Below are 114,696 nucleotides of genomic sequence, written 5' to 3' on the forward strand. Positions count from 1 at the left end.
GGCCTCATGGCTGAGCACGGCTGCGTATCCGGCAGCATCGCGAAACGCCTCAAAGGGCGGCATCTGGATATAGTCCATGACCGGCGAGTAGTAGGCCTGGTTGCCGCCGTGTCGGATCACCGCGCCGGTATTGCGGAAGAAGCGATCGGCGCTCTCGATGCGCTCGACGGGATCCCGCACCTTTGCCGACGGTGCAGAGCAAGTGTCGGGTAGCCCGTCTATCTGCTCGATATTGAACACCGAATAGGCCTTCAGGAACGGGATTTCCCGATCGACATCATTACCGTTTCCGTCGGCCACCGACTTGGTGAAGCGGCTGGCGAAGACGACCGTCGAGCCCGTTTCGCCCTTCCTCACAGCCCCACCCAGTTCGAGGGCCTGCTTGAAGGTCATCCACATCGAGGAGGAAAAGCCCCGTGACATCTGCTCCGACCAAAGGAGCAGCACATTCATGCCCGAATAAGGGAGGCCGTTGTGTCTCATCGGCCGGGTGATCCGCCCATCGGTATTGACGACGCTCCATGGTTTCATCCAGGTACGCACGCCCTGTTCGAGATCCTCGACGATCCGATCTGTGATCCGCGTGTAGATGTCGACACGCTCAGATTCCGCTTTTTTTGTCACGACTTCTTCTCCTTTTCTCAGGACCGCACCTATCGCGGCCCGTCACGGAGGTCCGAAGTCAGGGGCCGATGGTGCGCCGATGCACCGGAACGGCCGCAACAGCGTGGAGGACGGCGAAGCCGTTGCATGGGCGCCCGGCTCCTGCAGGAACGTCGAGCGGGACGGGCCGCGACAGGCGCGTCTTCAGCCTTCATTTTCGACTTGGAAAAGGCCGGCGCCTACCGGCGCCAGCTAGAGAGAGAGAGAGAGAGAGAGAGAGAGCGGGGCGTTGCCCCGCCGACGGCGTCAACCGAAAGCTGCCATTTGCGTTTCTGCCGCCTTGCGGTCGAGGGTGCTACCCAGGTTCTCGACCGGGCGGTCGAACGGCTTCCAGGTTTCGCCGATGACCTGTTCATAGGCGGCTACCGCGCCCTCTGCTGCCATGCGCAATGCGTGGGACTGCACCCCCATGTCGGCCGCGAATTCCCGTTTGCGCTGCGCGGCGCTGTCATAGCCGACGGGACCATCGAGATCCTCATCGCGGCTGTCATTTGCCGCCTTGGCCGTCGCGTCACGCGCCTCCGTGACGGCGCGGGAGTAAAACTGCCCGGCGCCATGCGCGGATCCGACGAAGGCTCCGACGATGCGCTGGAGATGGATCTGCATCGCTTTTTCGCCAAGGCCTTCGGAAAGGCTTTCGGCGGTTTCGACGATCAGCCGCTCATGCAGGTTGCGGATGCCATCGCCATCGACGAGCGCCGTGCCGAAGCTTTCGGCGATCTTGAATGCCTGGGTGGCATCGGGGCAGGAGAGGCGGACCATTTCGAGGGTGGTCCCGCGGCGGGATTGCGACGACCGGGGATTGGAGCGGTTAGGGGTAGAGGGCTTGGCCATGTCTGTTCCTTCCTTGGCTGCCGAAGCGGTCCCGGCCCGTGCCGGTCTGCCCTTCGATGCGGACGAACAGGAACCGGCAAGGGACGGGTGGCTTCACAGGTCCGATCTGGCTGAACCAGCGGGACAGGTTTGCGGACAAGCAGGTTTTGACCTGAGCAGACCGCGAGCCTGCCCTCGCGCAGAGAGGCTAAGTCGGCCGCCCCGCGGCGCGCAAGCGGCCTTGAAACGACCGGCCGCCGGTTCAGACCGCAGCGAAACAGAAGGGCAGTCCGGCACGGGTCCGATGTCAGGAACAAGCCGTAAAGGGACGACATCGCCAAGTTCGCCACACTGGCACACATCATTTTGCACGGTGGCGAGACGCCCGCCAACCTCATACTGTTTCCCAGCCGACTGTCTTCGTAGCTATCGCGCGCGAGGATGATCGCGATGCTCGAGTTCGTCGATGACTTGCTCTTGTGCCGCCAGCCTGCGGTCAAGTCCGTCGAGTTCGCCCCACCTTTCGAAGACAAGCCGCTCGACAAGCTCCCGATGGTAGTGCCGTGGACCGCTTCGGTGACGCGCCCGGCTCCGCACCTTCACTGTTGTCGCCTGCCGTCCGGCGCGCGCCGCAATCTGCCGGCTAAGACAATTGAGATGCCGCTGGGTCTCGCGCCGTGCACTGACTGCCTTCGCCAGAGGTTTTGAAGCGAGGACGTCGATCATGATCCATCCCCTCCGCTTCGCCAGTCAATGAAGGAGGATGGCCCGTGATACTCAACATGACGGGACGGATCGATCACGAAGCCAAACCGGCCTCGCCCAGCATACTCTTCGCTCGGCACCAGGAAACGACGCTCATCGTTGTCTGCTCGCAGGTTACCGCCGACGACCGCCACGACCTCGGTCATGCCAGGATGCTGATCTGACAGAATTGCCGATATGACGACATGGTCTGCCGCATGGCGCTTATCGAAGGCGTGGCGATCCTTGACCCAGCTTTCGCCCTCGGCCAGCTTGCAGCGATGGATCACCTCCCACGCATCCGGCCAGGTATTGCGGACGGTCTTTTCGGCCAAGGAGTGCTCGTGCCCTGTGAACAGCTCCGGAAAGCTGATCGCCACGATCGCCCATTCACAATCTTCCTCATACCAGGGCGTCTCCTTCCGCAGCAAGAGATGAACCTTGGCATTGCGATCCGCCGAAAGATGAAAACCGCCATGCCCGGCCGTCATGTGCGCAATAACGCCCTCGGCATAGATGACCGCCATCTGCGATCCACCCCAGGGGGTGCTTGCCGACATCCGGGTCTGCACGCGGTTCAACTCGGCCAGATCGCGTTTATGTGCTGCGGTCTCGGCAACACGCGTCCGGAATTCGGCTTCGTCAGCCACCCGGCCGTCATGCCCGATGAAGTCGGCGCGCGTCAGATCTGCCAGCGGCCGACGAACGGCGACGGCGCTCGCAAGGAATGCGAAGCCGCTGGGCGATGTGACCAAGGCAAGGACCAGGTCATCTATGCGGGCGACGGGCAAGCCGTCCGCACTGGTGGCAAACTCCACCCCCGAAACATCGGGGGTGGGTGCGGTCACATTCGAGTGGAGGATGGAGGTCATGCGGCTGCCCTTTGATCGAAATCCTCGTTCTGCTCATTGTGGACGGGCAGCTCCGCATCCTGCGGCTCGCCGTCCACCACATCGACGGTTTCTTGTTCTGGCTGATCGCCCGACGGATCATCGAGATCGCTGTCTCCGTGATCCTGGGATCCGGCGCCGATGACATCTGTGGCAGCGCCTGCCCGGATCCATTCGAGCAGTTCGTCGGTCGGCGGCGCGAAGCGGCCCGACGGATGGACGAAGTGCTCGGTTGAGAAATGTTCGACGAGCGCTGCCCGAGTTTCGCGCACCTTCTGCCGCAGCTGGATCGACGCCTCAGCGCAAGACGCCTCCAGCGCCTGGCGCGACAGGCACAAGAGGAAGTCCTCCGAGCCCATGTTCGGCAGGAATTCGTCGGCGCCGATCGCATCGCCGGCGATGCGCGCAATCATACCGCTGTTCGACATGCCGCGGCGGCACGAAAGTACGTCGACCAACACGGAGCGGACGGCAACCCGAAGCGTATCCTGATCGAAGGCGAGCTTGCCATGCTCGTCAAACAAGCCCACGACATGACGCGAGAAACGTTTCCCGCCGTAGAAGGTCCCGTCCGCGCCGGAGTCGACGCGCACGTTCTTGCCGGCGAATGCCAGCACCATCAACGCCATCAGCATGTCGTCCTCGATGGGCGCGCGGCCCAACGCGTCATGCAGGGCATCGGTGCGGAAGTCACCGATCATGTCATGACCCTTCTGGGTGACGTCGGGCCGAACCTTCGGAAGGGCAATCGCATCGCCATCTTCAGCGCCACCCGTAGAGCCATAGTCGCCGGGCCCCTTCGGCTTCGCGGCCTCCGGCATGCGGTAGTGTACCGTCTGCACCTTGCCGTCGCGATCGAGATAGAGCGCCGCGTGGTCGGATTTGGACGGCTTGCCGTATACCTGGCTCGCCTTCTTTGGTAGTTCCGGCTGGCCCCAGCTGTTGACCTCGACGATCCCGCCACGCTTCGGCAGATTGCTGGTCATCCATTCATGCTGGGCGCCGAGGAAGCCCTCGACATTCGTGGTGTAGCGGCCATCCTGATCGGCTGGTGCGAAGAGATCCTCCACCCACTCGATACCGTAGGCCTGAGCCAGATCGTCACCGAAGCTCGCGTCCCTGGCATACATGCGCCTCTTGGTCAGTGCGTTTGCGATCTGCCACCACGATGCCGTGTCACCCTTCTTTGGCTTGTGCGCCTTCCAGACCTCCTTCTGGTCAACCTGACCGGCGGCGGCGATCACGCGCAACTGCTGTTCGGATGGCATATCGCCCAGAGCCATCTGTTCAAGCATGGCCGGCAGAACATTGGCGAGCAGACGCAGCTTGCGGATCTGTCGGACGGAAAGGGCGAGAGCGACAGCAATCGCTTCTTCAGTCCACCCGAGAGCAACGAGCCTTTCGATGCCGCGCCACTGATCGACAGGATTGAGCGGTTCGCGGACGCTGTTTTCGACCATCGAGCGCATCGCGCCGTTGTCGTTCGCGGCGTCGGCCACGAGAATTTCGATTTCTTCCAGGCCGGCGGCAATCGCGAGGCGCACCCTACGGTGCCCGGCGTCGATGATGTAGCCGTTACCGCCATCCGCTTCAGGCGCGACCACCGGTGGCTGCACGATGCCGACGGCCTTGATCGTCGCCAGCATCAGCGCATCGGCCTGCGGCGAAGACTTCGACTGGCGCATCCGGTCTGGATTTTCTTTCAGGGCGCGTGGGTCAACCTTGATGATTTGCATGATGTTATCCTTCCGGGGAGTTCCGGACCGGCGCCTTGCCAGCCCTTCCTGTCTTCATATTTCTCGAAGACATCTCCCGGACCGCCGATCGGCCGGACTGACGCAACTGCAACCGAGCATCCCTGCTGCGAGGAACAAGCGGGGTGACAGCCCTGCGAAGGGCGAGTGGCCGGGATGGCGGAGGTGGCGGTTGAGCAACCGCGTCGGCAGGAGGACCGATCAGCGATCGGTTCATTTCCTCCTTCTTCTCCTTCGTTCCTCTATGGAAAGACCTGTCCCCGCAGGCTGCGGCGCGAATGGCGCCCGGGACCTTTTCAGGAAGCGAAAACGCAAAAAGGGCGCTCGACCCGCGAGGGGAGCGCCCTTTGTCTAACCCGGACGACGCCGAAAGCCATGGCCAAGCGCCATGTGCAGGACATCATCTGAACGGGAAGTAATTGTCAGATATGGATGAGGTCGAGAAATTACAAGTCTCGACCTCATCATTGCAGCGACGGGACTGGAGCCCGGCCGCTGGGCCAGGCTGGGCTTGCCTTCTTATGCAGCAATCGTTTCTGCATCAGCGATAGCGGAGGCCGCCAGTTGCTCCTCGACGTCGCGAAGTTGCTTCTTTTTAGTGTCGAGCTCATCGCCAAACTGGAATGCACCGCCGATGCGCGACTGATAAGAACGCAGACGGCGCTCGGCCTCTTCGAGACGCCGACGATACTGGTGCAGTTCCTCTTCGAAACCGTCGAGGCCATGCTCAAGTCGGGATATGGCACCGAGCGGCGTGACCGTGATCGCCAAATCGATCTCGTACTCCGCGCCGGTCCGCTGAAGCAGCGTCTCGTAGCGATAACCATCGCTTTTGCCAAAGCGCTCACCCTCGTAGACGAGATCGAAGCCACCCATCGTCGCCAGATGCACCTCGCCCTCCTGCTGCAGCTGGAGAAGCGTGAGGATCTCTTTCATCAGCGCGCGGCCGGCCTCCTTGCGTTCTGTATGGTCTTGGCCGAGCACCGTCATGGTGAAGGCGTCGCCACCGGTTGGAAGGAGGCGTACAATGTCCTGGCCTATCTCCTCGATGCGCCGGGTCGAGACCTCGATCTCGCGCTCGGCTTCGCGCATCTGTCGGCGCACGGCATATTGGTCATCCTCGTGGGCTGCGCGCAGTCGTTCGAGCCGGGCGATATCGGCCTCCAGTCCGGCCTTTTGCATCAAACGTTCGTCGCCTGAGGCGATGGCCTTGGCCATGGCAAACTGGTTGGCGGCCCCTTCTCCGACGTCTTCCAGGCGCCGGATCGACGTATCGCCGGAAAGCGCAGCTGAAATGAACCGGGCTTTCCGCTCGTTGTTCTGCCACATGCTGGCATCGAGTGAACCCTCCGTGGCATAGGCGAAGATATCGACCTCGTCGTGCTGATTGCCCTGCCTAACGATCCGGCCCTCCCGCTGTTCGATCTGCGATGGCAGCCACGGGACATCGAGATGGTGGAGCGCCTTCAGCCGAAGCTGGGCGTTGACGCCAGTACCCATCGTCTCCGAGGAGCCAATCAGGAAGCGGACTTTTCCAGCTCGTACATCGCCGAACAACCTCTGCTTGGCCTCGGTCTTCTTGAAGTCCTGCATGAAGGCAATCTGCGATGCCGGCACGCCGAGCCGGATCAGTTCGTCGCGGATGAACCGATAGGCCGAGAAGCCGCGGGTCTTTTCGACATTGATCGTACCAAGATCGGAGAAGATCATCTGGGCGGCGCCGGGGAGGTCAAAGTCCTTGCCGTCGGGGCGGCGATAGATTGCCTCGCCGGTCTCCTTCCATATCCGGTGGGCATTGCGCACGAGCAAATTGAGCTTGTTGTCCTCCTCGTTGTCGGTCGCCGGCATGACGAAGCGCAGATCAATCGCGGCGTGGCGACCATCGGTGATGACGGAGAGCAGGATATCGTCGCCGGGTTTGGCAGGCCCCTCGCGCTTCTCGATCGCCTTGATCCGGCCATCGAGCATCTGCTGATAGGTTTTGAAGAGCGCCGTCGGCTTGGCAGTCAGGATCTGTCGTCGGCCGGTGGAGAGGTTCGGGACCTTTACGTACTGCCGGAGATCGTCCGGCATGACGACGTCGGCAAAGGACCGGAACAGGGCGATCAGCTCGGGCACGTTGACGAAGGAGGCGAAACGACTGACCGGCTTGTACTTGCCGGATGGCTGGATCTCCAGTTCGGTCGTTGTATCCCCGAAGCAGGAAGCCCAGGCATCGAACTCATGCAGCCCACGCTCGGCGAGAGCGGCATGGCCGAGTAGGCGCTGGATGGAGAACATTTCGCCAAGCGTATTGGTGATCGGCGTGCCGGAGGCAAGAACCAGTGCGCGGCCAGGGTTCCGCGTCTCGATGTAGCGGGATTTGACATAGAGATCCCAGGCCCGCTGCGAGCCGTTGGGATCGATGCCCTTCAGCGTCGACATATTGGTGGCGAAGGAGAGCTTCCGGAATTCCTGCGCCTCATCGACGACGATCTGGTCGACACCGATCTCGGAGATCGTCAACAAATCGTCCTTGTGGGTTGCAAGGCCTTCGAGCCGCTCCTGCAGACCCTCCTTCAGCCGCTCGAGGCGCTTGCGCGAGACGCGGTCCTCGCTGTCGACCTTGGTCAGAAGTTCCTCGTAGAGCTGCAGCTCATCCTGGATCATCTGCTGCTCGAAGGCGGAGGGGACGGCGATGAAGCGGAAGGCCGAGTGGGTGATGATGATCGCATCCCAGTTTGCGGTCGCCGCCCGCGACAGGAAGCGGGCTCGCTTGTCCTTCGTGAAATTGGTCTCGTCGGCGACGAGAATGCGCGCATTTGGATAAAGCGCCAAAAACTCGCGCGCGGCCTGCGCCAGGCAATGACTGGGAACGACGAGCATGGCTTTGGCGACCAGGCCAAGACGGCGCTGTTCCATGATAGCCGCCGCCATGGTCATCGTCTTGCCGGCGCCGACGGCATGAGCGAGATAGGTCGAGCCATCTGATATGATCCGCCAGATGCCGCGTTTCTGGTGCCCATAAAGAACAAAGGCGCCAGAGGCGCCGGGAAGTTTGAGATGGGAGCCGTCGAATTTACGCGGCGCGATATTGTTGAAACGATCGTTGTAGTCTCGGGCCAGCCGATCGGTGCGATCCGGATCGGTCCAGACCCAGTCCTGAAACGCCTGCTTGATCCTCTGCAGCTTGTCGCGCGCAGCCTCCGTGTCAACGACATTGAGAACCCGCCGCTCGCCATCGACATCTCTGAACACGTCCCATACCTGCGGGACCCGACTGTTGAGAGCGTCGGCCAGCAGGTCGCCAGCATGGCGGCGGCTGGTGCCCCATTCGGACGTGCCGGCGGCGCTATAGCCGAGCTGTCGAGCCTCCACCGTCCAGGAACCGAGTTCAGGCATATGGTGAATGCGGATGTCGGCTTCCATCTTCTCCTTCACGAAGGCGACTACATCGGCGGCCGGAATCCATGGCGCACCGAGACGAGCCGTGATGTCGGAGGGGCGAAGATCGGCCGGTTGCACATCTTGGAGAGACCTAACGTTCCGCTCATAGGCCGGATCAAGCTCAGCCGCGGCCTGCGCGGCGACAAGCTTGGTGCGAACGGCCCCGGAAAGATACCCATCGGCCGTCTGCCAGGATCCGTCGGCAGGGTCGCGGAACACTGCATCACCCAGCTCGTGGACGACGACTGCGGGATCGCTGTGCAGGAGCTCAGCGATATGGTCGAGATCGACTTGCCCGCGTTCGTTCAGCACGACGGCGAGCGCATCGGCCGGAGACGTGATGGTCGGCGCAGCTGGCGGCGCGATCACGCGTTCGGAAAAGATCGGACCGGGCTTCGCCGTATCGGTCTCCAGATCGTAATCCTCGATCGACGCAACCAGCCAGCAATCCGGATCGTCGCGGAACGGTGCAAGGTTTGGCTGGCGATGGGTCTCCTTGACCTCGCCAGTCTCGACATCTTGCTGGATGGAGACGGTCGTGTGGTTGATCGGCCCGAAATCGCGCACAAAACTTGACCAAGCGATGCGCAGCCGGACCTGGAGATCGCGCCAAGGCCGATCAGTCTCCTGTGCTTTCAGGACCTCGCGCACCGCATCGCGGATGGGGATCAGCTTCGCGATGATGCGGACGTGCTTTTCCGGGGTGCCATCACAGGTTCGGCCCTTGCGGACCGTGATCGGCACGGCGGCGCCGTCGAGCATCTGCATCAGACCCTTTGCCCGGTCCATGAAGAAGCTGCCCTCGCGAACAGAACGATCTTTCGGCTGCAGATCAACGATCTCGGCCAGTTCGTCCTCCAGATCGATATCGATCGGCGTGGGCTCGCCGTCATAGTGATCGGCCGGCAAGAGATCGATAACACCGGCGAGGGCGGTTTCGAGATCCTGATCAGCACGCGGTTGGCAGGTATATGTCTCGCCAAACGGCCCGGACTTCATCGCGTGGGTACCGAGCACGAAATCGGGGTGCCGGGCAAACCACCTGTTCACGCGGATGGCTCCTTCGTCATCGGTAGCGGGCCGGACCTCATCAACATCGAGCCACAGCTGATCACCTTCCGGCTCGCCAGGTTTGCGCTTGCGGAAGAAGAGGATGTCGACGACGACGTCGGTCCCTGCATCGCGGCGAAAGCTGCCCTCGGGCAGGCGGATCGCCGCGATCAGGTCAGCGGACTTTGCGATATGCTCTCGCGCCGTCGTATCGGCCTTGTCCATCGTACCGTGCGATGTGACGAAAGCGGCGAGCCCGCCTGGCTTCAGGAGATCGATCGACCGGGCAATGAAGTAGTCGTGCAAGCGAAGGCCGAGCGCCCGGTAGGCCCGGTCCGATCGTACGGTGCGGTCGGAGAAAGGCGGATTGCCGATGGCGAGGTCGTAAATCGGGGCCAGATCGGTGCGTGCGAAGTCGCCGTTGATGATGCGAGCCTTCGGCTGCAGCAGGCCCGCGATGCGAGCGGTGACAGGATCGAGCTCGATCCCCGTGACATAGGCAGCGGCGCGGTAGGGCTCCGGCATGAGGGCGGGGAACAGGCCCGTGCCAATCCCCGGCTCGAGAACGCGGCCGCCCCGCCAGCCGAGCTTTTGGATCCCTGTCCAGATTGCCCGGATGATGAACTCGGGTGTGAAATGGGCGTATTGTGTGCAGCGAGCCAGCGACGCATAGTCAGCTCCAGAAACGGCGATTTCGAGTGAGGAACCGAGATCGTCCCAACCCCGCCGGAAATCGACCTCACCCGGACGGCGGAACATGCCGTTCGCCAGCTCGCCAGCGCCGAAACCGGTGAAGCGGATAAGCTGTGTCTGCTCCTTGGGGGTTGCCGGTCGGGCCTGTTTGGCAATGCCGTCGGCGACGAGGATCGCCGCGACGTTGGTGCGGGCGCGATCCTTCCAGGAGGTGCCCAGATCGCGGTCGCCGTCGAGATAAAAATTTCCCCGAAGTCCTGCCCGCCGGGCAGGTATGAAAGAGGCTGGCAGGGCGGGTGCTGGCGCCGGAGGCATGGGATCCGGGTCGTCGTCATTTGCAGCATCAGGCGAGAAACCGCCAAACGCGGTGACGCCGAACCCGATGCCGGAGGACAGGGCCGAGTTGCCGAACATGTCGAAGGTAAAAGGGTCATTACTCATGGGAAGCTCCTTTGAAATGATGGCGCGCGCCATCGCCCGGTCGAAAACTCGACCGGCTAAGGCGTCGGAGTTGTGAAGGCTGGTACTGGCTCAGGCAGCCAGGGGTGAGGGGAGGTGACGCAGATGCACCGGCAGCTTTGCCGCGATCTCGTCATCGCTGAGCATTTCAAGCAGCTTCAGGAAGGAGCCTTCTTTGCCGCCATACAGCATGACCGTGCGATGGCCCTGCATTGGCTTCGGCCAGCGGATGCCGGAATAATCCCGATAATCGTCTGCGGTGGTGCTCCAGATGTGCTCGAGACGCTCTTCGCGGCTCATCGCCCGAACGGGTCGGGTCTCGCGGTCGAGGATCGCGGACCGCATTGTCTCAACCGAGTTCGGATCGGAGAGGTCGCAATATGTGTGAAAGTATCGGACGGCATCATCGATGCGCATCGCGTAGAAGACCGAGGTTACGGAACCAGTCATAAACTCACGCATCGCGAAAATTGGGCCACGCATCCATAGGGGCGGCAGGATGTCGAGCATGTAGGCGTAGGAGGTCTCGTCGATCTCGAACCATTCGCCGGCGTAGACGCCAGACTGATCACCATGGAAACGGTCTGGACGTTTGGCGTGTCTGTCGAACATGCGGAACATGTCGCTGCGCCTGGCCACGCCCTGAAACACTTTGCGGGGGAGGGATATCGAAGTCATCAGCTTGATCCTTTCGGGGTTGAGACCGAAGCTGGTGCTGTCGTTTCGACCTCACTGTCCTCTTCAGTCCTTCATCACCCCTCCCGCGTTGCTGCGTTCGTGTCCGGACGGGTCAAGGGCGGGCGCATGCCGGGCGAAGCTTCCCTTGATGCGGCCGGCGCGCATGCGGCAGGCCTCTGCTTTCTCTCACCGTTTCTTTCCCGTTTTTCCCTTTCCTTGTTCTGGAGGACCTGATTCCAATCCTCTGTCGGTGGCCGGAGACGCTGCCAGTCGCAGCCCACGCTCTCCGCGATGATACGAAGTCGTTCCGCATAGGCATCGCCTTGTGAGTTGGCATCGGTTGCCGCGACAAGATTGCTGCCCGGTCGGGCTGCAAGATCTGCAAGAGCGGCATCTGTCGCGGGAGACCAGCCGCCGCCCGTGCTGAGATAGAGTGTTCCCGCGCGGAGCCCCTCGAGCGCTGCAAGGCTCATCGCGTCTATTGCTGCCTCGGTGACGCAAAGGCGGGAAGCATCGCTTGGACCGAAGCGGAAAAGAACCTTCGAGCCTCCAGTAGAAAATCCCCGCCAGTCGGAGCCGCGCTCCTCCCAACCGACCACCCGACTATTGTTGTCGAAATGAGCCGCCCACATGCTGCCGAAAGGTCCTTCTCGAAGGACCTCCTCCCGGATCGCCTGCCGCACAATAGCGGTTGGGACACAGCGCGCCCCGGACAGGTAGCACCAGGCGCCGGAACCGGACGACGGCGCGCGCCGGTTTCGCCAGCGCTCGCCAATGTCTTGCACCGGCCCTGACCTCTGTTGAGATTTCCATTCCGGCCGGGAAAGCTGAAATCCGATCAGTGATGCGACGACGTGAGCTGCGGGCGGGAATGGTATCCTTTCGACAAACATGGCCAGAGCGAAGACATCACCTTTTTCGTCGCTGAGGGGATCGAACCACCCACGCCCGCCGTGTGTCACTATAATTATCCTGCTGCCAAGCCGATATTTCACGGCACGGCGCGTGCTTTCTTTCAGGTCGATCTCAAAGCCGGCCTTCTCGAGCACAGCTTCGCAGCTGACTTTGGCGCGCAGCGCCTCCAATTCTTCTCGTTTCATTTTTTCTTCGGCCGCAGCGCGGCCGTCCCTCTTGCTTCCCGAAAATTGCGGGGCATCTTCAACCCGCCGCGAAGAGCGGAAGGGGCAAGGGCGCGGCAATCAAGGTGCAAATTTGCACCTGCCGCGGCGCAGCTTCCCTTGCGGCTGACAGGTCGCCAGCGGCAGGGCCTAGCAGGCCTCAATGAGACCCGCGCGGGAAGTACTCATGCACGATCTCCAGATCGTCTTCGTCATCGAGTTCGTCGGACGGAAGGACGCCGAACTCATCACCTGACTTGAAGAGTGTGATTGGGACCATCAGGTCATTGCAAAGGTGGAAGGCGTGGGACTGAGCAAGGGAAAGATCATGTGCCATGTTGGGATGCTCCATCGGAAGCGGGCCAATTCCCGCTGATGGCTCCTCAAAGGAACAGGTACGGTCGCGATCACCGCGAAGGCGAAGACGAAGCGGCGGCAGCTTGCTAGCCGACCCCTTGCGGGTTGATCGACGGAGATCCGGACCTGCTCCAGGACGCCATCAAATCAAAGCGGGTTTGGTCCACGTCCGAGGTGATTTCCCAATTCACATGTTCTGTCACCAGCAGCAGTAACTGGGCTCAAACGCACATGCTTTCCAGCCGCGTTTCGCGCGCGTTTTGGTGTCTGTTGTAAAGTTCTTGGGAGACATCGAGCTTCCGTCGCATGTTGGCCAGGATTTGCGCTGATACTTCGAAAGCGCCACAGCAAACAGGGAAACGACCGAAGCCCACAGCTCTGCCCAGTTCGTCTGGCTTCGCGCCAGCCCGTTCATAAACCCTCTTCATATGCGGTTCGTAGTTCGAGATCAGCGTATCTATGCCGTTGTCGAGCGCAACTTCACAAAGCGCCAATAGTAGAAGGCCAAACGCTCTCTCTGGACGCAAATCAGGCATCTTTTTCATCAAGGCTTCATCGTCGATGCACATCCGGGTCCCTTCCCAGATCGATGGCGCAACCAGGTCGCACGAGCTCGGAAATGTCTCCCGAAAGACATCAAAGAGAAGGGTAGGGCCTGTGGTTGGCATCAAGCGAACGGACCCGTACAGCTGAGACGCGGTTTCGTCGCACCAAATGAGGTAGGCCGGGTTCAGATCGTCGTAAACGTCCCTTTCGTAAGCGCCCGATATACTCACTTTCCAGCCAAGCTGGTCTGCAAAGACGCGCTTTCTCAAGCGGAAACTCTGATCGAGAAGGGCTCCATATCGCGGGTACTGGTGAGCTTGAATAAGAAGATACATGTCGGTCTCCAACGTCTAATGCGTTGCAACATGCAGATGTCACCGGTGAGCTGATATTCCCTCAGATCGGTACCCTCATTTCGGGGTATTGGAATAGGGATTAATAAGGCGAAGTTGGATTGCACGGGCCGTGGCGGCAGCCTTCGTCAGACAACCCAGTTTGAAACGGGCTGATTTCAAGTAGGAGGCGATGGTGTGTTCGGATAATCCCAAAATCACAGAAATGCCTTTCGCATCGTTGCCCAGCGCAGTCCAGTGAAGGCATTCCAGCTCACGCGGACTCAGTTCTGGCATCGGCTCTGCGTCACCGAAAACTTCAAAAACTGCCCGCTGGTGAATAAGATGGGCCAACTCGATCCATTCGGCACGATCTTCGTGTACGATATTCGACCATTCGTTCGCAAGCGCGAATGAATTCAGGGATAGAAGCGCGCGACGAGACTTATCGAAAATCGGAATGGAGAAACCGCTGGGGCCTACTCCATGTCGCATGGCATCTGCGAGGAACTCAGACGCCTCTGGCGAGGCTTCGATCTCTTGCCAGTCGAATGGCAACAACCGCGAGAACCCATGTTGGACAATTGGATCGACGAGCACGTATCCCCGCAGCAGATACCGCGAGACCCAGGCATCGTTATAGGTGGTTCGGACGAATGGAGCATCGACAAGATGCGAGGTTGTTTGGGATAGGTGATACGTCACGAAGTCGATCTTATAGGCAGATTGAAATGCTCGGATTGCTGCCGCGGTATCGGATGCAGCGCGTATATCCTCAAAGGTCTGCAACAAGCGACGTGACTTTATTTCCAATCTATTTGGGCTCCGTTGGTGGAACAGTCAATTAGGTGTGGCAACCTGCAGAAAGCAGCACCCAGTCATGCTTACCGTGTAACGTTATAACATATCGCATAATCAGCATTATGGAACAATCCTTCAAACTGCTGGTTCGTTGATGATTGTCCGCGCGGGAAGAAAAAAAGTTGCCACGGAGTGACCCGGCACACATCAACCAAAGCAACATTTGAGTCCGCTCGTGTCCGGTTTCGGACATCAGAGAAACAAAATCGAAAATACGCTTGCAAAGGCATCTGTAGATTGAGCGGTCGTCAAATCGCCTTAGCCATATTCAGACTAGGGTTATGAGCCGAGCCGCTCGTGATACTCGCTATATTTCATCCCGTTCATTTCAAACGACCTTCTTCGCGCGACCCCTTCGGGTGGAGCAGCGATCACTCCACCCAATCAGGTTGTCCTTACCATCTAGGCTCACAGCTTCCTCGAAGAGCCAACCTCGAAGATCTAGATCAACCAAGCGTGACAATTGCCTCCCGTCTCTGGATGAGATGATATATCCGGCCCTTGAACGCCTTGAATACATCGTCACTCACTGTACGGGCTTCGACGCGGTTCTGTGAATTTACAGCTTCTTCGATAGCAGCCAAAGACGGATAATCGATCTCGACCATGAGGGCTATCGACGGTGCACCGGGATCACAATCCGCACTCCGCATAACACGCACTTCCATAGCATGTGGCATCTTCTGCCACAAAGGCACAAGACGTTCCTGGACTTGACGGAACACCTCCTCTTCCTGGCCCGCTTCGAACTCCCCTTCCAGTATGCCATAGCGGGTATAAATTTGCTGTGTGGTCTGCATGATGAAACCTTTCATTGTCGCGTAAGAGTATAAAGCGCGCTCGTTTTCAGAGAGATAGCTAGAGTCACATCTGGCGAAGACGTTCCATTTCGCCTTCGAATTCAGATTCCACGTAGATACCGCCTTGAGTGAATTCGGCCACGGAGATTGTGGCGCCCGCCTGGGGATAGGGATCCCGGGCGAGAATATCGGCGGCGTAGTCCTCCGCCCGATCCACGGGACGGTATCCCAGCTTTTCAGCAGTGCCATTATCGTAGAAGCAACGGGCGTTGTCGGAGACGCCGTAAACCACAGCAAATGTCAGTAACGGATGGCTCGCACCGATGGCAACCAGTTGCGCGAGATCCCTCGGGCTGATCCAGTTCGACAACCTTCGCCTGTCCAGAGGCTGGGTCTCGCAGGAGCCGATGCGTACGCACAAGACTTGCATGCCATACTTGTCGGCGAAATAGGACGCGGCGAGTTCGCCAAACGCCTTGGTCACGCCATACCGGCTGTCGGGCCTAAGATTGATCCGGTCGTCCAGCTTTCGCGAACGGGGATACATGCCGACTGCATGGTTGCTACTGGCATAAATCACACGATGGACACCTGCTGCGCGGGCAGCCTCGAAGACGGCCAGGCAATTGGTGACATTGCCCGTCACCTGATCTTCCCATGGGCCATCGACCGTACAGCCAGCGAGATGCAGGACCGCCTGGCAACCGCGCATGGCTTCGCCTAGACCGGCGACGTCGGACAGATCGCCCAGGACGACCTCGTCACCGGCCGTGTCAGCCGGAGAGGCCCGATCGAGCAGGCGTAGCGAAAAGCCGTTTTCACGCAGATGGGGGCGGATCTTAGACGCAACGCTTCCAGCGCCGCCGGTGATGAGAATGGTTCCTCTGTGGCTCATTTTGGATATGTTTCCTGTTGGTACAAAAGACGGGAACGGAGCATGGTAGCCATTAGGCCTGTCGCCTGATCAAGCGTTCGATGGCGGTATCGTCGAAGGACACGCCCCAGCCTGGCGTGATCGGAACCGCCGCACAGCCATCGGCATCCAATGCAAGCGCCTCTCCATAGACGGGTTCAAACCATGGCATGTGTTCGAGATAAGTGGCATTGCGCATCGTTGCGAGCAGCGGCAGGCTCATTTCGGTAAATAGGTGAGACGAAACCGGTATGTCGAATGCCTCGCACAGGTGCCCTGCCTTCAGGAACTCGCTCGGCCCGCCCATTCGCTGCAAATCCGGCATCAGCACATCGGCAGCGCCGGCCTGCAACATTCTGAGAATGCCGCGATGGGTGTGAACATTTTCGCCGCTCGCGAGGGGGGTTTCCAGCGACATGCGGATCTCTGCCTCGCCTTCGTGATCGTGGCAGGCAATCGGTTCCTCGAACCATTCGAGATCGAACTCCTCCAGCATCCGGCCAAGCCTGATCGCCTGTTTGCGGGTCAACTGCTGGGCGAGATCGACCATAAGCCCGATATTCGGGCCGATAGCCTCACGGACAGCGCGGACGCGCGCAACGCTGTCGTGGGAATCACCAGGCGCAAGCCGCAGCTTTATCGCGGCAAACCCCTGGGCAACGAGAGCGCCCGCCTCGCGCTGCAAAGAATCGAGCGTCCCTCCGAACCAAAGGCCACCACTGGCGTAGACCGGCAGCCGGCTGCGACAAGCACCGATCATGTGCGCGACGTTCAGACCGCACGCTTTGGCACGGACGTCCCACAATGCGCTTTCCACGGCGGAAAGCCCATGGACCGTGATGCCGTCATTTCCCAAAAAATTCAACGCATGCCAGGAATCTGCGTTGAGCTTGCCGCCTTGCGCCAGGTCCAAGCCAACGACAAGCGGCTCAAGGCTTCGAACCATTTCGTCGAGGACCGCAATGCGACGGCCGCTTACGGCGTGAATGAGGCCTTCCCCCACGAGGCCTGCCTGGTCAGTTTCCAGATAGCACAGGACGCAGGTGGTGAAATCGATCTGACCCACTTGGGTCAGAATCGGACGGAACGGCACGTTCACAACCTTGGTACGCAAACGGGTAATTTTCATGCGTTTGAACTCCTTGCCGGACGGCGGACCGCGAAGGCCCCGCCCAGCTAGTTATGAAGGATTTGGCCAAGGAACGATTTCAGCCGTTCGTTGTCCGAGTTTTGGAAAAAGGCTGCGGGACCGCCTTCCACGACGATCTCTCCGCGCTCCATAAAGATCACGCGATCCGCCACGCTGCGGGCAAAGCCCATTTCATGCGTGACGCAAATCATCGTCATGCCGTCCTCGGCGAGGCTCACCATAGTGTCGAGTACTTCACGGACCATTTCTGGGTCCAGTGCCGAGGTCGGCTCGTCGAACAGCATCACTTTCGGCGTCATGCACAGGGCACGGGCAATGGCGACGCGCTGCTGCTGACCGCCCGATAGTTCTGCCGGGTATTTACCGGCCTGCTCCGGAATACGGACGCGCTCCAGATACTGCATGGCCGTCGCAGCCGCATCGACCCTGGACTTCTTTCTCACCCGCATCTGCGCCAGCATGCAGTTTTCGAGGACGGTCAGGTGGGGAAACAGATTGAACTGTTGAAACACCATGCCGACTTCGGCGCGCACTGCATCAACATTGCTGCCTCCGGCATCAAGATCGTTGCCGTCGACGACGATGCGACCCTTTTGGAATTTTTCTAGCCGATTGATGCAACGAATGAGCGTGGATTTGCCAGAGCCGGATGGACCGCACACCACCACCCGTTCCCGCTTGGCGATTTGAAGGTTGATATCCTTCAGCGCATGAAAGGCGCCGAACCATTTCTGCAGATTTTCTATGCTTATGATATTGTCCAGTAGCGCGTGGTGGACGACTGGGGGAATGGCTTGGGGCGCCGAACCGGATTGAAGCATCGTGGATGGTCTCCGCTTTGGGATCGAAAACGACCGGCGGCGCGTGCTGCCGGTCGTCTCATTGAGGACAGGTGTTACTTCAACTGAATTGGAAGGGCCGCTTCGTTCTCACCATTGTCGGGCAGCTTGGCGATCTCGCCGCCCACCCATTTCTTGTAGAGAACGGCCAGTTCGCCACTTTCGACCTTCTTGGCTACGAAACCATTCAGATAATCCACCCACTCGCGGGAACCGGGGCGAACGGCAAAGGCATTGAAGGCCCGCCCGAGCAGGATTTTCGGAACGAACTTGCCTTCACCTGCGACCTTGGCGATATTGGCCACCTGCGTCGTGGCACTGCCGGTCAGATCAACCTGACCCGAGATCAGCGCCTGGATCGTGTTGGAATCGTCATCGAAGCGTTGCAGGATGGCACCCTGCGGCGCAGCCTTGGTGATGGCGATATCCTGCGGCGACCCGCGCACCAGACCGACCCTCAAACCCTTGAGGTCTTCAAAGCTCTTCACTTCGAGATCGGCCCGGCCAATGAAGACATTGTCATTGTTGACGTAAGGACGCGAGAACAAAACGACTTTCTGCCGCTCTGGAAAAATACCCATGACGGCGGCCAGTAGGTCGACCTGACCGGTCAGCAGAGCCGCCGTGCGGTTGGCGGGCGTCACAGGCGTGAACTCCGCCTTGACGCCAAGGTCTGCGGCGAGCATTTCGACGAGTTCGATATCGAAGCCAGTCAGCTTGCCGCTCGCATCGGGAAAGCCCCACGGCACCTGTGCCACCTGTGATCCGACCTTCAGAACACCAGCCGACTTGATCTCGGCAATGCTTTGCGCTTGCCCGTTTACCGGCGATGCCAGTGCGGTAACGGCAACCGTCAGTGCCAGTAAGCCCTTCACCATCCCGGCATGCCAGCCTCTTGTTTTTGCATTTGAAACACTCATCAATTTCTCCTCCTCTTGATGATGATTACGACCGCGCCGTGTAACGCTTCTCCAAACGTGCACTGAGGGTCGATAGCGGAAAGCAAATCGCGAAGTAGAAAGCTCCCGCGATTCCGTAGACCAGCAGCGGCTTGTAGGTCGTACTGGATACGATCTGCGCCGAGCGTGACAGCTCGACGAAACCGATGATGGCGGCAAGTGAAGTGCCCTTGATCAACTGCACCAGAAAACCGGTGGTCGCTGCCAGCGAATAGCGGAAGGCCTGTGGCAGAACCACGTACCGCATGCGGTCGATATAACCGAGCCCGAGCGCTAGTGCGGCTTCGGTCTGCCCCCTGGGCACCGCCTGGATGCCGCCGCGCCAGATTTCTCCGAGGAATGCGCTGGCATGAAGCGTTAGACCGACGCTCGCTGCCGTCCAGACGCTGACCTTAAAGCCAAGAATGGGCAATCCGTAAAACACCAGGAAAAGCTGCATCAGCATCGGCGTTCCCTGGAAAAAATCGATGAAGATACCGACGGCAAATCTCAGCCCTTTCCAGGTAGACGTTCGTGCAAGAGCAACGAAAAGTCCGCCGATTCCTCCGCCAAGGAAGGCGATAAAGGAAAGGATAACCGTCCATTTTGCGCCCTCGACAAGAAGAAAGATCGCATTCAGATCAACGTCTCGTACCATGATCCATCCCCTCACTTGACCGGATAAGAAAGAAACAAATGATTGATGGATTTAAATATGGTCGCGAAAATATACGACATAACGAAGTATAGAATGGTTGCGACGATATAAATCTCGAAGCTTCTGAAGGTTATAGTGTCGATGGACTGGGCCGTGGAGGTCAGTTCTTCCGCGGAGATGGAGGACACGATGCTCGTCGTCAGCAGCACGAGGACGAACTGACCGGACAAGGCGGGAAAAATCACACGCAATGCAGGTTTGAGAACGATGTAATAGAAAACCTGAATGGGTTTCAGACCGAGAGCTGCACCAGCTTCAAACTGCCCGCGCGGCACCGCTTCAATACCGGATCGCACGATCTCCGCCGAGAAGGCGCCGCAGTTCAGCGACAGCGCGATCACCGATGCCGTCCACGGCGTCAGGCTGACACCGAGCGACGGGAGACCGAAGAAGATGAAAAGGACCTGCAGCAGAAAGGGCGTGTTGCGGATAATCTCCACGTAACATGCCCCGGCGATTCGAAAGGCCGCAAATCTGCTGCGACGAGCCATCGCCGTCACAATTGCCAGAACGAAAGCAATCATGACGGAAGTGGCAGTCAGGCCCAACGTCAGCAAGCTGCCGTTGAGCAACTGGTTCCAATAGGGAACCAGACTAGAAAAATCGAAACTATAGGTCATGGTCGAGCGGCTCCTCCTCCGCGCGGATCATCCTGCGTCTGAAGTGTTGTTACCCTTTTTGCCAAGACGACAATGTCCCGCCCGCCTGGGATTGATTTTCCGGAATCACTGCGGGCATGGGATAGTCGGCCTCGTTCAACACGAAGCCCGGACGCAGGGAAAAATCGAACCGCGGCGGCGAAAACACGTCGATCAGCCTGGCTTCGTTTGCATCTACGTTGCGGGTCGTATGGACCAACGGCGGCGGAATGATCGTCACCGACGGGCTGCCAATTTCCGTGTGTTCGTCCGGATGCCAATCGCTCAGATTGCCACCCCACGGATATCGAATGTGGTGCACGAACGTGCCCTGAAGCCCGAGCGAAGCCTGTTCGAAATCGTCATGCCAATGCGGGCTCATTGCCGTCGTATCGCGCACCGCATGCCAAGGAACGAAGACGTTGATCATGAGGTTTGTGGAACGGAAGATGCGCGGCTGGATCATGGGACCGTCCGGTTTCGCGAAACGGCCGAGATCGTAGGAACGGATTTTGAAGCCGTCGACCGGGTCCGGCCAAGCAACCAGCGGGGCAATGTTGGCGATGGGCAGTGCGTAAATGTCGGCATTTGCGGCCTGGTCTGCGAGATCTTCGGCGCGATTGGAAAAAATACGCACAACCGTCCCTGCGGATTGCAGACGGATGGTGGTTTTGCCGGGCGGCAGAATGCTCAAGGTGTCGCCAGCCACCGTATGTTCTTCGGTTGCGGATGTCAGCGTGGCACCCTCGCCCTCGGGCAGAAGCAGCATGTATTCGTCGGAATTGTCCTCGCGCGCCAACAGAGTGCCAGCACGCGCTTCGGTGATGACAACTACCATGTTCGCGCCGCGCGTAATCCACGTGCTAACGCCGTCCGGCTCTTGGATCTGCGGCGGATTTTCATAGTGCCGAGCATAGGTCGGCCGGATGTAAGAAGATGCAGTCATTGACGTTTCCTGTTTCGCAAACGATGTTCGGGGTCAGGCCAGCGTGTAGGATGTTTTCACGACGGTGAAGAACTCGGCGGCATACGTGCCTTGTTCGCGCGAACCGAAGGAGGAGGCCTTGCGTCCGCCGAAGGGGACGTGGAAATCGACGCCGGCGGTCGGCAGGTTGACCATCACCATGCCGGCTTCCGAGTTGCGCTTGAAGTGCGTGGCATGCTTCAGGCTCGTCGTGGCAATGCCCGCCGACAGGCCAAAGGGCGTATCGTTGGCCATCGCAAGCGCCTCCTCGTAGTCCTTCACCCGAATAACCGCAGCCACCGGTCCGAATATCTCTTCCCGGCTGATCCGCATCTGGTTGGTTGCTTCGGTGAACAATGTCGGCTGCAGGAAGAATCCGGGCGTTTCGCGCTCGACCAAGCCGCCACCAAAGGCGATCCTGGCACCTTCCTGCTGCCCGATTGCGATATAATCGGTGTCCTGTTTGAGCTGAGTTTGGTCCACGACCGGGCCGATATTGGTGCCGGCCTTCAATGCATCGTCGACCACCAGTGTCTTCAGCTTGTCGGTCAGGGCGGTCACGAATTTATCGTGGATCCCCTGCGTTACGATCAGTCGCGACGACGCAGTGCAGCGCTGGCCGGTGGAAAAGAAGCCCGAATTGGCTGCCGCATCGACGGCGACCGTCAAATCGGCATCGTCCAGCACGACCATGGGGTTCTTACCGCCCATTTCCAGCTGGAACTTGCGGTTATGCGCTATGGAGGCCGCAGCGACGCGCTTTCCTGTGCCAGTCGAGCCGGTGAAGGTGATGCCGGCGAGGTCAGGGCTGTCGAGCATAACCTGGCCCACGACGGCCCCCTTTCCCATCACGAGATTGAGCACGCCCTTGGGCAAGCCCGCGCGGTGCAGAATATCGACGATTGCCCAAGCACAGCCCGGCACCAGTTCGGCCGGCTTGAAAACGACGGTATTGCCATAGCAGAGAGCTGGCGCGATCTTCCATGCCGGAATGGCGATCGGGAAATTCCAAGGTGTGATGATGCCGATGACACCGATCGGTTCGCGGGTGATTTCCACACCGATATTCGGACGAACCGACGGTAGCGTTTCCCCGTTCAGGCGCAGGGTTTCACCGGCAAAGAAATCGAAAATCTGCGCGGCGCGGATCGTTTCGCCGATGGCTTCGGGCAAGGTCTTGCCCTCTTCCCGAGCAAGAAGCCTGCCCAGTTCGTCCTTCCGGGCGAGAATCTCGTCGGCCGTCTTTTTCAGGATCGCGTGACGCTCCAAAATTCCGGAGCGGGACCATCCGGGAAACGCAGCCTTGGCCGCAGCGATGGCGGCATGGGCATCATCGACACTTGCACGCGCATAGACACCGACGACGTCGCGTGTGTCGGAAGGGTTGACGTTCTCGACGCCATCGGACCCGACCCATTCGCCGGCCACTAAGTTTTGATGAAGTGTCATCTCTCGTGTCCTTCCTATCGCCATTGAACGCGGCGGAACGGAAGGACTTCGATGTCCTTCCAGACGTTCCCGCGGTAGTAGATTTCGCTTTCGATGTACGCATCGAGCGCGGCGCGGTCGGGAAACTCACAAAGAACGATGGAGCCAATCATCTTCCCGTCCGGATCGATCAGCGCACCGCCGTCGATAATGCTTCCATCCGCCTTCATTTCGTGGATGCGCTCCATGTGTTCCAGGCGCGCTGCCATACGTTTCTCGAGCGTGCCTTCTGCCGTGTCGTCGCGGGCAATGATCGTAAACTGCATGATATCCTCCCCTACTCGATAACCGGCGCCGGCGACGGCGGCTGCAGGGCAAAACCCCTTGCCGCATAGTCGAATTCATGAAGCTGGTTGACCGTCTCCGCTTTGTTGACGGGCGAGGCGTAATAGGCGCGGATCTCGCGTATTTTGGTGATGTCTTCGTTGAAGACATACCATTCGTCCCCGCGCAACACTTCGCCCAGCGCCGTCTTCCAGTGCGTCCATTCGATGACAGCTTCGATGCCGTCCTCGCGTGCCAGTACCTTTTCGATCGTCCAGCGCGAACCCAGTGTTTTGACGCACCACACCCAGCCATCGGCAATGGCTGTCGCGCCACGCCACGGCGCGCCCGGAAGCCCGGGGGGGAAATAATGGATGCCGTCTTCAGTAAAGCAATCGAGGAGACCCTGATGGTCCGCCTCGTTGCAGGCTTGGAAATAGCGCCTGATCAGCGCCTCGGCCTTTTCGGCTGGTTTCGGATAAAACGACATGTTGCGTTACTCCGCCGCCTGCCTGGAACGCCACTCATCATATTCCTTCAGCGTTTCTTCGTTCGGCGGATAGGTACCCCAGAGCGATGCGCCAGCGTCTATCTTGGTGTAGAGGAATTTCTCGCGCTGCTCCTGCTCATATGAATCCGCAGCCACTTCCGCCGCATATTTGCGCGGGATCACGACGACGCCATCACTGTCACCGACGACGATGTCGCCCGGATAGACCGCGACACCCGCACATCCGATTGGCTGCTGCATGTCGATGGCGCGGTGGTAGGCCGGACGCGTCGAGGCAGTATTGCCAAGGCAGTAAGCCGGGAACTGCATTTTGGAGATTTCCGTGCCGTCACGAAATGCGCCGTCGGTGATGGCTGCGGCAACACCTTTGCGCTTCATCCGAAGCACTAGCATGTTACCTGCCGAAGCCGCTCGGGGATCATTGCGGCTATCGATGACGAGCACCTGGCCGGCTTCGATCGCCTCTACGGCTTCCCACTGGATATTGTCTTCACCGCGCTTCTTGAGATCACTCAGATCCCAATCCTTGTCCTCGCGCGACGGAATAAAGCGCAGCGTGAAGGCTTCGCCGGCAAACGACTGCGCATCATCACTGAGCGGCTTCAGACCCACCAGAAACTGCTGGCGGAAGTTTCGCTTGAAAAGCTGCGTGGTCAGCGTGGCCGTGCTGCAAGCCTTCAATTTGTCGAGGGTATCTTGGGTTACTTCGATCTTGTCAGTCATGGTCATTCCTTTCGGTCTACGCGCAGGCGGTTAAGCCGCTGGTTTCTTAAGTTTCAGGATTCCGCCGGAGAGCGGCGCGAGTTCGAGAACGTTCGGTGACAAGGCGATACGATCGGAACCGATGAGGATCGTGTCGGAGGTCCCCTTGACGGCCATCGCGGAAGGGGCGGGAACGGGAAGTGGGGCGGAGAAGCGCAATGTGCCGTCGGCCGCGTGGCAACTCACGAGCCAACGGTTTGTATGGCTAAGCCAGACGTCGCCATCGCTATCGATGGCGAGGCCTCCGATTTCCGTCGGCCGCTCACTGAGCGGTAGCTCGCTGTAAGCAGGCGGCGAACGCGGGTCTGTACAATCGATGGACAACAATCTTCCGCTTTGTGCGCAAAGGGCATGAAGCACATGGCCGCCGTTGCCGGTCGCAATTCCTGCCCGGACGGCGATGTCGGACGCCAGCAATTGGCTGTTGCCCTCCGCATCGAGAGAAAACAGGGAACCGTTTCCCTCCTGACCTTTAACGGCGAGGATCAGCATGCCCGACGGCGTCTGATGGAGATGCCGCGCATTTTCGAGAACATCTGCTTCCATGAGCTTGGAGGCAGGCGTGTCATCGCCACTCGGCACCACGCGCCACAGCGCACCACCGGAAACGGTCAGAAGTGCATCCCGCGCCGCATTAAAGCACAGCCCGTAGACCGGCCCCTCAAACCAGCTGACAACTTCGCTGTCGCTGCCCGTAAGACGACGAACGCAGGCCCCGGCGGGATCAACCCAAAAAAGCCTGCCTTCGTCATCATCGAACAACATGGAGCGGACTTCAAAGGACTGCACATCGTAAACGGTAATTGGCCGTCCTGCAAAATTGCCGACATTCCTTGTCAATCTCGACGCCGCACTGGCGCGCAGCTGTTCCGAAATGGTTCTGGAGGCCGACTGCAGGACCGAAGCTAGTTCGTATAACCTTTCGTCGATCATTCGGTAGGCCGGACCCGTTATGCTGATCGAAGCGATCGCGTCGCCGCCGGCATCGTAGATCGGAACCGAAACGCAGCGGACTCCCTCGATGATCTCGTTGTCGTCGATGGCAAATCCACGGGCTTGAATCGTCCGCATCTCCGCGCGCAGATCCGCTGCGTTCATGATCGTGTTGGGCGTATAACGGCTGAATTCGATCTGCGCGATCAATCGGTCCTGTTCCAATTCGGGCTGGAACGCGAGCAGTGCCTTGCCGAGACCTGTGCAATAGAGCTGCTTCTTCTCACCGAGCGCCGAGGCAAATTCGCGTGCGCCTCGTCCTTCCCACCGCGCTGTTGCCTGCTGGAAATCGCCGTTCATGACGCCGAGATTGACGTTCTCGCCATAGGTGTCAGCGATGCTTTTGAGAATGGCGGAACTGACGGCGATTAATTCAGAGCTTCGGCTAATGCTGCCGGCCAACGCGGTGAACTTGGGACCCAGAATGTAGGACTGATCGCGCCGGTCGGTGGCAATGAAACCGCGCGAACTGAGCGCCGACAAAATCCGGTAAAGCGTGCTCTTAGAGAAGCCAGTACGGGCGGAAAGATCCTTGAACTTAAGCCGCCGCTCGGTTTCACCAACATATTGCAGGATGTCGAGAGATTTATTCAGAAGGCCGGTACCGGGCACATTTCCGGAGTTATCAACAGGGTTTTCGTCCTGTTCCAGCTTTGTCGGATCGCTCATAGGATATCCTTACCCAAAACAAGGTCATATTTTTCTGAAAGGAGAATTTTCTTCAAGAAGGCGATACCTCGGGCGGCGCCGTCGGCGGAAACGCGATGAGTGCCGAGCGGATCGCAGACAAATTCGAGATTGCCCGCAAGGTCCCGGTCCAGAAGATCGGCCTGCAACCGGACGCTCTCGCTGTAAGGCACGATTTCGTCACGGCCGCCATGCCAGAGGAAGAGCGGTACATTCGCAAGACGCTCAAGTCTGTCGCCTTCGATCTGATATGGCCGCAGGCCCGAAAGCCGCCGGTCGTGCTCCTGACGGGTCTGGCTATCGTAACGGCCAAGCGGCGGAAAAATCGTTCGGGCGGCGTCGAGGTAATATCCCGATCCCATATAGCTTGCCGCAGCCGTTACCCAGTCATAGCGCGCCGCACATCCGAGCGTGACAAAACCACCCATGGATGTTCCTGCAACCCCGATGCGACCCTCCGCGATCAGTCCGCGCGTCTGGTAGAAATCCCGGTAAAGCTCGAGTTCGTCTATGTTCTGCTTCAGCAGATCCCAGAACAGACCCAGCCGTTCCTGATCGTTGCCGTTGAACCGCGCCCCGTGTAGATTGGCCTCCGGCAAGATGGCCCTCATCCCGTTCATCGCCAGGAGATAGGCGAAGAATGCACTGGTTTCCTTGGAATTGCGGTAACCGTGATAGAAGAAGACCACCGGCAACGGTGTGTCCATGCGGCCTTGCGGAGCGGCATGAATGGCAGGAATGTTACCGATCTTGTCTTCGAACATCGTGATCACAGCGAGATCCAGTACTTTTCGAGCACGTCCAGATCTGGTTCGAATCCGATACCGTGCGTCTCTTCGACTGGGATGATGCCCTTGACCGGTTGGGGCGTGCGCTTGGCGACCCAGGCTTCGGGATCGACGTAGAGATATTCAAACAGGCCGGCATTTTCCGTGGCGGCGGCCAGCTGCAGGGTCGCGTGGTATCCCGGCCCGAAATAGGGAGAATGCGGCATGATGGTCAGTCCCCGTTGCTTTGCAGCTTGGGCGATCGCGACAAATTCGGACACACCGCCGACCTTAGTCACACTGGGTTGTGGATAATCGACGGCTGACATCAGCCGCTCGAATTCGAATGCGGTACATGCATTCTCTCCAGCCGAAAGGCCGACGCCGTGGCTGCGCAGCTGCGCCATCGAAGCGAAGTCCTCCGGAGGGAAGACAGGCTCCTCTAGCCACAGCGTGTCGAGCGCGGCAAGCTCCGGCAGATAGGCATTGGCTCGCTCGACCGTCCAGCTGCAATTGACATCGACGGTAAACCGCATCGACGGATCGATGGCTGCCCGAGCGGCACGGATTTCCGGCATGGTGATTTCATGCAGCTTCAGCGTCCCATAACCTTCCGAGCAGGCTTTCTCGGCAAACCGCGCGACCGTATCGCTGTCGCCGTAACGCACCAGGCTGGCATAAGCCGGAACGCTGTCGCGCGGGGTTGTCGAAAGCAATCTGGCCAGCGACATTTCCGCAGCTTTCGCCTTCAGGTCCCAAAGGGCGATATCCACGCCCGACAAGGCAAAAATGGTGATACCATAACGGCCGAAGAGTGCCAGCTTGCGTTGCACTTCTAGATTAAGCGCGGCGGGATCGTCTATGTCCCGCCCGATCAGGATTGGCGCGATCATGTCTTTCACCGCATGGGCAACGGCGCGATAGCAAAAATAGCTGAACGCCTCGCCCCAGCCGACCAACCCCGTGTCAGTTGTGATTTTTACCAGCACCAGATCGAGCGTGTTCCAGGACTGAGGCGTGATGCCTGTACCCTTGCCGCCATCCCGGAACGGGATGCGCGCGACAATCGGCTCTACGGATATGATCTCCATGTTATAAATTCTCCTTTACCACTCGAAGATCCGGCTGATCGGACTTTTGAATTCGTTGTTGGAGAAATGGCCACCGATGGCATGCGTGCCGACGAGGTTTGGGTCCTCTGGCGGTCCCGCCATAACCTCGCCGGCGTACTGCTCCGAATTGTCCTGCGGCTTGTAGCCCAAGGAAAAAGCTGAGGAGTTATCAAAGAACGTACGATCATTGCCAGAAACGCCATATCCGACCGCATATCGCAGGTCCGGATGCTCAAGGCCTATGGTCACCAGCTGGGCGAGGTCGCGCCAGCTCGTCCAGATCGACATTCGACGCCGATCTTCGGGCCTAGTGAACGCGCGGCCAATCCGAATGCACAGCACACGCAAGCCGTACTTATCCGCATAAAGGGCCCCGGCCTGTTCTCCGAAAGCCTTGGTAAGCCCGTAACGGCTGTCGGGGCGCGGCAGAACGTTGACTCCTATGCGGCGCTGCCTTGGATAATAGCCGACCACGTGATGCGAGCTTGCATAAACCACGCGCTCGACGCCGCATTCGCGCGCGGCCTCGAAAACGTTAAAGGCGCCGCGAATATTGCCGTCGATCTGGTCGTCGATCCCAGCATCGGTCGTGCAGCCGGCAAGATGGATGACCCCGTCTACACCGGTCATCGCCGCCTTCAGCGCCGGATAGTCGACGATACTGCCTTCAACGACGTCATCTTCGCCCATGAGGGTCTCGGTCCTGAGATCCATGAGGCGAAAGTCGAACCGGCTGCCGAGTTCGCGTCGCAGCCCCGTTCCCACTTCGCCGGCAGCGCCGGTGATCAAGATTTTCATTGCGTTATCCAACCTGTAGACTTAGCCCGATGTGGGTGCCGGTCCGGAAACCGGCACCGCCTTCGTCTTTCACTTCGCTGCGGCTTCCTTTACGCCCTCAGGCAGGTCGATGCCCTGATAATCCTTGTAGAGCTTGGGCAAAGTGCCGTTCTGCATATTGGTCTTTACCCAGGCGTCGACCCACGCGCGAAGCCCGTCCTCGCCCTTTTTCATGCCTATCCCGTGCAGATTGGTGCGCAGGACAATCTTGGCTTCGAGAACCTTGGAGGGATCCCGCTTCTGGATGGTCTGGTTGAGGCTGAGCGACTGGGCCGCGATATCCATCTGACCGCTAAGGATCGAGGTCACCGTAGTCGCCTCGTCGTCAAAGCGGACGATCTCGACGCCAGCGGGAACCATCTTGGTGACGTCGCTGTCCATGATTGTCCCGCGCGCTACGGCGATCCGCCTGCCTACCAGATCGTTGAGATCAGTAATCTTCATCCCCACGGGCGCGGAGATCGCGGTCGACGTTCCCGAATAGGGCAGCGAAAAATCGACGACCTTCTTGCGCTCGTCGGTGATGGTCATGGCTGCGACCACCAGATCGGCCTTGCCGGTCAAAAGAAGCGGGATGCGATTCGCGCCGTTGGTTTCGACGACGACCATCTCGACACCTAGATCCTTGGCCAGAAGCTTAGCAGTCTCGTATTCGGAACCGGTCAGTTGGAGCTTGTCGTCTTTGAACGACCATGGCGGCAATCCAGGATCAATCGCGATCCGAATCTTTCCAGCCGCTTTGATATCCGCAAGGGTATCTGCATGCGCCAGGCCGGCGCTTCCCATAAACGGAAGAGCCATCAAGAGCGCTGTCATCATTCTTCTGGTGGTTTTCATTGCTTCCTCCTCCAAGCCGCGATGCGGCTATTCCTCAAAACTCAGTGGTCGGCCGCGATGAAATCCGCGAGTTCCGGCGTCGCCGGCGTCGTCAGGATTTCCGGGCCGCCTATCTCGTGCACACGGCCGCCATGCATGTAGATTACCTTGTCGGCGACGTTGCGCGCGAACTGCATCTCGTGGGTGACCAGAACCATCGTCATGCCCTCCTTGGCGAGCGCCTCCATGACCCGCAGCACCTCGCCCGTCAGCTTGGGATCGAGTGCCGACGTGACTTCATCGAACAGCATCAACTTGGGCTGCATCGCCAGGGCGCGGGCAATCGCGACGCGCTGCTGCTGTCCACCCGATAGCTGCTCCGGATAGGCGCCGAGTTTTTCCGAGAGCCCGACTTTACCAATAACTGAGGCTGCGATTTCGCGGGCCGCCGTCTTTGAAATCCCTTTGACAAGGCGCGGACCCAGCGTGACGTTTTCCTCAACAGTCAGATGCGGAAAGAGGTTGTAGCTCTGGAAAACGATCCCGACATCCTTGCGCAGATCGCCCAAGTCGATCTGCGCGTCGTGCAAGGCATGCCCGCAAACGTTCAGCTCACCGCTATTAATCTTCTCCAGCCTGTTCATACAGCGCAGCGCCGTGCTCTTACCGGATCCGCTCTGACCAATAATGGCCACGACCTCTCCGCGATTGACATCGAATGTCACCCCTTTCAGAACCTTGACTGCTCCGAAGGATTTTTCGACGTTCTTGAGTTCAACGATTGGCGACATTTAGTTTTTTCTCCAGAGCGCGGGATTTCAGCGACAGCGGATAGCAGATCAGGAAGTAGAGAAGACCCGCAAGACCGAAGTACAGAAATGGCTCAAACGCAGAGTTGTTGATAACTTTCGCATTGTAGGAAAGCTCGGTGTAGCCGACGACCAGCGAGGACACCGAGGTGTTCTTTACGATGATCACCATGAATCCGACGGTTGGCGGTGTTGCGATCCGCATCGCCTGCGGAAGAATGATCCGCGTCATCCGCTGCCACCGCGTGAAGCCGATGCACTCGGCAGCTTCCCACTGCGCCTTGGGCACGGATTGAAGGCAGCCATACCAGATTTCACCGAGATAGGAGCTTGCGAATATGGCCATCGCCAGGGTCGCAGCAACCAGCGCCGGCATGGATTCGAAGCCCAAAAGGCTCGGCCCGAAATAGCAGATCCCCATTAACACGAGCAGCGGTACGCCCTGTATTCCGCGCGTATAGAGGCCGGCGACGAAGGACACGGTCGGCGACGGCGAGATTCGAGCAAGGCTGACGACAAAGCCGACGATGCCTCCGAAGATGAATGTCAACGCACTTAGGATTACCGTCCCGAGCAGTCCCTCGAGCAGGAAAACGAGAAATTGGGTATTCATGACGATCCGGCTCCTTACAGCGGCGTGCGCAGCTTGCGGCGGCGGGTGAAAAGGATCATTCCAAGCGCGCCGAAAGCCAGCCGCATGAGGACGGTCAAGGCTAGGTACATTACCCCAAGCGCTACGAAGACCTCGAAATTGCGGTAGGTTTCGCTTTGAACCCTGTTGGCGATGCCGAACAGCTCTTCCACACCCACGGCCGACAACACGCTCGACCCCAACATCAACAGGACGTACAGGCTCGTCAGGCTCGGATAGACCCGCTCCATGGCCGGACGCAGGATGACGTGCAGGAAGATCTGATAGCGCGAAAGACCGATGCATTCCGCCGCCTCGATCTGACCGGGCTTGATGGACTGGATGCCGGCACGCATTACCTCCGTGGTATAGGCACCGACATTAACCACCAGCGCGAAGACCGCACCGACCATGATGGGCAACCGCAGGCCGGCACTCGCCAATCCAAAAATTAGGAAATAGCTTTGGATCAGGAGCGGTGTATTGCGGATGACCTCCACATAACCGCCGACAACCGCCTGAAGCCACCCTGGCCCGCTTGTGCGGGCAACGGCGCAGAGTGTTCCGAAAAGAAAGCCGGCGATGGTGGCCCAGAATGCCAAGATGAGCGTGATCCAGGCACCGTGCAGCAGGATCGGCCAATACGCTAGGACGGCCCAAAAATCGAAACTATAGCTCATTTGGACATGCCACCCACATAAGTGAGGCCGCAGATTGCCGCACCGGCACCGGCCGCCGTGCGCCCGGATTTCAATGTATCGCTTACCAAACCGTCCCCTCCCGAAGTGATGCACCTAATTCCCACAATATGGCACATACGTCAACTGAAAATATTGAATGCGTGCGATCTTGTGCCATTATTCCCGATATATGCGATTTATCGAAGCATTTTCTTGACTCTCTTTCGTATTTTGGGAATTAATCGCCAACCCTTGGAGGGGTTGATTTGTCATTTAGGAATGACAAATCACATTGTGGGACATTGGAGGAAACATGAAAATTCGTTTTATGATAACTGCCGCCGCTGTGGCCTTCGCATCGGTTGCGCATGCGGCGTCTGTGGAGAGCATCAAAACTGCGGGCGTGATCCGTGTTGCGATGGATGAAACAGCCAAGCCTTTTGCTTATCGTGATAGCGCCTTGAAACTGGTAGGTTCGGATGTCGATGTCGCTGAAGGGATCGCCAAGTCGCTGGGAGTCAAGCTCGAGGTCATCGCGGTCAGCAGTCCGAACCGCATTCCCCAGTTGCTTACGCGCAAAGTCGACATCACGATCTCCACCCTGACAAAAACACCAGATCGCGCAAAGGTTGTCGACTTCACCAAGTTCTATTCAGCATCGTCCGTTGTCGTTAGCGCGGCGAAGGGCATCGACATCAAAAGCCTAGCCGATCTGGCCGGAAAGCGGATCGCGGTCACGCGCGGCACAACCTTCGACCAGAAGTTGACTAGTGTTGCACCTGCGAACACAGAGATTGTTCGCTTTGACGGCGAAGACACTACGACCACCGCTGTTGCATCAGGCCAGTTCGATATCATAGCGCAATCAATCGCCCTCTTGCCGAACCTTCAGGCCAAGAATCCGTCCAAGAACTTCGAGGTCAAGTTCGTTATCGAGGACGTGCTCTTCGGCATCGGCGTCAACAAGGGTGATGACGAACTTCGTTCATGGCTGGACACGTGGATCACGCACGGTCTGGCCGATGGAACGCTCAATGCGATTTACAAGGCCCATCTGGGCCGTGACCTGCCAGACGGCGTCATCAAACAGCCCAACTAGCTTTTGCGAGCTAACGCAAACACTGCCCACGATCGACCTGACGGCACCAAGGAAACCTCAGGACGGTCGTGCGGATGCGAAATGCAAATTGAAGCCGCCGACGATGGCCACACACCGCGTGGCGCAACATCGCACTGGCATGAGAATGTACGATCGAGCCCCTTGTCGGACTCCACCAACTTGGCAGCGGAGGATAGCGGGAAACTGCGCACTCCTCATAGCTCAGGAAAAACGGGCCACACTGTAAGGGTCTGTGAAAAGTCTAACGCCGCACTGTATAATCGTCCGCCGTCACAGAAAATATGAGGATGCGATTGCACATCACGACGGTTGATGCTGCGACGCCAATTCTCCGGTCAGGAACTGGGCGCGTCCCCATCCGAACGACCAGTCATCATCTGTATTCTGGACGATTGAGACCATGACATCCGAGGAAGCGATCCCACAGGCTTCGGCAAGGGCGGCGCACAGGATTTCGTAAAAATCCGTTTTTTCCTGCTGAGTGCGAGGCCGGGTGACTACCTCAAGCAAAACGAAGCTCGTAGTTCGCGGAATATCGAGGCCCGTGTCGAGCGCCCGGAAATGCGACGGCTCGTGTTCATTCAGTATCTGATACAAATCCCGATCCGGAACGTTGAAGGCCCGAACCATCGCTTGATGAACCGCGTCGAGCAGTGTTTTTACTTCAGCGGACGAACGTCCCTTGAGGACATGGATTTTCATCAGCGGCATGTTTTCTCTCCGGAATTTCGCTCAGGCATCACGTTCCATGATCCACTTCACCGCCGGATCGGCGACAAAGCGCCATTTGCGCAGCGGGCCCGCCATGACGTTGAGATAATACATCTCGAAGCCGTGAGGTGCGCCACAGGGATGGTGGCCACGCGGCACAAGGACCACATCACCATCCTTGACCGCCATGGTTTCATCGAGAACACCGTCATCGGTGTAGACGCGCTGGATGCCGAAACCGTCAGCTGGGTTCAGACGATGGTAATAGGTCTCTTCGAGATAGGTGATATTGGGAAAGTCATCCTCGTCATGCCGGTGCGATGGATAGCTCGACCAGTGCCCGGCCGGCGTGAATACTTCTGTCACCAGAAGACTGTCGCAATAATCCTCGTTTTCCATGGCAATGTTGTTGATATGGCGGGTGTTGGTGCCCTTGCCGCGTGTGGTCAAAGTAATACCATCAGGCCCGATCCGGCGCGCCTTGTGACCGCTTTTGCCGGGCGCAGAACATACTGCGATGATGCAATCCGTTGTCGCCGTTGCCGTCCAGTTTTCGCCATCGGGCAGATAAAGGCAATGCGGCGGTGTTTTCTCAAACACATTCATCCGTTCGCCAAGTACGCCCCAGTCGGTGCCTGCTGCGTTGAAGGACGCCTTGCCTTCCACCATCACCAGAATGACCTCATTGCTGCCGGTTTCTTCACCCACCTGTTCTCCCGCCCGCAGCCTGTAAAGCGAGAAACCGACGTAACGCCAGCCAGCCGATTGGGCGGTGATTTCGTGCACCTTTCCGTGGGTGCCAAAGGGTTTGCGAAGCAGATCGGCCATCATGATATCTCCTGTTATCGGGCCACCGCAGCTGCTGCTGCGGTGGAGTTTTTCGCTGCTCAGTTGATGCGCTGGCGTGCGGTATTGGCGTCGTATTTGGCGCGCGCCGCCTTGAGCTTGTCGGTATCACCGACTTCAGGCACGGCGACATCCCACCATCCGCCACCAATGCCAGCGCCGGTTTCAGCCTCTGTGTCGATGACGATAACTGTCGGGATATTCCGATCTCTCGCCGCCACGAGTTCGGCTTCCAGTCCGGCAATATCGGCCACCTTGAGAGCATGCGCGCCCATCGAAGCGGCATGCGCGACAAAATCGATTTGCGGCTGCACTTCGATATTGCTGTCCTTGTACATGTTGTTGAACTCTGCCCCACCGCACTCCTGCTGCAAGCGGTTGATGCAGCCGTAACCGCGGTTATCGGTCAACACGATGGTGAACGGCACCTGCATCATCACGGCCGTCGCAAGTTCGGAATTGGCCATCATGTAGGAACCGTCGCCAACAAAGCAGACGACATCCTTGCCCCTGTCGGCAAGTTTGATACCGAAGGCGCCGGCCACTTCGTAACCCATGCAGGAATAGCCATATTCCATGTGGTAACCATTGCTGGCCGCGCGCCACAAAACCTGCAGCGCACCCGGCATGGTGCCAGCAGCACACATGGCAACGGTGTTGTCCTCGGCCTGACGCAACACGGCACCAATCACATGCGCGTCCGATGGCAGGAAATTGGCACCCTCATCCTCAGGCGCTGCAAGCACGCTATCCGACAGTTTGAACCAGGCATTCCGGGCAGCATAATCCGGATCGGCAAAACGATGATTGCCCAGACCTGATGACAGGCGTTTCAGTGCTACCTTGGCATCTGACACCAGCGGAATGGCACCATGTTTTGCGGCATCATATCCGGTCAGATTGATGGAGACGAGTTTTCGGTCCGGATTGGCAAATGCCGTCCAGCTGCCGGTGGTAAAATCCTGAAAGCGCGTACCAACACCCAGGATTAGGTCGGCATCGGCGGCGATAATGTTACCGCAATCCGTGCCGGTCACACCGGGTGAACCGAAATTCAAAGGTTCTTGCCAGTCAATTGCGCCCTTGCCAGCCTGTGTCTCGACCACGGCGATATTGTGCTGCCTGGCAAAGTCCAGAAGATCACCTTCGGCACCAGAATATAGAACGCCACCACCGGCGACGATGACCGGATTGCGCGCCGCCTTCAACGCGGCCACCACATCGTCCACTTCGCGGGGGTCAGGCTCTGGCCGACGAATACGCCAGACCTTCGCGTCAAAGAAACTTTCCGGCCAGTCATAGGCCTCGGCCTGCACGTCCTGGCAAAAGGCCAGTGTGACCGGGCCACAATTGGCAGGATCAGTCAGCACCTGCATGGCGCGTGGCAGTGCCGACAGCAGATGTTCAGGCCGGGTTATCCGGTCGAAGTAGCGGCTAACGGGACGGAAGCAGTCGGTCACGCTCATCGTGCCGTCTTCAAAGTCTTCGATTTGCTGCAAAACCGGATCAGGACGACGGTTGGCGAAGACATCACCGGGAATAAACAGCACCGGCAAACGATTGACATGGGCGAGTGCCGCCGCCGTCACCATGTTGGTTGCACCCGGGCCGATCGACGAGGTAATCGCCATGGCCCGGCGGCGACGTTTGGTCTTGGCATAAGCAATCGCCGCATGCGCCATGGTCTGTTCGTTCTGACCACGCCATGTCGGAAGCCTGTCCTGAATACCGTGCAATGCCTCACCAATGCCTGCCACATTGCCGTGGCCGAAGATAGCCCAGACACCATCGATGAAGCGCTCACCGTCTTCATTCATCTGAACAGACAGCCAGCGGAACATCGCCTGTGCTGCGGTCAAACGGATCGTCGTCATATCAATTCCCCTTCGCGGCTAAACGTGCCGCATCCCAAATCTCGCAAAGTCTGGTGTAACGCCGCGCCATTTCAGCGATGGCTGCCGCATCCTCCATCTCACCGTTCAACCAATCGCGTGCGACCTCGGCAAAGATGGTCCGTCCAACGGCAAAACCCTTGACCAGCGGATAGCTGGCAGCAACCTTGAAGCTGGCGGCAAGCTCCTCTTCCGGCGCCTCAAGGCCCAGCACCACGATGCCGCGTGTATTGGGGTCATTGTCGGTAATGGCCGCACACGCTTTTTCCCAGGCAGCAGCGCTCTTCATCGGCTCCAGTTTCCACCAGTCCGGATAGATGCCGATCTCGTAGAAGCGCCGAATCAGGGTTGCGGTTGTCTCGTCATCCACCGGCCCGACCTTGGAGGGAATGATCTCCAGCAGGAACTCCAGCCGGTTGCGACGCGCCGACGAGAACAGTCGGCTAATTGTCGCCTCCTGTTCAGCCCGCATCTCCGGTGTGTCATCGGGGTGGCAGAAGCACAGCACCTTGACGACGTTTTCCAGCGCCCATTCATTCAGGCCGCCATAGTCGGGACCAAGTTCCGGCTCCAGCGCAAGCGGGCGAGACCCCGGCCATTCAACCGGCCTGCCGATCCACAGTCCCGTGCCGGACGCAGTATGAAGTGCGTCACGGCCAAGGCGATTATCGCAAAGAATGCCGTAACCTGATCGTCCCTTTTGCACCTCAAGGGCTGCCTCAAGGCAAAGTTGCTTGAAGTGACCGATTTTTTTGGCTGTAGCGCCCTTCATTGCCTCAAGTTGCATCCGGTGATCAAAGGCAAAGACCCGCATGGTCGACCAGTCATTATGACGGTTGGTCGCCCAGTGTATTTGCTCGAGTTGCACGTCCTTGCGAAGCGCCTTTTCTCTGACCCCGCGCTGTAAAAAGAACTGCAGTTCCTCAAGGGATGGATAGGCAGGCGTGCAACCATGGCGGCTTACGGCAAAGGCGCCGCAGGCATTTGCGTATTCAAGCGCCTTCGGCCAGGTCGCATCTTCAAGCCAGCCCTTGATCAGGCCCGACATGAAGCCATCACCCGCCCCCAGTACATTGAACACTTCAATGGGAAAACCAGGGCCGCTTTCACCCTCATCAAGACTATCAGGCACAGCACCCGTAAAGGCGACGGCGCCGGCCGCACCACGTTTGCACACCAGAACGGCGTTCGAGACGGCACGCACGGCACGCAATGCGGCGATCGTATCGGTCGAACCACCGGCAATATGGAATTCTTCCTCCGTGCCGACGATGAGATCGAACAGATGTAGATGGCTCTGCAATTTTGCCGTCACGAGGCTGCTCTCGATGAAGCGGCTTTCGCCGTCACCATGACCAGCCAGCCCCCAGAGATTGGGGCGGTAATCAATGTCGAGGCCCACACGACCGCCATGTTTGCGGGCAAGAGTAATCGCCTTGAGAACAGCACTTTCGGTTCGGGGGTGACTGAGATGAGTACCGGTGACCACCAGTGCACGGCTTTCGGCGACAAAAGCCTCATCAATATCGTCTTCGCACAGCGCCATGTCGGCGCAGTTCTCGCGGTAGAAGATCAGCGGGAAACGTTCCTCATCGCGAATGCCGAGCAGAACTAGCGCCGTCAACCGTTCGGGATCGGTTTTGACGCCACGCACGTCAACGCCTTCCTTTTGCAATTCTTCGCGAATGAAACGGCCCATATGTTCGTTACCCACACGGGTAATCAACGCCGATTTCAGGCCAAGGCGCGCCGTTCCTGCCGCCATATTGGTGGGCGAACCGCCAATATATTTCTGGAACGAGCCCATGTCTTCCAGACGGCCACCAATCTGTGAACCGTAAAGGTCAACCGATGAGCGGCCAACAGTGATGACGTCCAAGGTTTTGTTCATACTGTGCTTCCCTATGGCCGTCTTTCAGATGTGACGGACCGTCTTGCAGTCCCGCTCTCAAAGCAGGACGGACATCAATTCAAAAAGCGATATCTGCCGGTGATCAGATCAGGACCGTACGTCCTTCCTGTGCCGAGACCCGCGCCGCATCCATAACGGCCAGCGCTGCCGCAGCCTCACCTGCGGTGACGGGTGGTGGTTGCTCACCTCTCACGGCAGCGGCAAACCCTTCGTAGTAGTGATGATAACAACCCTGCTGCGACGGTATTTGCCGCTCGGCATTGCGGGTACGCAGTGTTCCCCAACGGTCCGGCTGTTCAAATCCCCATGAGGCACGATCATCGATAGGGCGCTGTCCGGCAAAAATTGCCTGCGTCTGAACATCCGTCCCCATGGCGACATAACTGCCATTCTCGCCATAGGCCCTGAACTCGCGTGTGGTCAGGCGGTTCAGCTTGCTGGCGGAAAGATGGGAGTGTACACCGCTTGCGTGAAGCAGGTTTAGTACAAAACTGGCATCGGTCTGTCCCTGCGATGTCTCGACCTCATCAAGATAGGCGGACACGCTGACAACGGGTCCCAGGAGCCACAACATCTGATCAACGAGATGGCTGCCGAGATCACGAAGCAGACCGCCGGTCGGCCCACCCTCCAGCGTCGACGGATCATCAAACTCCATGCGTGAGTGGATACGCCAGAGTTTGCCCAGTTCACCGGAGCGGATGACCTCCCGCAACGTCAGGACATCTGCGTCGAAACGGCGGTTATGGTACACGGCCAGCACCACACCTGCCTTTTTTGCAGCCTCGTCCAACTCCCGAGCCACCGCCGCACTGGGAGCGAAAGGTTTGTCGGCAACAACATGCAATCCGGCTGCGATCGCTTCGAGAACCAGATCACGGCGGGTTTGCGGCGGCGTGGTTATGGTCACCGCTTCGACACCTCCAGCGGCAATCATCTCCGCAAGACTGCCATATACAGGAACGCCGGGAAGATCGAATGTGACGCGCGCGACGGTTTCTGGAGCCCGTGCGACGACACCGGCCAGTTCAATGCCATTTGCCGCGGCAATGTAAGGCGCATGAAAATGCCGCCCGCCCGTGCCATATCCGACCAATCCGATCCGCATGTCGGTATCCTTCCCTGAACCTTACTTCTTCCAGTATTTGTCGACGTATCTCTGCGTCTCGGTCCGCATGAACCGAGCGCTCTCTTCGGCACGGTCCTCCCAGGCAAAAACGCAATTGGAGAGAACGCCGTCAAATTTCATGTCTGCCAAGGTCGAGAAGAAGACGTCCCAATCAATCTCGCCCTGACCGAAGTCAGTGTGCTGGTGCACGCGCACCTTGGAACCGGGTGGGTTGACGATGTAACGCAGTTGCGAAGACTTGTTGTGATCATAGGTGTCGGCAAGCCGTACATGCACCAGATGACCCTGCGTTGCCCGCAAATTGGCCTCCATGTCAGGACCATAAAAGAACGTATGCGGCGCAATGAACGATGCTTTCACGGCCTTGGAATTGATGGTCTTGATGATGTCGATTGCAGGTGCAATCTCCTCGATCCAGTCCTCGGGGTGCGCTTCAAGTGACAGCGTCAGCCCTTCCCTTTCGAGAATAGGCACCAGCACATCCATGGCGCGGAAGAACCAACCCTCGCAGGTCTCCGGACGATGCATACCGGAACGATCATTGAGGCTGCGGTCTGGCGACCCGCCGCGCCCGAACTCGGAAACGAACATCGGGCATTCCATCTCGACGGCAATCTCGATGGCGCGTTTCCAGTTGTCGATCGCCACCTCCCACTCGTCAGGATAGGGGCTGGACCAGCGATACATCGGCTGCAGCGTCGCCAGTCCAACGCCATGATCCTTCAACGCCTTTTTGAAGGTTTTTACACGCTCGGGGTACACTTTCGGGCGCGTCCACCAGGACAGGAAATCAGGACGGGGCGACAGTTCCACAAAGTCGTAGCCCAGTTCCGCAGTTTTCCGGCAGGTTTCTTCAAGAGAAAGGTGACGGATCATATGGGGGTCAAGCGTGTGTTTCATCAACGTTTCCTCGCCTCAAAGAGTGTTGTGATCAGGCCGCCGAGCGTGTTGGCTGCAGATCGTAAAAGGCCGGACGATTGTCAATCTTGATCGGAACGATCTGGCCGGAATGTTTCGCTTCCACGCACGCATCCGCGGTGACGGAGGCAAAATAACCGTCCCAGGCGGTTGGCCCGCGCACGACGCCAGCCTTGACGGACTCGATCCATTCCTGAAGTTCAACATCGTAACTGTCGATGAATCGCAGCTTCCAGTCCTGCAGGATTTCGTGGCTGAGCCTGGCGTCCTTGCGGGTCAGCACGCTCATCGGCTCCGGCAGATAACCGATGCCATCTTCACCAACGACCTGGCACTGGATGTCATAGCCATAGGGGCAATTGACGAAGACCTCGACATCGATGCGGATGCCCTTTTTCGTCTCGAGCAGCAGCATGTGTGGATCATCAAGATCCTTGCGTGCATGTTTTGTCTTGCGCGGCATGATGACCTGCGCGGAAACGTAGTCATCATCCAGCAACCAGCGCAGCACGTCGATTTCATGCGGGAAGGAATCGGTAATGGCCATGTCGCCGGCATAAACATCCGGAACGCTTGGATTGCGGTGCGCGCAATGAACCATCAGCGGTTCACCAAGATTGCCGTTGGTGATCTGCTCCTTCAACAGGCGGTAGCTCTTGTCGTAGCGGCGCATGAAACCGACCTGAACCAGGTGCCGACCGCTGGCGACTTCGGCGTTGACGATGTTGAGGCATGCCTCTGCAGTGGTTGCCAGAGGCTTTTCACAAAACACAGGCTTGCCAGCGGCAATGGATGCAAGCACAAACTCTTCATGGGTCGGGCCCCAGGAGGTGACGACAATTGCATCGACGTTCGGATCATTGATCAGCGACTGACCGCTGTCATGAACGCGGGCAGCGGGCGTCAACCGCTGGGCAATTGTCGTGGCCTGAGCCTTGTTGATGTCGTTGACTGCAACGACAGTCGATCCGACAAGTTTATTGTGAAGGCGCTCAATATGCTCCTGGCCAATAGCGCCGGTTCCGATAACACCGATCTTGAGGGTCATGTAACGTGTTCCTGATGGGAGATGTCAGTCAAAGTCGCGGGGGAGAGCGAGCTTCAGGGTTGTGAGGGATTTTTTGACGCCGAGCAGCGGATCCATGCCGGCATCTTCCATTTCCAGACTGACGGGACCGTCATATCCGGCCATTCTGGCGACAGCGAAAAACTCCTTCCACCACTGCACATCATGGCCATGACCAAGTGCGACGTAGTTCCAGGACCGCTTGACGATATCGTTGATCCAGTAGGTATCGATCAGGCCGTTGGCTTCAGCCAATGTCCGCTCCAGCCTGACATCCTTCGCATGCATGTAATGAATGGCATCACCAAGCAGTCGCACAGCCGCGATCGGATCTCCGCCCATCCACATGTGATGGCTTGGATCAAAATTCATGCCGATGACCGGATCGACATGCTCACGCAGCCGCAACATGTTGGCTGGATTATGGATCATCGTGGCGCCAAGATTTTCGATGGCAACACGAATGCCGCAGTCCTTCGCCAGCACAGCCGCCTGCTGGAAGTAAGGGATCAGCACATCGTTCCACTGGTAATCAAGCGCGGCGACCTGCTCTGGCAGAATGACATGGGTGATCCAGTTTGGCAGTTCGTCCTTCGGTGTGCCACCGGGGCAACCGGACATCATCACGACGGTTTTGACACCGAGTTTTTCGGCAAGACGGAAGGTCTTTTCAACGACAGCGCGATGTTCTGCTCCGCTTGGGCCGGGATGCAGCTGGTTGCCGGAGCAATTCAGGGCAGAGATCGTCAACTGACGCCGCTCGAGTGCGGCGAGGAAATCTTTGCGTGCCTGTTCACTGTCCAGGAGGTCATCGAGGCGCAAGTGCGGTGCTTTCGACCAGTTTCCGCAGCCCAACTCCACGGACTCGAAGCCCAGTTTTGACACCGTGTCGAGCATATCTTCGAAGGGAAGGTATCCGAGAATGTCGGTTACCAGACTTAAGCGCATCATTTTATGGGCTCCGAATAAGTGACTGAAGAGGTATGTGCGTGCCGAAGCGTCCGCCCCGACACGCATCTCGGGAGGAATTATTTCGTCATGTACTGGTCGACATTGTCCTTGGTGATGGACTCGAACGGCACGAGCTTTTCGTCAGGAGGGGTCTCACCCTTCTTGATCGACTCGACCACCTCGAAAGCCGCCTTCGCCTGGCCGCCAGCATTCTGGAAGATGGTCTGGGACATTTCGCCAGCCTTGATGGCGTGCAGTGCATCCGGCACACCGTCGACACCGGAAATCATCACACCTTTCAGACGATCGGCACTCTGCAGGGCTTCACGCGCGCCAAGTGCCATCTGGTCATTGGCCGCAATGATCGCGTCGAACTTCGGGAAGCTCTGGATCCAGTCTTCCGTGACCTTCATGCCTTCTGCACGGTCGTAATTGCCTGAGAGGTTCGCGAGGATTTTGACGTCAGGACGGCCGAGGTTTTCTTCAAAACCCTTGAGACGTTCCTGGGAGTGGTAAAGGCCAGGTGTGCCCTGAAGGTAAAGGATCTGGGCGTCCTTCGGGAGGTTGGCTTTCATGTACTCGGCCTGCATCTTGCCGGCATCGATGTTCTTCGAGCCAACGAAGGTGAACTTGCCACCGGCCGACTGAATACCGAGAGCAACGACGGGAATGCCCGCTTCGTTTGCCTTTTCAACGCCGGGGACAATGCCTTCGTAATCTACGGGCACAACCACGATCACATTGACTTTCTGGGCGATCAGGTTGTCGATCTGGTCAAGCTGCTTGCTGGCGTCATTGTTGGCGTCGGTGAACTTGATCTCGACATCAGGATCCGAATTGGCAGCCTCGATGAAGGCATTCTTGCGGGCCATGACGAACACGTCGGTGTCAGCCATGTTGGCATAACCAACGACAAATTTGTCGGCTGCAAAGGCGCTTGAGGTGGAAAGTGCCGCTGCGGATACAGCGCAGGCGAATGCAAGCTTGGCAATAAATTTCATCTGGGTCTCCTCCCGTTGATGGTTTGGTATTTCATGGCGCACGAGCGCCGACACATAAGTCTGTCGTCCGCGAGGATGTATTTGTCCTCGCGAAACACTGCGGATCAGGCCTTCTTTTTGCGTGGGGCTGATTTCGTCCAGACATCAAGGATAACCGCGATTGCGATGATCAGACCCTTGATGACCTGCTGCCAGTACGAGCTGACATTCATGAGGTTGAGGATGTTGTTGATGACACCGATGATCATCGCGCCAATGACGGTTCCGGTGATCGTGCCTGTGCCGCCCATCAGGCTGGTGCCGCCAACGACCACTGCCGTGATGGCATCGAATTCATAGCCGACCCCACCCGCTGGCTGGCCGGAATTGATACGAGACATCAGAACGATACCGGCGATACCGCACAGAATGCCGTTGAAGATGAATGCCTTCACGACAATGCTATCTGGATTGATGCCAGAGGCACGAGCTGCCCGTTCATTGCCACCGACGGCATAGACGTAGCGGCCGAACTTGGTCTTGTTGAGCAGCACCCAGGAGACAATGATAAAGGCAATGAGGATGAGAACGGAGATCGGCACCGGTCCAATCGAGCCCTGCCCGATGATCTTGAAATCGCCAAGACCGGTGACTGGCGAGCCGCCTGTGTACAGCAGCACGGCTCCGCGTGCGACCGTGGTCATCGCCAGCGTCATGATGAATGACGGAATGCGAAAGAAGGTGATGACGAAACCGTTTATCAGGCCGGTAAACATGCCCACCACCACACCGGCGGCAACCGCCAGCGTAATACTTCCGGTCATTGCCATGACGCTTGCCGAGATAACGCCACACAGCGCCAGCACCGACCCAAGCGACACGTCAATATGCCCGAGAATGATGATGAAGGTCACACCGCAGGCCAGAAGGCTGACCACAACGACCTGACGCAACACGTTGGTCAGATTGGCTTCCGTCAGGAAGGTCGGGCTAAGCAGCGACGCCAGAATACAGATACCGACAAAGATCAGTATCGTTCCGTATTTGCGATAGATCGCGGCAAAATCGACCCCGCCCGATTTGGGCGTTGTTTTGGCAGGCGCGGTCGTCGCCATTGGTTCGATACTCATTGATGTCCTCCCGTTGCAAGGCGCATGATGCTTTCCTGATTGGCCTCGCTTCTTGTTAGTTCGCCAGCGACCCTGCCCTCTGCCATCACCACCACGCGGTCGCTCATGCCGAGAATTTCCGGCAGCTCGGACGAGATCATGATGATGGCGAGGCCTTGACGCGCGAACTCGCACATCAGGCGATGGATTTCGGATTTGGATCCGACGTCGATACCGCGCGTCGGCTCATCAAGGATGAGAAGTTTCAGGTCGCCCAGCAGCCATTTCGCCAGAACGATTTTCTGCTGGTTTCCACCACTCAGGTTCTCGACGATCATGGCCGTGTCTGGCGTCTTGATCTGCAGCATCTTGATCATGCGCTGCGCAGCGGTTTCTTCCTGCCGTTCGCTCACAAACAGGCCACCGGCAAATTTTTTGAGGTTGGCGAGCGAGATGTTCTCACCAACAGAGCGGCAAAGGACCAGCCCTTCCGCCTTGCGGTCTTCAGAGACCATCGCGATACCGTTCTTGATCGCATCTGCCGGAGATTTCAGCTGAAGGCGGCTGCCATTCAGGGTCAAAGACCCGCTGGTCGCGGCATCGAGGCCAAAAATCACCCGAGCCACTTCAGTGCGGCCGGCGCCGATCAGACCGGACAATCCGACGATCTCTCCGGCGCGCACATTAAACGTCACATCGTCAAAAACACCGTCGCGACCCAGCCCATCAACGGACAGAACGACATCACCAATCGGAACCTCTTCTTTGGGGAAGATATTCGAGATGGTTCGCCCGACCATTTGGGAGATCAGTTTGCTCTCGTCATAGTCACTTGCAGGTGCCGTCGCGATGAACTGGCCATCGCGCATGACGGTAATGTCATCGGCAATTTGAAAGATTTCATCCATTTTATGGGTGATGTAGATGATCGCGACGCCAGCTGCCTTGAGATCGGCAATCTGCCGGAACAGCAACGCCACTTCCGTGTCGCTGATGGCCGATGTCGGTTCATCCATGATGACCAGTGATGCCTGGCGCGAGATGGCCTTGACGATCTCGATCAATTGCATTGCAGCAATCGAGAGATCACGCATCTTGGTCTCAGGGGAGTATTTCAGCCCGATCCGCTCCAGCAGGGCTTTGGTGTCAGCATTCATTTTCGCAAAGTCGACAAACCCGGACAGAAAGCCCTTCTCCGCCACAGCCGGTTCGCGCCCCAGGAAGATGTTTTCAGCAATCGTCATTTCCAGAACCGGGCTAAGTTCCTGATGGATCATCGAAATGCCGCGCTCCAGCGCGCTCGACGTATTCTGGCTGTCGAGTGTCTCGCCCTTGAAAAGGATCTCTCCGGCATCAATCGTGTAAGCACCGCTGATAATTTTCATCAGCGTGGATTTGCCGGCACCATTCTCACCTACCAGCACATGAACCGTACCGGCTCGCACCTTCAGGTTCATGCCATCCAGTGCAAGTACACCAGGGAATGCTTTGGTGATGTCGCGCATTTCAAGAACGGCGATCTCGTTCCGCGCATCGCTGCCCGCAACAGGACGCAGCAATTCGTTGGCCGCAGGCATACGCCTCTCCTCCCACAATCCGTCTTTTTCGACAGAATTTTTTGACTAGCTGTCTCCTCCAGCCCACATGGAAAGCACCACATTTCATCTGTCATTGTCAATTTGGCTCTGGATTTTTCTCCCAAAATCTCCCATAATTACTTTCATTTCGTGGGAGACATAGATGAGCAGACCAACGATCGCCGATCTGGCAAAAGCCGCAAATGTAGGGGTTTCAACGGTCGATCGTGTCTTGAATGGTCGTGACCCGGTCAAACCTCAAACAGCAGAACGTGTGCTTCGGGCGGCGGAAGAAATCGGCTTTCATGGTGTCACCGCCATCAAACGAAGGCTTGAAGTTGAGAAGCCTGTGATCAAGTTTGGCTTTCTGCTGAAGCAGTCACACCGCAAACTTTACCAGATGTGGGCTGAGGTGCTGTCACAGGCGGTTGAGAGTTATCCTCTGGCGCACGGGCGGGCCATCATTCGTTTCGTTGATGAACTGGCACCGGAAAATACCGCCAATGCATTGCTGTCAATGAGCCGGGACGTTGACGCGATCGGCATCATTACGTCGGATCATCCGCAAATTAATCATGCCGTCGATGGCCTTGAAGCAGAAGGCATCCCGGTGTTCACAATGATCTCTGACCTGACGGCGCGCGGGCGCGCGGGATATGTCGGCAATGACTGTGTCAAGAAGGGCAGAACTGCAGCTTGGTTCATCGACAATGTAAACCCAACGCCCGGCAAGGTCGCGGTTTTTGTGGGCAGCCACCGTTACCTGTCGCAGGAACTGTGCGAGATGGGGTTCCGCTCGTACTTCCGTGAAAGTGAACGGGAGTTTCAAATGATGGAGACGTTGGGCACTGCGGAAGAACCCGATATCGCCTATGAGTTAACGCGCAACTTGCTGCAGGAACACGACAACTGGGTCGGCCTCTATGTGGCAGGCGGCGGCGTGACAGGCGTGATGAGAGCAATGCGGGATACCGATACTCCGGCAGCGCGACGCCTTGTTGTCATCGCACATGAGTTGACGAATGAAACGAGAGCCGGCTTGGCCGAGGGTTTGATCAAGGTGGTGTTATCGCACCCCGCACGACTGCTTGCGGATACGCTTGTCCGGGCGATGGCCGAAGCACTGGATACGCACCGCTCGCCGACTGTCTCGCAGCATATGCTGCCGTTTGAAATATACACAGCAGCGAACATCTAATAGTTGAAACGCATCATCCTGAAAGGAGCCTCGCTCAAGGGCAGCTACAAATGATGAAAAGATCGCTCCCGAAACCATGGCACTCGGATCTGTGAACGACGTCGGTCATCATGCGTCTTTGCCTACGGTCAAAGCGATTTCGGCCAACCTGCGGGACGCCAACGAGAACCACGTCGATTTTGGGAATGCGCTGCTATGTTGGTTGATCGCCGACCACGAAATGCTGAATTGCCAACGCACCAAGGTTGAGAAGTGAAAAGTATTTTGTAGCCACATCGCCCACCTAGCGTGCCAGCGCTCAGTGCCAACACCGCTCCGGCTTCACAGGTCGACCGGCGTCGGGAGTGGTCTGTTGCCGTAAAATGCTGCAAGATTGTCCATGACGCACGCGAACATCGCCTGCCGCGTCTCAAAAGTTGCGCTAGCGACATGCGGCGTGAGAACCGCGTTGTCGAGCCTGAAGAAACGCGGGTCGATCGCGGGTTCGTTATCGAACACGTCGAGACCTGCGCCGGCGATGGACTTGTGTTCCAACGCGTGCAGCAGGTGATTCTGATTCACCAGCGACCCACGTCCGACATTGATTAGGTACCCCGAAGGGCCGAGAGCGTTCAGGATGCGTGCATCGACGATCCTCGATGTTGCAGGTGTCGCCGGGGCGCAAAGGATGAGAAACTGCGACTGCGTTGCCAGCGCCTCCAAATCATCGACGCGCTGCCAATGCGCAGCGCCGGTTGCCGAGCGACTGGTATAGACGACCTCCATCGAAAATGCCTCTGCCCTGCGCGCCACCGCCTGCCCGATCAAGCCCATGCCGAAGATGCCGACCATCTTTCCCGAAACCTTGTGAGAGAGCGCAAAGCGCTCGCTTGTCCAGCGCCCGGCGCGCACGAAACGATCTGCCAGGACGACGTTTCTAGCGACGGAGAGGACTAGCCCCATCGCCAAGTCCGCAACGTCGTCAACCAGCACGCCCGGGGTATTGGTCACGCAGACATTATGCCGTCGGCAATAGTCCAGATCGATTGCATCGGTACCAACGCCGTTGACCACGACGAGTTTCAAGTTGGGAAGCGTCGAAAGCAGGTCCCGCCGCGCACCGGTACCGCCATTGGTGACGAGGCACGATATGGCGGCGCGTTCTGTTGGGCTTGCCTGGAAGGCGCTGTCCGGTGCCGGTGTACACGCGAAGGAATATGCCTGCCCCAGCTGTGCGATTCCGTCCGGCGTCAGCGGGTCGACGATAAGGATTGAGGGCAGTGACATGTCGGCTCCATTCCTGTTTCCCATGCGCTGGCCGCCTTGCTGTTTCTTTGACGCATGGCTGCGGACAGGTTCCTTCACTGTGTTTCTTGCAGACTGGCGGAGAAACGGAAATAGACTTGTGAAGACGGCGAGCCATGCCGTTCATATTGTGGTCAAAGCGGCGCATGCGCGAGGAGAGCGGCGTTGTCGCTCTCCTCGCCGAAGCCCAAGATTCAGCGCTTGCCGACTACGTAACTGTCCTGCGTCCAGGCAATCGCCTGTTCGCTCAGGCTGAAACCGAGGCCGGGACGATTGGGAACGATCATACGCCCATCCTTGATCTGCAGGCGCTCGTTGAACATGGGCTCAAGCCACTCGAAATGCTCGACCCATGGCTCGCGCGGATAGGCGGCTGCTAGATGCAGATGGATCTCCATCGCGAAATGCGGCGCGAGCTTCATTCCAGCATGGTCCGCGTGCGCCATGATCTTCAAAAAAGGCGTGATGCCGCCGACCCGGGGTGCGTCGGGCTGGATGAAGTCGCAGGCGCGCTTTTCGATGAAGTCAAGGTGCTCGAATGGGCTGGTGAGCATCTCTCCCGTCGCCACCGGCGTGTCGAGGATCGCGGCAAGCTGGGCGTGCCCCTCGGAATCGTAGCAGTCCAGCGGCTCCTCGATCCAGGTGAGGCTGTACTGTTCGAGCGCGCGGCCGACGCGTGCCGCCGTCGTGCGATCCCATTGTTGGTTGGCATCGACCATCATCGATGCCCGGCCGGCGATGCGGTCGTGTACGGCCTCGACACGGGCGAGATCGATCATCGGATCGGGCTGGCCAACCTTGATCTTGATGCCGCCGATGCCGGTCGCAAGAGACTGGTCGACACGGTCGAGCACTTCCTCGATCGGGCTCGACAGATAGCCGCCCGACGTATTGTAGCACCTGACGCTGTCGCGGTGTGCACCGAGCAGCTTGGAAAGCGGCAGGCCGGCGCGTTTTGCCTTCAGGTCCCAAAGGGCAATGTCGAAGGCGGCGATCGTCTGCGTGGTCAGCCCCGTCCGCCCCATCGAAGCCCCCGCCCAGACAAGCTTTTCCCAGATGCGGGCAATGTCGTTCGGGTCCTCGCCGATGAGTTCGCCGGCAATTTCCTTGGCATGGGCATACATGCCCGGCCCGCCAGCGCGCTTGGAATAGCCGAAGCCGATGCCGCTATGGCCTTCACGGGTGGCAATCTCGACGAAAACGAAGGCAATCTCGGTGAGCGGCTTCTGGCGGCCGGCGAGCACCTTCGCATCGCTGATCGGCGCATGCAACGGCAGGACAACATAGGACGGCTTGACCCAGACGATCGAGTCCGTCGAGGCCTCGCCGCGCGGCAGCCCGGCGTTCAGCGGGTTGGCGGCGATGAAAGGCTTGCGCGGTGTTGCGATATTCATTGAATGTTCCTCCTTGATAACTCATGGAGAATTCTAGACTTCAAATCCATACCGGTCCAAGACTATATTGGAATGAATTCGATACCAAATCAGGAATGATAATGATGGAGCTGAACCAGGTAAGAGCCTTTCTTGTACTGGCTGAGGAGCTGCATTTCGGCCGCGCGGCCCAGCGTCTGAATGTCTCCCAGCCGCCGCTCAGCCGGCAGATCCGACAGTTGGAGGAGGAGATCGGAACGCAGCTTTTCGAGCGCACGAGCCGATCCGTGAAGATTACTCCGGCAGGCGAAGCGTTCCGCCGCGAGGCAAGGGAAATGATGGCGCGTAAGGATGCTGCCGTTGCTGCCGCCCTCAGCGCCGCCACACAACGGTCGGGCTCGGTGCGTCTCGGCTTTGTCGGCGCCTCGACCTACACCTTCCTCCCAAGGCTCGCCGAAGCGCTGGCCCGCCGCGCACCGTGGCTGCGGGTCGATTTTCAGGAGGCGACGTCTGTGGATCAGCTGGAGGCGCTGGCAGTAGAGCGGATCGATGTCGGGTTGATGAGGCCGGTGGAAGGGGTTGAAGCCTTTGAAAGCATGATCGCGCTCCGGGAACCGCTTGCCATCGCCATACCGGCCAGCCATCCGCTCGCCCAGCGCCGGGAGTTTCACGTCCGGTTGCTTGACGACCAGCCGCTTATCGGCTTCTCCACCGGCTCGCCCTATCTGAGGCACCGGATGACCGACGTCTTCAGGCAGGCCGGCGTGCGGCCGCGGATCATCCAGGAGTTTGCTCAATCCCAAGCGATCCTGTCGCTCGTATCGGCCGGCCTCGGACTGGCCGTGGTTCCCGCGGGAACGGCCAGCGCCAGTTTCGACAATATCGTCTTCCGGCAGCCGCGATGGGGCCGCGGTGACGAGGGCCGCTACAGCATTGACCTTGTCGGCGCATGGAAGCCCGGGACACGGAACCCGGCCCGGGCAACGCTGATTGAACTGATGCGTTCGCTTGCCAGCAAACGCTAGGACTCTTCCTGAAAAGCCTCTTCGCGCTTAGCCCTCAGGCTGGGCACCAGAACGAGTACGAGCAGAAGGACCGCACAACCGATCAGCGTAGCGCTGATCGGCCTCTGCAAGAATACCATTGGATCGCCATGCGATATCATTAGGGCGCGCCGCAGATTTTCCTCCAGCATCGGGCCGAGGATGAAGCCCAAGAGCAGCGGCGCGGGCTCACAGTTGAGCTTGCGCATCACGTAGCCGAGGGCGCCGAAGATCGCCAGCAGATAGATGTCGAACGTCGAATTGCTCAGGCTGTAGATGCCGATCGCACAGAAGGCGAGAATGGCCGGATAAAGGTAGTGGTACGGCACTGCGATCATCTTCACCCATAGGCCGATCAGCGGCAGGTTAAGAATGAGCAGCATGACGTTGCCGATCCACATCGACGCGATGATGCCCCAGAACAAGGCCGGCTGTTCCGTCATGACGGAAGGGCCCGGCTGGATACCCTGGATGATCATCGCACCTATCATCAGCGCCATGACTGGGTTGGACGGAATGCCCAGCGTGAGCATGGGGATGAACGAAGTCTGCGCGCCCGCATTGTTGGCCGATTCCGGCCCGGCCACACCCTCGATGGCCCCCTTGCCGAACCGCTCGGGATGCTTCGACAGCTTCTTTTCGACGGCATAGGAGGCGAACGAGGCGAGCATGGCCCCGCCGCCCGGCAGTATCCCCAAAACCGAGCCGAGGCCGGTGCCGCGCAACACCGGCGCGACCATCGACTTCAGATCCTCCAGGCTCGGCATGAGGCCGGTAACCTTGCCGCTCAGAACGGATCTGCCGTCCTCCTTGTCTCCGAGATTAGAGAGGATTTCACCCAGACCGAAAACGCCCATGGCCACGACGACGAAGTTTATACCCTCGATCAATTCCGGGAAATCGAATGTGTAGCGCATCAGGCCGGTATTGACGTCGGTGCCGACCATGCCGAGCAGCAGGCCGAGGACGATCATCCCGACCGCATGCAGCATGGAGCCGGACGCCAGCACCAGTGAGGCGACGAGCCCCAGCAGCATCAACGCGAAATAATCCGCCGGCCCGAATTGCAGGGCGACCTCCGCGAGCGGCGGTGCAAACAGTGCGATCAAAAAGGTGGCGATAGTCCCGGCTACGAACGAGCCGATGGCGGCTGAGGCCAGCGCCTTTCCGGCAAAGCCCTGACGCGCCATCTGATAACCATCGATCGCGGTCACCACCGAGGCGGATTCGCCGGGAAGGTTGACGAGAATCGCCGTTGTCGAGCCGCCGTACTGGGCGCCATAATAGATTCCGGCGAGCATGATGAGTGAGGACTCTGGCGGCAGGCCGAAAGTGATGGGCAGCAGCATTGCGATCGTCGCCGTTGGACCAAGGCCGGGCAGAACGCCGATCGCCGTTCCCAAAAAGACACCGATGAAACAGTACAGGAGATTGTAAAGCGTGCCAGCGGTCTGGAAACCGAGAAGAAGGTTGGAAAAGATGTCCATGATATCAGCCAAACACTGTGCCGAGGATAGGCATCGGTACGCCGAGTCCCCGGACGAAAAGCGCGACGCAGAGCGCGCAGAAAGCAACGAGCAGCGAAAGCGATTTCACCGAAAGTGAAAACCGCGTGCTGGCCATCGCGCTAAGGAGGATGAGGACGGGCAGTGCTATGGCAAGGCCCAGCAATGGCAAAAGCCAAGCGAAAAGGGCCGTGCCGCCGACGATGAGCGCGAAGCCTTTCCAATATATGGTCCTCAAGGGGCTCTCCTCACCGTCGTTGCCGATCATGAAGGCTCGCACTAGCGTGACCGCGCCGATGAAAAGCAGGATATATCCGAGGATGATCGGGAAGAAGCCGGCACCCATGTCCGTCATGGAGCCGAATCCGTAGTCATTGCCGATGAGCACGGCCGCTGCGCCGAACAGGGCGTAGAGAAGGCCTGTCAGAAACTCTTTCTGACTGAAGGGGCTGCTGTTCATGTGCACTCCGTAAATAAGGGACGCGGAAGGCGATATGCCCTCCGCGACGTTGGCGCGTCAGTTGACGGTTGCGCCGGATGCCTTCGCAGCCGCTTCCCAGTTTTTGATCTCGGAGGTGATGAAATCGGTATATTCTTGGGGGGTATTGCCTCCGACGATGTACCCCTTGCTTTCCAGCGACTGTCGCAGGGTCGGGTCGGCAAGAACGGCGACCATTTCCTTGTGCAGGCGATCAACGATCTCCTGCGGCAGGCCGGCCGGCGCGGATAAGCCTGTCCACGATACGGCGGAAAAGCCGGGATATCCGGATTCGGCAATGGTCGGCGCATTCGGATAAAGCGAATTGCGCTCGGGGCTTGCCACGGCCAGTACGTGCAGCCTTCCAGCCTGAATATGGGATAGCACCGCATCCTGGTTGATGAACATCATTGGAACCTGTCCGCCGAGCACGTCGGTGATGGCCGGTCCGCCGCCCTTGTAGGGAATGTGCTTGATATCGAGGCCGGCCCTCACCTTGAGCATTTCCATGGCCAGATGGCCTGACGCGCCATTGCCGGAACTGGCGAAATTGTACTTGCCCGGATTGGCTTTGATGAGTTCGATGAATTCCTTGAACGTTTTGGCAGGGAACTGCGGATTGACGACGAGGATATTAGGGCCGGCCGCAAACAGCGTGATATGGGTAAAATCCTTGACGCTGTCGAACGGCATCTTGGCATAAAGGCTTGGATTGATCGCGTTGGAGCCGACGCCGGTCAGCCCGATTGTGTAACCGTCCGGCTTGGCCCGCGACAGCAGCGACAAGCCAATATTGCCGTTTGCACCGGGACGGTTTTCCACGACCACGGTCTGCCCAAGCCGCTTGGACAGGGCCTCCGCCATGATGCGCGAATTGGCATCGCTGGTGCCGCCGGGCGGGAACGGTGCGATGAAAGTTATGGTGTTCGACGGCCATTCCTGCGCCATTGCATGCGATGGCGAAAACGCAGCGCCGGTGGCGCCCACAATCAGACAACAGGCTAGACCTGCAAGTGCCGTTCGTCTCGTGATGTTATAGGCCATTGTTCCTCCCATTGGCTTTGTAAGTGCTGCAAGTTGCGGCTCGGCTGCTGCACATCGTGCATAGCCGCCCCACTTCCTCCTCGTACTCATATTGCGGGAAGCATGCTGAAGCGACAAGATGGCGCATCGACCCACGCTGAATCCGTCTCATATTGTGGACGCCGACACTGTCCACGATTGGAAAAGTTCGTGAAAGCGTGCGAAATGAGTTGGTGGATTCGATCTTGCCTCAAATTATGAGAATGCAATCGCAGTGCACCACTTGCGGCGTCGGGCTCGCCATCGCCGCCTTTCGGGATTGAGAAATGGACGGAACGATTATGCCGAAGACAAACGCCAACGCGATGCTTATCGCGGTGGCCCTCAAGATCGGGGCGACATTCTGGATGGCGGCGACCGTTGCGGCAATCAAGCTACTGGGTGATACTGTGCCGCTCGGACAGGTGATATTTGCCCGCTCCGCACTGACCTTGCCTGTTCTTTTCGGCTTCCTGGCGTGGAGAGGAGGATTGCTGCGCGCCCTCAAGACGGCCGATCCGGTCGGCCACGCCTTCCGCGGAATGATTGGCGGGGTCGGCATGCTGTGCTGGTTTTCAGCCGTTCAAAGGCTCCCGCTCTCCGATGCACAGGCCATCGCCTTTGCGAGCCCCTTCTTCGGCGTGGTCCTCGCCGTCGTTATCCTTAAGGAGACGGTCCAGATCTACCGATGGAGCGCCGTAATCGTCGGGTTTCTTGGCGTAGCACTTATCCTGTCGGAACATATATTCGCGGTAAGCCTGACGGAACGAGATCCGATCGGCGGCTTGCTCGCCTTAACCTTTGCCGGGCTCGCCGCGTTGGCATCGATCCAGATCCGACGCATGAGCGGGCGAGAAACGCCGGAGACGATTGTGATCTATTTTTCGGTGGTTACCGCCCTGCTCGGCCTTGCAACCATTCCATGGGGCTGGATCGCCCCGGACGCCTATCAGCTTGCCATGCTGCTGTTCATCGGGTTTGCCGGCGGTGCTTCTCAAATGATGCTCACGCACGCGCTGAAGTATTCCGAGGCGTCGGTGCTTGCGCCTTTCGAATACCTCTCGATGCTGTGGGTCGTCATCTTTGGCGTTGTGCTTTTTGGCGAGATTCCATCTGCAATGGTCCTGCTCGGCTCCGCGGTCATCGTAGCGTCCGGCATCTTTGTAATGATGCGCGAACGCTCGCTGCGCAGGCGCGGAAAGCTATGACCGCCTGCTGTTCAGTCAGGGCCGATAAACGAGCAACTGGCCAGAGAGCGGCGCATTGTCCAGGACCTCGCGGGAGAGGCCGACGCGTGCGGAAGTGATAAACATGCTTTTCATATCCTCCCCCCCGAAGGCGAGCCCTGTTGGGCGCGGCACAGGCAAAGCCAGAACGTGATCGATATCGCCATCCTCCGAAATGCGGGCAACGCCCCAGCCGTCGTAAAGCGCGACCCACAGACGCCCTTTGGGATCGATCGCAATCGCCCTCGGCTCTCCTGATACCCGTGGGATACGGCTGAAGACCCGCGGCGATTTTGCCGGCGCCTGCAGCGAGTAAATTGTACCCTTGTGGGGATCGGCGGCAAACAGCACAGAAGCGTCCGGCGTCCACGCAAGAGCCTCGATCCGGCTGGCGAGCGTCCAGCCCTGTGATTCGTTGCCGCCTATCGGCCCCAGGCGGCTGCCTTCGCCATCCCGGATCGAGCGCCAAACAATGCCCGACGGGTGAGTTGCGGTTGCCAGGACCTCGACCTGTTCTTCTGCGACGACGCTCGGGCCGCCGCCGACCATCCGCGCCCGTTTCTGCTGTTGCCAGATGTCCATCACGCCCGATGAAAAGCTTGCAGCACTGATCGGGCCATCATGGGGCATGGAGTAGGATTTGAAGGATGCCGTTCCAGCCGCAAACACGGCCGGTCCCAGACGATCTGTCCAAAGCACAATCTTGCGATCGGTGTCCCAGGCGGGATCGCCGCCATAGAAGGCGAGCTTGGTCGAACGGGGATGGGCCATTGGATGCCCGGCCGCCACTGCCGCCGCATCGCCTCTTCCGCGCATTTGCGCGCCTATGTTTCTTGCCACCAGCGCGATCTCGGGGCCGAGCTGCTCGACCCTTTCGCTGGTGAGCCGCCAGATGGGACCGGCGACGCTTATTGCCGCGAACGGCTTGCCGCCCTCGTCAAGGATCGCTGCGCCAACGCATCGATTGCCGGCGATGATTTCTTCGTCTTCGATCGCATAACCGCGCTGCCGCGCCACGGCCAGATGCAGCTTGAGATGAGCAGGCTGCGTGATCGTATTAGGCGTAAAGCGTTCCAGCATATCGGAGCCGATTAGCCGCTCCACCTCACTTTCCTGCAGGAAGGACAAAATCGCCTTTCCCTGGCTCGTGCAATGCAGGGGCTTACGGATGCCCAACTGAGCTGCTGACCTCACGGCATGCGTTCCCTCGAATTTGCCGAGCGCCATCATCGCGCCGTCATGGGGCACCGCGAGATACGCGGTCTCGCCGGTCATATCCCGAAGCCGTCGCAGTTCGCCGCTTGCGATCGCGGCGAGATCCGGACCAGACCAGACATTTTGGGCGAGTTCAAGAAAACGATAGCCGAGCGTGTAGCCCTGGGCGACCGGGTCGAAGCGGAGATAGCCGTTGGCGGTGATGGCTGCCAGAATGCGGTAAAGTGTCGGTCGTGCCCAGCCGGTTTCGCGCGTCAGATGCTGGATGCTAACGTGACCGGGTGCCGCCCCGATAAGGTCGATAAGCTGGAATGCCTTGTCGATCAGCGCTGCGCCTTTGACCGTGTCCCTTTCAGGTTTTTCTTGCCATTTGCTGTCCATAGCGTCCTCGTTGTCCATACTGTGATACGGATATCTTGCATAATCCGTCTTCAACTTCAATTTCGTCCGCATGATGAGTATAAAGCTTTATCGACATGAATTTGGGTAGACCACGAGATGGACATGACGAAGGCCAGAAAATATCAGATCAAGCATGACATCGATGTCCCGGCATCTGTCATTGAGCGCTTGAAGCACTGCTCGAGCGGCTCGCTCACGACGGAGCTCTTCAAGAAGGGCTTGCGCCAGTGCTTCCTTGTCGGGCTGAAGCCGATGAACCCGGATGCGGTCAATTTTGCAGGCGAGGCTTTCACGCTGCGCATGATCCCCGCCCGCGAGGATCTGGATACGATCGACACGCTCAAGCCGCATCCGAACCCCGACAACCTGCAATGGGAAGCGGTCGAGAATATCGGCGCAGGCGAGGTTCTGGTCATCGACAGCCGCTTTGACCCGCGGGCCGCGTCCGCTGGCGCGATGCTGCCTACTCGGATGAAGATGCGTGGTGCGGCGGCCATCGTTACCGACGGCTCGTTCCGTGACGGGCAGGAACTGTCTAAACTCGATTTCCCGGCTTACGGTCAGATGGTCGTGGCGTCGACACGCCTCTCCTATCACCGCGTTGCCGACCTGCAAACACCGATCGCCTGCGCCGGCGTTGCCGTTTATCCTGGCGACATTATCGTCGGCGACGGCGATGGGATCACCGTCGTGCCGCGTTACCTAGCGGCGGAAATGGCCGACCTGTGCGAGCGCCGCGACGAACTAGAGAAGTACCTGTCGTATCGGGTGGGGTCCGGCGAACCACTCTATGGCGTCTACCCGCCCACTGAGCAGATCCGCGCCGATTTCCAGGCCTGGAAAGCGGCTGGCGCGAAACCTGAAGATGCGCCGACCCTGCGCGCGGAGACGTTATCATGAGCAAGCTAACGCCGGCACAGATGGAAAAGACGATCCGCGACTATTTTGCCGCCTGCAATGCCGCGGATTATCAGGGGCTGGTCGACAGCTTCACACCTGACGGAATCCACTACTTTCCGCCCGGACTGCCGGACATCCCGTGGCGGGGCGCAGACACCATTGCGCGAAAGTGGATCTGGTGCGTCGAGACGCTCGGCTCGCAGTGGACAATCGAGAAAGTCCTGTGCTCGTCGACTGAGCCAGAAGCCGTTATCGAGTGGACACATTGGAAGAACAAGGCCGGCACCGCGCTACGCGGAGACGAGTGGTACATCTTCGACGAGGACAGCGGGCGCATCAAGGAAATCCGCGCCTACTACGCCTCTCCTGCAGATTCGTCGGTGGCAATCGCGCAGCTTTACGATTTCGACTATGCGGCCAGAGGTTATCACCTGAAATCACCGTAATGCCTCCCAAGGCATTTTGTGCCCCTGCGCCACCGTAAGGTTGATCGGCGCGGGGGCAGCCTCGACACAGTCGGACACTTTTTTGCAATATTTAGGAGGAAGCGCCATGGGAGAGGCGACAGCCCCGCGTGCGGGGTTTTACAGATACATCACGCTCGCGCTCATCACGATCGTCCTGGCCTTCAGCACCGGCGACAGGGCAACTCTGTCTGTCGCCGGTCCAGGCATCACCAGTGAGCTCGGTATCAGCAAGATCGAACTCGGCTGGATATTTTCCGCCTTCGCATGGGCCTATGTCCTAGGCCATCTCCCGGCCGGCTGGCTGGTCGATAAACTAGGCGCCAAACGCACCGTGCTCTACGGCCTGATTTTGTGGTCACTTGCCACTTTCATGGCCGGCTTCGTAACGCATGTTGCCTTTCCTTTCATTGCGCTGCTTTGTCTGCGGGTGCTCCTAGGTATTTTTGAATCACCTGTAGGTCCGGCCTCGGCCCGCATTATCGCCGCATGGTTTCCGTCGAACGAACGCGGCATCGCGGGTGCGGTATTCAACAGCGCGCAATATCTTTCGCTGGCGATCTTCACGCCACTCATGGGCTGGCTGAATCACGTCTTCGGCTGGGAGCATGTCTTCACGGTGATGGGCTGCCTTGGGCTCGTCCTGGCGATCGTTTGGTGGGCCAAATATTTCGTCCCGACCAAGCATCCGAAGGTCACGAAAGCAGAGATCGCATACATTAAACAGGGTGGCGCACTCGTCGAACTCGGCGAGGAGGTTTCCGCCTCCTCCGGTTCGAAAGGTCCAACCGCCGGGCAGATCTTCGGCCTGTTCCGCAGCCGCATGCTCGTCGGCATCTTCATCGCACAATACTGCATCACCGCGATCACCTGGTTCTTCGTGTCCTGGTTTCCGACCTATCTCGTCGAAAGCGTCGGGCTGGATATTTTGAGCGCTGGTTTCGTTGCGTCAATCCCCGCCATCGCCGGCTGTATCGGCGGTGTCTCGACCGGCTTCTTTTCAGATTGGCTTCTGAAGCGCACCGGCTCACTCAGCATCGCACGAAAGACGCCGATTACCATCGGCCTGCTGCTGACGGGCGCGATGATCCTTTGCAACTTTGTCACATCCGAATTCGCCATCGTTTTCCTCATGTCGCTTGCCTTCTTCGGCAAGGGGTTCGGCTCTCTTGGCTGGACGGTGATTGCCGATACCGCTCCACGCGAGATCATCGGCGTCACGGGCGGCGTGTTCAACGCGATCGGCAACACCGCCGGCATCGTGACACCGCTGGTCATTGGCTATCTCGTCGCCGGTTCAGGGTCGTTTGCCAGCGCACTGCTCTTCGTCGGACTGCACGGCATGGTGGCGATATTCAGCTACTGGGTCATCGTCGGCCCGATCAAGCGCGCGGAGCTGCGCGTGCCACGCCCAGATGGCGTCTCAGGCACTGTTGAGTCAAATGCAAAGCCGGGCAGGATTTGAAGATGGGCCTGAAGATTAAAGCACCGCAAGATCTCAGAAGCGCGCGCTGGTTCGCCCAGGACGATTTCCGAAGCTTCAATCATCGCTCGCGCATGATGCAGCTGGGTCTTGATCTCGACGATCTTTCGGGCAAGCCGATGATCGCGATTATCAACACCTGGTCGGACATCAACCCGTGCCACGCCCATTTCCGCGAACGTGTTGAAGACGTAAAACGCGGCGTGTCGAAGGCGGGCGGCGTACCATTCGAGCTCCCGGCCATATCACTGTTCGAAAATCTTTTGAAACCCTCTGCCCTGCTCTTCCGCAACCTGCTGGCCATGGAAGTCGAGGAGATGGTACGCGCTTATCCCATCGACGGCGTCATCCTGATGGGCGGCTGTGACAAGTCGACACCGGGTCTGCTGCTGGGCGCGACCAGCATAGGCCTGCCGGCGATCTTCATCCCCGCCGGCCCCATGCTACGCGGCCACTGGCGCGGCAAGACGCTCGGCTCCGGTTCGGACGCGTTCAAATACTGGGACGAGAGGCGGCTTGGCACAATCGACGACAGGGACATCGCTGACATCACATCCGGGATCGCCCGTTCCTATGGAACTTGCATGACCATGGGGACGGCGAGCACGATGACGGCAATCGCCGAAGCGATCGGCATGACCATGCCGGGCGCGTCGTCCATACCGGCTGTCGATTCCGGCCATATCCGGATGTGCTATCAAGCAGGGCAGCGCGTGGTCGATATGGTCTGGGAGGATCTGACACCGGCGCGCATCCAGTCCCGCAATGCCTTTTTGAACGGCATTACCGTCGCAATGGCGATGGGCTGTTCCACCAATGCCATCGTCCATGTGCTGGCGCAGGCACGACGCGCCGGGCATGACATCACGCTCGACGATTTCGATCGGCTCAGCCGCGTCATCCCCGTCATCGCAAATGTGCGCCCGAGCGGCGATACCTATCTGATGGAAGACTTCCATTACGCCGGCGGATTGCCGGCCCTGATGAACCGTCTGCGTGATCATCTGCATCTCGACGCCATGACCGTCAGCGGAAAGACGGTCGGCGAGACAATTGCCGGTGCCGAGGTTTACAACGACGATGTGATCAGGCCCATCGACCAACCTATCTATGCCGAAGGCGCGCTTGCCGTACTGCGTGGCAACCTTGCTCCGGATGGCTGCGTCATCAAGCCGAGTTCCTGCGACACGCGGCTGCTGAAGCATACCGGCCCGGCGCTGGTGTTCGATGACTACGCCTCGCTGAAGGCGCAAATCGACAGCGACGACCTCGATGTGACGGCGGAGCACGTCATCGTGCTCCGCAACGCGGGGCCCTTAGGCGGACCCGGCATGCCGGAATGGGGCATGATTCCCATTCCAAAGAAGCTTTTGAAGCAAGGCGTGCGCGACATGGTGCGGATCTCCGATGCGCGCATGTCGGGCACGAGCTATGGTGCCTGCATCCTGCATGTTTCGCCCGAAAGCTTTATCGGCGGCCCGTTGGCCCTTATCCGGACCGGCGACCTGATAACGGTGGACGTTCCGGCAAGGACGCTGGAAGCCCTCGTTTCAGAAGAGGAGATGGCGGCAAGGCGCGAGCAATGGAATCCGCCAGCGCCGCGCTACGAGCGCGGCTACGGCTGGATGTTCTCGCGCCATATCCAACAGGCTGACAAGGGCTGCGATTTCGATTTCCTGCAAACATCCTACGGCCGTCCAAACGACGAGCCGGCTATCTACTGAGGGAGAGAAAGACATGCATTTCGCCGTGATTGCCCGCGATGATAAGGCTTCCGGAACACTCGATAAACGCCTCGCCTCTCGCGCGGAACACATGGACGGGCTGCGCGTGATGAAAGCCGACGGTCGTGTAGTCGATGGGGGTGCAATGTTGGACAAAGACGGCAACATGGTCGGTTCGGTCATGCTGCTGGATTTCGAGAGCCGCGCCGACCTCGATGCCTATGTCGCCACTGAGCCCTACCAGCGCGATGGCGTCTGGGGCGATGTGGAGATCATCGAAATGCGGCGCGTCGACTGGGACAAGCTAATGGGTGGAAACTGACCACCGCGCAACCGACACACGATCAAAATACAACGAACGAATCCGGAGTAGACGCCATGGAACTGGGCGAACAGATCATCAATCCAACGGAAGACCGGCTGCGGCTTTCGACGCAATACGGTGTTAAGCGCCTTGTCATTGACAGCAGGCCGAACGAACAGCTGAAAGACAGCGACGGCGTCTGGGACGCGGCCAAGGTCAAGGCGCAGCGGCAATGGGTCGAGGGCTTCGACATGTCGCTCGACGTGCTCGCACTCGACGTCGATTCCATCCTGTTGGACAGCATCCACAATCCGGAAAAGGCAAAGAAGACAGCAGAACGGCTGCGCAAGGACATTCAGGCGGCGGCCGATGGCGGCATCCCGATCCTGAAATACAATCTTCAGATGGTCGGCATCACCCGCACCGGCTTTGTCGAAGGTCGCGGCGGCGTGCGTGGTAGCGCCTTCAGGGCGGCGCAATATTCGCCTGATTCCGACAGCAAGTTTTCCTACTGGGGCGTCGGCCATCCCGGTGCCGACCAGCACGGGTCCGACATCGCTGCCAACGCGCTCGGCACAAAGGAGGCCGTAGGACAGGTTCTCGGAACAAGCTCCGGTGGCGTCACGCAGCAGCAGGGCTGGGATGCGCTGGAATATTTCGTTGAGCAGGTTATCCCCACGGCCGAGAAGGCCGGGATCCGCCTAGCCGCCCACCCCCATGATCCTGCTTACCCGCTGGGCGGATTGAACGGAGTGGAGCATGTCGTTGGATCTATCGAGGGAATTCGCCGTTTCCTCGACATTGCTCCAGAAAGCAAAGCGCATGGCCTGAACTTCTGCCAAGGCACCGTTGCCGAAATGTCTGAGGACCCGTCGGACTATGTCGTGCGAGCCATCCGGGAATTCGGCGGGCGTGACCGCATCTACATGGTCCACTTCCGCAACATCAAGGGTGGCTACCTGGATTTCTCCGAATGCTTCCCGGATGACGGCAGCGTCGACATGGCTGCATCGATCCGCGCCTATCGCGAAGTCGGCTATGATGGCATCCTTTGCCCCGACCATGTGCCGGTTTCGGATCTCGACCCGGCGCGCGAACGATTCTTCGGATTCGCCCTCGGCTATACTCGCGGCCTTCTGCACGCGATCCCCGCCTGAAAACAAGTGATTGGAAACGAAAATGGATCTCAATGGCGTATTGCTGATCGGTGGCGAGGAGAAGCGCGGTGCCTCTGGCGAAATCTTCGGATATGACGCCGCGACCGGTGCACGATTGCCCGTTGGCTTTGGCGGCGCAACCTTGGAAGACCTAGACCATGCGGCTTCGCTCGCCTGGCAGGCCTTCCCCGTCTACCGGGAGACCGCCCTGGAAGACCGGGCAATGTTTCTGGAATCGATCGGGCAGAATATCCTCGACCTCGGCAACAGTCTCGTCGAACGGGCGATGCAGGAGACCGGCCTGCCGCGTGGCCGCATCGAAGGCGAGCGCATGCGCACCGTCAATCAGTTGCGGATGTTTGCGACCGAGGTCCGCTCTGGCAACTTCCTCGAGCGGCGGTTCGATCCGGCCAATCCGGAACGCGTGCCGCCGAAGCCAGACCTGAAGCTCCGCAATATCGGGGTCGGTCCTGTCGCCGTCTTCGGCGCGTCGAATTTCCCGCTGGCCTTCTCAGTTGCCGGCGGCGATACCGCCTCCGCGCTGGCGGCAGGCTGCCCCGTCATCGTAAAAGCCCATTCCGCCCATCCTGGCACATCCGAACTGGTAGGGCGCGCCGTCGCGAAGGCCGTGAAGGATTGCGCCATGCCGGCCGGAACCTTCGCACTGCTTTTCGATAGCGGCCGTGACGTCGGCCAGGGGCTTGTGGCCGACCATCGTATCCGTGCGGTCGGCTTCACCGGCTCTCGTGGAGGTGGAACGGCACTGATGAAGATTGCAGCCGCCCGCCGTCAGCCGATCCCGGTCTATGCCGAAATGAGCAGCATCAATCCCGTCATTCTCTTTCCGCACGCGCTGAAAAACCGCGGCGCCGAGATCGGCCGCGGCTTCGTCGCCTCGCTCACGTTGGGTGCGGGCCAGTTCTGCACAAACCCCGGTCTGGTGATCGCGATCGATGGCGAAGGCCTCGATGCATTCCTGGCCGCCGCCGCGGAGAGCCTTGCCGGCGCCCCGGCGCAGACGATGCTGACCGCAGGCATCTGCAAGGCCTTCGTCTCGGGCGTCGCCCAGATATCGGCGAACCCGAACGTTGAAAAGGTTGGCGAAGGCAAGGCCGGCGAGACCGGCCAGGCGAGCGCCGCGCTGTTCCAGACCAGCGCCGCAGCGTTTCTCGGCGACGCCTCGCTGCAGGAAGAAATGTTCGGCGCGGCGAGCCTCGTCGTGCGCTGCAAGGACGAGGCCGAGGTCGTTGCGGTCCTCGAAGCGCTCGAAGGGCAGCTGACAGCGGCGTTGCACATCGACGACGGCGACCATGCGGCGGCGCTGCGGATCGTTCCGATGCTGGAGCTTCTGGCCGGGCGCGTTCTTGTCAACGGTTTCGGAACGGGCGTCGAGGTGTCGCCGGCCATGGTCCATGGCGGTCCCTACCCTTCGACATCGGATGGCCGCTCGACATCTGTCGGCACGATGGCGATCTACCGCTTCCTCCGGCCGGTCTGCTATCAGGATTTTCCAGCTGACCTGCAGCCCGCCGTTTTTGCTTGAGTTGACATCGAGACGGTGGATGGGCCCAGGCCCATCCACCGTCTTTTCTACAAATCTTTCAAATGCGCCCTAATGCGTCTGACGCGGCTCAATCGAACTGCAAAACGCTCGATCCTACCCAGCCTGGAAGCTGATCCGGTCTCGCCGGTGCAAACAGTTCGTAATAGACGCATCCCTCGGGACCAACACCGATTGCGGCATGCCTCGACCCTGAAGGGAAAAAGACAAGATCGCCCGGATTGACGTCGAACTCGCGTCCATCGACGACCAAACGGCACGTACCCGAGACCATGACGAGAATCTGCTCGTTGTCGTGCCAATGCGTCTTTCCATCAAATGTCGCATCTGCGGCAGTCGTGACACGCACCGCGGAGATCTTGTCTCCGCATATCCCTTTGCGATCTGACCCCGCGCGCATTCCTGCGACAACAGGTATTTTCGACCAATCAATCAGCACAATCGCCACTCCTTCAGATGCTTGAAATCAAACCGCCATCGATGCGGATGACGGACCCGGTGATGTAGGATGCGCGCGTGCTGGCGATGAACGTCACGACATCGGCATATTCCTGCGGATCGCCGTAGCGCCCGACGGGAATCGATGCGGTGCTCTGCGCGGAGACATCGCTTGCGGTGCGTCCCTCCCGCTTCGCCTTCTGTTCATCAAGAAAGGCAATGCGCTGGGTGTTCACCCGGCCGGGAAGAACGACATTGGCGGTGATCCCGTCGGAGCCGACTTCGCCCGCCAACGTTTTCGACCAGCCGACGAGGGACAGCCGCAGCGCATTCGATATGCCCAGGTTCGGAATGGGTGCCACGACGCCTGACGAGGTCGACGTGATGATGCGGCCCCATTTGCGGGCGCGCATACCGGGAATGACCCCATCGGTGATGGCGATGACGGACAGAACCATCGCCTCGAAATGCTTCAGCCAGAGGGCGGGGTCCTGACCCGTCGCCGCCGTCGGCGGCGGCCCGCCGGTGTTGTTGACCAGAATGTCCACCTCCCCCAGGGACTCGCCAATGGCAACGAGCCTTTCTGGTATGCCTGCAAGGTCGGCCAGATCCCACTGCAGCGCAAGGGATGTCCCGCCAGCCTGCCGGATGGCGTCCGCGGTGGCATCACCGGCCTCCTTGCTGATATCGGCCACGGCGACACGCGCCCCTTCGGCGGCCAACGTCCGCGCGATCGCCCCACCGAGGCCGCCACCCCCGCCGAGCACGAGCGCCGTCTTTCCCTCAAGACCCAGATCCATCGTCCTTCTCCTTTATTATCCGTCAGGCCTTCGCCCTGTATTCCCTGATGAGGCCGTCCTTCGGCTCAAGGCCGAAACCCGGCTGCTGCGAAACCGTCAGGTAACCACCCTCCGGCTGCGGCACGTCCTTGAAGATCGCGTTGTAGGCCATCCACTTGTGGAAGTGGTATTCGACGAGGCCGCCGTTCGCGACGCCGGCATGCAGCGCGATATTGTGCGGTCCGTTGCCATTGCCATGGCTGAGTGGGATGTTGAACGCCCGCGCCAGCGCGGCGGTCCGCAACGCGGCGGTCAGGCCGCCGTCGTTGTTGATGTTGGGCTGGATGAAATCCACCGCGCCCGCCTGAAGCAATTGCAGTGCGGAGAAGCGTTCGTTCTCCGCAGCCGCAACCGGAATGGTCGTCCTGGAGCGCAGATGCGCCATGTTGGCGGGATCGTTGTAGTGGATCGGCTCCTCGATGAAGCTGATGTCGAGTTCTTGGCAAAGCGTGCACAGTTTGACGGCCTCGGCGATCGACATGCGAAGATTGCCATCCATCGACAGCTGGATGTCCGGTCCGACTGCGTCGCGCATCGCCTTCATCCGCAGGTAGTCTTCACGCGGATCGGGAGTTGGCTGGCGGCCGACTGTGTTTTTCAAGTGCGTATTGCCCATCTTGACGAGATGCACTGCTTCGGCGGCCAGTTCCTCCGGCGTGTAAGCCGGAGCGCCCGCATACGCCGCGCCGTGGGTAACATAGACAGGCACCCTGTCGCGCGCTCCGCCCAGCAGATGGTGAACGGGTTTGCCCAACGTTTTGCCCTTGATGTCCCACAGCGCTACGTCGATCATGGCTAGAGCAGATACCAACACTCGGCCAAGCGGCCTGTCGAAGGTGTGCCTGTCGAACAGCATCGGGATATGCTCGGTCCGGAACGGGTCGGTGCCCAAGATCGCTGGCGTTAGGTATTTGTTGATCAGGTCGATCGCGACGGGATGCGTGTAGCCGCTCGTCGCCCAGCCAATGACGCCGTCATTCGTCTCGATCTCTAGGAGAAGGGCGCCTTCATTGTTCGGCAGTGTTCGAAACGGAGGCGTCTGGATGGGAATATTCTGGAGTTTATGCGCTTCTATGCGCGCAATCTTCTGGGTGCTTTCGACTACGCGCATCTCGTGCGCGACCGCCTGACTTAACATGATTTTCCTCCCGCTCGTGCAATGCCTACGAGCGCGGACCATAACGGCGGTCATTATGGGTGTGAAATTGAAATATCTGGTGGATTATTCAGTTTTTGGTGACAATAAGATCACGGATCAATTGAGAAAGCCGTGCGGCTGTGGGCGACAGGGTCTGTCTGTTGATTTTCACTGAGAATTGGCTCTGACGCACATTTGCTGACGTTCCGCTTCTACGATACGCCGATCAGTCTTGCTTGCAGCAAATCGAGCTTTGCTCTTCCATACATCTGGCGCTTGATGAGCTTCAGGCGCGTGATCTGGCCTTCAGTCTGACCATTTGACCACGGTGAGATGATCGCATTTCTGACAGCATCAAGGTCTTTTTCGACGCCGCCAGCAAACGATCCGACCAAGCTGTTTTTAGCGGCTTCCAACCACTCGTCGAGCTTGCGCGCTGTCTTCGAGCGGATCATGGACTGGAAATCGCCGATGGCCGTACGAGCGACTACAAGCTCCGGGACGTTCACCTCGATCGCCGCTACGAGGATCGCTTCGGACTTCGCAAGGTTATCACGTGCGGTAGTCATGAGCCGTGCGATGACCCGCGCGGATGGCGTTCTGGCGAGCCCGCTCTGATTGGCCTTTTCCGCAAGACGTCGGCGTTGCGCCCATTGCGAGACGACGCCACTCTGCCCCGCAAAACCCTTCGTCTTCATCTCACGCCAAAGTGCCGAAGCGTTCCGCGCCCCTTCCTCCCAGCGGCTGTTGAGCCAGGGCAGCCAGCTATCCAGAGAGCTGGGGCGCGTTCGGAATACGTCGAGACGCTGACCCCTTAGAATGTCGCGAACGAGCTTCCGGCTATGGCCGGTTTGCCGCACGATCTGTCGAATGGATGTTCCCTTCTTCGACAGCTCCCGGACCGCCTCGTTCGTTTCCTGCCGGCGTAGATATCCTTCATACTGCAGCTTCTCAGCGTATGTCAGAAGCTTGGGATCAACGACATTGCTGCCGACAGCCTGTCTGATCTGCCGCATCGACTTGCCGACAGCGTCGAGAAAGGCCCGGCTGGAGTTCTCCATCAGGTGCCACCGATCGGCGACCTGCGCAGCATCGGGCAATGCCTTCGCTATGGCCTCACCATAACCACCGCCCCGATCACGGGCGACAATCGATATCGACGGATGCTTGGCAAGCCATGTTCGAGAGGTATCCAGCGCGCGATCAGGTAAAAGGGTGACGGGTCTCCGCCGTTCAAGGTCACAAACAATTGTTCCGTAGGTTTGCCCGCGCCTGAAGGCAAAATCGTCGATGCCTATAACCTTGAGGTCTTCGTTCCGGTTGCCAATACGGCGGCGAACCACCCGCAATAACGTGTCGTTGCTCACCGGCACCATCAGGCGTTCGGCAAATGCTGCGGCAGGTCTACCGCCAAGCGCCAGGCCGAGGTGGTGAACAATCGTTTCCAGCCTGTAAGTGCGTCGACCATAGCGAGCCAGCACGTTGTCCCCGAATTGTTCGCTGAAGATACGCCGGCCACACAATACGGCATCGCACCAGAACCGACGCGTCACGACTGTCAGCTCTACCCGCCGGCCACTGAGAGGTAAGTCGGCCGGTCGCCGCTCATATCGGCTTTGAATTCATCGGCTTACTCGCCCGCAGGCTGGACAAGCTGCTGATGGATTGCGCGATCGAAGCCGAATTTGAACACATTCTCCAACGATCTTGACGGCTTCTACTGCAAAGCCGAACGGCGCGAGACTCGCATGCGGCAATCGATGGCCCATTGCTGATCCTCCGGTGAATCAGCAGAAACCTCATGCACGACCGCAGCAAATTTGAGTCAGAGCCAATTCTCGATGGAAATATCCTGTGCTACCGGGTCACTTCTCAGTGGCAATCAACACGCTCGGCCTATACGCTATCGCACGAGACCTATGGCAGCCCGCGCATGACACGGGAATTGCAGGACAGCGGTTTTGCCATCGGTCGACGGCGAACCGCCCGGCTAATGCAAGAGAATGGCCTTCGTGCCCGACAGAAGCGGCGCTTCAAGCGCACGACGGACAGCCAGCATGCCTTCCCCGTTGCGCCCAACATCATCGATCAGGATTTTGCCGCAACCGGGCCCAACCAGAAATGGGGTTCCGATATTTCCTATGTCTGGACACGTGAAGGCTGGCTCTACCTGGCTGTCGTCATCGACATGTTCTCACGACGCGTCATCGGTTGGGAGATCAGCGATCGATTGCACCGAGAACTGGCCATCAATGCCCTTCGAAAAGCCATTACCATGCGTCGTCCAAAGCCCGGCCTGATCCATCATTCCGACCGCGGCAGTCAATATTGTGCCATGGACTATCAGACCATGCTGCGCCGCAATGGCATCCTGATCTCTATGTCGGGAAAGGGAAATTGTTACGATAACGCCATGGTCGAAACGTTCTTCAAGACATTGAAATCAGAACTGATCTGGAGAACCGTCTACCAGACACGCAAGCAGGCGAAAATCGCCATTGCCCGATACATCGATGGCTTCTACAATCCCAAAAGGCGGCACTCGGCGCTTGACTACCTGAGCCCCGCACAGTTCGAGAGACTGACCGCTTGAACTGAAATCGCCTCTCCACTTTTCCGGGGCAAGTCCAATCTGATCCTGTCCGGTTTTTATGGGGCAACTCCAGAAAATGAAGATTACATCGGAGAACCAAGTATCGGATGGTCAAACAGCGTCCATAGCGTGCAGTCTCACTATGGCAACGTTGCCTCTGGTCCAGGGACGAACGCTTCGCCCCAAGTTAGCCTGCATAAATTATTGTGTAGTTTCGAAATGCGCCGCGAGCTACCATTCAGCAACGCTGCCATCCTCGTGTCGCCAGACAGGATTGCGCCAGCGATGGCCTATTTTGCCTTTCTCGAGAAGAAGCTCTTCGTCGATTTTCACGCCCAGTCCCGGCCCCTGGGGTATGGCGACAAAACCATCCTCGTAGCCGAAGACATCTTTGTTGGTAATGTAGTCGAGGAGATCGCTACCCTTGTTGTAGTGGATGCCGAGGCTCTGCTCCTGAATGAAAGCGTTATAGCTGACGGCATCGAGCTGCAGGCAGGCCGCAAGCGCAATCGGGCCGAGCGGGCAATGGGGTGCCAAGGCGACATCGTAGGCTTCCGCCATCGTCGCGATCTTGCGGCATTCGGTAATACCGCCCGCATGCGAGAGATCGGGCTGGATGATATCGACATAACCATTGGCCAAGACTGATTTGAAATCCCAGCGTGAGTAAAGCCGCTCACCCAACGCAATCGGCGCCGAGCAATGGTTGGCGATCTCCTTCAGCGACTCCAGGTTTTCGGAGAGCACCGGTTCCTCGATGAACATCAGCTTGAATTGTTCGAGTTCCTTGGCCAGAACCTTTGCCATCGGCTTGTGCACCCGGCCGTGGAAATCGGCACCGATGCCGATATGGGGTCCGACCGCATCCCGCACAGCTCCGATCGTCGCGACAACCGCATCAATCTTGTCATGACCATCAACGATCTGCAGTTCCTCTGCACCGTTAAGTTTGAGTGCCTTGAACCCGGCAGAGACCACATCCCTTGCATTGCGGGTGATATCGCTCGGGCGGTCGCCGCCGATCCAGGAATAGACCTTGATCTTGTCGCGGCACTGCCCGCCGAGCAACGCGTGGACCGGTTGGCCGAGCGCCTTGCCCTTGATATCCCAAAGTGCCTGGTCGATGCCGGCGATGGCGCTCATGTGGATCGCACCGCCGCGGTAAAAACCGCCGCGATACATCACGTTCCAATGATCCTCGATCAGGAACGGGTCCTTGCCAATCAGATAATCCTCAAGCTCGTGGACAGCCGCCTGCACCGTCAGCGCCCGCCCCTCGACGACCGGTTCGCCCCAGCCGGTGATGCCCTCGTCTGTCTCGATCTTGAGAAACATCCAACGTGGCGGGACGATATAGGTCGTGAGTTTTGTGATCTTCATGACGTGCCTGCCTCCAAGTTTTCACTGCTACATCCCCGCGACGGCCGCTCAGCCGGAGATAGAATATCCGCCATCGACCGGGATCGCCGTGCCGGTGATGAACTGTGACCGCGGCCCCGCCAGAAACGCGGCAATGCCTTCGAAATCCTCGCCAATTCCCCAGCGTCCGGCAGGGGTGCGCGATATCACCTTGTCGTTCAGTCCCGCGACGTCCTGCCGCGCGGAGGCGCCAAGGTCGGTATCAATCCAGCCCGGCAGAACCGCGTTGACCTGGATATTGTCCGGTGCCCAGGCGACTGCGAGCGATCGGGTGAGCTGGACAATGCCACCCTTGCTTGCGCCGTAAGCCGGCGCAAAGGATGCGCCGAATATCGACGTCATCGAACCGATATTGATGATCTTGCCGTTGCCGGACGCCTTCAGTGCCGGGTAGGCGGCCTGCGCGCAGACGAATGCTGCCGTCAGATTGGTCTGGATGATCCGGTGCCAGTCGGCCAGATCGTAGATTTCAGGCGCTTGACGAACGTTGATGCCTGCATTGTTGACGAGAATATCCAATCGCCCTTCGGCCTCGGCAAGGTTCCGGACCGCGTCCGTGCAGGCACTCTCGTCGCTGACGTCCACTTCGAGAAAGCGGCCGGCGGCACCGGTAGCCTTCAGAAGCCGCAGCGCGTCTTCGCCCTTGGATTGATTGCGCCCGGCAATCACCACTCTCGCGCCCGCCTTTGCCAGGCCGAGCGCCATGGAAAGCCCGATACCGCCATTGCCGCCGGTGACTAGCGCCACTTTTCCGGCAAGTGAAGACATAGAGTTTGTCATCGCACCACCACAGATCAGAATGAAAGCTGAACCTTCATAGACCGCGAACGATCCGTCGCCAGCATGAAGGCCTCATCCGCCTGCTGAAAAGGCAGGGTATCCGTTACCAGGGGCTTCAGATCGAAACCGCCGGCGTTCATCAGGTCCACCGCAAGCTGGAACTCGGTGTCGAACCGAAAAGTGCCGCGCAACTGCAGTTCCTTGGTGACGATGGCATTGATCGGCAAGGTCACGTCACCGCCAAGGCCGACCTGCACGATGATGCCGCCTGCCCGGATGGCCGCAAGCGCACCGTTGAGCGCAACCTGATTGCCGGAAGCCTCGAACAGGACGTCGATCGTGCCCTTGCCGGCGGTATAGGGTGCCAGCGCGTCGGGCGTCGTCGCCATGTTGAGGACTTCGGTAGCACCGAGCGCCCTGGCGATCTTGAGCGGAAATTCCCCAACGTCTGTGGCGATGATCTCCGCCGCTCCGCTGTAGCGGGCGGCGAGCACGCATAATGCGCCGATCGGGCCACAGCCGGTGACAAGCACGCGCTTGCCCAGAAGCGAGCCGGCCTGTTTGGCCGCATGAAGGACGACCGCAAGCGGTTCGGCCATGGCCGCCTCCGGCATGGTGACGTGATCGGCGATCGGGATCGCCTGGACGGCACTGACGGTGATGTTCTGGCGAAAACCGCCCTGTGCATGCGGAAGTCGCATGGCGCTGCCCATGAACTGCATATTGAGGCACTGGTTATGTGCGCCCTGGCGGCAGTATTCGCATTCGTTGCAAGGAGAGCTGGGATTGACCGACACCCGCATGCCCGGCACGAGATGCGATACGCCCGAACCGCATTCCTCGATAATGCCTGCCATCTCGTGTCCGAGCGCCACCGGTTCGCGCACCCGGATGGTACCGGAGCCGCCATGCAGGTAATAGTGCAGGTCGGAACCGCAGATCCCACCGGCCTTGATGGCGATCCTGACTTGGCCGGCAGCCGGTGCGACACTTGCCACCGGCTCGATCCGCAGATCCTTCTGCGCGTGAATGATAACGCCTAACATCGAACTCATCCTTCCTGATATCGTTATGACGGGGATTCTGGCGCTCAGAGCACCGAGATCATGCCACCGTCGACATAGATGATCTGGCCGTTGACATATCCGGAGGCATCCGAGGCCAGAAAGATCGCCGTTCCGACCAGTTCGTCGGGCCGGCCCCAGCGTCGCGCCGGCGTCCGGGTTTTTACCCAGCCGTCGAATTGCGGGTTGTTGACCAGCGCCTCGTTCATGTCGGTCAGCATGTATCCCGGACCGATGGCATTGGCCTGCAGTCCGTGTTCGCCCCACTCCGCCGCCATGGCCTTGGTCAGCATCTTTACGCCGCCCTTGGCAACCGTATATGGCGCGACCGTGGCGCGTGCCAGTTCGCTGGTGAGCGAACCGATGTTGATGATCTTGCCGTAACCGCGTGGAATCATTCGGCGTGCCGCGGCGCGGCCGATGACGAAGGCACTGGTCAGGTTGGTGTCGATCACCCTCTGCCAGTCGGCGGTGGCGAGATCCACCATCGGCTTTCGAAACTGAATGCCGGCGTTGTTGACAAGAATGTCGATCGCAAGGCCATCATCGTCGAAGCGCTTGAACGCGGCGTCGATGGCGGCCTCGTCGGTCACGTCGAACGCGCTGCCGGAGACGTCGAAACCCTTCGCGGCTAACTCCGAGATCGCAGTATCCAGCCTTGCCGGATCGGTACCGTTGAGAACGATGCGGGCACCGGTGGCGGCCAGACCCTCTGCAATCGCTCGCCCAAGACCGCGCGACGACCCGGTTACCAGGGCGGTCTTGCCAGTCAGATCAAATAGCGTCGTGGACATGGGTATTCCTCATTCAAAATCGGTTGTGCGGACGATGAGATCAGACCGCTCGAAGACGGCCGGCAGCAACTCGACACCAAGGCCCGGACCATCCATCGGGTAAACATAGCCGCCTTCGATCCGCGGCACGGCGGTGACCAGCTCCTTATACCAGCCGGTATAGAAGGCCCGCACGGACTCCTGGATCAAAGTATTCGGCTGGCTGAACGACATGTGGATGGCGGCGGCGAATCCGACCGGGCCGATGCAGTCATGCGGCGCAAAGGGCCGGTGGTAGGTTTCCGCCATCGAGGCAATCTTGCGTCCCTCGGTCAAGCCGCCGGTCCAGCACAGATCGACCATCACGACATGGGCCGCATCCCGATCGAGCATGTCCTTGTAAGGGAAGCGTGTTCCGAGCGTTTCGCTGGCGCAGACCCAGACATCCGTCGAGCGTGCGTATTCGGCGAGTGCCTGCGGCGAGTTCATCCGGATCGGGTCTTCGTACCAATAGGGCTTGTAGGGTTCGAGCGCGCGGGCGATCTTCATCGCTGTGGGCAGGTTCCACAACGAATGGAATTCAACCATGATGTCCATCTTGTCGCCGACAGCCTTGCGGATCTTCTCGAAGGGCGAAATCGCCTGCTTCATCTGCTCGGCGGAGATGTTCAGGCCATTGCTCTCGATCGCTGCAGGATCGAAAGGCCAGATCTTCATCGCCGTGATGCCGTTCTCGAGCAGGTTCTCGGCCAGAGCGCCGGCATCCGTCATGAAGCCTTCCAGATCCTCATAAGGACCGGCGGCTTCACTTTTCTTGAAGTTCCAGTTCGAGACCGGCTTGATGTTGTTGGAGCGGACATAGCCGTAGCCTGCGCAGGTGTTATACACGCGCAGCTTTTCGGCACACAATCCACCCAGCATCTGGTGGACGGGCTGATTGCAAACCTTGCCGAAAATATCCCACAGGGCGATGTCGATCGCCGATACGGCGCGATGCTCGACGCCGGTGGAAGACTGTGCCATCGGCAGGTTGAGCATTTCCTTATGCAGCGCCTCGATATGTAGGGGGTTCTTGCCCATCAGACGACCGCACAGCGTGTCGTGGATATGGGCTTCGACTGCGCCAGCACCGTAGAAGGTTTCGCCAAGCCCGATGATGCCTGCGTCGGTATGGACGCGGACCCACAACACGTTGGCGAATTCTTTGGTTCTCAGGGTTTCGATACGGGTGATCTTCACGCTAGGTATTCCTTCTCCTGATTGCGGCGGACAGTCAGGAAAGGCTTTCCTGTGTTGCCGGCAATTCCTTTGAAATTTTGCGAAATCTGAAATATTGAGAAATTTCTCAACGCAACGTTTTGCAGTTGCCGGGGCGGATCGGTATCGTCAAGCAGAACCTCAAGGAATGAAGAATGGCCGGCAAAAACACGACCATGACGACGGAGTCGGATGGCAACCCGCAGGAAAAGAGACGCAACGGCGTCAACCTGACCGACCTCGCCTACGAGCGGATCGAACATCTGATCATTACCTGCGAACTTCGGCCGGGTCGTTTTCTGTCCATCCAGGAACTGCAACAGGTCACCGGTCTGAGCCGAACGCCGGTCCATCAGGCCGTCAGCCGGCTGGCGGCCGACACTCTGGTGATCATTCAACCGCGCCACGGCCTGCAGATCGCACCGATCGATCTTGCCAGAGAAAGAATGCTTCTGCGGCTCCGCCGCGATCTCGAGCGCTTCGTCGTTTCCCTTGCAGCGGAGCACTCGACGTCGACGCATCGTTCGCAGATGCTGCACATCACTCGCATCCTCAAGGATCAGCGCGAAACGATGGCGATCAGCGAGTTCAACATCTTCGACAGACGCATCGACAAGCTTATCCTGTTGGCGGCAGGTGAGCCGTTTCTGGAGCACACGCTGCGTCCGCTGCACACATTGTTCCGACGCATAGGCCTGATCCATCACCGCAATATCGGCGGCGCAGAGAGCCTTGCGGGGACCATCAACAGCCACATTGCTGTTCTTGAAGCCATCGCCAAACGCAACGTTTCGCTCGCCGTCGAGGCGTCGGATCATCTGATCGACTTTGTCGACCGGATGTTCGACACGCTCGAACGCGATATCGATCCCTCCATTTTCGATTCGAGCCTGGAATCGCTGGTGTCGCTTTAAACGATTCCGCTTGGCATGCTTGCTTGTCATGATCGTGAAACCCGTTGGCGCCGCCGGCGGGCTCAGGCGCGCAGGCGCAAGCCCGTCTCGGCAGAAAACAATACGCCTTCATCGAAATTGAATGCCAGCGTGACGGGATCGCCGACCTTCAGTCCGGTATAGCCCTGTTCCGTGACCATCACGGCGTCGAGTTCCCCCTCCTCGCGATGCGCTGTTGCGCCGTTGCGAAGCGTCACGGCAATGACGGATTCGGCGCCGATATGCTCGACCAGCGTCACCGTGCCATCGACACTGCCGGGCTGATGGCCCGGGAGCAGCTTGATCGCATTCGGACGGATACCGAACAGCACCTTGCCGTCTTTTTTTACCGCACTCGACAGGGCCTGAGGCAGGGCCAGCGCGGCGCCGCCGACACTGATGCCGCCGCTCGCAGCGTCAGCCTCGATGAGGTTCATCGGCGGGGTGCCGATGAACCTGGCAACATAGGTATTGGCCGGGTCCGTATAGATTTCGCGCGACGACCCGAACTGCTGGACGATGCCGTCGCGCATCAGGGCGATCTTGCTGCCCATGGTCATCGCCTCGACCTGATCGTGGGTAACGTAGACAAAGGTGCCGCCGATATCGGCGTGCAGCTTGGAAATTTCGGCGCGCATTGAGGTTCGAAGCTTGGCGTCGAGATTGGAGAGCGGCTCGTCCATCAGGAAGACCTCGGGCTGCCGCACCATGGCCCGGCCAAGTGCGACACGCTGGCGCTGTCCGCCCGAGAGCGTGCGCGGAAACCGGTCGAGCATCTCGGTCAGGCCTAGGATCTTGGCGTTGCGCATCAACGTTTCCTTCACCTGCGGCGAATTCTCGATCCTTCGCTTGGCAAGGCTGCCGATGACCGGGATATGATACCACCAGCGGAACTGCTTCATGATCAGCGGAAAGGTCATATTCCGCCGCACGGTCAGATGCGGATAAAGCGCGTAGGACTGGAAGACGAAGGCCATGTCGCGATCGCTCGGCGGCAAATTGTCCACGCGGCGGTTGTCGATCAGGATTTCGCCGCCTGAAATGCTTTCGAGGCCCGCAAGCGTGCGCAGCAACGTCGATTTTCCGCAGCCCGAAGGTCCGAGCAGGACCAGGAACTCGCCATCCGGGACGGCGATGTCGATATTCTTGATCACTTCCTTGGCGCCGAAGCTTTTGTTGACGCTCTTCAAGGTGATGGATGCCATGTCGAAGATCCTTTATCAGCCCTTGACGCTACCGGCCGTCATACCGGCCACGACGTAACGCTGGACAAGAAGGTAAAAGAGAACAGCCGGAAGGGTGTAGATGAAACCGACCGCCATGACCGAGTGTACCGGGGTTGAAAGCTCGCCGACGAAGCTGGCAAGTCCGACCGAGGCCGTGCGCAGGTTTTCGCTGCTGATCAGGGTCTGGGCGAACACGTATTCGTTCCAGCCATTGAAAAACGCGATGACCGACGACGCCGCAAGCGTGGGTCCGATCAGCGGCACCACGATCAGCAGCACCACGTCGAGTTTCGAGCAGCCTTCCATGCGGGCGGCCTCCTCGACTTCAATCGGCACGGAGTCGATGGCGCCCTTGAGTATCCAGGCGATGACCGGCACCGTGAAGGCCGTATTGGCGAGGATCAAGCCTGTCAGGGTGTTGAGCAGCCCCAGATCTCCGAAAATGGCGTAGAGCGGCACGACGAGCATGGCCTCGGGCAACATCTGGGTTGCAAACAGCACGAAGCCGAGCAGTGCCAGGCCGGCAAACTTGAAGCGCGACAGGGCGTAGGCCGGCAGGATTGCCAGAAGAATGCTCAGCACCGTCGTACCGGCCGCAACGATGATGCTATTCTTCAGCCAGGTCGCAACATGAATGGTGTCGAACACGTCCTTGTAGACATGCAGTTCCGACAGCGACGGCAGGAACTGCGGTGTCGGGGCGAACAAGTCCGCCGAGGTGGTCAGCGACGTCACGAACATCCAGTAGATCGGGAAGACTGCGATACCGAGCAGCGCGAGGACGCCGATCATCCGCAGGGTATGCTGCCAGGGGGAGGTTCTCATGTCCGTCTCCCCTGGGCGCGCTCGGCCCGCTGCGATATCTTGAAATAGACGATCGTCACGATGAGCGCGATGACCAGCCCGACCATGCCGATGGACGCCGCGCTGCCGAGTTCGCGATAGACGAAGCCCTGCCGGTAAAGCTCGATCACCAGCGTGTTGGTTGCGCCGATCGGCCCGCCCTGCGTCATCAGCCAGATCAGATCGAAGCGGCGCAGCGACCAGATGGTGACGAACAGTGCCAATAACAGGACGGTCGGCTGGATCGTCGGCCAGACCGCCGTCTTGAAGACGTTGAAACGGTCCGCTCCGTCAATCACCGCGGCCTCGCGGACTTCCGACGGAACGCCTTGCAGCGCTGCCAGAATGACCACCGACGAGAAGGGAAAAATCTGCCAGATGGTCGTGATCATGATCGCCGGCAACGCCAGCGAAGGATTGTCGAGCCAGTTTTCACCGGAAAATGGCAGGCCGAGCAACCGCAGCGCATAATTGAAAACGCCGTATTGCGAATTGAGCATCCAGGTGAAGATCAGCGCCACGGCAACCGGCGGCGCGGCCCAGGGCACTGTGACCAGGGCGCGGGCAACGCTGCGGCCGGTAAAGGGGTTGTTGAGCAGCAGGGCTGTGCCGAGCCCGAAGCCGATCGCCAGCACGACGCAGAGAACGGTGTAGACCAAGGTGACCCAGAGAACCTGGGCAAAATCGCTGGTCTCGAAAATATAGAGGTAGTTTTCGAAACCGACGAACAGCTGGTCGTCCGGCGACAGAAGCGATGTCGACGTGAAGCTGAGCTTCAGCTCCTGCAGCAAGGGGTAGATCTGAAACAGCAGAAGATAAAGGGCAACAGGCGCGGCGAACCAATACGGTGTCCACCGGCTGCCCTCGATCCCGCTGCGTGAACCGGATGATCGCATCGACATCACTCACTATCTGGAATTTTGGCGGATATGGGTGGCGCCGTCAGCGGCGCAGCACCCGGCGCTCGATCAGCCGCTGTGCGGCATCCATCGCGTCTTTCGGATCCTCGCCGCCCTGCAGGACCTTGAGTACACCTTCAAGCACGATCTGCTGAATTTCGGGCGTCTTCGTCTCGATACCCATCACCAATTGCGGGACGGCCTTTTCGACCTGCTTGTCGTAAACGTTAAGCCACGGCTGGGCGGCGACTTCCTCCGGCGTGCGCTCCACAACCGTGCCGACGATGGTCCCCATGGCCTTTTGCAGATCCTTCTGATTGTCCGGCTCAAGTGCCCATTTCAGGAAGGTGATCGCCGCGTCCTTGTGCTTGGTATTGGCATTGACCGACAGCATGGTCATGATCAGGCCCTGGGCAGGCGTCGGGAAAGGCGAAGGTGCTGCGGCGAAAGGAAGGTTGGGGGAATTCTGGTGAAAGATTGCCGCAACGCCGCCGTTATCGACGTTCATCGCGATCTTGCCTTCCCAGAACATCCGCCTGTAGGTGGCCGCATCGGCCCCCTTGGGAATGACGTCGAGATCATAGACCGCCTTGTAGGCCGCTATGCCCTTGATGACCTCCGGGCTGTTGACGGTCAGCTTGCCGGCATCGTCGCTCCAGCGACCGCCGAAGCCGAAGACAAAGTTGCAGACATCCTGCCAGAAGCCGGCACGCTCCGCCATCGTGGCGCGGTAGGCATATCCGTATTTACCCTCGCCGGTATTTTCCTTGGCGACCTTGAGGAAATCCTCGAACGTCGTCGGCGGCGCGCCCTTGACGATGTCCTTGTTGTAGAGCAGCCCGTAGCCGGTGGAATCGAAGATCACGCCGTAACGCTTGCCATCGACGGCCAGGTATTTGTCCGGGCCGATGAACTTGTACTGCGACGGATCAATCAGGCCGTCGAGCGGCAGGACCTTGCCCGACGGTACGGCAGCGAAATAGTCGATCTGGTCGAAGCGGACGAGATCCGGACCGCCGCCGCCGCCCATCTGGGTGAATATGGTATTGGCGAAGCTGGAGAACGGAATTGCGACCGGCTCGACTTCTACCTTGTCTTGGCTCTCGTTGAATTTCTGAACCCAGGCCTTAGTCCGGTCGCCGCGTCCCGCTTCGGAAAACATCGCCGCAGCGAATGTGATCTTTTCTTTGGCCTGCTGCGCGGACGCTGTACCACCAAGGGCAGAGACCATCAGTGCCGACGCCAAGAGGCCACGCACGATTCCACGTTTTGAATACAGGTATGCCATCGGGATCTCCTCCATCCTTTGCGCATATCCGGCCGACGTTTCCTCCACCGCCGGGTATGCGTCCTCAACCTATTCCTAGAATGTTGTGATATTTTACAAAAGTCAACGACGATTAGTTTCCGGTTCCGACCCACGCGGTTTTGGCGGCCGAAACGGTAGACGCGGATATTGAGCCGCACCGGGTTTGCCGGAGGCCACTTCGGTTGAGTTATGTGTTAATGGTTGGTGCGTCCAAAAAGCAGCGGTCGCTAAACCAGACAATCCATTTGAGCGTGACGAACTCCACGGCTTCCACTCCGCCACGGTCCTCGTAACGGGATGCCGCGGCGCATCAGCGTGTCACTGTGGATTTGCGCTGAGCGCTAATGGAGTAAATGCCCCCTCCCGACGGCATCGCAATGTGCCAGAGTGATGTTCGCCAGAACGTCACTAGAGGAGGGAGCATCCATGAAGGAAGTTAGCATCGTCGGCCTGGTGTTAGCTCCGACAAATCTTTTTGCGTGATAAAATTGGCCGGATCTCGAAAACATTCGTCCGCATTGTGCAATGACGTAGCATGCCGATCCCATAGAATGCGAATGGGAAGGTGCCCAACGACACCTCCTCGTCCGAAGTTTTCTGACCCCAAAGACTTCGACTGGTGTCCGGAGATACGCCCCATATCCCGGACACCGACCAATCCCCTTCAACATCTCTGGAGTTGGAGCAAACAGCAGGTGTGTTCTCATGACCGCGAAACAGCATATTCTTTCTCCCTCTACGGTTTTTGCGCTGGCTCTGATCCTTCTCGGCTCATCGGCCGCCGCTCAGCAGGCCGACGGCGCGCCGCCGCCAGCCGTCTCGGTGGTGGAAATCAAGCCGCAGACGGTGGCGCTCACCTATCAGTATGCCGCACGCGTGTCGGCCATTCGCGAGGTTGAGGTCCGCGCGCGCGTCGGCGGCATCCTGCTCAAGCGCAATTTCGTGGAAGGCTCGACCGTCAAGGCAGGTCAGGTGCTGTTCACGCTCGACCCGGCGCCCTATGAGGCGGTGCTGGCTCAGGCGAAGGCGCAGTTGCAACAGGCTGAAGCCCAGTTAAGCCAGGCGCAGCGCGAGGAAAAGCGCAACATCGCGCTCTATGAAAAGAATGTCGGCAGCGAGAAAAGCAGGGACGACGCCATCTCGGCACGAGAGCTGGCTGCCGCATCGGTCGCAGCCGCACGCGCTCAGGTACAGACCGCACAACTGAACCTCGACTATACGTCCGTCACCGCGCCGGTCGATGGCGTCACCAGTCAGGAGAATGTCTCGGAGGGAAGCCTCATCGGCACCACCGGTGATGCGGGTCTGCTGACCAGCATTACGCAGACGGACCCCGTCTACATCAATTTCTCATTCTCCGACAGCGAGACGGCGGAGATCATGCGGCTGGCTCAATCCAAGATATCAAAAGGCGAAGGCGCGACGCTTGGCGTGAAAATCGCGTTCGGCGACGGCTCCGCCTACGGCCATGACGGCGTGGTCGACTTCACGTCGGCAACCATCGACAAGCAAACCGGGACGCTGGAGGCACGCGCCATCGTCGCCAATCCGGACCGGCAGCTTCTGCCCGGCCAATTCGTGCGGGCCACGATCACCGGTATCTCCGCCGAAGACGCCATCGTCATCCCTGAGATGGCGTTGATGCAAGGACCGCAAGGGCAGTTCGTCTATAAGGTAGACAACGCCGGCAAGGCGCAGGTCAGCCCGGTGCGGCTCGGCCAGAAGCTCGGCGACAACTGGCTTGTGCTGTCCGGGCTTGCCGCCGGGGACAAGGTGATCACAGAGGGGATCATCAAGGTTATTCCCGGCGCCCCAGTTCAGGCGACGGCAAGCCTCCAGCCATCCCGCGACGTAGCGCGTAACTGACGCGAGCCGCACTGGCGTTCGGCCATCCAAACCGGCCGGTGACGTATCGGCGCAACTTCCCTTCCTCCTCCTGGTGTCGGACACGGGCTCCAGCCAGGCAATAATGGTAAGAACTTATGAACCCGCGTTTTTTCATCGACCGCCCGGTTTTTGCGGCCGTCATATCGATCGTTATCGTGCTTGCTGGCTTGGCCACATTGAGAGTGCTGCCGATCGCCCAGTATCCGGAGCTGATCCCGCCGCAGGTTCTGGTGACTGCAACCTATCCAGGCGCGACCGCCGAGACATTGGCCCAGACGGTCGCCGCACCGCTGGAACAACAGATCAACGGCGTCGACAACATGATCTATATGCAGTCTCTGAACGCCGATGACGGCACGACGCAATTGACTGTCACCTTTGCGCTCGGAACCGATCCGGATCAGGCGACGATCAACGTCAACAACCGGGTCCAGCGTGCGACGGCCTCCCTGCCGACAGACGTAACACGGCTCGGCGTCGTAGTCGAAAAACAGTCGAGCTCGATCCTCGCTCTGGTGGCGATGTATTCGAACGATACCCGCTACGACCGGGCTTTTGTCGGCAATTACGCCCTCCTGAACGTCGTGGATGATCTCAAGCGCATTCCCGGCGTCGGGAATGCCACCATCCTGGGCGATATCGATTATTCAATGCGTATCTGGCTTCGGCCGGACAAGCTCGCGCAATATGATCTGACGCCCAGTGACGTCTCGACAGCCATTTCCGAACAGAACTCGCAGTTCGCCGCCGGCAAGGTCGGCGATCAACCCAACCCGAACAAGCAATCGTTCACCTATACCGTCACCACTCAGGGACGCCTGCCCGACACCGCCGCTTTCGAAAATATCATCCTGCGCTCCAGCGACAATGGTGCGGCATTGCGTCTGAAGGATGTCGCCCGCGTCGAGCTTGGCACAAAGAGCTACGGGCTCGACGGCCGGGTGAATGGAACACCTGCAGTCCCCATCGCTATCTATCTGCAACCGGGCGCCAATGCGCTGAACACGATGACGGCGATCAAGGACCGCATGAATGAACTCAAGGCCGCTTTCCCCACCGGTGTCGAATTCAGCATCCCCTACGACACGACACGGTTCATCGAGGTCTCTATTGACGAGGTGATCCATACCTTCGTCGAGGCGATCGTGCTGGTCGTCTTCGTTGTGTTTATCTTCCTGCAGAACTGGCGGGCCACGCTTATCCCCGTCATCGCCGTGCCAATCTCGATCATCGGCACATTCGCGGGCATCTACCTCCTCGGCTTCTCGATCAATCTGCTGACGCTGTTCGGGCTCGTGCTGGCGATCGGCATCGTCGTCGACGATGCGATTGTCGTCCTGGAAAATATCGAGCGGCTGATGTCGACCGAAGGGCTTTCACCACGAGAGGCCGCAGTCAAGGCCATGAGCGAGGTCACCGGTCCGGTCATCGCCATCGTGCTGGTGCTCTGCGCCGTCTTTATCCCGGTCTCTTTCATGGGTGGGCTTGCCGGCGCGATGTACAAGCAGTTTGCAGTCACCATTGCGATTTCGGTCATTCTTTCGGGCATCGTCGCACTGACGCTCACCCCGGCGCTCTGCGCGCTCCTATTGAAACCGGGGCATCACGAACCGATCCTGCCGTTCCGTATCTTCAATCGGGCCTTTGAACGGCTGACACGCGGCTACGCGGCCGGCGTGCGGTTCTTCATCAAACGGTTCGCCATCGGTCTCCTTCTGGTGGCCGGGATGCTGGGTGCGACAGGCTATCTGTTCTACACGCTGCCCGGTTCGCTGCTCCCCGACGAAGATCAGGGCGTCCTTTTCACCATCACCATATTGCCGCCGGCGGCCTCGTTGACGAGAACGGAAGCGGCTGTCGATACGGCATCCAACGCCATGGCAAAGCATCCGGCCGTCTCCCAGGTTTTTTCCTTCGCCGGTTTCGATCTGCTCTCGGGCAGCCTGAGAACCAATGTCGGGACGACATTCGTCAATCTGAAAGACTGGAAGGAGCGAACGACGGACGATCTCGACGCGCGTAACCTCCCAGGAACGTTCATGGGGATGAATGCGGGCATCAAGGACGCGCTGGTGCTGGCATTCAATCTGCCGCCGATCCTCGGTCTGTCCACGACCGGTGGCTTTGAAGCCTATGTTCAAGACCGTGCCGGCCACGGAACGGCGGCGCTCAACGAACAGATTGCCAAGGTCGTGAACGCGGCCTCGAAGAGGCCGGAACTGGCGAACGTCCGCACCAGCTTCGACACCAATGTACCGCGCTTCAACGCAGCGCTCGACCGCGAGAAGGCAAAGGCGCTCGGCGTGCCGGTCAACGCCGTCTTCGACGCCATGCAGGCGACCTTCGGCAGCCTCTATGTGAACGACTTCACGCTTATGGGCCGCAACTATCAGGTCAATCTGCAATCCGAAGCGAATTTCCGCGAATCTCCCGACGATCTGCGGCAAGTCTTCGTCCGTGCCGAAAGCGGCAAGATGGTGCCGCTCAGCGTGCTCGTGACGATGACAAGAACCATCGGCCCGGATCAGGTCGAGCGGTTCAACGCTTTCATATCGGCAAAGATCACCGGCGATCCGGCTCCCGGCTATACCTCCGGCGATGCGATCAAAGCCATGCAGGAAGTCGCCCGGCAAACGCTCGGCGACGGATACCAGATCGCCTGGACCGGGTCGGCCTATCAGGAACTGGAAACGAGTGGTGCAGGCACACAGGCGATGCTGTTTGGCGTCGTCATGGTGTTCCTCATTCTCGCAGCCCAATATGAGCGGTGGTCGCTGCCGCTTGCCGTCATAACCGCGATCCCCTTCGCGCTGTTCGGTGCACTGCTTGCCACCTATCTGCGCGGGCTTACCAACGACATCTATTTCCAGATCGGCATGGTGACGCTGATCGGGCTTGCGGCGAAGAACGCGATCCTGATCGTGGAGTTCGCGGTGCTCAAGCGTCGTGAGGGAGCAAGTGCCGCCGACGCAGCACTGGAGGCTGCGCGACTGCGGTTCCGCCCGATCGTCATGACGTCGCTCGCCTTCATTCTCGGCGTGGTCCCGCTCGCCATCAGTTCCGGAGCGGGTTCGGCAAGCCGGCACTCCATCGGTACCGGCGTCATCGGCGGCATGCTGGCGGCGACCTTTATCGCCACCTTCTTCATCCCGATGTTCTACCGGTTGATCGCATGGAAGCAGCCCGGTTCGTTGAAACAGGAGGCAGAGCAATCCGCCCATGTGCCGGACGATCCGGCTCCCGTCAATCCGGCGCACTGATCAAACCCGGCTCGATCACAAGAACATACCGCCCCCCAGAAGAAGGTTATGTTGGGGGGCGGACCATCAGATGTAACGCTGCCTGTGGCAAGGAGCCGTGGCATCAGCGCGCAATGATTATCTCACGAAGGCTTGCAGCATGAGCCGAATGAGACGGCTGGTTGACGGGCCGCCAGCGGCTTCCACAAACGGTCCATCCGCGATCTGCAGCATCACGATCGCTCCAACCTCTTCCGGTTGACCTGGCAGTTCCCCATCGGGAAAGAACTTTTGCAGCGCTTCTCCGAGTTGCCGCCAATTCTCTCTGATCGGGCTCATCTGCTCCGCGGTCAGGTTATTGCTGCGTCCGGCATGCTGAAGGACCTCCAACAGCAGATAACTGATATCCCGCGAAAGCAGTCTTTTATCCGCCCACGCACAAATGGCGTCGATCATATCGTTGCGAGAGGCTGCATTGTTCACCGCATCCAGAAGTCCAGGCAGCAGCATACCGGCGTCGACCCTGACCAGTTCCAGAAAGATAGCTTCCTTGGAGGAAAAGTGCGCATAGAAAGCCCCGCGGCTGAACCCACCGTCCTCCGCGATTTTCTCTATCGACGTGCCATCATAGCCGCTGCCCAGATAAAGCTTCCGGGCGGAGGTGAGCAGCTTCTCGCGCGTCAGCGCCATGCTTTCGGCCCGTGACAATCTCGGCATCTATTCCGGCCTTTCCATTGGCGTCAATCTCAGATACATATGTATTCGAATACTTATGAATTTAACGAACCTATCAGGAAAATCCGTGGCTTCCAATCGAAACCGCCCCACGTCGCCGCACGCGTCCCTCTATCGCCTTCCCATCGGCATGAGAACGTCGATCATCCACAGGCTGACGGCGGTGGCGCTTTCTGCTGTTGGTACGCCGATTCTGACGTGGTATCTGCTATCAATTGCGATGGGTGAGCAGGCTTACGACCAGTTCCGATCCTTCGCTTCCAGTTGGATCGGAACATTCGTCCTGTTTGGCTTGACCTGGAGTATCCTGCAGCATTTCGCATCGGGGATGCGGCATCTTGTGATGGACTTCGGGAAAGGGTTTAAGCTCAAGTCCTCGAACAGGACCGCGCTGGCGACCTATGTCTTCTCGTTCCTCCTGACTGTCATTCTTTGGACGGTCATCAGCCTCAGATAGGGACAATCAATATGAGCGACCGCTCTCGCTTGGAAAAAAATTCGTCGTGGTTTGCTGCCATCAAAGCTACCGACAGCGTAAGCGCCACCGTTAAGATGGTTCTCGGGATCGTCGCATTCTGCCTCGTGTTCAGCACCTTTTTCTGGTGGGTTGGACAGTAGCCTCGGATATCCTCGGCCATGCCCGAGGGTTGTTGTTCAAAATCCCCTTATATGGTCGGTATTCTGTTCCAATGGTCGGCATTGACGCCTTTTCATCTGCTTGCCATCGCTGCGCGGACCATCGGAACGACCTGCGAAGCGAACATCTCGATACCTTTGATGACGTCGGCGAATGGCTGTCCGCCGATATCAATTTGGCCAACAAAGCGGGTCATGCCGATCGCCTGATGCAGCGCCAGGATCTTGTCGCTGACCTGCTGCGGATCTCCACCGATAAGTACGCCCTGCGGTGAAAGCATCTGGGCGAAGATCGCTGGAGGCATCGGTCCTTTGGATAGCGGCGCCAGGTAGGCCGAATAATAGGGATAGAAATCCTCGCGGGTCTGGCGAGCCGTTTCAGTGACGTGCAGATGCGAGAAGGTCGCGATCCGGATGTCCTCGGCCCGCCGGCCGCTGTCGAGCCAGGCCTTGCGATATATCGCGGCTGTTTGGCCGTAGCCTGATACGCTGCCCCCAAGCAGCGGCATTGCCAGCGGATTGCCGAGGATTGCAGCGCGCGCAACGCTTTGTGGCGAGCCTGCCCCGATCCAGACCGGAAGCTGCGTCTGGGTGGGACGCGGCGCGATTTCAGCGTTGTCCAGCGACGAGCGAAAGTGGCCGGACCAGCTCACACGCTCCTTGGTGTTCAGTTCTTCGAACAACCCGACCTTTTCCATGAACAGGGCGTCGTAGTCTTCAAGGTTGCAGCCGAAGAGGGGAAAATTGTCCGTGAAGGCACCGCGTCCGAAAATGATCTCGACACGCCCGTCCGAGACAAGATCTGCGGTCGCAAACTCCTGAAAAGTGCGAACTGGATCGGCTGTGCTGATGAGGGTCGAGGCGCTTGTCAGCCTGATGCGTCTGGTTTTGGCGGCCATGGCTGCGAGCGTCGTTGCGGTCGCCGAATTGACGAAGTTCAGGCCGTGATGTTCGCCGACCCCGACGATATCGAGGCCGGCTTCATCGGCGATTTCCGCCATCTTCAGCATCTGACGCATACGTTCAGTTGCCGAGGCGGTGCGGCCGGTGTGCGGATCGGCGACCAGGTCACCAAACGTATAGATTCCGAACTCGATCATGGCAGCGTTACGCCTCCCCTCGCGGCAATCTGTCCGGTGATCGCCCAGAGCCTGGCTGCATCTGCAGGCTCGAGCGCAAGCGGCTCGGGACTATAATGTTTGGGATTGCGAAGCATGGCGCCATTGGTGCCGGCCGCCGAGGCGTCGGTCAGGAGCCGGACCGCGTTTTCGGCGGACTTTTCCGGTGTGGCGCCGAACAGACCCATAAGCCGCATGACGAGTGGCATAGATGGATCCGACATCGCCTTGGTCTTCGTCGAGTTGACGCAGGCGGCGGCAATGGTGACGGAACGGCCGTTCCAGCGTTTAGCCGCTTCCTGGATGTGCAGGAAGCCGAGCAGATGCGTGCCAAGCACCGATTTGAAGAAGCTCCACTTGCGCTGTTCGAACTGAAGATCGTCAAGATCGGGCATGAAGATTTTTGGAACGTTGCCCGCGATGTGGACGATGCGTCCGTCACCGGAGGCTTCAAGACGATCAACCAGCAATCTATTGAGCGCAGCGCGGGCGAGGTATTGCAGGGCGAACGCGAACTCCAGGCCGTCGCTTGTCACCTGCTTGCCCTTGAAGGCGGCCATCGCTGTGTGCAGCACGCCATGCAGTTCCGGCTTCCATTCCCGAACACCATCGGCCACGGCGGCGACGCCCGCCACGGTCGACAGGTCGCCGGAGAGGAAATCGGCGGACGACGCGCCCGCCTGCTTCACTGCGTTGACGGCGGCCTCACCGGCCTCAACGCTGCGACCGACGATCAGAACATTGGCCTTGCGGCGGCCGAGTTCGATCGCCGTTGCCCGGCCGATGCCGCTGGAGCCACCGAAGAAGACGAAGTTGGCATTCGCAACAGAACGTTCGGCCATCGTCATGCTCCTGTGCTTACACGATCAATCCAGGCGTCAAAGCGCGACAGGAAGAGTTCGAGGAAAGTCCGCGCCTGCTCATCCTCGATGGCAAAGTCCTCGCCAATCAGCCCCGGCTTGAGCTGGAAATAGACTTCCGGCTGGCCAAGCAGGATCGCGTCGAGCACGATCAGGCTGGTACGAAGCTGTGCCTGCGCGACGGCGGTACCGACGGCACCGGGAGACGTTCCGGCGATCGCGGTCGGTTTTCCGGCAAAGGAATTCTGGCCGTATGGGCGAGACGCCCAGTCGATTGCGTTCTTCAGGACGCCGGGCGGCGCACGATTGTACTCCGGCGTGACGAGCAGGACACCATCGCTTTCGGTGAGAAGTGTCTTGAGTGCGGTGACGCTTGCAGGCGTGTCAGCCCAGAGGTCTTCGTTATAGTGCGGCAGGTTACCGATATCGGCATAGGTGAAGGCGAATTTCGAACTGCCGAGCTTTTCGAGCGCTCTGGCGAGAGCCAGATTACTCGAATTGCGACGAAGGCTGCCGACAAGAACAGCGATCTTTTTCATTGGTGGCTCCAGATTGAGTGAGTGCGGCAAGGTCAGCGACGGCAGCTGGTTCCGGTTGAGCAAATCAGAGCAGTGCGAGCGGGTTATACGGTTCCGCCGGAGCGAACTCGTTCTTCCAGGCGCGCTTGTGGATTTCCCAGGGCGAGGCGCCTGCATTGCGGGCTTCGATCATCTTGTCGGGATCGACGTCGACCCCCAGCGGCCTGCGGGCGAAGTCGGGCGAGGTCTGCATATGCTCGATTGAGGACCAGTTGTCGCCGTAATCGCCGAAATTGCTGACGTTGAGTTCAACATTGTTGCGGTCGGGATCGTCGTAATAGAAGGCGGTCTGCGCACCTTCGTTGACCGAAAGCACCGGAACAATGCCAACTGCCTTAAGGCGTGCATAGGTGCCGAGCAGATCATCGAGCGTCTTGTACTCGAAAGCGATGTGCTGCAACCGAGTATGCTTCGACCGGTCCTTGTCGAATTCGAGGCCGGGTATTTCGACCACGGCGATCCGGTGATTGGCGGAGTCATTGCTGAACCATCCGGCTCTGACCTTGAAGCCTCCCTCCGGCGCGCCGATCGGATTTTCGGATTGGTAGACGAGCCGTGTGCCGAGCACTTGCCGATACCAGTCCGCGAGGCGCTCGAGATTGCCCGTCGTCAGGCCGACATGATGAAGCTTCGGGTGGATGATGGTTTCGTCGTTCAGCATGGGTTCTCCTTCTGTGAGATCGCTGGCATATCGAACAAATGTCATCTAGGATCGAGACAGACAAGTAGGATGGAGTTTGATGGGTTAGTATGGAAAAACAGACTATTGTTTGTCTTGAGGACGCTGATATCGACCGCCTTCACGATGAGATGCGCCAAGCCTTTTCGATGATCAGCGGTAAGTGGAAGCTGGAAATCCTGTGGTTGCTCAACCAGCGCATCCATCGCTTCGGCGAGCTGAAAAAAGGGATCCAGGGCATCACTCAGCATATGCTGACGGCACAGTTGCGAGAGCTGGAAAAAGACGGCCTTGTGTCGCGGCAGATTTTCGCGGAAGTGCCGCCGCGCGTCGAATATGCGCTGACCGACAAGGCTCTGGCGCTCGGACCTGTCATGGAGGCGCTGATTGAATGGTGGTCGCAGTATAAGAGCGCGCCAAAGGTCAGCACAGCTAGAGGTTAGTTTTCCCTTCAGCGCTATGCGCTCGCACCATATGGCGGTTTGGTAAAACCCTGTGGCGACAGAGTGAATATTTCCACGCCGTCCTCGGTGACGGCGACGCTGTGCTCGAACTGTGCCGAGAGGCTCCGGTCCCGTGTGACGGCGGTCCAGCCGTCAGCCAGGACCTTTACATCGGCACGACCGGCATTGAGCATGGGCTCGATGGTTAAAAACATCCCAGGCTTTAAGACAAGACCTTTGCCGGGCCGACCGTAGTTCAAAACACTGGGAGGTTCGTGATATCCCCGCCCGACGCCATGACCGCAGAAATCCTCGACGACACTGAAGCGATTGGCCTCGGCAAAACTCTGCATGGCATGACCGACATCACCGAGCGTCGCGCCGGGCCGGACAGCCGCTATTCCGAGCATCATCGTCTCGTAGGTCGCGTCGATTAGAAGCCGGGCCTTGGTGCTGATCTGTCCGACCGTGTACATGCGGCTGCTGTCGCCGTGCCATCCATCGACAATGACGGCAAGATCGATGTTCAGAACGTCGCCTTCCACCAGCCGGCGCGCGCCGGGAATGCCGTGACAGACGACGTGGTTCAATGAAATGCAGGTGGATTTGGTAAAGCCGCGATAGCCAAGCGATGCCGGTACCGCGCCGCGCGCGATGATAAAATCATGGCAAAGCGTGTCCAGCTCCTCGGTGGTGATCCCGATGCGAACATGGTCTGAGATCATATCGAGGACCTCGGCTGCCAATCGCCCGGCGGCACGCATGCCTTCGAAGTCTTCCCCTGTATGGATCGTTACCGTGCGTCCGTCGATATTCGCGTCCATGTCCGCTCCCTTATCAGCAAATCGTGTCGATCACGCCGCCGTCGACCCGCAGCGCCGCGCCTGAGGTTGCGGATGCCTGTTTGGAACAGACGTAGACGACCATGCTCGCCACTTCCTCGACCGAAGCGGCACGCTTGATCACCGAGCTTGGCCGGTGCTGCTGAACAAACTCCGCAGCAACCTCCTCCAGTGACCTGTTTTGTGCCGTCGCGGTTTCCTGGAGCATGGATGCAAGACCGTCCGACAGCGTCGGCCCGGGCAGAACGGAATTGACGGTTACACCAGTGCCGGCGACCCTTTTGGCAAGACCACGCGAAACCGCCAGTTGCGCGGTCTTGGTGAAGCCGTAATGGATCATCTCCGGCGGAATGTTAATGGCTGACTCGGACGATATGAAAACGACCCGTCCCCAGCCCTTTGCAATCATGCCTTGAAGATAACCGCGTGCAAGCCTGACGCCGGACATCACATTGGTCTGGAAGAACCGATCCCATTCCACATCTTCAATATCGAAGAAATCCTGAAGGGCGTAGATGCCCAGGTTGTTGACGAGAATATCGCAGTCCGGGTGTTCGGCAAGCAGAGCGTCGCACGCCTGCAACGTCGCGAGATCGCCGGCAAAGCCCGTCGCCTTCGCCGCCACGTCGCCTTGCCGGATATCGACGAGCGCCCGCTCAACGCCCTGCGGACTTCTGCCGTTTATCACCACGTCGGCACCGCTTGCGGCCAACCCTTTTGCGATCGCCAAACCGATGCCCGCCGTCGATGCGGTGACAACGGCTTTCTTTCCCGACAGATCAATGATCATTCGTCATCCTTTAGGTGTCAGGTTCATCCACGACCGAACCGGGCGGGACGAACAAGGGGCGAAGTGATGGAGGGGTGCGGAGAAGCTCAGAGGATCGCGCATCAGGCGACGGCCGGTGTGCCGCTCCGCGACAGCAACTTTTCTGCGGTCTCCAAGGCCTCCTCTCGAGAGGAGGCAAGAATCAGCGGGTATCCCCAGAACTTTGCGAAGACCACGCCAAAGGCCTTGAAGGCAACCCGTTTTGCGGCGCTCGGCTCGATCAGGATCATGGCCAGGACCAGTTTGCGCAACTCGACTTTGTGCTTTTTCATCCAGAGCGAGGTGTATTTCTTTTCCTCCTGACTATGCTCGTGGTCTTCGGACGGGGCAGAGTCGGTCAACAGCACGAAAGGTTCACCGCGTTTCAGATTGGCTTCGAATTCCTCAAAATCCTGCCTGAAATCGTGACCTGGCTCATGCACGAGGCTCATCCAGACGAAAGGAAATTTGGAGTTATCCATCGACATGTGGTGTTATCCTTACCGACAAAGGGAAAAACATTGGCAATGTTTATCTTTGTGGCCACCTCACGTCATTGCGAGATGCTGCCGTTTCATGCTCCGATTCCGCCAAAACCGGCTCGGTTTGCCCTGATGTGGCGCCAGGACGCAACGATAGCACAGGCGCCAGGAAGCGCGATGCACAACAATGCCGTGAACGCGATATGGCCGCCATCCCGCACGCCATCGAACACACCGGCAAGCGTATTCAGGGTAGCAAGAAGACCGCCGAGGATCAGCATGGCCCAGTTGGCAGAGGAGGTCCCGATAAGCGCGAGCAACACCGGCACGATCCACACGCCGTAGAAAATGGCCAGCATCCACAGCCCGCCTGCATCGAACGTGACTGCCGGCGTCGAGCCCTGTGCCCTCACATAGTCATTGAGATAGGAGAATGACTGGATCGTAACGAAGAGCACGGCGCCGAGCGCGGTCGTCAGCCAGAAGAGAGCCAGCCTGTTTTGTTTGGTCGTATCCATTTCGGTAATCTCCCGACGCGGCGAGGCCGGCGGAAGACCGTACCTCATTTTTTCGATGCGGCGAACATGCGGCGACAATCCGGGCATGTCATTGCAGCCTCCGGTCAATCCGTATCGCGATCCTGCCAAGTTGCGAGGTGTCGATTTACAGGCCGTCCGCTATGGTGTTCAGTTTCTCCTATCCTTTTCATTCGTATGGTGTGCGGACATGTCTTACTCCTTGTCGACGATATCGAGGCATCCGTCCGTCGAGCGGACGATCGACGACATCCGCAAGCAGATCGAAGGCGGCGCATGGCCTGGCGGAGCGCGGATTCCGAACGAGCAGGACCTTGCCGTCATGCTCGATGCCGCACTCCATACAGTCCGGGAAGCCGTTCGCATTCTGTCTTCCATCGATGTCCTTGATGTTCGCCGTAACGAAGGAACGTTCGTCGCCTCCCGGCTGGATCGGGGCGACATCACAAGGCGGCTTGGCCTTTTGAGCTTGCGTGACCACCTGGATCTGCGAGCGATGCTCGAAGCCGAGGCGGCAAGGCGCGCGGCGCGCAATCGAACCGATGCCGACATGGAGGTTCTGCATAGCCTGCTCGCGGATCGCGGCGAAGTCTCCGACCATGAGGAGCTTGAGGAATTCATCGCCTGCGACCTGGCTTTCCATGAGGCGATTGCGCGCATGTCCGGCAATGAGGCCTTGAGCGCGCTTTACCGCTATTTCACGCTCACCATAGACGCCAATATGCAAGCGGTGCTCGGGGATCACGAATTCCTTGAATCCGGAATGGCGTCCCACCTTCGCCTGCTCACCGCCATCCAGGACGGCGACACGGATGCGGCGGCCAATGCGGCCCGAGCCATCGCGGCCCCTCTCCTCCAGCATCTTTCACCTCGCCGGCATTGAGGAGGAGGCCGGCCTGCGGCGGAATATTCCGATACGAACAAGCGGTGCGGTCACAATTTCGGGATGGCCGCAATTTGACGCTCGGCAAGCGTGCGATCGTCATACTTTCGCATAGCTCCGCCGCCGTCCCATCGCGTTAAATATGGCGACATTGCTCCTCGGCGGGACCACTGATCGATGATCGGATAATGGCCTATGCGCGAGGCGGATGGATGATCGCATCCTGGATCGGACAGCGCAACTGGTCCCGCAGCAATGATCGGACCGATGCACCGCTCCCGACACAGGTGGTTCAGCGGTTGACGACAGCGCTGGCTGGAGCGCAGCGGCGTCGTGTGCTGTGGAAACGATCCGGCGCTGGGGCCACAAATTCGGTGCAGCCTAGGTAAAGCTGCTACGCAGAAAACGCCCGTTGCTAAAGCATATCTGGCATCTGGACGAGGTGGTGATCACCATCGACGGTCTTGAGCACTGGCTTCGGCGAGCGGTTGACCAGGACGGAAACATTCTCGACGAAATTGTTCAGGCGCCCCCCAATACCAAGTCTGCCAAGCGATTACTGGTCTCGCTACTGAAGAAGGAAAGCCTCGCGCCGAAGCGGATCATCACCGTCAAGCTGCGCTCATATGGAGCAGCAAAACGGGACGTGATGCCGACCGTCGAACATCGATCGCACAAAGGCTTGAACAATTGCGCGGAAAATTCACATCAGCCTCCGCAAAAGCGAGAGCGGGTGATACAGGGCTCTCGATCCGCCGGCGGATTGCATCGTTTCATTTCGGTCTTTTCAGCAATCAGAAATCACTTCGTCCCGCCACACCAGGACCACGCCGCCCTTGCCACTCACCTCCATCGTATTCGCGCAATGGCGCAGTGGAAGGCTGCGACCGGCGCGCTTCGAGCCGAGTCTGTATGACGATGCGGGCAAATATATGGACGACTGGAAAAGCACGCGGCGGCATGACGGTCCTGACCATGCCGTTGCCCGGCTGGCCGTGCCGGGTGTCTCCATGGCTTCGACGTTGACACGCCCTTCTTCACCGGCAATTTCGCGCCGGCCTGCTCAATCGAAGCGTGTTTCGTTCAGGCGGCCGGGGGAGACGACCATTGGACCTATATACTCGACATCACGCAGCTTGGCGCAAAACAGCCACCAACTTATTCCATGCAGCTCACAAAATAGTGCTTACCTTGGTTCCGGTGACTAGAGTGGCTTTTTGGTAGTGATCAGATAGATCTGGTTTTCCGGTGCGCAAACCAGTTGACAAACGGGTTGTTGCCTCGACATCGCGCATCCAATCGATATTGCACAACTAGCAGCAAGACCAACGAAGACATAACCCAGAACGCCGAGAGCGCACAAAGCGACAGTGGGTTGCTTTAGATACGACCACGGCTTCAGTGAAGACATCGTTTTTCCTCCTTTCGATCCGCCCCCGTGAATAACTCTAGCGCAAGACCTATCGCGTCGGTCTCATCTTCGACGACGAGGAGTGGATAACCCCAAAAGTCGAGGAAGACTTTTCCGAAGTCATGCGCGCTCTTGCGTTTCTGTGCATCGGGTTCGACCTGGATCAGTGCCTTTATCTGGTTTTGCAGGCTAGAGCGGTGTCTTCGCAGCCAGTTGATTTTCCTGCGCGTGGCGATGGCATCCTCACTATGGTAGGTGCAGAATGCGTGGTCCGTAACGAGCACCATGGGCTGCTGGCGCTCGAGCAGGCGCTCGAGCTTAACAAAATCTCTGCCCTCGTCGTCCTGCTCATTGCAGGATGCGCGAAGCCAGACGATCGGAAATGTGGACGTATCGAAATTCAAGGCTGCCTCCCGAACGATCATCTGCGAAATATAACGACAGGATCATGCTAGATCGCAGCGCGGGACAGGTCACGCCACATGCCAGCCAAACCGTTGTTCAATCCTGCCAACGGATCAAATGCAGGCTGATTAGTATAGCTTGCTATGGCTACGTTCCTGAAGGTATTTGCCCGGCGGTTTGCCCAGTGTTTTTCGAAACATTGTCACGAAACCGCTGGAGCTTTCATAGCCGAGATCGAAGGCGACGGTTTGAACAGTGTCGCCGGCGCTAAGCCGCTTTAGAGCCACCATGATATGAAGTTGTCTGCGCCAGCGCCCGAAGCTCATGCCGGTCTCCGCGACGAGAAATCGGCTCAGTGTTCTTTCGCTCAAGCCCACCCGCGATGCCCATTGTCCGAGCGTTGCCTTGTCCGATGGGTCATTGATCATCATCGATACGAGTGACCGCAACTTGGCAGATGTCGGCATCGGAAGAAAAAGGCTCTCTTGAGAGGCGCCGGCGATCTCATCCGCCAAGACTTGAATGACGCGATCTTCAGGTCCATCCAATGGATAGTCTTCTGGAAACGTCGCTGATCTGAGGATCAATTCCCTCATCAGCGGTGTCACGTGGATGGTCGCGCAGGATTGCACCATCGAGGGCAATCGTGCGGGCTCTATGAACACAGTATAGCATTCGAGATCTCCTGCCAGATGTGGCGCGTGCATGACCCCCCCCGGGATCCAGACCGCACATTGTGGTGGAACCATCCACAGGCCTCCCTCCGCCTCGCACGTGACCAGGCCTTTCACCGTGAAGATCAGCGCACCTTTGCGGTGGCTGTGCAGTTCCTTCGTCCATCCCTCTGTGACCACAATCATCCCAAGCGTGACCAGCGAACGCTTCAAAGTGTCCGGGTCCACGTGTGTGACGGGGATATCGAAAATCGACATGGCTTACCTCAACACTGCGCTCCCCAGATTATTTGATCCAGGCAGCATGTTCAAAATTCGTACCGGGGGAGAGCCAAAGCGCTTAGAAGCTCTTGCTCATACCGATCCCGAGGATCCTGCCGCGGCCGACCCCGACATACCGGTCACCGGCGGCAAAGCCCGCAGTGGCGAAGGTTTCGTAACGCTCGTCGAACAGGTTGCGGCCAAAACCGTAGATCTCGAAGTCGCCGCCGGCATTCTTCCATCCCAGCCGTGCATTCACAAGGCTATAGGCCGAAAGGTCGAAGCTGTCGGCCACATCCGCTGAACGTCTTCCATTATATTGATACTGGACGGCTGCGGTCACTTCACCATCCAGGTTGAAGGCGGAAACCGGCGTCGAATATTCGAGACCCACGCTGGCGCTCCATTCCGGTATGTTGGGAACCTGGTTGCCCTCCGTGCCGGCATTGGCGCCGCTGCTTCCGAGCTTCGAATGCGTGTAGCCGAGGCCGCCGGTGACCACCCAGTCGTCGGCGATTTCCGCTCGCGCCTGAAGCTCGAAGCCTGATGTCTCGTAGTCCTGATAGGTCGACGTCAACGCCATGGCGGTCGGGTCCAGATAGAAGACCGTGCCGTTTTTGATATCATTGTAAAAGACGCTTGCGTCGAGTTGCAGGCGATCATCGAACAGCGCGACCTTCGTCCCGAGTTCATAGGTCCAGCCTTTCGCGGCAGGATAGGCCTCGTCGAGGACACCATTTGTCGGGTAGCCGAACAATGGATAGATGCGAGTCGACTGCCCGCGGGAGATGGAGGCGTAGGTCTGGGCGTTATCATTCCATTTGTATGCGATAGAGGTGCGACCGGTCAGGTACGTGTCATCGACCGACCCCTCCCCGCTGAGGTTCGGATCGCCGGAGTTGGTCCCCTTGCGCATCTTTATGTCATCATGGCTTAGCCGTCCGCCGAACGACACTTCCCAGGCGTCTCCCAAGGGGACCGAAACATCGCCGAACAGGCCGAGATTGACGGTACGCAGGTCGGCCGTTGCCTTGATCGTATTGGACGGTGCGCAATTCGTGGCCCAGCAATCGCGGTGAAGGTCGGAATAGGCGACACTGGCGCCGACCACCCAGCGTACCGGTTCTCCCTCAAGAGAATTCAACCGGAATTCCTGGCTGTAGATGTTTTCCCGGTCGATCAGAGTAGCGGGATTGCTAGGATATCCAGCGGGATAAATCAGCGTGTCGGTGTTGTCGAGATAGCTGTCGATCTTGTTGTGTTGCACCGACGTCACCGAGGTCAGGTCGAAGGCGTCGAAATTATGCGTGATGGTCACGACGCCATCGCCATGGCTGGTGATGTTTTCCGGTTCGGTGAGCGATCCGCTGATCGGGAAACCGGACGCATTTCCCAAGATGTAGAACGGCGCTGTATTCTTGTCGCGGAAATAGCTGCCGCTGACCGTGATGGTGGTGTCCTCCAGGCCGGCGAAGCGCAGCCCGCCGCGCACGGCGCCGATCATGCGCGCGTTGAGGTCGTCGGTGTGAAGGCTGTCGATATCGCCGTCCATGTGGGTGAACCGGATCGCAAGGCGGCCGTCGAGGCTGTCGGGGATTAGGTTTCCGCCGAGGATGAATTCTCCCATGCGGTAGCCGTTATCGCCGACCTCGCTCGTGAACTTGATCTCGCGTTGGCCATCCGGCTGGTTCGTCAGCACGTTGATCGCCCCGCCCAGCGAGTTTGCCCCCCAGAGCGTTCCCTGCGGGCCGCGCAGCACCTCGACATGATCGACGTCGAGCAGCGGGCTGGAAGCCGTGATCATGCTGTTCGGGACGCCGTCGACATTGAAGCTGACGGTGCCGTCCGAATAGTTCAGCGGTGAGCCCAGCGAACTCACGCCGCGTATTGAGAAGAATTGTCGGCCGACCGTCTGGCTCTGCCACTGCACATTGGGAACCGTTGCGATCGCCGTTCCCGGATCGGCGGGGCTTGTGTCGAGCCTGTCGGGCTCGATCACCGACGCGCTCAGCGGAACATCCTTGAGATTTTCCGTCGTCTTTCGGCCGGTAATGGTGATGGGCTTGAGAACAGTCGATTCTCCGGCGTCGGCGGAGGTATCTGTTTCCTGGGCAAGCACGCCTCCAACAGATAGGATCGTAGCAATCCAGCATACCGAAGCGAGCAGGCCGGATTTTGGGAAGGAGCACTTTTTCACAACGCCTGCGGTTGTAAAGTCATCATTCAAAGGCACAATCTGCACGGCGTTCCCCCTGTTGGATAGGCCTGCAGTTTTAACCTGACAAGTTTTGTTTAGATTTCGCTATCCAGACTTTAAGTTTTGCAATCCTGCCAAATATCGGAAAATTGGCAGGACATAGCCCGAAAACATCCCGTAGCGGGCAACGGACCGCCCAAGTTTGATATATTAGCTTATTGGATCCGCCAACGCCCACCTTCGCACGGCCGGGTGGACGGCGAGGTCACCGTCGACAAACTGTGCACGACGAGCCCCGAATGACCCGTCGTCATCGTATTTGCAACGATCGCGGCCATCACCTCGGATGATGCAATTCTGCACTGTTCGCTCAGCGCCTGGCATAGTCGCTCGTAGAAGTCGACTTTTCGGCTTGGTTCCGGGTCCGCGTCACTGCTTCGACCTTGACGAACTTCTCAATTCTCCGAATGTCAAAAACCGGTATCCAGCGCGGGGCGCAGCAATGAAGCGTCATTTGCGGAGAATCCTTCAGAAGGATTCGGGCGGGAACTTGATGGCTCGCTTTACCGCGAATGCAAAAACTACTTCAAGGCCGATGGATATGATCCAGATTGAACAGGGTTTGCTCTAACATCGTGGCCTTCTGGAATCCTGTCGAGATTCAAAGAGTTGTGGTGATGCCATCATGAAACGCGGTGACTAACCGATCTGCGAATTCCTCGGCAAATCCCGGTCTGGCATCTCCGGATTTTTACCGGAAAACATCGCTTCACGCGTTGCCCAATAGCGTTTAGGCGCTCGCCCCAAAATTCGCTTGAAGGCATTTGCAAAGGCGCTTTCGGACGAATAGCCAAGCTCGGCGGCAAGCGTTGCGATGGAAGCGTCGCCCTTGCGCAGCGCATCCCGAGCCAGGAACATCCGCCATCGCGTCAGATAGTCGAGGGGCGGAATACCCACCAACTCCTTGAACCGAAGCGCGAAGCCGGAACGGGACATGCCGGCGGCAGAAGCAAGTTCATCGACCTTCCAGTTCCGTCCGACATTCTGATGCATCAGATTGAGGGCGGCGCCAATCCTCCGGTCAACGAGCGCCCCCAGCCAGCCGGCGCTATCCGTACCGTGGGTCGAGACGTAGGCGCGAAGCACCTGAACGAGCAGGATATCGGCCAGACGGCGGGCCATCAACGATGAGCCGATGTGTTTGCCCGCCAGTTCGATGTCAAGAACCTCCAGCGTGCCGCGCAAGATCGCGGCCGCCGGCTCGCTTGACCGGATGTGAATGAACGAGGGCAAGGAGGCCAGCAGCAGCTGTGCGTTGCCGGCTTCAAAGACAAACCCACCACCGAGCAGCGCGGTATCGGCTCCGCGGTGGCGGACGACATTCGATTGTGTCCTAGCATACAAGGGAGCGGCGTCCTCGGCTTCCTGCTCGGGATCGCTTGCCAGCACATAAGGCGGCGTATTGTTCAGCAGGTATGTATCACCCGCCTCAAGACATTGCGGCGGTTCGCCGTCAAGGCGGATCCAGCAGCGGCCCCGCAGCAAGGTGCTGAATTTGAGATGAGCCTGGGCGGGAAACCGCAAGCCCCAGGACCCGCCCGCTTCAAGACGAGACGAGGCCGCACTGCGCATGTCGAGCACGGAAAAAACTTCCGATAGTGGATCCATCCCGATTCCTTGGACGATGGCGACGATCTTATGGAGAATGACGCATAGATTATCCTGATTTCATCCGCAATTATCAACACGGTAAACGTGGGGAGGACCTCTATGAGCAGTACACGAAAAATCTGCGCCGGTGTGGCTGCCCTTGTCCTGATGTCGAGCGCAGCAACACTCGCGCATTCAGCCAGCAGGCTGCTGCTGGCGGTCTCCGATACGGACATGGTTTCAACCGGCTACCACGACGGCCACCTCGGGCCGGCGCTCGGACAGCCGGACACCCTGTCGATCTTCGACTTGCAAACCGGCAAGTCGGCCGCCTTAGGTAGTTTGCCTGCGTCAAACGCAATGAATTCGCCGGCCAACACACTGGCGGTCACACCGGATGGCAGGCTGGTTCTGGTCGCCGAAACCTGGGGGCCCCGCCCTGAGGGCAGCCTGAAGGTTTCAGATCTTCCGCCCGGAAACCGTCTACGGGCCTATGACATCCGCGACCCGGCCAATCCCCGCCTGGTCGGCGATCGGCAGGTCATGAGCAATCCCTCTGGCATTGCAGTCAGTCCATCTGGCGACATGGTTGTTGTAACCGGCGGCCCACACTCGAACGGTCTTGTCTTTCTGTCGCTCGCCGATGGCAAGCTCGGCGAACCCCAAAGCGTGGCACTGGATCTGGCGGAGCGCCCGGACCTCAGCGGTGATCCGGCCCATCAGGTTCGCTGGCACCCATCCGGCGACGTCTTGGCCGTCACCTTGCCGTTGCGCTCCCAGATCGCCTTCTTCCGCATCGGAAGACAAGGAGACCGCATCACGGGCCTCACTCCGTGGGGAACAGTGCAGGCCAACAAGTTTCCGCATGTCGCCGAGTTTACGCCGGACGGGCGCTTTCTCATGACCAGCGACGTTCAATGGGGCCTGGACGTTCCCAATCTCTACGACACCCTCTCGCAAGGCGTTCTGACGACGGTCAGGCTGGCGCCTCTCGACGACAGCGGCGCGCGGCCGGCTCATATCGTGGTCGGCGCCACCCATGGCGGGCATCAGGCGGAATTCTTGTCCATCAGCCCGGACGGAAAGTTGCTGGCCATCGCCAGCATCCACACCACGTCGCGCCCCGGCGACGATCCGCTGTTCGATCCTCACGCGTCTATTTCGCTCTACAGGATCGATACGGAAAGCGGCCGCCTCAGCCATTCCGACACGCAGCGCTTTGTCGCGACCAATCCGCAAGGGCTTGCCTTCGATGCCTCGGGCGACCGGCTTTATCTCGGCGTCGGCGAATCGCGGCGAGGATGTGGCCCTCAAGGGCGCGGTCGAAGTCTGGAATGTGGCCGAGGGCGCCACGCTGGAGCGGACGGAACAGCGGTTTCGCGCACCGCGCGGCGTGCACACGATCGCCGTCGTCGATTGATCGCAAAGAAACCAACTAGGTCAGCCGCAGAGGCGGTTGCGAGCGTTACGGAGACAACATGAAATACAAGCAGCTTGGAAACACCGGCGTTTTCGTTTCGCGCATCTGCCTCGGCGCGATGACGTTTGGCGGACGCGACACTCCTCCCTTCGACAAGGTCGGCGGTCTCGATCAGACGGAAACGCAAGCTATTGTCGATGCCGCGCTCGATGCTGGTGTCAACTTCATCGATACGGCCAACGTCTATTCAGCAGGCGAATCCGAAACCTTGCTCGGCGAGGCGATCAAGGCGAAACGCAACGACATCGTGCTGGCGACGAAGTTCCATGCGCGTATGGGGCCGGGGCCGAACCAGGTGGGCCAGTCGCGGCTCCATCTGACGGAGGCTCTCGAAGCCAGCCTCAAACGCCTTCAGACGGACCGTATCGATCTCTATCAGATCCACAGCTTCGACCCGGTAACGCCGATCGAGGAAACCCTGCGGACGCTCGAGGATGCGGTCCGGCAGGGCAAGGTCCGCTATATCGGCTGCTCCAACCTTGCTGCATGGCAGATCATGAAGGCGCTCGCCATCGCCGACCGCCGGAATCTGGCACCCTTCGTATCGGTACAAGCCTATTATTCTCTCGCCGGTCGGGATCTGGAACACGATCTCATTCCGCTGATCGAGGATCAGAAGCTCGGGCTGATGGTCTGGTCGCCGCTGGCCGGCGGCTTCCTATCCGGCAAGTATGACCGCAACTCCGAATACGGCGCCTCGCGCCGCGACAAGATCGAATTCCCGCCGATCGACCGGGAAAAGACCTTCGACATCATCGACACCCTGAAAATCGTCGGTGAACGCCATGGCGTCGGCGCCGCCCGCATCGCTCTTGCATGGATTTTCGCCAATCCCGCCGTCACCTCCATCATTGTCGGCGCCCGTCGGGTCGATCAACTCACTGATAATCTGGGCGCGCTGGACGTCACCCTCACGCAACAGGATCTGGAGGAACTGAATGCCGTCAGCGACACAGGTCCGCATTATCCCGGATGGCTTCAGGCGGGCGGCATGAGCCAGCGCGTGCCAGCAGACACATGATCTGACCGAAAAGGCAAACACCCCACGGATGCTCCGACCGAAGCCCCCTTAGAACCCACTCAATAAATCTGCGAAACAATCAACAAGGAACAATCAATGAAAGTCGTGATCATTGGCGGAACGGGAACGATCGGAGAGGCGCTGAAGCGGGCACTTGTCGAACGCCACGATGTCGTGACCGTCGGACGCACGCATGGCGATCTCAATGCTGACATGACCGACAAGGCGTCGCTCAAAAACCTGTTTGCAAAGCTAGGCGCATTTGACGCGATCGTCACCACCGCGGGCGGCGCGGCCTTCAAGGCTCTTGCCGATCTGGATGATGCTGATTTTGCAATCAGCCTCGGCGACAAACTGATGGGACAGGTCAACGTCGCCCGCATGGCCATGCAGCATATCGCCGACAACGGCTCCATCACGATTACCGGCGGGTCGATGGCGCATGAGCCTATGCCAGGCGGTACCGCCATCAGCATGGTCAACGCGGCGCTGGAGGGTTTCGGGCGCGGCGCGGCCCTCGAATTGCCACGCGGTATCCGGCTCAATGTCGTCAGTCCCCCCTGGGTGACGGAGACTTTGGTCCGATACGGTATGGATATGCCGGGCTTGCCCGCCGATGCCGTGGCGAAGGCCTATGTGCAAAGTATCGAAGGTTCACAGTCGGGGGCCATCATCGACCCCCGGCAGATTGGGGCTTAGAGCGTTTCCCGGCCTGAGTGAATCTGTGGGGCTTTGCAAATCAGCGGCGGTCTGATTCAAACTATCTGCCGATGGAGGTCGGCGGATATGTCGAAATTCCTTTCTGTCGATCTGCGCATTCGGGTTCTCGCCGCCGTTTCCGGTGGTGCAACCCATAGGGAAGCTGCCGAACGTTTCGGCGTGAGTGCAGCAAGCGTCAGCCGTTGGCGCAATCTGCAACTGCGCCAGGGTGACGTCCGACCTGGTCCTCTCGGTGGTGATCGGAACTCCCGTAAAACCGAAGCGCATGCGGATGCGATCATGAGATGGCTGGGCGAGCATCGCGACGGAACGCTGTTCGAACTCCGCGACTTTCTTTGCGCTCAGACTATCCTGATCAGCAAGTCGGCGCTGCATCGGTTCCTCGTCCGGCATGGCCAGACACGTAAAAAAAGACTGGCCACGCGATAGAGCAGAACCGCCCCGATCTCCTGGAGCAGCGCCCAGCGCTGGTTCGATGATCAACTGGACCTCGATCCCGCCAAGCTCGTCTTCATTGATGAAACCTGGACCGCAACGAACATGGCGCGCACCCATGGGCGGTGCAACAGGGGAGAGCGGCTACGCATGGGCTTTCCTCACGGCCACCGAAAGACCACGACGCTCGTGGCTGGCCTGCGCAACACCGGAATGGTCGCGCCGCTCGTGATTGACGGGCCGATCAATGGAGAATGGTTCGAGGCTTATGTCGCGCAGGTTCTCGTCCCGACCTTGAAGCCTGGCGACGTTGTCATTCTCGACAATCTTTCCAGTCACAAGCGACCGGCAGCCCGTGAGATGATCGAGGCGGCCGGAGCGCGAATGATGTTCCTGCCGCCCTACAGCCCGGACTTCAACCCCATCGAAAAGGCATTCTCGAAACTGAAAGCGCTCCTGCGCAAGGCCGCCGAGCGTACCGTATCTGGCCTATGGGACAGGATCGGACAACTCATCGAATTCGTCGAGCCTCAAGAAGCGAGAAACTTCTTCAACTCTTGCGGATACGATTCAACATGAAAGGGAAACGCTCTAGTCGAAATCGACTGAGCAACTCTCGAAATGAGGTCAGATCATGGACCGTCCGGTAATAGATCGCGACGTAAATGCGGTTGCAAAAGCGCATCTTGTCAGCAGGCTAGGCGAGATCGTTTCAGTCGCTACAGCCAAGGCAAAACTGCAAGCGGCTGAACGCTTCAGGGGGCCACGTGCCTCCGAGAGTTGCAGCGTTTGCGCCCGAGGCAATTTCGCTCCACCACGAAACAAGCTGGGACCATAGAAGGCCGTTTGCGCTGATCGGCCGGTCGTAAATCAGGCAGCTTTCTTCACCGGACAGAATGACGATGTCGTTATTGATGGCGTCGGCGAACCCGATTTCGGGCTTTACGCCACGGGAGGCGAAGATCAGGTTCTTTGGCCGCCCGCCGACACCACGCACGATCGCGCGAAAAGCGAAGATCGGATGGCCGGAAAGCTCGCTTTCCTGGGACAGCTCGTAGCCGTCGCGCGCAAGGATCCTGTTGAGTGCCTCGACCGTATGCACCTGTTCGTCACCCGATCGGGAGAGCGGGTGAACAGCTTCCTCAAGCAAAGCGCCGAACCGTGCCCGAGAGCAGATGAGTGCGCCGACTTGACCGAACAAGTGCTCTACCGACCAGTCGCCAGGATTTTGATCCATATGCCGATCAATCTGGTTGCGAAGGCTTCGGCCATTGCTTCCAAGGAAATCGTCAATCGGCGAGGAGAGAGGGAAATAGCGTCCGACCACCTCGACCGTTGTGCGGTCGCCGGCGATATCGTTCCCTAAGGCGCGCGCGATGTCCCGCCGCGTGATCTGGGAAAGGGGCGGATCGTCTGCCTCAAGGATCCTGCGGGTGGCGTCGCCTTAACCGCTTGGTTGGGATCGATTTGATATCCGGCCCTTATGACCGAAACTCCGCTCGCCCACTTCAGACGCCACCGCTTTCCCGCCGAGATCATTGCCCATGCCGTATGGCTCTACTATCGGTTCCCGCTCAGTTTTCGAGACGTCGAAGATCTACTGGCCGAGCGCGGCATTGAGGTCTCGTTTCAGACCATTTCGGAATGGGCTGCGAAGTTCGGCCTCAAATTCGCCCATCAGCTTCGTCGGCGGTCCCGCGGTCAATTTGCCGACAAGTGGCAGCTCGATGAGATGGTGGTGGTGATCAAGGGTAAGAAATACTGGCTGTGGCGGGCCGTCGATGCAAACGGTTACGTCCTCGACGCCTTGCTGCAAAGCCGGAGAAACAAGCGGGCAGCCCTGAGGCTGATGCGCAAGTTGCTCAGGTGTCAAGGCATCGCCCCACGGGTTATGGTCACCGACAAGCTGCGTTCCTACTCTGCCGCGAAGGCCGAATTGATGCCGGGCGTCGAGCATCGTTCCCACAAGGGTATCAATAACCGCGCCGAAAATTCACATCTTCCCGTGCGACGACGCGAACGGCGTATGGTGGCGCTTCAAGTCGGCCCGGCAATGCCAACGTTTCGTGTCTACGCATGGCCAGATCGGCAATCTTTTTCTTCTTCACCGGAAATACCTGACCGCCGCCGACCATCGCCAGCTTCGCGCTCACGCCATCTCGACCTGGCGAGAAATCGCTTTGTCGATTGACGTGTGAAATTCAGGCCGAAGAGACTACCGCATCCCAAACTCGGTTAAGGCGACGCCACCCGAGGGCCAGCAGTACTGAGCATCCCGTCTCGGACCATGTCCGACATCCCTGGTGGTTTGCCCTGGGTACGGTGCGGTCACCGCAAGGTTATCCGGTTAGTCGGTTCGCGAATTCGACAACCATCTCTCTAATCCGATCCATGTTCTGGGGTCCGATCTCGCACGAGAACGTGCTCGCACACACTGCAGCCACCGTCCTTCCGTGGGGATCACGGACCGGCGCTGCAATGGAACTCACGCTCTCCCTCACCTGCCCCTGCTCAAAGCAGAAGCCACGCTCGCGCGTTTCAGCCAGTTCTTTTACCAGTTGCTCCATCGTTCTGGTACTGAGCAATGTCGTAGGTGCGGGCAACCCGTTTGGAAGCATGCTGTGTAACTCGATCGCTGACAGTTCCGACAAAAGAACTTTGCCAGATGCCGAAAAACACGCCGGTAATCTTGTTCCTACCGGAAAAGTGAGGGCTATTGAGCGGTCCGCATTGCTGGAGCCAATGGAAACGGCATCATTGCCATCAAGAACAGTCAACGTAATCGTACAGACGCGAAAATCGGATCGTTCAGAGAGCAGCGCGTAGAACTTCGAGACGATTTCAAATTCTGTGTCGAAACTCTTGGTCCAGCGCGTCGGATGGGCGCCAACAAGGAAACGTCCAGTTTCGAGCTTGCGGAGCAGCTCAAGTTCGACCAGGACCTTCAAAAGCCCGTGGGTAGTACTTTTGGGCAATGAAAGCAGCCGGGCAATGTCAGCAGCACCTAGCGCACCTTCCGCACCGGCAACCATATCAAGAATATCAACAGATCGGCGCAATGCAGGTACATTTGACTGAGAGCTTTCCAAGGCCAGTGAGGATGCCGCGCGTTTGCTCATGAATACTCCGCAAGAACTGTGAAACGGACCCGCGAAAGGAATGCGCTTTCGTTGAAATCGGGGCAACACCCTAAAAAGCGTCCGGTTTTCGAAAAGGACCGCAGCGGTCGATCAAGATTAGAGATAATCGACCCGACCTGCGACCTGAGAACGACTTGCCTCAAAGCACCATGGATCAAAGGAACATCTGAGGTACGACGAGGGAAATCCAAGGGATGTAGGTGACGAGAAAGAGAACGACCAACAAGGCGAACAGAAAAGGCCAACTCTCGCGGATGTAGTGGCCGATTTTGACCTTGGCGATCGATATCGTGATGAACATCATCGTCCCGACCGGTGGAGTGAAACCTGCAATCGTCAGGTTGATCGACATGATGATCCCGAAGTGAACGGGATCAATACCCATCCCCAGAATGACTGGCACGAACAGCGGTGCCATCAAAATCATTGCAGATCCGCCTTCGAAAAAGGCCCCTACAAGCAGCAGGATGAGATTGATCACAAGCAACATCAAAAGAGGATCGGAAATGCTGCTGGTCAACGCAGTTGCCACCATTCCCGGGATGCCCTCCCAAGTCAGATAGGCAGAAAACACTGTGGCAGCACAGATAAGGAACATGACGCCAGCAGTTGCCAGAGCGGATTCCATCAGGATTTTTGCAGCATCGGCCCAGCGCAGACGACGATAGACGAAGGCTCCGACAAGGATAGCATAGATCACACAGACTGCGCCTGCTTCAGTCGGCGTAAACAAACCGTAGCGCAGCCCACCGAGGATGACGATCGGAAGGAAAAGCGCCCAGCTTGAATCGAGTGCCTGGATACCAATCTCTCGCCAGGACGCACGACTGTCGCGGCTCGGCTTGTAGGCACGTTTTTTCGAGATGATTGCAACTGTGATCGCGATTGCGACATAGATTAGCAATCCGGGAAGATAGCCAGCAAAGAAGATCCGCGTGATCGATACGTCTGCGACAAGTGCGTAGAGGATCAGGATAATACCGGGCGGAATGATTGGCGCGATGCACGACGACGCTGCAGTAACAACGGTCGAAAAACCCTTGTCGTAGCCAAGGCGCGTCATTTCCGGCACGATCATCTTCGTGGTCATGGCAGCATCCGCATTGGCCGAACCGGAGGGCCCGCCGAGTAGCATGTTGACGAGAACATTCACCTGCGCCATGCCACCGGTGTAGTGGCCGACCAGCACATTCGAGAGTTTCAGTATCTTTTCGGTGATGCCGGAATAGTTGAAGATGACACCAGCACAGGTAAACAGCGGAATGGCCAGATAGGAAAAGGCTTCCGTATTCGCCATGAGGTTCGTGACCATCGTATCGGTCGGCATCAGGCTGTTGACGAAAACGAAGTAGAACGCCGCAGCACCGATGAGTGAAAGCGCAACGGGAACACGGAGAATGAATAAACCGAATAGCAGAAAAAGCGGCAGATACGACGTAAAGCTCATTTGAGCCCCCATAGGCTCCCTTGCGAGAGCATAAAACTGAAAGAAATTGCGGGAATGGCCCTTGGCCTACATTTGCTCTTCAAGGTCGACGGACGGTAGTTCTTCTCCCTTGAGAAGCATTCCGAGGAAAACGATGCTGTAGAACGTCATGAGAGCGAACGAGACGGCTGGCGCAAGATTGACCCAGAAGTAGGGAATATCCAGGAAGGCCGTGCGCCGTACCCAGCCTGTCAGCGCCAAACCCGCACTGAGGTAGAAAAAGTACCCGCAAATGACGACCATAATCACATAGCTGACGATGTTCGCTACAAATCTGCTGCGATCGCCCAGCATGTCGACGACAAGATCCACTGCGATCATGGCGCGGGTTCTAAACAGGAAAGACAGTCCGAAAAATACGGAATAGCCGAAGGCGAAATAGGCGACTTCCTCTGTGAACACGAGGGAGTTGCCGGTGGTAAAACGGATGATCACATTGATGGAAATCACAGATACCATGACCGCAAATGCTGCCATCGATACGTAAGCTTCAAGCCTGGCGAAGGCTCCCATTATCCTGTTTATGGTATTCATGATTATCGACCCCGATGTAGAGTGACGGTGCCTGGCAATGCCAGACACCGGGTCTGCTGCACTTAGAAGCTGCGGTCCTACTTGATGGTCTCAGCCATCTTTTCGTAGACACCGGGAGTCCATTCGGGGAAGCTGGCCGGGACTTGCGCTGCCGCCTCAAGGAATGAAGCTTTGTCGACATCGTTGAACTTGATGCCCTTGTCCTCAAGGGTTTTGCGGAATTCCGTCTCCAGAGCCTGGATTTTTGGAATTCGTTTGGCAGGCTCCGCGCGCCCGACCGTATCAATGGCCTTCTTTGCGTCGTCCGGCAAAGCGTCATAGACTTTCTGGCTCATCAGGATCGACGTGGTTGCGACAAGGTGGCCGGTCAACGAGATGTCTGGACGTGTCTCGTAAAGCTTGGAGGAGTAGAGCAACGACAGCGGCGCCTCCACTCCATCAGCAACACCCTGCTCCAGTGCACTGTAGGCTTCCGACCAAGCTGTGTTCGTCGGATTGCCACCGAGAACCTTGGAGACCTCGTTCCACATTTTCGTCGGAGCGTTTCGGATCTTCATGCCCGCCGTATCGGACCGGGTTTTGATCACCCGGTTGGAAAGCAGGTGGCGGGTGCCAAAGTAGACGAGTGTCACAACCCTCAAGCCTTTTTCGGCAAGCTTGGTCTCCATGGCCTTCACGGTATCGGACGTCCAGAGTTTCTCGATGTCCTCAGGCTTCTTCACCAGATAAGGTGCCATGAATGTGGAGAAATCGGGCACATAATTGGACAGGTGGCTCGGATCAGAATCCTGCAGGATTGGTGCCCCGCGGGAAACAGCATCGATCACGTCGACCGTCTTTCCCAGTGATTCTGATGGGAATATCTCGACTTTCAAGGTTCCGTTGGAGGCAGCCTCCAGTTCCTTTGCAAAACCCTGCCAGAGTGGAAATGTCTTGTCTTGATTGGAGACAACCATGTTCATGCGTAGCAATGTCGGCGATTGTGCAAATGCAGGCAACGCACAGGACATTGCAAGGCTGATTGCAACACCCGCTGAGACGGCTCGACGTGTCAATTTCAACATATATTTCCTCCCGATGGACGTGTCGTGCCTCCCCGGCACGGTTAATACGATCCCGACCAGTGGTCGTGAGCGACGCATTGCTCCTCCAGCGACACTCACTCCTCTTGGCCTCAGTCATATATCATGCATCATATTCTTTCGACGTCAAGCCCGCCGCCGGCCCACGGCTGCGTCTTATTCAAACAAAGTGGCCTGCATGGACGGTCTTTGCGAAACCCCTTCCAACCACCGGCCAAGTGCGGGATGACGATCGCGCCAAGCATCGGCTGAAAATCGGAAATCCAGATAAGAGAGCGCACAGGCGATCGAGATCGTACCGACATGAAAACGGGAGAGTTCTGCTACCTCGTCCTCAAGACGCGCCAACGCCTGATCTATGGAGCGCCTGTAAAGCCTGATCCGCTCAGGGGACTGCTGCTCTGTCGGGCGAAGGGTTTCATGGCGTCGTGGGACAGCAGCATCCATGATCCCGTCACCAAGTGCCTGCTGCGACAGCGCCCGCCAACGCGCGCTGCTCTCAAGCGGAAAGAGCTTCGGACCATAGGTGACATCAAGATATTCACTGATCAAAGGACTATCAAAGAAGGCGGTACCATCGTTCGCCAGCAGTGCCGGCACACGGTTCAGGGGATTGATCGCACCAAGGGCGCGGTCGTCTGACATCGCGTTGACGGGAACGAGCTCAAGCGGCACACCAAGCTCGTGTGCCACCACCCTCACCTTACGGGAATAGGGCGAAGGAACTGCGTAAAGAAGTTTCATAGGGTTCTCCAGACGTGAAAAAGCGTCCGCCGATGAGGTCACCGACGGCCATAAAATTCAGAAATTCAGGATTAATCAGACGGCGGTCTTGCGCTCTGCTTCGAGGGTACGCACCATCTCCTCACCCCACAGGATATCCTCCTGCATGGCGGCGCGACTTGCCTCTACGTCCCCAGCTTCCAGCGCTGCAATCAGGTCATAATGCTTGTGATTGTCGCCCGAAAGCTGCCTCACCGGCATGCGGTCGTGGAACGTGCGAAGAAAGGGTCCCATAAGAACCCACATGTTTTCACAGATGCTTTCCAGGATCGGCAACTGTGCCATACGCAAGATAGCGAAATGAAAATCGCGGTTCAGAAGGCTTGCGCGCTCTGGACTTGTGGCAGCTGCCTTGATGAACTCCGCGTTGATCGACTTTAGCGCCTTTATGTCCGCCTTTGTCGCCAGCTCGGCCGCGCGCCCAGCAGCAACGCCTTCAAGCTCCATACGGATGCGCTGCACCTCACGCAGGCTCTGTGGAGAAAGATCGGGTACCTGAACGGAGGTCGCAGCACGCATTTCCAGTGCGCGCTCGCTAACAAGGCGGAAAATAGCCTCTCGCACTGGAGTGATGCTAGTCCCGTACTCCTCCGCAACACCCGATATTGTCAGGCGTTGGCCAGGAGCGTACTGGCCATCCATAAGGGCCGTGCGCAAGTTGCCATAAAGCTGTGTCGATAGGTTCTCCCGCGAAAGAGGTTTCTGGGCCAATGCGGTTTCCTTTCTGGCAACTGAACAAATCATATATGATCTAACATACTTCTTTATGATCTGGGTAGCTCGACCAACTCGATAAGCACGCCATGTGGATCACGCATGTAAAGCCCGCGTAAGCCGGCCGCGATGCCTTCGGTTATTTCGGCCAGCTGGCCTTGCTCGGATCCGCCATGACGGAGAATATCGTCGCGAAGCGCCTCGACATTTTTGATTCTCAAGCAAATGTGAGCCGCGCCAGGCTGGCTCCCGCGAGGAATAGACGGCGTGTCCTGCTCTTCGAACTCAATGAACTCGATATGGCCGCCATGACCGTAGAGATGCACCAGTTTCACCTTAGCACCTGGAACCCCCATAAAGCGTGAGATCCAAGGCTCACGCCGCTCGCCGACCGGCTTTGCTTCAAAGCCCATGACGTTGGTCCAAAAGGTTACGGAGCGATCGATATCAGGGGTAATCCAACCAGTATGGTCAAGGCTGGATTGTCCCCACTTCTCGAGGTATTGCTGATCTGTCATTTTAAGAAAATTTCCTGACGGTTTGTGTAAGGAGCCAGACGGTCCCAGTCGAGGGCCAGCCCTGCGCCTGGCCGCCCAGTGGCAACGACCTCTCCGTTCTCCACAATCGGGGGAGACAGGAAGAACTGATCGATAGGATCGGCACCAACTTCCGGCATGATCAGTTCGACACAGCGGACCGTATCGAACGCCAGCGCCAGTTGCGCGTGGAGGCCCGCAAAAACATGCGGAATGACAGGTCTGTCAAAGGCGCGGGCAACTGCAATCGCTTCGACCGCGCCGGTGATGCCACCACTCACCGAAGCATCGACCCGGACAATACCACCTGCCGCGGAGAGATCACGGAACCCGGCCAGATCGATGACATCCTCACCAACCGCCAATGGAATATCGAGACGTGCTGACAGTGATGCGATGGCATGGACTTGTGTTGGCGCGAACGGATCTTCCACAAAAACACCACCAAGCTTTTCCGCGAGCCGGCACCATGCAAGCGCCTGATCAATACTTGTCCACGACCAATGCGCATCAATCCCGAATTTAACGCCTGCCGGCAACGAGGCGGCCAGAGCTTCCATGACTGCCTTATCAGCCTCAAAGTCATGGCCATCAATCATGCACTTGATGGTCTTAAACCCGCGAGCTGCGAGACTGGCGCCTTCTTTTGCGGCCCGTTGCGGTGTCATGCCGTAGCCAATCACCGGCATCACAGCGACTCTATCACGGACTGCGCCCAAGACATTGAAAAGTGGCTGGCCGATGGAGACACACCATGCGTCCCACAAGGCAACATCGCACAGGCTCATACCCCGGATCATCGCTGCACGTGGTGCGGGGGTCGGCCCCAGTGCAAGCTTGCGGAGCCGGTTTCGGTCGGCAGCTTTTTCGCCAGGATAAAGTCTGGCGGCTCTGGCAACCAGATCGAACAGTGGGAGGCCACGATCGTAACCGTATGCGTAACCTTCCGATCCATCCGAAAGCACCAGCCGCACGACGACATAGTCCCGTTGTACAATGGTTAGAGGTCCAAGCTGAACCGGTTTCTGCAGCGGAATACAGACAGACCTTGCCTCGATTTGCGTAATTATCGTCATCAGCTTGCTGCGCCCAGATCTGCACTTTCTGTCAGGAATGCGTTGGCTGTCATGCCACCATCAACCATCAGCACATGACCGGTCACGAAACTGGCCGCTTCGGACGCCAGGAAAATTGCCGATCCCATGAGCTCATCCGGCTCAGCCCAACGTCCCAGCGGCGTGCGGTCGATGACCTGCTGCTCGAATGTCCCGGTTCCCAATACCTTCTTGTTCATATCCGTCAGGATATAGCCAGGACCGATCGCATTGACGGTGATACCACAGGATCCGAGCTCTGCCGACAATCCGCGTGTAATGCCGACCACCCCATGTTTGGCAGCAACATAGGAGATCACACCCGGCCGCGAGCTTATGGCCATGACGGAAGCGGTATTGATGATACGGCCATATTTCTGCTTGCGCATGTGGCGGATACACTCCCGAGCAACGCCATAGAGCGAGCTGAGATTAATGGCGATGACCTTGTTCCAGTCATCCATGTCATGGCTCTCGACCGGCTTTCGAATAAGAATACCGGCATTGTTCATCAGGATGTCGAGCCTGCCATTGCGCTCTACAATACCATCGACGGCTGCGGCAACAGCTGGTGTGTCAGTCACATCAAAGGTAACTGCTTCGGCACTCCAACCTGAGGCCCTCAGACTTTCAACTGCGGCATTGGCGTTATCGGCATTGATGTCGTTGATAACGACATGCGCGCCGGCCGAAGCAAGTCCTTTGGCGAACGAATACCCGATGCCACGCCCGGCACCAGTCACGAGCGCAACCCTGCCCTTCAAGGAGAAAAGTTCGGTTCCTGTGATCATGATCAGGCGGCCTCGATGACTGTGATGGCGCGGGCAATGTCTTCAGCAGAAATCGGCTTAGCAAACTTCTTCATGTGCGCGGCCTCGGCCGACACGGTCGCAATGGTGTCGACAACCGAATTCGATCGATCTTCAAGGCCGAGATTAGCCAGCTTCAGTGGCAATCTGGCCTCCCGGTAAAAATTGTACATGTCCGCCATGAACTCGTCGTCACGCCCTTCGAGGACGAGTTGGACGAGGAGCCCATAGGCAACCTGGTGACCGTGAAGCGCGTTGGCGACGCCTGGTACGGCTGACAGACCTCTTGTCATGCCATGCGAGACCGAAAGCCCACCGCTTTCGAATGCCAGGCCGCTCATTAGAACGCAGGCCTCGACCAGTGCTTCCAGATGTTCATCCGGTTCACCACGCTCAAGAGACTGGTAGGCGGCCACAGTATGGTCTCGCACCGTATCGTAACAGGCGTGAGCAAGCGCAAGAGCAGAACGCGGCGAGCCAGCACCGAAGACGTTGTTACCCTTCGCACCAACACATTGCTCGACTTCGAAGCGCTTGACGAGTGCATCACCCACGCCAGCGGACAGGAGTTTGAGGGGTGCCTTTGCGATGATTGCTGTATCGACCAGCACCAGATCAGGATTAGAACGGTTTTGCTCGACGCCGACCAGCTTGTGATCGCGGTCGTAGACTACGGCGATATGACTGGTGGGAGAATCGTTCGAGGCAACTGTTGGCACCGAAACAAACGCTGCTTT

General features: G+C 58.7%; 103 protein-coding genes and 6 pseudogenes (1 of these 109 only partly in view). 25 read left to right on the top strand and 84 right to left on the bottom strand.

The window, feature by feature from the left end; all coding sequences use genetic code 11:
• The 30 genes from ACQZ5Y_RS23695 to ACQZ5Y_RS23840 form a co-directional block, all read right to left on the bottom strand.
• Positions 1-624, bottom strand: a 624-nt coding sequence (locus ACQZ5Y_RS23695) for an ArdC-like ssDNA-binding domain-containing protein (RefSeq protein WP_174060393.1), incomplete at its 3' end; no start/stop codon positions are given.
• Between the two features lie 285 nt (positions 625-909).
• Entirely contained in the window at positions 910-1,497 is a 588-nt protein-coding gene (locus ACQZ5Y_RS23700) for a hypothetical protein (protein ID WP_121557915.1), read from the bottom strand.
• A gap of 405 nt (positions 1,498-1,902) precedes the next feature.
• Positions 1,903-2,202, bottom strand: a complete 300-nt coding sequence (locus ACQZ5Y_RS23705) for a hypothetical protein (protein ID WP_121557914.1) — start codon at positions 2,200-2,202, stop codon at positions 1,903-1,905.
• The gene (locus ACQZ5Y_RS23710) at positions 2,199-3,092 is read right to left on the bottom strand and encodes a DUF7007 domain-containing protein (protein WP_121557913.1); all 894 of its coding nucleotides are present in this window, start codon (positions 3,090-3,092) and stop codon (positions 2,199-2,201) included. The genes ACQZ5Y_RS23705 and ACQZ5Y_RS23710 overlap by 4 nt, the downstream gene beginning before the upstream one ends.
• Entirely contained in the window at positions 3,089-4,846 is a 1,758-nt protein-coding gene (locus ACQZ5Y_RS23715) for a ParB/RepB/Spo0J family partition protein (protein WP_121557912.1), read from the bottom strand. The genes ACQZ5Y_RS23710 and ACQZ5Y_RS23715 overlap by 4 nt, the downstream gene beginning before the upstream one ends.
• A 537-nt stretch (positions 4,847-5,383) precedes the next feature.
• Positions 5,384-10,474, bottom strand: a complete 5,091-nt coding sequence (locus tag ACQZ5Y_RS23720) for a DEAD/DEAH box helicase family protein (RefSeq protein ID WP_121557959.1) — start codon at positions 10,472-10,474, stop codon at positions 5,384-5,386.
• A gap of 90 nt (positions 10,475-10,564) precedes the next feature.
• Complete coding sequence (locus ACQZ5Y_RS23725; protein ID WP_121557911.1) at positions 10,565-11,170, bottom strand: DUF1419 domain-containing protein; 606 nt, start codon at positions 11,168-11,170, stop codon at positions 10,565-10,567.
• Between the two features lie 74 nt (positions 11,171-11,244).
• The gene (locus ACQZ5Y_RS23730) at positions 11,245-12,270 is read right to left on the bottom strand and encodes a DUF3991 and TOPRIM domain-containing protein (RefSeq protein ID WP_233283744.1); all 1,026 of its coding nucleotides are present in this window, start codon (positions 12,268-12,270) and stop codon (positions 11,245-11,247) included.
• Positions 12,271-12,866: 596 nt separating this feature from the next.
• Positions 12,867-13,526, bottom strand: a complete 660-nt coding sequence (locus tag ACQZ5Y_RS23735; RefSeq protein ID WP_121557909.1) for an acyl-homoserine-lactone synthase — start codon at positions 13,524-13,526, stop codon at positions 12,867-12,869.
• Positions 13,527-13,601: 75 nt separating this feature from the next.
• Positions 13,602-14,336 (bottom strand): helix-turn-helix transcriptional regulator, encoded by a 735-nt coding sequence (locus ACQZ5Y_RS23740; protein ID WP_121557908.1) that lies wholly within the window; start codon positions 14,334-14,336, stop codon positions 13,602-13,604.
• 494 nt (positions 14,337-14,830) lie between these two features.
• Positions 14,831-15,184, bottom strand: coding sequence for a hypothetical protein (locus tag ACQZ5Y_RS23745; RefSeq protein WP_233283743.1), 354 nt, complete (start codon positions 15,182-15,184; stop codon positions 14,831-14,833).
• A gap of 64 nt (positions 15,185-15,248) precedes the next feature.
• On the bottom strand, positions 15,249-16,079 hold the full coding sequence (locus ACQZ5Y_RS23750; protein ID WP_121557907.1) for an NAD-dependent epimerase/dehydratase family protein: 831 nt from the start codon (positions 16,077-16,079) through the stop codon (positions 15,249-15,251).
• A gap of 52 nt (positions 16,080-16,131) precedes the next feature.
• Positions 16,132-17,226 carry a mandelate racemase/muconate lactonizing enzyme family protein gene (locus tag ACQZ5Y_RS23755; protein WP_121557906.1) on the bottom strand — a complete coding sequence of 365 codons (1,095 nt, stop codon included), beginning with the start codon at positions 17,224-17,226 and terminating at the stop codon, positions 16,132-16,134.
• A 47-nt stretch (positions 17,227-17,273) separates the two neighbouring features.
• Positions 17,274-18,068 (bottom strand): amino acid ABC transporter ATP-binding protein, encoded by a 795-nt coding sequence (locus ACQZ5Y_RS23760; RefSeq protein WP_121557905.1) that lies wholly within the window; start codon positions 18,066-18,068, stop codon positions 17,274-17,276.
• Positions 18,069-18,142: 74 nt separating this feature from the next.
• Positions 18,143-19,006 carry a transporter substrate-binding domain-containing protein gene (locus ACQZ5Y_RS23765; protein ID WP_162995349.1) on the bottom strand — a complete coding sequence of 288 codons (864 nt, stop codon included), beginning with the start codon at positions 19,004-19,006 and terminating at the stop codon, positions 18,143-18,145.
• Positions 19,007-19,031: 25 nt separating this feature from the next.
• Entirely contained in the window at positions 19,032-19,682 is a 651-nt protein-coding gene (locus tag ACQZ5Y_RS23770; RefSeq protein WP_121557904.1) for an amino acid ABC transporter permease, read from the bottom strand.
• Between the two features lie 11 nt (positions 19,683-19,693).
• The gene (locus ACQZ5Y_RS23775; RefSeq protein ID WP_121557903.1) at positions 19,694-20,362 is read right to left on the bottom strand and encodes an amino acid ABC transporter permease; all 669 of its coding nucleotides are present in this window, start codon (positions 20,360-20,362) and stop codon (positions 19,694-19,696) included.
• A gap of 49 nt (positions 20,363-20,411) precedes the next feature.
• On the bottom strand, positions 20,412-21,326 hold the full coding sequence (locus ACQZ5Y_RS23780; protein WP_121557902.1) for a cupin domain-containing protein: 915 nt from the start codon (positions 21,324-21,326) through the stop codon (positions 20,412-20,414).
• Positions 21,327-21,359: 33 nt separating this feature from the next.
• A complete protein-coding gene (locus tag ACQZ5Y_RS23785; RefSeq protein ID WP_121557901.1) occupies positions 21,360-22,793 on the bottom strand; it encodes an aldehyde dehydrogenase family protein in 1,434 nt (477 codons plus the stop codon).
• A 14-nt stretch (positions 22,794-22,807) separates the two neighbouring features.
• Positions 22,808-23,098, bottom strand: a complete 291-nt coding sequence (locus ACQZ5Y_RS23790) for a YciI family protein (protein ID WP_121557900.1) — start codon at positions 23,096-23,098, stop codon at positions 22,808-22,810.
• 11 nt (positions 23,099-23,109) lie between these two features.
• Positions 23,110-23,586, bottom strand: a complete 477-nt coding sequence (locus ACQZ5Y_RS23795) for a nuclear transport factor 2 family protein (RefSeq protein WP_121557899.1) — start codon at positions 23,584-23,586, stop codon at positions 23,110-23,112.
• 6 nt (positions 23,587-23,592) lie between these two features.
• Complete coding sequence (locus ACQZ5Y_RS23800) at positions 23,593-24,330, bottom strand: RraA family protein (protein ID WP_121557956.1); 738 nt, start codon at positions 24,328-24,330, stop codon at positions 23,593-23,595.
• A 30-nt stretch (positions 24,331-24,360) separates the two neighbouring features.
• Positions 24,361-26,031, bottom strand: coding sequence for an IclR family transcriptional regulator domain-containing protein (locus ACQZ5Y_RS23805; protein ID WP_121557898.1), 1,671 nt, complete (start codon positions 26,029-26,031; stop codon positions 24,361-24,363).
• Positions 26,028-26,813, bottom strand: coding sequence for an esterase (gene yjfP / locus ACQZ5Y_RS23810; protein ID WP_233283753.1), 786 nt, complete (start codon positions 26,811-26,813; stop codon positions 26,028-26,030). The genes ACQZ5Y_RS23805 and yjfP overlap by 4 nt, the downstream gene beginning before the upstream one ends.
• 5 nt (positions 26,814-26,818) lie before the next feature.
• Positions 26,819-27,907, bottom strand: a complete 1,089-nt coding sequence (locus tag ACQZ5Y_RS23815; RefSeq protein WP_121557896.1) for a mandelate racemase/muconate lactonizing enzyme family protein — start codon at positions 27,905-27,907, stop codon at positions 26,819-26,821.
• A gap of 15 nt (positions 27,908-27,922) precedes the next feature.
• Entirely contained in the window at positions 27,923-28,726 is an 804-nt protein-coding gene (locus tag ACQZ5Y_RS23820) for an NAD-dependent epimerase/dehydratase family protein (RefSeq protein WP_121557895.1), read from the bottom strand.
• Between the two features lie 69 nt (positions 28,727-28,795).
• Positions 28,796-29,602 carry a transporter substrate-binding domain-containing protein gene (locus ACQZ5Y_RS23825; RefSeq protein ID WP_121557894.1) on the bottom strand — a complete coding sequence of 269 codons (807 nt, stop codon included), beginning with the start codon at positions 29,600-29,602 and terminating at the stop codon, positions 28,796-28,798.
• Positions 29,603-29,643: 41 nt separating this feature from the next.
• Entirely contained in the window at positions 29,644-30,372 is a 729-nt protein-coding gene (locus ACQZ5Y_RS23830) for an amino acid ABC transporter ATP-binding protein (protein ID WP_121557893.1), read from the bottom strand.
• Positions 30,356-31,003, bottom strand: coding sequence for an amino acid ABC transporter permease (locus ACQZ5Y_RS23835; RefSeq protein ID WP_121557892.1), 648 nt, complete (start codon positions 31,001-31,003; stop codon positions 30,356-30,358). The genes ACQZ5Y_RS23830 and ACQZ5Y_RS23835 overlap by 17 nt, the downstream gene beginning before the upstream one ends.
• A gap of 14 nt (positions 31,004-31,017) precedes the next feature.
• On the bottom strand, positions 31,018-31,701 hold the full coding sequence (locus ACQZ5Y_RS23840) for an amino acid ABC transporter permease (protein WP_121557891.1): 684 nt from the start codon (positions 31,699-31,701) through the stop codon (positions 31,018-31,020).
• 313 nt (positions 31,702-32,014) lie between these two features.
• On the opposite strand from ACQZ5Y_RS23840, the gene ACQZ5Y_RS23845 reads away from it, so the two are divergent.
• Positions 32,015-32,800, top strand: a complete 786-nt coding sequence (locus ACQZ5Y_RS23845; RefSeq protein WP_121557890.1) for a transporter substrate-binding domain-containing protein — start codon at positions 32,015-32,017, stop codon at positions 32,798-32,800.
• A gap of 321 nt (positions 32,801-33,121) precedes the next feature.
• Here the strand turns inward: ACQZ5Y_RS23845 and ACQZ5Y_RS23850 are convergent, their stop codons facing one another.
• The 11 genes from ACQZ5Y_RS23850 to ACQZ5Y_RS23900 all read right to left on the bottom strand — a co-directional run bounded on the left by ACQZ5Y_RS23850 (position 33,122) and on the right by ACQZ5Y_RS23900 (position 45,912).
• Positions 33,122-33,532: a tautomerase family protein gene (locus tag ACQZ5Y_RS23850; RefSeq protein ID WP_121557889.1), complete on the bottom strand. Its 411-nt coding sequence runs from the start codon at positions 33,530-33,532 to the stop codon at positions 33,122-33,124.
• 21 nt (positions 33,533-33,553) lie between these two features.
• A complete protein-coding gene (iolB, locus tag ACQZ5Y_RS23855) occupies positions 33,554-34,360 on the bottom strand; it encodes a 5-deoxy-glucuronate isomerase (RefSeq protein WP_121557955.1) in 807 nt (268 codons plus the stop codon).
• Positions 34,361-34,419: 59 nt separating this feature from the next.
• Positions 34,420-36,252 carry a 3D-(3,5/4)-trihydroxycyclohexane-1,2-dione acylhydrolase (decyclizing) gene (gene iolD, locus ACQZ5Y_RS23860; protein ID WP_121557888.1) on the bottom strand — a complete coding sequence of 611 codons (1,833 nt, stop codon included), beginning with the start codon at positions 36,250-36,252 and terminating at the stop codon, positions 34,420-34,422.
• Between the two features lies 1 nt (position 36,253).
• Positions 36,254-38,161 (bottom strand): bifunctional 5-dehydro-2-deoxygluconokinase/5-dehydro-2-deoxyphosphogluconate aldolase, encoded by a 1,908-nt coding sequence (locus ACQZ5Y_RS23865; protein WP_121557887.1) that lies wholly within the window; start codon positions 38,159-38,161, stop codon positions 36,254-36,256.
• 103 nt (positions 38,162-38,264) lie between these two features.
• Positions 38,265-39,290 carry a Gfo/Idh/MocA family protein gene (locus tag ACQZ5Y_RS23870; RefSeq protein ID WP_121557886.1) on the bottom strand — a complete coding sequence of 342 codons (1,026 nt, stop codon included), beginning with the start codon at positions 39,288-39,290 and terminating at the stop codon, positions 38,265-38,267.
• Positions 39,291-39,311: 21 nt separating this feature from the next.
• Positions 39,312-40,211 carry a sugar phosphate isomerase/epimerase family protein gene (locus tag ACQZ5Y_RS23875; RefSeq protein WP_121557885.1) on the bottom strand — a complete coding sequence of 300 codons (900 nt, stop codon included), beginning with the start codon at positions 40,209-40,211 and terminating at the stop codon, positions 39,312-39,314.
• A gap of 31 nt (positions 40,212-40,242) precedes the next feature.
• On the bottom strand, positions 40,243-41,277 hold the full coding sequence (locus tag ACQZ5Y_RS23880) for a Gfo/Idh/MocA family protein (protein ID WP_121557884.1): 1,035 nt from the start codon (positions 41,275-41,277) through the stop codon (positions 40,243-40,245).
• 24 nt (positions 41,278-41,301) lie between these two features.
• The gene (locus ACQZ5Y_RS23885; protein ID WP_121557883.1) at positions 41,302-42,246 is read right to left on the bottom strand and encodes a sugar phosphate isomerase/epimerase family protein; all 945 of its coding nucleotides are present in this window, start codon (positions 42,244-42,246) and stop codon (positions 41,302-41,304) included.
• Between the two features lie 77 nt (positions 42,247-42,323).
• Positions 42,324-43,247, bottom strand: a complete 924-nt coding sequence (locus ACQZ5Y_RS23890) for a sugar ABC transporter substrate-binding protein (RefSeq protein ID WP_121557882.1) — start codon at positions 43,245-43,247, stop codon at positions 42,324-42,326.
• 104 nt (positions 43,248-43,351) lie between these two features.
• A complete protein-coding gene (locus ACQZ5Y_RS23895; RefSeq protein ID WP_121557881.1) occupies positions 43,352-44,356 on the bottom strand; it encodes an ABC transporter permease in 1,005 nt (334 codons plus the stop codon).
• Complete coding sequence (locus tag ACQZ5Y_RS23900; RefSeq protein ID WP_121557880.1) at positions 44,353-45,912, bottom strand: sugar ABC transporter ATP-binding protein; 1,560 nt, start codon at positions 45,910-45,912, stop codon at positions 44,353-44,355. Before ACQZ5Y_RS23900 ends, ACQZ5Y_RS23895 begins: the two co-directional genes overlap by 4 nt.
• Before the next feature lie 163 nt (positions 45,913-46,075).
• Between ACQZ5Y_RS23900 and ACQZ5Y_RS23905 the strand changes: the two genes are divergently transcribed.
• Positions 46,076-47,110: a LacI family DNA-binding transcriptional regulator gene (locus ACQZ5Y_RS23905; protein WP_121557879.1), complete on the top strand. Its 1,035-nt coding sequence runs from the start codon at positions 46,076-46,078 to the stop codon at positions 47,108-47,110.
• Between the two features lie 321 nt (positions 47,111-47,431).
• Here the strand turns inward: ACQZ5Y_RS23905 and ACQZ5Y_RS23910 are convergent, their stop codons facing one another.
• Together ACQZ5Y_RS23910 and ACQZ5Y_RS23915 are read right to left on the bottom strand one after the other, a co-directional pair.
• Positions 47,432-48,376: a 2-hydroxyacid dehydrogenase gene (locus ACQZ5Y_RS23910; RefSeq protein WP_162995348.1), complete on the bottom strand. Its 945-nt coding sequence runs from the start codon at positions 48,374-48,376 to the stop codon at positions 47,432-47,434.
• 212 nt (positions 48,377-48,588) lie between these two features.
• On the bottom strand, positions 48,589-49,788 hold the full coding sequence (locus ACQZ5Y_RS23915; protein WP_121557876.1) for an L-talarate/galactarate dehydratase: 1,200 nt from the start codon (positions 49,786-49,788) through the stop codon (positions 48,589-48,591).
• A 101-nt stretch (positions 49,789-49,889) separates the two neighbouring features.
• On the opposite strand from ACQZ5Y_RS23915, the gene ACQZ5Y_RS23920 reads away from it, so the two are divergent.
• Complete coding sequence (locus ACQZ5Y_RS23920) at positions 49,890-50,792, top strand: LysR substrate-binding domain-containing protein (RefSeq protein ID WP_162995347.1); 903 nt, start codon at positions 49,890-49,892, stop codon at positions 50,790-50,792.
• Here the strand turns inward: ACQZ5Y_RS23920 and ACQZ5Y_RS23925 are convergent.
• Genes ACQZ5Y_RS23925 through ACQZ5Y_RS23935 form a run of 3 tightly spaced genes read right to left on the bottom strand, consistent with a single transcriptional unit; the run spans position 50,789 to position 53,837 of the window.
• Positions 50,789-52,297: a tripartite tricarboxylate transporter permease gene (locus ACQZ5Y_RS23925; protein WP_121557954.1), complete on the bottom strand. Its 1,509-nt coding sequence runs from the start codon at positions 52,295-52,297 to the stop codon at positions 50,789-50,791. The two genes, ACQZ5Y_RS23920 and ACQZ5Y_RS23925, sit on opposite strands and share 4 nt — an antisense overlap.
• Before the next feature lie 4 nt (positions 52,298-52,301).
• Positions 52,302-52,775, bottom strand: a complete 474-nt coding sequence (locus tag ACQZ5Y_RS23930) for a tripartite tricarboxylate transporter TctB family protein (RefSeq protein WP_121557874.1) — start codon at positions 52,773-52,775, stop codon at positions 52,302-52,304.
• 57 nt (positions 52,776-52,832) lie between these two features.
• Complete coding sequence (locus ACQZ5Y_RS23935; RefSeq protein ID WP_121557873.1) at positions 52,833-53,837, bottom strand: Bug family tripartite tricarboxylate transporter substrate binding protein; 1,005 nt, start codon at positions 53,835-53,837, stop codon at positions 52,833-52,835.
• Positions 53,838-54,142: 305 nt separating this feature from the next.
• On the opposite strand from ACQZ5Y_RS23935, the gene ACQZ5Y_RS23940 reads away from it, so the two are divergent.
• Positions 54,143-55,063, top strand: a complete 921-nt coding sequence (locus ACQZ5Y_RS23940) for a DMT family transporter (RefSeq protein WP_121557872.1) — start codon at positions 54,143-54,145, stop codon at positions 55,061-55,063.
• A 15-nt stretch (positions 55,064-55,078) separates the two neighbouring features.
• On the opposite strand, the gene ACQZ5Y_RS23945 is transcribed toward ACQZ5Y_RS23940, so the two are convergent.
• Positions 55,079-56,677: an IclR family transcriptional regulator domain-containing protein gene (locus tag ACQZ5Y_RS23945; protein WP_174060392.1), complete on the bottom strand. Its 1,599-nt coding sequence runs from the start codon at positions 56,675-56,677 to the stop codon at positions 55,079-55,081.
• 123 nt (positions 56,678-56,800) lie between these two features.
• Here ACQZ5Y_RS23945 and ACQZ5Y_RS23950 point away from each other — a divergent pair, with 123 nt between their 5' ends.
• The 7 genes from ACQZ5Y_RS23950 (at position 56,801) to ACQZ5Y_RS23980 (ending at position 64,273) form a co-directional block, all read left to right on the top strand.
• The gene (locus tag ACQZ5Y_RS23950; RefSeq protein ID WP_233283742.1) at positions 56,801-57,598 is read left to right on the top strand and encodes an RraA family protein; all 798 of its coding nucleotides are present in this window, start codon (positions 56,801-56,803) and stop codon (positions 57,596-57,598) included.
• Positions 57,595-58,044, top strand: coding sequence for a nuclear transport factor 2 family protein (locus tag ACQZ5Y_RS23955; protein ID WP_121557869.1), 450 nt, complete (start codon positions 57,595-57,597; stop codon positions 58,042-58,044). The genes ACQZ5Y_RS23950 and ACQZ5Y_RS23955 overlap by 4 nt, the downstream gene beginning before the upstream one ends.
• Positions 58,045-58,150: 106 nt before the next feature.
• Positions 58,151-59,527 (top strand): MFS transporter, encoded by a 1,377-nt coding sequence (locus tag ACQZ5Y_RS23960; RefSeq protein ID WP_121557868.1) that lies wholly within the window; start codon positions 58,151-58,153, stop codon positions 59,525-59,527.
• Positions 59,528-59,529: 2 nt separating this feature from the next.
• Positions 59,530-61,269 carry an L-arabinonate dehydratase gene (gene araD / locus ACQZ5Y_RS23965; RefSeq protein WP_121557867.1) on the top strand — a complete coding sequence of 580 codons (1,740 nt, stop codon included), beginning with the start codon at positions 59,530-59,532 and terminating at the stop codon, positions 61,267-61,269.
• Positions 61,270-61,282: 13 nt separating this feature from the next.
• A complete protein-coding gene (locus ACQZ5Y_RS23970) occupies positions 61,283-61,591 on the top strand; it encodes a YciI family protein (protein WP_121557866.1) in 309 nt (102 codons plus the stop codon).
• Positions 61,592-61,647: 56 nt separating this feature from the next.
• Positions 61,648-62,730, top strand: coding sequence for a mannonate dehydratase (locus tag ACQZ5Y_RS23975; RefSeq protein ID WP_121557865.1), 1,083 nt, complete (start codon positions 61,648-61,650; stop codon positions 62,728-62,730).
• Between the two features lie 22 nt (positions 62,731-62,752).
• Positions 62,753-64,273: an aldehyde dehydrogenase (NADP(+)) gene (locus tag ACQZ5Y_RS23980; RefSeq protein ID WP_121557864.1), complete on the top strand. Its 1,521-nt coding sequence runs from the start codon at positions 62,753-62,755 to the stop codon at positions 64,271-64,273.
• An 88-nt stretch (positions 64,274-64,361) separates the two neighbouring features.
• Here the strand turns inward: ACQZ5Y_RS23980 and ACQZ5Y_RS23985 are convergent, their stop codons facing one another.
• The 4 genes and pseudogenes from ACQZ5Y_RS23985 to ACQZ5Y_RS24000 all read right to left on the bottom strand — a co-directional run bounded on the left by ACQZ5Y_RS23985 (position 64,362) and on the right by ACQZ5Y_RS24000 (position 68,475).
• On the bottom strand, positions 64,362-64,640 hold the full coding sequence (locus ACQZ5Y_RS23985; protein ID WP_211380951.1) for a cupin domain-containing protein: 279 nt from the start codon (positions 64,638-64,640) through the stop codon (positions 64,362-64,364).
• Between the two features lie 103 nt (positions 64,641-64,743).
• Positions 64,744-65,529: an SDR family oxidoreductase gene (locus tag ACQZ5Y_RS23990; RefSeq protein ID WP_121557863.1), complete on the bottom strand. Its 786-nt coding sequence runs from the start codon at positions 65,527-65,529 to the stop codon at positions 64,744-64,746.
• Between the two features lie 22 nt (positions 65,530-65,551).
• The gene (locus ACQZ5Y_RS23995; protein ID WP_121557862.1) at positions 65,552-66,706 is read right to left on the bottom strand and encodes a mandelate racemase/muconate lactonizing enzyme family protein; all 1,155 of its coding nucleotides are present in this window, start codon (positions 66,704-66,706) and stop codon (positions 65,552-65,554) included.
• A gap of 212 nt (positions 66,707-66,918) precedes the next feature.
• Positions 66,919-68,475 (bottom strand): annotated as a pseudogene (locus ACQZ5Y_RS24000) (ISL3 family transposase).
• Between the two features lie 119 nt (positions 68,476-68,594).
• On the opposite strand from ACQZ5Y_RS24000, the pseudogene ACQZ5Y_RS24005 reads away from it, so the two are divergent.
• Positions 68,595-69,299: pseudogene (locus ACQZ5Y_RS24005) on the top strand (IS3 family transposase); the annotation flags it as partial.
• A gap of 231 nt (positions 69,300-69,530) precedes the next feature.
• On the opposite strand, the gene dgoD reads toward ACQZ5Y_RS24005, so the two are convergent.
• The 5 genes from dgoD to ACQZ5Y_RS24030 are packed head-to-tail and all read right to left on the bottom strand — an operon-like array spanning position 69,531 to position 74,574.
• Entirely contained in the window at positions 69,531-70,679 is a 1,149-nt protein-coding gene (gene dgoD, locus ACQZ5Y_RS24010) for a galactonate dehydratase (RefSeq protein ID WP_121557861.1), read from the bottom strand.
• 48 nt (positions 70,680-70,727) lie between these two features.
• Positions 70,728-71,498, bottom strand: a complete 771-nt coding sequence (locus ACQZ5Y_RS24015; RefSeq protein ID WP_121557860.1) for an SDR family NAD(P)-dependent oxidoreductase — start codon at positions 71,496-71,498, stop codon at positions 70,728-70,730.
• A gap of 14 nt (positions 71,499-71,512) precedes the next feature.
• Positions 71,513-72,544 carry an L-idonate 5-dehydrogenase gene (locus tag ACQZ5Y_RS24020; protein WP_121557859.1) on the bottom strand — a complete coding sequence of 344 codons (1,032 nt, stop codon included), beginning with the start codon at positions 72,542-72,544 and terminating at the stop codon, positions 71,513-71,515.
• Between the two features lie 44 nt (positions 72,545-72,588).
• Entirely contained in the window at positions 72,589-73,356 is a 768-nt protein-coding gene (locus tag ACQZ5Y_RS24025) for an SDR family oxidoreductase (RefSeq protein WP_121557858.1), read from the bottom strand.
• A gap of 9 nt (positions 73,357-73,365) precedes the next feature.
• Complete coding sequence (locus ACQZ5Y_RS24030; protein WP_121557857.1) at positions 73,366-74,574, bottom strand: mandelate racemase/muconate lactonizing enzyme family protein; 1,209 nt, start codon at positions 74,572-74,574, stop codon at positions 73,366-73,368.
• 173 nt (positions 74,575-74,747) lie between these two features.
• Between ACQZ5Y_RS24030 and ACQZ5Y_RS24035 the strand changes: the two genes are divergently transcribed.
• The gene (locus tag ACQZ5Y_RS24035) at positions 74,748-75,506 is read left to right on the top strand and encodes a GntR family transcriptional regulator (protein ID WP_121557856.1); all 759 of its coding nucleotides are present in this window, start codon (positions 74,748-74,750) and stop codon (positions 75,504-75,506) included.
• A gap of 62 nt (positions 75,507-75,568) precedes the next feature.
• On the opposite strand, the gene ACQZ5Y_RS24040 is transcribed toward ACQZ5Y_RS24035, so the two are convergent.
• The 4 genes from ACQZ5Y_RS24040 to ACQZ5Y_RS24055 are packed head-to-tail and all read right to left on the bottom strand — an operon-like array spanning position 75,569 to position 79,780.
• A complete protein-coding gene (locus tag ACQZ5Y_RS24040) occupies positions 75,569-76,729 on the bottom strand; it encodes an ABC transporter ATP-binding protein (RefSeq protein ID WP_121557855.1) in 1,161 nt (386 codons plus the stop codon).
• A 15-nt stretch (positions 76,730-76,744) separates the two neighbouring features.
• Positions 76,745-77,575, bottom strand: coding sequence for a carbohydrate ABC transporter permease (locus ACQZ5Y_RS24045; protein WP_121557854.1), 831 nt, complete (start codon positions 77,573-77,575; stop codon positions 76,745-76,747).
• Positions 77,572-78,495 (bottom strand): carbohydrate ABC transporter permease, encoded by a 924-nt coding sequence (locus tag ACQZ5Y_RS24050; protein WP_174060391.1) that lies wholly within the window; start codon positions 78,493-78,495, stop codon positions 77,572-77,574. Before ACQZ5Y_RS24050 ends, ACQZ5Y_RS24045 begins: the two co-directional genes overlap by 4 nt.
• A 40-nt stretch (positions 78,496-78,535) precedes the next feature.
• Positions 78,536-79,780 carry an ABC transporter substrate-binding protein gene (locus tag ACQZ5Y_RS24055; RefSeq protein WP_121557951.1) on the bottom strand — a complete coding sequence of 415 codons (1,245 nt, stop codon included), beginning with the start codon at positions 79,778-79,780 and terminating at the stop codon, positions 78,536-78,538.
• Positions 79,781-80,506: 726 nt separating this feature from the next.
• On the opposite strand from ACQZ5Y_RS24055, the gene ACQZ5Y_RS24060 reads away from it, so the two are divergent.
• Entirely contained in the window at positions 80,507-81,667 is a 1,161-nt protein-coding gene (locus ACQZ5Y_RS24060; RefSeq protein WP_121557853.1) for an efflux RND transporter periplasmic adaptor subunit, read from the top strand.
• A gap of 116 nt (positions 81,668-81,783) precedes the next feature.
• Positions 81,784-84,948, top strand: coding sequence for an efflux RND transporter permease subunit (locus ACQZ5Y_RS24065; protein WP_121557852.1), 3,165 nt, complete (start codon positions 81,784-81,786; stop codon positions 84,946-84,948).
• A 117-nt stretch (positions 84,949-85,065) separates the two neighbouring features.
• Here ACQZ5Y_RS24065 and ACQZ5Y_RS24070 read toward each other — a convergent pair whose 3' ends face one another.
• Positions 85,066-85,617 carry a TetR/AcrR family transcriptional regulator gene (locus tag ACQZ5Y_RS24070; RefSeq protein WP_162995345.1) on the bottom strand — a complete coding sequence of 184 codons (552 nt, stop codon included), beginning with the start codon at positions 85,615-85,617 and terminating at the stop codon, positions 85,066-85,068.
• 112 nt (positions 85,618-85,729) lie between these two features.
• On the opposite strand from ACQZ5Y_RS24070, the gene sdhC reads away from it, so the two are divergent.
• On the top strand, positions 85,730-86,119 hold the full coding sequence (gene sdhC / locus ACQZ5Y_RS24075) for a succinate dehydrogenase, cytochrome b556 subunit (RefSeq protein ID WP_162995344.1): 390 nt from the start codon (positions 85,730-85,732) through the stop codon (positions 86,117-86,119).
• Positions 86,120-86,372: 253 nt separating this feature from the next.
• On the opposite strand, the gene ACQZ5Y_RS24080 is transcribed toward sdhC, so the two are convergent.
• The 4 genes from ACQZ5Y_RS24080 to ACQZ5Y_RS24095 form a co-directional block, all read right to left on the bottom strand.
• Entirely contained in the window at positions 86,373-87,398 is a 1,026-nt protein-coding gene (locus tag ACQZ5Y_RS24080; protein ID WP_121557848.1) for an LLM class flavin-dependent oxidoreductase, read from the bottom strand.
• Positions 87,395-88,258, bottom strand: a complete 864-nt coding sequence (locus ACQZ5Y_RS24085) for an SDR family NAD(P)-dependent oxidoreductase (protein WP_162995343.1) — start codon at positions 88,256-88,258, stop codon at positions 87,395-87,397. The genes ACQZ5Y_RS24080 and ACQZ5Y_RS24085 overlap by 4 nt, the downstream gene beginning before the upstream one ends.
• Before the next feature lie 2 nt (positions 88,259-88,260).
• A complete protein-coding gene (locus ACQZ5Y_RS24090) occupies positions 88,261-88,815 on the bottom strand; it encodes an NADPH-dependent FMN reductase (protein ID WP_121557846.1) in 555 nt (184 codons plus the stop codon).
• A 64-nt stretch (positions 88,816-88,879) separates the two neighbouring features.
• Positions 88,880-89,515, bottom strand: a complete 636-nt coding sequence (locus tag ACQZ5Y_RS24095) for a VOC family protein (protein ID WP_121557845.1) — start codon at positions 89,513-89,515, stop codon at positions 88,880-88,882.
• 89 nt (positions 89,516-89,604) lie between these two features.
• Between ACQZ5Y_RS24095 and ACQZ5Y_RS24100 the strand changes: the two genes are divergently transcribed.
• On the top strand, positions 89,605-89,976 hold the full coding sequence (locus tag ACQZ5Y_RS24100; RefSeq protein ID WP_121557844.1) for a winged helix-turn-helix transcriptional regulator: 372 nt from the start codon (positions 89,605-89,607) through the stop codon (positions 89,974-89,976).
• A gap of 14 nt (positions 89,977-89,990) precedes the next feature.
• Here the strand turns inward: ACQZ5Y_RS24100 and map are convergent, their stop codons facing one another.
• From map to ACQZ5Y_RS24120, 4 genes are all read right to left on the bottom strand, one after another.
• The gene (map, locus tag ACQZ5Y_RS24105) at positions 89,991-90,800 is read right to left on the bottom strand and encodes a type I methionyl aminopeptidase (RefSeq protein ID WP_121557843.1); all 810 of its coding nucleotides are present in this window, start codon (positions 90,798-90,800) and stop codon (positions 89,991-89,993) included.
• Positions 90,801-90,813: 13 nt separating this feature from the next.
• Positions 90,814-91,608, bottom strand: coding sequence for an SDR family NAD(P)-dependent oxidoreductase (locus tag ACQZ5Y_RS24110; protein WP_121557842.1), 795 nt, complete (start codon positions 91,606-91,608; stop codon positions 90,814-90,816).
• A gap of 101 nt (positions 91,609-91,709) precedes the next feature.
• Positions 91,710-92,114: a hypothetical protein gene (locus ACQZ5Y_RS24115; RefSeq protein ID WP_121557841.1), complete on the bottom strand. Its 405-nt coding sequence runs from the start codon at positions 92,112-92,114 to the stop codon at positions 91,710-91,712.
• Positions 92,115-92,200: 86 nt separating this feature from the next.
• Positions 92,201-92,626 (bottom strand): hypothetical protein, encoded by a 426-nt coding sequence (locus ACQZ5Y_RS24120; protein ID WP_121557950.1) that lies wholly within the window; start codon positions 92,624-92,626, stop codon positions 92,201-92,203.
• Positions 92,627-92,834: 208 nt separating this feature from the next.
• On the opposite strand from ACQZ5Y_RS24120, the gene ACQZ5Y_RS24125 reads away from it, so the two are divergent.
• The 3 genes and pseudogenes from ACQZ5Y_RS24125 to ACQZ5Y_RS24135 all read left to right on the top strand — a co-directional run.
• Positions 92,835-93,527, top strand: a complete 693-nt coding sequence (locus tag ACQZ5Y_RS24125) for a FadR/GntR family transcriptional regulator (RefSeq protein WP_121557949.1) — start codon at positions 92,835-92,837, stop codon at positions 93,525-93,527.
• A gap of 343 nt (positions 93,528-93,870) precedes the next feature.
• Positions 93,871-94,443, top strand: a pseudogene (locus ACQZ5Y_RS24130) (IS6 family transposase); the annotation flags it as partial.
• Positions 94,444-94,530: 87 nt separating this feature from the next.
• Positions 94,531-94,710, top strand: a pseudogene (locus ACQZ5Y_RS24135) (allantoicase); the annotation flags it as partial.
• A 215-nt stretch (positions 94,711-94,925) separates the two neighbouring features.
• Here the strand turns inward: ACQZ5Y_RS24135 and ACQZ5Y_RS24140 are convergent.
• The 4 genes from ACQZ5Y_RS24140 to ACQZ5Y_RS24155 all read right to left on the bottom strand — a co-directional run bounded on the left by ACQZ5Y_RS24140 (position 94,926) and on the right by ACQZ5Y_RS24155 (position 100,143).
• Positions 94,926-95,342 (bottom strand): hypothetical protein, encoded by a 417-nt coding sequence (locus ACQZ5Y_RS24140; protein WP_162995342.1) that lies wholly within the window; start codon positions 95,340-95,342, stop codon positions 94,926-94,928.
• A gap of 129 nt (positions 95,343-95,471) precedes the next feature.
• Complete coding sequence (locus tag ACQZ5Y_RS24145; RefSeq protein WP_121557839.1) at positions 95,472-96,275, bottom strand: AraC family transcriptional regulator; 804 nt, start codon at positions 96,273-96,275, stop codon at positions 95,472-95,474.
• 82 nt (positions 96,276-96,357) lie between these two features.
• Positions 96,358-98,397, bottom strand: a complete 2,040-nt coding sequence (locus tag ACQZ5Y_RS24150; protein ID WP_162995341.1) for a TonB-dependent receptor — start codon at positions 98,395-98,397, stop codon at positions 96,358-96,360.
• 777 nt (positions 98,398-99,174) lie between these two features.
• The gene (locus tag ACQZ5Y_RS24155) at positions 99,175-100,143 is read right to left on the bottom strand and encodes an AraC family transcriptional regulator (RefSeq protein ID WP_121557837.1); all 969 of its coding nucleotides are present in this window, start codon (positions 100,141-100,143) and stop codon (positions 99,175-99,177) included.
• A 102-nt stretch (positions 100,144-100,245) separates the two neighbouring features.
• Here ACQZ5Y_RS24155 and ACQZ5Y_RS24160 point away from each other — a divergent pair, with 102 nt between their 5' ends.
• The 4 genes and pseudogenes from ACQZ5Y_RS24160 to ACQZ5Y_RS24175 all read left to right on the top strand — a co-directional run bounded on the left by ACQZ5Y_RS24160 (position 100,246) and on the right by ACQZ5Y_RS24175 (position 104,360).
• Positions 100,246-101,607: a lactonase family protein gene (locus tag ACQZ5Y_RS24160; protein WP_121557836.1), complete on the top strand. Its 1,362-nt coding sequence runs from the start codon at positions 100,246-100,248 to the stop codon at positions 101,605-101,607.
• Positions 101,604-102,626 carry an aldo/keto reductase gene (locus ACQZ5Y_RS24165; RefSeq protein ID WP_121557835.1) on the top strand — a complete coding sequence of 341 codons (1,023 nt, stop codon included), beginning with the start codon at positions 101,604-101,606 and terminating at the stop codon, positions 102,624-102,626. Before ACQZ5Y_RS24160 ends, ACQZ5Y_RS24165 begins: the two co-directional genes overlap by 4 nt.
• Positions 102,627-102,722: 96 nt before the next feature.
• Positions 102,723-103,325 (top strand): short chain dehydrogenase, encoded by a 603-nt coding sequence (locus ACQZ5Y_RS24170; RefSeq protein WP_121557834.1) that lies wholly within the window; start codon positions 102,723-102,725, stop codon positions 103,323-103,325.
• Positions 103,326-103,412: 87 nt separating this feature from the next.
• Positions 103,413-104,360, top strand: a pseudogene (locus tag ACQZ5Y_RS24175) (IS630 family transposase).
• A gap of 133 nt (positions 104,361-104,493) precedes the next feature.
• Here the strand turns inward: ACQZ5Y_RS24175 and ACQZ5Y_RS24180 are convergent.
• Complete coding sequence (locus ACQZ5Y_RS24180) at positions 104,494-105,207, bottom strand: AbiJ-related protein (RefSeq protein WP_162995353.1); 714 nt, start codon at positions 105,205-105,207, stop codon at positions 104,494-104,496.
• 57 nt (positions 105,208-105,264) lie between these two features.
• Here ACQZ5Y_RS24180 and ACQZ5Y_RS24185 point away from each other — a divergent pair.
• A pseudogene (locus ACQZ5Y_RS24185) lies at positions 105,265-105,979 on the top strand (IS6 family transposase).
• 141 nt (positions 105,980-106,120) lie between these two features.
• On the opposite strand, the gene ACQZ5Y_RS24190 reads toward ACQZ5Y_RS24185, so the two are convergent.
• The 10 genes from ACQZ5Y_RS24190 to ACQZ5Y_RS24235 form a co-directional block, all read right to left on the bottom strand.
• Positions 106,121-106,900 (bottom strand): IclR family transcriptional regulator, encoded by a 780-nt coding sequence (locus ACQZ5Y_RS24190; protein WP_121557833.1) that lies wholly within the window; start codon positions 106,898-106,900, stop codon positions 106,121-106,123.
• Between the two features lie 175 nt (positions 106,901-107,075).
• Positions 107,076-108,368 carry a TRAP transporter large permease gene (locus tag ACQZ5Y_RS24195; protein WP_121557832.1) on the bottom strand — a complete coding sequence of 431 codons (1,293 nt, stop codon included), beginning with the start codon at positions 108,366-108,368 and terminating at the stop codon, positions 107,076-107,078.
• A gap of 66 nt (positions 108,369-108,434) precedes the next feature.
• On the bottom strand, positions 108,435-108,941 hold the full coding sequence (locus tag ACQZ5Y_RS24200; protein ID WP_121557831.1) for a TRAP transporter small permease: 507 nt from the start codon (positions 108,939-108,941) through the stop codon (positions 108,435-108,437).
• A gap of 77 nt (positions 108,942-109,018) precedes the next feature.
• Positions 109,019-110,005, bottom strand: coding sequence for a TRAP transporter substrate-binding protein DctP (dctP, locus tag ACQZ5Y_RS24205; RefSeq protein ID WP_174060390.1), 987 nt, complete (start codon positions 110,003-110,005; stop codon positions 109,019-109,021).
• Between the two features lie 174 nt (positions 110,006-110,179).
• The gene (locus tag ACQZ5Y_RS24210) at positions 110,180-110,767 is read right to left on the bottom strand and encodes a glutathione S-transferase family protein (RefSeq protein WP_121557829.1); all 588 of its coding nucleotides are present in this window, start codon (positions 110,765-110,767) and stop codon (positions 110,180-110,182) included.
• Positions 110,768-110,842: 75 nt separating this feature from the next.
• Positions 110,843-111,517: a GntR family transcriptional regulator gene (locus ACQZ5Y_RS24215; protein ID WP_022557608.1), complete on the bottom strand. Its 675-nt coding sequence runs from the start codon at positions 111,515-111,517 to the stop codon at positions 110,843-110,845.
• A 53-nt stretch (positions 111,518-111,570) separates the two neighbouring features.
• Positions 111,571-112,038 carry a VOC family protein gene (locus ACQZ5Y_RS24220; RefSeq protein ID WP_022557607.1) on the bottom strand — a complete coding sequence of 156 codons (468 nt, stop codon included), beginning with the start codon at positions 112,036-112,038 and terminating at the stop codon, positions 111,571-111,573.
• A complete protein-coding gene (locus ACQZ5Y_RS24225; protein WP_174060389.1) occupies positions 112,035-113,030 on the bottom strand; it encodes a mandelate racemase/muconate lactonizing enzyme family protein in 996 nt (331 codons plus the stop codon). Before ACQZ5Y_RS24225 ends, ACQZ5Y_RS24220 begins: the two co-directional genes overlap by 4 nt.
• Positions 113,031-113,131: 101 nt before the next feature.
• Positions 113,132-113,941, bottom strand: a complete 810-nt coding sequence (locus tag ACQZ5Y_RS24230; RefSeq protein WP_022557605.1) for an SDR family NAD(P)-dependent oxidoreductase — start codon at positions 113,939-113,941, stop codon at positions 113,132-113,134.
• A gap of 2 nt (positions 113,942-113,943) precedes the next feature.
• A protein-coding gene (locus tag ACQZ5Y_RS24235) for a glycerol dehydrogenase (protein WP_121557827.1) crosses the window boundary here: on the bottom strand, positions 113,944-114,696 show its 3' portion. 318 nt of this gene lie beyond the right edge of the window; the window shows 753 of its 1,071 coding nt (coding positions 319-1,071); its start codon lies off the right edge, out of view; it ends in the stop codon at positions 113,944-113,946.

It is taken from the genome of Agrobacterium sp. A3-95, assembly GCF_053521785.1.

Bases quoted from the DNA above. Each gene is read 5' to 3' on its own strand.
- ACQZ5Y_RS23990 (WP_121557863.1), bottom strand. From the start codon at position 65,529: ATGGATCTGGGTCTTGAGGGAAAGACGGCGCTCGTGCTCGGCGGGGGT.
- ACQZ5Y_RS23955 (WP_121557869.1), top strand. From the start codon at position 57,595: ATGAGCAAGCTAACGCCGGCACAGATGGAAAAGACGATCCGCGACTAT.
- ACQZ5Y_RS23870 (WP_121557886.1), bottom strand. From the start codon at position 39,290: ATGCGGATCGGATTGGTCGGATATGGCACGGGCGGGCGGCATTTTCAT.
- ACQZ5Y_RS23945 (WP_174060392.1), bottom strand. From the start codon at position 56,677: ATGGACAGCAAATGGCAAGAAAAACCTGAAAGGGACACGGTCAAAGGC.
- ACQZ5Y_RS23910 (WP_162995348.1), bottom strand. From the start codon at position 48,376: ATGTCACTGCCCTCAATCCTTATCGTCGACCCGCTGACGCCGGACGGA.
- ACQZ5Y_RS24170 (WP_121557834.1), top strand. From the start codon at position 102,723: ATGAAAGTCGTGATCATTGGCGGAACGGGAACGATCGGAGAGGCGCTG.
- araD (WP_121557867.1), top strand. From the start codon at position 59,530: ATGGGCCTGAAGATTAAAGCACCGCAAGATCTCAGAAGCGCGCGCTGG.
- dgoD (WP_121557861.1), bottom strand. From the start codon at position 70,679: ATGAAGATCACAAAACTCACGACCTATATCGTCCCGCCACGTTGGATG.
- ACQZ5Y_RS24230 (WP_022557605.1), bottom strand. From the start codon at position 113,941: ATGATCACAGGAACCGAACTTTTCTCCTTGAAGGGCAGGGTTGCGCTC.
- ACQZ5Y_RS23755 (WP_121557906.1), bottom strand. From the start codon at position 17,226: ATGAAAATTACCCGTTTGCGTACCAAGGTTGTGAACGTGCCGTTCCGT.
- dctP (WP_174060390.1), bottom strand. From the start codon at position 110,005: ATGTTGAAATTGACACGTCGAGCCGTCTCAGCGGGTGTTGCAATCAGC.
- ACQZ5Y_RS23785 (WP_121557901.1), bottom strand. From the start codon at position 22,793: ATGACACTTCATCAAAACTTAGTGGCCGGCGAATGGGTCGGGTCCGAT.
- ACQZ5Y_RS24165 (WP_121557835.1), top strand. From the start codon at position 101,604: ATGAAATACAAGCAGCTTGGAAACACCGGCGTTTTCGTTTCGCGCATC.
- ACQZ5Y_RS23750 (WP_121557907.1), bottom strand. From the start codon at position 16,079: ATGAGCCACAGAGGAACCATTCTCATCACCGGCGGCGCTGGAAGCGTT.
- ACQZ5Y_RS23930 (WP_121557874.1), bottom strand. From the start codon at position 52,775: ATGAACAGCAGCCCCTTCAGTCAGAAAGAGTTTCTGACAGGCCTTCTC.
- ACQZ5Y_RS24195 (WP_121557832.1), bottom strand. From the start codon at position 108,368: ATGAGCTTTACGTCGTATCTGCCGCTTTTTCTGCTATTCGGTTTATTC.
- ACQZ5Y_RS24055 (WP_121557951.1), bottom strand. From the start codon at position 79,780: ATGGCATACCTGTATTCAAAACGTGGAATCGTGCGTGGCCTCTTGGCG.
- ACQZ5Y_RS23720 (WP_121557959.1), bottom strand. From the start codon at position 10,474: ATGAGTAATGACCCTTTTACCTTCGACATGTTCGGCAACTCGGCCCTG.
- ACQZ5Y_RS23920 (WP_162995347.1), top strand. From the start codon at position 49,890: ATGATGGAGCTGAACCAGGTAAGAGCCTTTCTTGTACTGGCTGAGGAG.
- ACQZ5Y_RS24015 (WP_121557860.1), bottom strand. From the start codon at position 71,498: ATGACAAACTCTATGTCTTCACTTGCCGGAAAAGTGGCGCTAGTCACC.
- ACQZ5Y_RS23840 (WP_121557891.1), bottom strand. From the start codon at position 31,701: ATGAGCTATAGTTTCGATTTTTGGGCCGTCCTAGCGTATTGGCCGATC.
- ACQZ5Y_RS24065 (WP_121557852.1), top strand. From the start codon at position 81,784: ATGAACCCGCGTTTTTTCATCGACCGCCCGGTTTTTGCGGCCGTCATA.
- ACQZ5Y_RS23700 (WP_121557915.1), bottom strand. From the start codon at position 1,497: ATGGCCAAGCCCTCTACCCCTAACCGCTCCAATCCCCGGTCGTCGCAA.
- ACQZ5Y_RS23890 (WP_121557882.1), bottom strand. From the start codon at position 43,247: ATGAAATTTATTGCCAAGCTTGCATTCGCCTGCGCTGTATCCGCAGCG.
- ACQZ5Y_RS24200 (WP_121557831.1), bottom strand. From the start codon at position 108,941: ATGAATACCATAAACAGGATAATGGGAGCCTTCGCCAGGCTTGAAGCT.
- ACQZ5Y_RS23795 (WP_121557899.1), bottom strand. From the start codon at position 23,586: ATGTCGTTTTATCCGAAACCAGCCGAAAAGGCCGAGGCGCTGATCAGG.
- iolD (WP_121557888.1), bottom strand. From the start codon at position 36,252: ATGACGACGATCCGTTTGACCGCAGCACAGGCGATGTTCCGCTGGCTG.
- ACQZ5Y_RS23790 (WP_121557900.1), bottom strand. From the start codon at position 23,098: ATGCAGTTTACGATCATTGCCCGCGACGACACGGCAGAAGGCACGCTC.
- ACQZ5Y_RS23895 (WP_121557881.1), bottom strand. From the start codon at position 44,356: ATGAGTATCGAACCAATGGCGACGACCGCGCCTGCCAAAACAACGCCC.
- ACQZ5Y_RS24115 (WP_121557841.1), bottom strand. From the start codon at position 92,114: ATGTCGATGGATAACTCCAAATTTCCTTTCGTCTGGATGAGCCTCGTG.
- ACQZ5Y_RS24045 (WP_121557854.1), bottom strand. From the start codon at position 77,575: ATGAGAACCTCCCCCTGGCAGCATACCCTGCGGATGATCGGCGTCCTC.
- ACQZ5Y_RS23850 (WP_121557889.1), bottom strand. From the start codon at position 33,532: ATGCCGCTGATGAAAATCCATGTCCTCAAGGGACGTTCGTCCGCTGAA.
- ACQZ5Y_RS24050 (WP_174060391.1), bottom strand. From the start codon at position 78,495: ATGTCGATGCGATCATCCGGTTCACGCAGCGGGATCGAGGGCAGCCGG.
- ACQZ5Y_RS23960 (WP_121557868.1), top strand. From the start codon at position 58,151: ATGGGAGAGGCGACAGCCCCGCGTGCGGGGTTTTACAGATACATCACG.
- ACQZ5Y_RS24210 (WP_121557829.1), bottom strand. From the start codon at position 110,767: ATGAAACTTCTTTACGCAGTTCCTTCGCCCTATTCCCGTAAGGTGAGG.
- ACQZ5Y_RS23815 (WP_121557896.1), bottom strand. From the start codon at position 27,907: ATGGAGATCATATCCGTAGAGCCGATTGTCGCGCGCATCCCGTTCCGG.
- ACQZ5Y_RS23970 (WP_121557866.1), top strand. From the start codon at position 61,283: ATGCATTTCGCCGTGATTGCCCGCGATGATAAGGCTTCCGGAACACTC.
- ACQZ5Y_RS23705 (WP_121557914.1), bottom strand. From the start codon at position 2,202: ATGATCGACGTCCTCGCTTCAAAACCTCTGGCGAAGGCAGTCAGTGCA.
- ACQZ5Y_RS24040 (WP_121557855.1), bottom strand. From the start codon at position 76,729: ATGGCATCCATCACCTTGAAGAGCGTCAACAAAAGCTTCGGCGCCAAG.
- ACQZ5Y_RS23825 (WP_121557894.1), bottom strand. From the start codon at position 29,602: ATGAAAACCACCAGAAGAATGATGACAGCGCTCTTGATGGCTCTTCCG.
- ACQZ5Y_RS23830 (WP_121557893.1), bottom strand. From the start codon at position 30,372: ATGTCGCCAATCGTTGAACTCAAGAACGTCGAAAAATCCTTCGGAGCA.
- ACQZ5Y_RS24110 (WP_121557842.1), bottom strand. From the start codon at position 91,608: ATGATCATTGATCTGTCGGGAAAGAAAGCCGTTGTCACCGCATCGACG.
- iolB (WP_121557955.1), bottom strand. From the start codon at position 34,360: ATGGCCGATCTGCTTCGCAAACCCTTTGGCACCCACGGAAAGGTGCAC.
- ACQZ5Y_RS24035 (WP_121557856.1), top strand. From the start codon at position 74,748: ATGGCCGGCAAAAACACGACCATGACGACGGAGTCGGATGGCAACCCG.
- ACQZ5Y_RS24100 (WP_121557844.1), top strand. From the start codon at position 89,605: ATGGAAAAACAGACTATTGTTTGTCTTGAGGACGCTGATATCGACCGC.
- ACQZ5Y_RS23760 (WP_121557905.1), bottom strand. From the start codon at position 18,068: ATGCTTCAATCCGGTTCGGCGCCCCAAGCCATTCCCCCAGTCGTCCAC.
- ACQZ5Y_RS24085 (WP_162995343.1), bottom strand. From the start codon at position 88,258: ATGGCCGAACGTTCTGTTGCGAATGCCAACTTCGTCTTCTTCGGTGGC.
- ACQZ5Y_RS24095 (WP_121557845.1), bottom strand. From the start codon at position 89,515: ATGCTGAACGACGAAACCATCATCCACCCGAAGCTTCATCATGTCGGC.
- ACQZ5Y_RS23820 (WP_121557895.1), bottom strand. From the start codon at position 28,726: ATGAAAATCTTGATCACCGGCGCTGCCGGCGAAGTGGGAACGGGGCTG.
- ACQZ5Y_RS24160 (WP_121557836.1), top strand. From the start codon at position 100,246: ATGAGCAGTACACGAAAAATCTGCGCCGGTGTGGCTGCCCTTGTCCTG.
- ACQZ5Y_RS23800 (WP_121557956.1), bottom strand. From the start codon at position 24,330: ATGACTGACAAGATCGAAGTAACCCAAGATACCCTCGACAAATTGAAG.
- ACQZ5Y_RS24025 (WP_121557858.1), bottom strand. From the start codon at position 73,356: ATGTCCACGACGCTATTTGATCTGACTGGCAAGACCGCCCTGGTAACC.
- ACQZ5Y_RS23710 (WP_121557913.1), bottom strand. From the start codon at position 3,092: ATGACCTCCATCCTCCACTCGAATGTGACCGCACCCACCCCCGATGTT.
- ACQZ5Y_RS24020 (WP_121557859.1), bottom strand. From the start codon at position 72,544: ATGTTAGGCGTTATCATTCACGCGCAGAAGGATCTGCGGATCGAGCCG.
- ACQZ5Y_RS23845 (WP_121557890.1), top strand. From the start codon at position 32,015: ATGAAAATTCGTTTTATGATAACTGCCGCCGCTGTGGCCTTCGCATCG.
- ACQZ5Y_RS23935 (WP_121557873.1), bottom strand. From the start codon at position 53,837: ATGGCCTATAACATCACGAGACGAACGGCACTTGCAGGTCTAGCCTGT.
- ACQZ5Y_RS23780 (WP_121557902.1), bottom strand. From the start codon at position 21,326: ATGACTGCATCTTCTTACATCCGGCCGACCTATGCTCGGCACTATGAA.
- ACQZ5Y_RS23950 (WP_233283742.1), top strand. From the start codon at position 56,801: ATGACGAAGGCCAGAAAATATCAGATCAAGCATGACATCGATGTCCCG.
- ACQZ5Y_RS23875 (WP_121557885.1), bottom strand. From the start codon at position 40,211: ATGAAACACACGCTTGACCCCCATATGATCCGTCACCTTTCTCTTGAA.
- ACQZ5Y_RS23905 (WP_121557879.1), top strand. From the start codon at position 46,076: ATGAGCAGACCAACGATCGCCGATCTGGCAAAAGCCGCAAATGTAGGG.
- ACQZ5Y_RS24220 (WP_022557607.1), bottom strand. From the start codon at position 112,038: ATGACAGATCAGCAATACCTCGAGAAGTGGGGACAATCCAGCCTTGAC.
- ACQZ5Y_RS24090 (WP_121557846.1), bottom strand. From the start codon at position 88,815: ATGAAAAAGATCGCTGTTCTTGTCGGCAGCCTTCGTCGCAATTCGAGT.
- ACQZ5Y_RS23835 (WP_121557892.1), bottom strand. From the start codon at position 31,003: ATGAATACCCAATTTCTCGTTTTCCTGCTCGAGGGACTGCTCGGGACG.
- ACQZ5Y_RS23900 (WP_121557880.1), bottom strand. From the start codon at position 45,912: ATGCCTGCGGCCAACGAATTGCTGCGTCCTGTTGCGGGCAGCGATGCG.
- ACQZ5Y_RS23735 (WP_121557909.1), bottom strand. From the start codon at position 13,526: ATGTATCTTCTTATTCAAGCTCACCAGTACCCGCGATATGGAGCCCTT.
- ACQZ5Y_RS24125 (WP_121557949.1), top strand. From the start codon at position 92,835: ATGTCTTACTCCTTGTCGACGATATCGAGGCATCCGTCCGTCGAGCGG.
- ACQZ5Y_RS23940 (WP_121557872.1), top strand. From the start codon at position 54,143: ATGGACGGAACGATTATGCCGAAGACAAACGCCAACGCGATGCTTATC.
- ACQZ5Y_RS23865 (WP_121557887.1), bottom strand. From the start codon at position 38,161: ATGAACAAAACCTTGGACGTCATCACTGTTGGCCGCTCATCGGTTGAC.
- ACQZ5Y_RS23770 (WP_121557904.1), bottom strand. From the start codon at position 19,682: ATGGTACGAGACGTTGATCTGAATGCGATCTTTCTTCTTGTCGAGGGC.
- ACQZ5Y_RS23730 (WP_233283744.1), bottom strand. From the start codon at position 12,270: ATGAAACGAGAAGAATTGGAGGCGCTGCGCGCCAAAGTCAGCTGCGAA.
- ACQZ5Y_RS24060 (WP_121557853.1), top strand. From the start codon at position 80,507: ATGACCGCGAAACAGCATATTCTTTCTCCCTCTACGGTTTTTGCGCTG.
- ACQZ5Y_RS24080 (WP_121557848.1), bottom strand. From the start codon at position 87,398: ATGATCGAGTTCGGAATCTATACGTTTGGTGACCTGGTCGCCGATCCG.
- ACQZ5Y_RS23725 (WP_121557911.1), bottom strand. From the start codon at position 11,170: ATGACTTCGATATCCCTCCCCCGCAAAGTGTTTCAGGGCGTGGCCAGG.
- ACQZ5Y_RS24145 (WP_121557839.1), bottom strand. From the start codon at position 96,275: ATGTCGATTTTCGATATCCCCGTCACACACGTGGACCCGGACACTTTG.
- ACQZ5Y_RS23975 (WP_121557865.1), top strand. From the start codon at position 61,648: ATGGAACTGGGCGAACAGATCATCAATCCAACGGAAGACCGGCTGCGG.
- ACQZ5Y_RS24190 (WP_121557833.1), bottom strand. From the start codon at position 106,900: ATGAGCAAACGCGCGGCATCCTCACTGGCCTTGGAAAGCTCTCAGTCA.
- ACQZ5Y_RS23775 (WP_121557903.1), bottom strand. From the start codon at position 20,362: ATGACCTATAGTTTCGATTTTTCTAGTCTGGTTCCCTATTGGAACCAG.
- ACQZ5Y_RS23885 (WP_121557883.1), bottom strand. From the start codon at position 42,246: ATGATGCGCTTAAGTCTGGTAACCGACATTCTCGGATACCTTCCCTTC.
- ACQZ5Y_RS24155 (WP_121557837.1), bottom strand. From the start codon at position 100,143: ATGGATCCACTATCGGAAGTTTTTTCCGTGCTCGACATGCGCAGTGCG.
- ACQZ5Y_RS24070 (WP_162995345.1), bottom strand. From the start codon at position 85,617: ATGGCGCTGACGCGCGAGAAGCTGCTCACCTCCGCCCGGAAGCTTTAT.
- yjfP (WP_233283753.1), bottom strand. From the start codon at position 26,813: ATGTTCGAAGACAAGATCGGTAACATTCCTGCCATTCATGCCGCTCCG.
- ACQZ5Y_RS24120 (WP_121557950.1), bottom strand. From the start codon at position 92,626: ATGGATACGACCAAACAAAACAGGCTGGCTCTCTTCTGGCTGACGACC.
- ACQZ5Y_RS23925 (WP_121557954.1), bottom strand. From the start codon at position 52,297: ATGGACATCTTTTCCAACCTTCTTCTCGGTTTCCAGACCGCTGGCACG.
- ACQZ5Y_RS23765 (WP_162995349.1), bottom strand. From the start codon at position 19,006: ATGAGTGTTTCAAATGCAAAAACAAGAGGCTGGCATGCCGGGATGGTG.
- ACQZ5Y_RS23745 (WP_233283743.1), bottom strand. From the start codon at position 15,184: ATGCAGACCACACAGCAAATTTATACCCGCTATGGCATACTGGAAGGG.
- ACQZ5Y_RS23805 (WP_121557898.1), bottom strand. From the start codon at position 26,031: ATGAGCGATCCGACAAAGCTGGAACAGGACGAAAACCCTGTTGATAAC.
- ACQZ5Y_RS23980 (WP_121557864.1), top strand. From the start codon at position 62,753: ATGGATCTCAATGGCGTATTGCTGATCGGTGGCGAGGAGAAGCGCGGT.
- ACQZ5Y_RS23995 (WP_121557862.1), bottom strand. From the start codon at position 66,706: ATGTTAAGTCAGGCGGTCGCGCACGAGATGCGCGTAGTCGAAAGCACC.
- map (WP_121557843.1), bottom strand. From the start codon at position 90,800: ATGGACGCGAATATCGACGGACGCACGGTAACGATCCATACAGGGGAA.
- ACQZ5Y_RS23715 (WP_121557912.1), bottom strand. From the start codon at position 4,846: ATGCAAATCATCAAGGTTGACCCACGCGCCCTGAAAGAAAATCCAGAC.
- ACQZ5Y_RS23880 (WP_121557884.1), bottom strand. From the start codon at position 41,277: ATGACCCTCAAGATCGGTGTTATCGGAACCGGCGCTATTGGCCAGGAG.
- ACQZ5Y_RS23915 (WP_121557876.1), bottom strand. From the start codon at position 49,788: ATGAATATCGCAACACCGCGCAAGCCTTTCATCGCCGCCAACCCGCTG.